Source organism: Desulfolithobacter sp., assembly GCF_054025815.1.
Genome location: NZ_JBPMMS010000020.1, coordinates 1 through 92,411, shown reverse-complemented (window position 1 = coordinate 92,411; position 92,411 = coordinate 1). Strand labels below are relative to the sequence as shown.

Here is a 92,411-nt window from a genome sequence, read left to right as displayed (position 1 = left end):
CTGGTGCCGCTCTCTGGAGCAGGCCCCCCTGTATCACGCCGGGCTCGCCTTTGAAGACGTCCGCCTGGCCTCCATGCTGGAAAAACGTCTCGGGGTTTCTTCTTCCTGATTCCGTTTTTCCGGAAATTCGTACACTGCGTATCTTGTTGATATATCGTTATATCCGTTTATCTTTTCCGTGATTTCCGTCTGATTCGTTCTCTTCCGTCTGGTTTTTCCGAAAAAATGGGAGGGGCGGTCCAGGTCAGCCGCTTTTTTCTCTCCACATCCTTCCTGGTTCTGATCTGTCCTCTTCCCATATAGATTTTTGTCCGGCTCGAGACGGATGAAACTCATGGTAAATTTTGTTTTATCAGTTGGTTGAGGGAGTAGTGGTGGGGCGTGGTTCAGGAAGAGCTTCTTTATGATTTGAATGTGGCATGCCATGTGCAAAAAGATAGAGTAACCACGTTGTCTGAAAGCTGGATTGTCTATAGTAAATTTTTAAAAAGGAGGGAAATCCTGATGAAAAAAATGTTTCTGACAAGCGCGGTGCTCGCCATCGCCGGGGTAGGTCTGGTAGCCGGGAGCGCACTGGCGACCTCCTTCAGTTCTACCGGCTATGTTGATCCCAATTATAATGATTCCTGGGATAGTGCTTATTTGACAGGAACGGCACTGTTCGAATTTTACATCGATGAAACCTGGCCAGAAGTTAACAGAGTGACAATCGAACTTGATGATGACATTTTTACAGGTATAGAGGCTTCTGATTTTACGGTATTAAATCCTGACGACTGGACAACGAGTGTCTATACAGGAACCAGTGGCAACGTATTTGAGATAAATATGGCAGGGGTTCTGGCCACCTCAGCAAACGATCCCATCCAGATAACGTTTGATTATACGCTTCTTGACGAAGACATGTATGATAGTGCGTCTGAAGGAGTGTCAGGAGGTTGGGTCTGGGATGAAGGACAGGCCTGGGGATTGGCGTACACATTAGACTATGGTGTCTATACTACTCATCATGGAGAAACTGTTTTTGCAGCCATACACAGTTCTTCAGGTTCTACTGCCCCTGTCCCCGAGCCGGCCACCATGCTGCTCTTTGGTACCGGTCTGGCCGGGTTGGCCGGAGTAGTTCGCAGGAAGCGGAAAAACAGCTGATAAATTCTGTTTGATGGCCTTCAGGCCGTCACGCTCAGAAAAACCGCCGCTGGCAGAGATGCCCGGCGGTTTTTTTATTGCCTTTTGGGCCCGGACAGAGCAATCTGCCCTGCAACTTGTGTTGAACAGTATCAGATAACCGCAGAGAGTATCCCCACAAAAGGATGCCAGGAGTGTCAGGTCCTTTTTTTCTTCGCGTCCTTCGTGAGTTATGAATTCCATGTTTCGCCTCATCTTCTCACCCCGCATGTTGGTTTCGCTGCTCATGGGGTTTTCCTGCGGGGTGCCGCTGCTGCTGACCCTGTCGGTGCTCCAGGCCTGGATGCGTGAGGAGGGGGTTGACCTGTCGGTTATCGGCCTTTTTTCCCTGGTCGGGCTGCCCTACACCCTGAAGTTTCTCTGGTCGCCGGTTCTGGACCGGTTCACCCTGCCGCTCTTTGGCCGTCGTCGGGGCTGGCTGCTGCTCTTTCAGGTTCTGCTGATGGTGGCCATTGTCGGGGTTGGGATGACCCGTCCTGCCGAGAATCCCTGGCTTGTGGCCCTGGCAGCGCTCCTGGTCACTTTTTTTTCCGCCTCCCAGGATATTGTGGTCGATGCCTTTCGCCGGGAAGACCTGGCCGATAATGAGCTGGGGCTCGGCTCTTCCCTGTACGTGAACGGCTACCGGGTCGGGATGCTGGTGGCCGGCAGCGGGGGATTGATCCTGGCCGATCATTTCTCCTTTCACCAGGTCTATCTTTTCATGGCCTTGTGCCTTCTGCCCGGGGTGCTGACCACGCTGCTCTGCCGGGAACCCGAGGTGGCCGAGGGCACGCCGACCACCTTCCGGGAAGCGGTGGTCCAGCCTTTTGTCGAGTATTTTCAGCGTGACGGGGCCCTGCTCATCCTGCTCTTCATTCTCCTCTACAAGATCGGCGACCAGATGGCCTCGACCATGACCACGCCCTTTTACCTCGATGTGGGGTTCACCAAGACCGAGATCGGCGCGGTGGCCAAGCTGTTCGGGTTCTGGGCCACCATCATCGGCGGCCTGGTTGGAGGGGTAATTCTGCTGCGGCTGGGTATTGTCCGCTCGCTGTGGATTTTCGGCATTCTCCAGGCAATCTCCACGGCCGGTTTTTCCCTCCTGGCCTTTATCGGTCCCAGCCTGGCCGGGCTGGCGGCGGTGATCGGCTTTGAAAATCTCACCGGCGGCATGGGCACGGCGGCCTATGTGGCCTACATGGCCTCGTTGACAAACAAGAAATTCACTGCCACCCAGTATGCCCTGCTGTCCTCGCTCATGGGGATCCCCCGGGTGCTGGCCTCGGCCCCCACCGGTTTCATGGCCGATGCCATGGGCTGGGGTGCATATTTTCTCTTTTGTGCTCTGGTCGCGGTGCCGGGCCTGTTGCTTCTGCGTTTTGCCCTGCCGCTCACTGCCAGGGCGCAATGAACCTTTCGTTTACGGCCTACTACTGGTATATATACTCCACTGGTGAAAAGCTGAGCAGAAACTGCTCCGCTCCGGACACTGAACTCATAACCCGTTACTCCCCATCATGCCTGTTAGAATATACAATACACTGACCCGGAAAAAAGAAGAACTCCGCCCCCTGGAAGAGGGCCATGTCAAACTCTATGTCTGCGGCATCACTTCCTATGATTACTGCCATATCGGACACGCCCGCTCGGCCCTGGTCTTCGATATGGTGGTGCGCTATCTTCGCTACCGGGGCTACCGTGTTACCTTTGTCCGCAATTTTACCGACATCGATGACAAGATCATCCATCGGGCCGCTGAGCAGGGGGTGGATTCCAGAGAATTGGCCCAGCGCTTTATCGATGAATTTTACACGGACATGGACCGGCTCGGTGTGCTCCGTCCGGATATCGAGCCGCGGGCCACCGAGCATATCCCGGAAATGATCGCGCTGATCGAGGAGCTCATCGAGCACGGCCTGGCCTATGCCTCTGGCGGTGATGTCTATTTCCGGGTCGGGCGGTTTCAGAACTATGGACAGCTCTCGGGCCGCAGCCTGGAGGATATGCAGGCCGGGGCCAGGATCGAGGTCAATGACCAGAAGGAACACCCCATGGATTTTGCCCTCTGGAAGGCAAGTAAACCCGGTGAGCCGAAATGGGCCAGTCCCTGGGGTGAGGGGCGTCCGGGCTGGCATATCGAGTGCTCGGCCATGAGCCGCAAGTACCTGGGCGAGACCTTTGATATCCACGGCGGCGGCAAAGATCTCATCTTTCCCCATCACGAGAACGAGATAGCCCAGTCCATGGGCGCCACCGGCAAGCCTTTTGCCAGGCTCTGGATGCATCATGGTTTTGTGACCATCAAGGACGAGAAGATGTCCAAGTCCCTTGGCAACTTCCTTACCATCCGCGATGTACTTGCGGCCTATGCGCCCGAGGTCCTGCGGCTCTTCATCTTTTCGACCCAGTACCGCAATCCCCTGGACTTCACCGAGGCTGCCATGCGGGATGCCGAGTCGGGCCTGGGACGGATGTACGAATGTCTGGCCCGGATAATGGCGCTACCTGATGGCAGTGCAGCGGCCCCAACTGTCACAGGCAAAAAGGACCGGCAGAAACTGATCTCCTTGCGGCAGCGGTTTGAATATGCCATGGATAATGATTTCAATACAGCCCAGGCTGTGGGACTGCTTTTTGACGCAGTAAAGACGCTCAACAAAATTACCCGCGCTCTGCCGGCCAGCCCGGCTGTGGACGATGTTGCGACCCTGCGCCAGGCAGCAGCGGATCTGCGTGAACTGGGTGGGATACTGGGGTTGCTGGGGCAGGATCCGGAGGCCTGCGTGGCGGCCAGGAAACAGGCCCTGCTGGACAGGCTGGACATCTCGGTCGAGGAGATAGAAGAACTCATTGCCCGGCGGACCGAGGCCCGTGAAAACCGTGACTGGGCCACCAGTGACGCCATCCGGGATAAATTACTCGGCTATGGTATCGAACTGCAGGACGGCCAGGATGGCACCACCTGGGATGTAACCTTATGATTTTCCGTCTTTCTCTCTTTAAACCTCGACACAGGCCCTGTGGGTGGTTAATTTTTGAATTGATTTTTGAATTGAACTCGGAGGTCCTGAAAAAGACGGGTTTACAAGGGAAAAGGGAGGTGTTGTATGACACGGATGCCTGCTGTGGCCGGTCAGTTTTATCCGGGTGATCCGGTATCGCTCGGCCAAACTCTGGGTCAGCTGATTCCACCGGTCAAGGAAAAAATCGATGCCCTGGCCGTGATTTCACCCCATGCCGGCTATGTGTACTCCGGTGGTGTGGCCGGCGCGACCTTTGCCCGGGTGAACATACCCCGGACCGCCGTCATCCTGGGCCCTAATCACCACGGCCGGGGCGAACCGCTGGCCCTCGGGGTCACGGACTGGAGCATGCCGCTGGGTCGGGTGGCCATCGAGCGTCGGCTTGCGGTTTCCATTCTCCGCCGCTCCGAGGTGATTGTCGATGATGATATCGCCCACCGTTACGAGCATTCCCTGGAAGTACAGGTTCCGTTCCTGCAGTATTTCCGGGATGATCTGAGGATCGTGCCCATCTGTGTCTCCCATGTTTCCTTCGCTGTCTGCGAGCAGGCGGCCCGAGACCTGGCCCTGGCTATCCGGGATTTCGGTCAGCCGGTCCTGCTTGTGGCCAGTACCGACATGACCCACTATGAGCCGCGGGAGAGTGCGAGCCGCAAGGACAGCACGGCCCTGGAACGGATCCTGGCCCTGGATCCCGCAGGGCTCTACGAGACCGTGCTCGCCAACCGGATCTCCATGTGCGGGGTCATTCCCACCACCATTGTCCTGCTCACCGCCATCGAACTGGGGGCAAGCCGGGCCGAGCTGGTCCGGTATACCGATTCCGGAGAGGCCAGCGGCGATACCTCCCAGGTCGTGGGCTATGCAGGGCTTGTGATCCGCTGATTTTCCCGGTAAAGGGTGGCGGACCGGTGAATTTTCCTTGACATCAGGGGCCAATAACTCTATTTTCTTGACCACCTTCCCGGTGAGCTGGGGGATGGTCTAAGGGTAAGACGGCAGACTCTGACTCTGCTTATCGGGGTTCGAATCCCTGTCCCCCAGCCATAATTTTTGCCTTTTCCCCTGTTTTTTCTTCTTTCTTCTTTCTTTTATCTTCTTTCTTTTTTCTGAATACCGCCAGGTCTGGCCAACGGCCAATATTCATCTTTTGGACGGTTTTCGATCAGGAAATAAAAAAAGGGATCCGAACATCTGTCCGGATCCCTTTTGTTTTTTATGGTGGGCGAGGCGGGATTCGAACCCGCGACCTCTGGCTTCGGAGGCCAGCACTCTATCCAGCTGAGCTACCCGCCCTTTAGGTTTGTGACCGTCTGTCGAGACGGGGCCTACCTTACTTGGTCGTCTGTTTTTTTTCAAGAGTTGTTTGTGATTCTTCCAAAGACTCCATGTATTCGTCCCATTCCACCGGCAGGGAGTTTTTTTTGCGGATATTGCACTCTTTGCAGCAGGGAACAAGGTTGTCCCTGGTGGAACGACCACCGCGGGACAGGGGGATTATATGATCCATGGTCAGGTTCCTGAACCCCACCTTGCGGCGGCAGTAATAACAGGTTCCAGAACTGGTCTTCTGCTGCCACCATCTGGTCTTGCGCAGGCTGCGTGCTTTGTTCCGCTCTGCCCGGATAACGGTCTCGTCAATGCCGTCAAGTCCATAGAAATCCATTTTTTGTCCTGTCTGTCCTGTTGAAGATTTTTCCCTGTCCCATGCGGCCTTTCGTTCTGAACAGCAGTTACAGAGCATCCGCAGCTTCTTATGGGCATAACTCACCAAGGAGAATCCTCCGGGCACCACCGACCAGGTAGAGGGAGCCACCAATACAGATCAGATCTGCCGGATCTGCCAGTTCCATGGCCAGATCCAGGCTCTCTGCAACCGAATCGGCTGCCCGTGTTTTATAGCGCAGCTCCGGGGGCAGGGCATCGAGGAGCTGGCTGGCGGTGGCCGAGCGTTCGCTTTCCGGCCGCGTGAAGATGATGTTCCGGGCCAGCGGGGCAATGACTTCCAGGGTCCGGCCAAGATCCTTGTCCGCCATGGCACCCCAGACAAGAATGAGGTCACGGTGGGTGAAATCCTCGTTCAGTGCCTGGCGCAGCGCTGCGACACCGGCCGGATTGTGGGCCCCGTCGAGAAGGAAATGGTGACCGCTCCCGTCGTCTGGGGCCGTTAAGAATATTTTGCCGTCCCGGTCGCGCCAGAATTCCTCCAGCCGTCCGGGCCAGCGGGTGGCGGCCAGACCTGCGCGGATATGTTTTTCCCGGACGTCGAATCCGTTTTTCCCAAGCAGCTGGATAGCCGCCAGGGCCATGGCCGCGTTACCGACCTGGTAGCCGCCTTTCATGGCCAGGGGCAGGTTGTCGAGCCGGTGGAGATCCAGGCCGTGGTATTGCCAACTGCGGTCCCGGCGGCTGGTCAGGACCCCCTGGAAATCACGTCCGGCCAGGTACAGGGGGGCTGACCTGGCGTTGCAGGTATCCTCCATCACCGCCAGGGGCTCCCTGTCTGCGACTCCACAGACCACTGGAATTCCCTGCTTGATGATGCCGGCCTTTTCCCGAGCCACCTGGGTCAGGGTGGTGCCCAGGTACTGTTCATGATCCATGGAGACATTGGTGATTACCGAGATCAGCGGCGTGATCACGTTGGTGGCATCGAGCCGGCCGCCCATGCCCACCTCAAGGATGGCCAGGTCCACTTTCCTCTCAGCGAACCAGCCCAGGGCCAGGGCGGTGGTAAACTCAAAATAGGTGATCTGGTTGCCGCCGAGGGCATCCCGGATCCGGGTGGCCTGGCGGGCAAATTCCTGCTCGCTTATGCACCGGTCGTCGATACGGAATCGTTCCCGTACGCAGCTTAAGTGGGGTGATGTATAGAATCCTGTCTTGTATCCGGCCCGGGTGAGGATGGCGGCCAGGGTGGCTCCCACCGAGCCCTTGCCGTTGGTGCCACCGATGTGGATGCAGGCAAGTTCCTGCTGCGGGTTGTCCAGCCGGTCCAGGAAATTGTGCATCGCTTCCAGGCCCAGCTTTATCTTGAAAAACTGCAGCTGGTCCAGGAAAGCCCAGGCGTCGTTGTAGTTCATGGCTGTTTTCTGTTTTTCTTACAGCTTGGGTTCCAGTCTGGCGTAATCAAGGTGGAGTATCTTGTCACCGTGGCGGTCAAAGGAAACCTCCACCCGCCTGGGACCGGGGATGGCTTTGATCCGGCCCTGGCCAAAGAAGGGGTGCTGGACCACCATGCCAACCTCGAATTTAACCAGGCCTCCTGCTTTCCTGTCAGCTGGCCGGGACCGGGGGATCGGGGTGTTCTCCATGGTGTGTCGCCGGGGTGATATTTCCCTGTTGTCGTAAAGTCCCGGCGCTATCTCCTGCAGAAAAGGTGACATGCCGGTCCGGGTCACTTTGCGGTCCGGGGTGACCAGTTCTCGGGGATAGGTGAGAAAGAGCTGTTTTCTGGCCCGGGTGGCGGCCACGTACAGGAGCCGCCGCTCTTCCTCCCAGGCCTCGCCCGGGACCGCGTTCTGGTGCGGGAAACGTCCCTCGGCCAGGCCTATCACGAAGACCACGTCCCATTCCAGTCCCTTGGCCGAGTGAATGGTGGAGAGGACCAGCCGGTCCTGGATCTCGCTGCCGGCCGACGACGGCCCGGTTTCGGGCGGATCCAGGGTGGTGTCATCCACAAAGGAGCGCAGATCGTCGTAGCCGTTGATCAGGACCTTGACCTGGTCGAGCTCCTTACGACGCCTGGGATAGTCATCGTAATAGATCTTTTCAAAAATCGGTTCATAATATTCCATGACCAGGTCAAACTGGCCACCCGGGGTCAGATCCGGCCGTCGCAGGTTGAGGAAAAGCTCGGTAAGCCGCTCAAATCCGGCCTGCCATCCCCGGGCCGGCCTGTACCTGGTCAGGGCCTCCATGGGGTCATCGGCCTGTTTGATGGTGGCCAGGATCTTCTGGGCTGTTTTGGGCCCAACCTTGTCCAGTTGGAGAAGTATGCGGTTCCAGGAGAGGTGATCCCACGGATTGACCAGCACCCTGAGGAAGGAGAGCGCATCCTTGATATGGGCCGATTCGGTCAGCTTGAGGCCGCCCCGTTTTTCGTATTCCACCGTGGAGGAGGTCAGCTCCATTTCCAGCTTGTAGGAGTGAAAACCGGAACGGAACAGGACCGCGATCTCGCTGATGTCGGTCCCTTCTGCGGTCAATTCCCTGATGGTCTGGACAATGAAACGGGCCTCGCTGCTTTCGTTGCGGGCCCCGAAGACCACCGGCCGGGTTCCGCCCTCCCGCGATGTGAACAGCTCCTTGGTGAATTTCTGCTGTGCCTTGTCGATGATGGCGTTGGTCAGAGAGAGGATGGGCTGGGTGGAGCGATAGTTCTCTTCCAGCTTGATGATCCGGGTCCCGGGAAACTGTTCGGGAAAGCGCATGATGTTGTAGAAATCAGCGCCGCGGAAACTGTAGATCGACTGGGCATCGTCGCCCACCACCATGACATTGTCATGCTCCGTGGCCAGCAGCCGGACGATTTCGGCCTGGATCAGGTTGGTGTCCTGGTATTCATCGACCAGGATGTGCTGAAAACGGCTGCAGATTTCATGGCGGGCCTCTTCGCACTCGGCCATCAGTCGCTGCCAGTTGATCAGCAGGTCATCATAGTCCATGAGCCCGTGATCAAGCTTGAACTGGGTGTAATGCCGGCGAATGGTGTGGATATCCTCAACAAACTCCGATAGATGGATGTGCTGTTCAAAGATCAGGTCTTCGATGGGGATGGCCTTGTTGATAGAGCCGGAGAGGATGTTCATGATCACCCGCTTGGAGGGAAACCGTTTGCCGGCTCCGGCCAGGCCCAGGGAGGATTTAAGCAGGTTGATGATCCCCTCTCCGTCGCCCCGGTCGATGATGGTGAACCCGGAACCGAACCCCAGGTGGTGACCGTACCGGCGCAGCAGCATGTTGGCGGTGGCATGGAAGGTGCCTCCGATGATTCGCTGACAGGACTGGCCGGTGAGCTGACCGGCCCGCCACATCATCTCCTCGGCTGCCCGGCGGGTAAAGGTCAGCAGGAGGATGGATTCAGGTTCCACTCCCTGCCGGATCAGGTGGGCCATGCGATAGACCAGGGTCCGGGTCTTGCCCGAGCCGGCGCCGGCAATGACCAGTACCGGCCCCCCCTCATGGGTCACGGCGGCAAACTGGGCCTCGTTGAGTACCTCCCTGCTGATGACCGATTCGGGATCGGTGGAATAGGGGGTGTTGGAATCTGAAAAGAGTTCACGCTGCATGGACCCGTTTGTACCATAGGGAGTCCCGCCCTGCAATGGTTGTTGACAGTTGCGGGGTAACAGTGTAGATTTGCTGCCAAAACAAAGCGATACTTCTTTGCGGGATATCTTTTATAAGGCGGGAGAGTTCTGATGAATACAGAGAAATTTGAGTCGATTTTTACGGCCGATACCCTGACCGGGCTTTTCGGCCCCGAGCGGACCAATGAATTTTTCGAGGCTCTGTTTGGTGATGCCGCGGAAGGGGCCTATGATATCAGGCTCAGCTTTGCGGGTTATGATCCTGAAAACAAGGTCCTTCGTTTTCACCTGGACCTGCATGAGCGCCCCGGCTGCTGTCTGGCCTGTAATCTGACCTATGGCCTGCCCGAGGTTTTTTCCCGCCACCCGATCATCAATATCAAGGGGCTCGTGGAGGAGATAGAGAAGAAACTGGCCGGAGAGGCGCGCTGCGAGAGTTGGAAACTTGGCTCTACAGTGCAGCAGAGCAAAAGCCTTCACTCCATTCCCCTGGAGATCAAGCTGCAGACCGCCTGACCTGCCATAACCGGGAAAAGTTCGCTGTTCCAGGGGCACGGAAACGGGGTGTGCCGAGGTCCGGTCCCCTGCTGCCCAGGCGCCTCAAAAGTTTTTTGTCAGGATCGTAAAGTTCTGTTCAGGCCTGGGCCACCCGGGAACGACCGGCCGCCTTGGCCTGGTAGAGCATGTCGTCGGCTTTTTCCAGCCATGTTTCGCGGTCCATGCCGGGCTCCCACGGCATGAGACCGATGCTGATTCCAAGTTTGTGGTCGCCGGCAGGGATCTGCAGTCCGGCCACCGCCCGGCACAGGCGCTGGCTCAGGTGCCGGGCCGCTTCGAGATCGGTGTCCGGAAGTACCAGGAGAAATTCGTCCCCCCCCATGCGGGCCAGCAGGTCGGTGGCCCGGATTTCCTGCTGCAGAACTGCGGCTACCTGCTGCAGTACCCGGTCCCCCATGAGATGGCCCATGGAGTCGTTGACTTCCTTGAAGTGATCCAGGTCCAGGGCCGCCAGGGTTAACGGGAAGTTGTGGCGACGGGCCCGTTCCATGATACACTCGATCTGTTCATCAAAGACCAGTCGGTTCGGAAGCCCGGTCAGGGCGTCCTTGCGAGCTTGTTCAAATATCTTTTCATAGTCCAGGGTCCGTTTCAGCGGCTCGGCCAGGATGGTCAGAGACTCGTTGATCAGCTCGATCTCTTCCGTCGCGATGCGGTTGTTTTTTCGGAGCAGGACGAGCAGGCTCTTGCAGTCCGGGGTGGAAAATCCCCAGGTGTGGGCAAAAAAGTTCTCAACCTGCAGGCAGCCCCGGGCTTCCGTGTCCCGCGAGGTCAGGAGTTGTTCGGCGATGTCGATAACCTGACGCCGGTCAGGGCCATGGCTGGAGCAGAACATGTGCATTCGCTGCCGGGTGAGGTTATGGTAGCCGATCAGCTCGTGGGGTACATACTGGGCGAGCCAGATGGAGTAGGCCTCGATCATGGAGGTCAGGTCCAGGATTCCGGCGATGTGTCCATACAGCTCGTTGACCTTGCGAAGCCTTTCCGACTGTTTGCGGTAATGGCTCAGCTCGCTGAGAAGTTCTTCCATCTCAGCCGCTCCGGTTTGATCAAGTTTGTCCATGTTGTGCTCGGGCATGGTGTGTTCCTGTTTCCGCCTTGCTGGGGTGTGTGTCAGAAAAACGTTTGTTGTGTCTTGTGTTATGCTAACACTGTGCCAGGCTTGATTGTTTTTTGTTTTGTGCTGTTGAGTCAATATGTTGGTGGTTGTTGCGTGGACGTTGGGCCAGGTTGAATAAATTTTTTTTTGGTTTCGTGTCAAAAGAATGACGATGTGTGCCCGGCCTTGGGAGCGAAGGAAACCTTAATCAATGCAGGAAAAAAAGAACCTCCCCTTGTGGAAACCAGTGCTTCGCGATAGAGAAGACAGGATGAAAGAGTGTGAAAACAGAGGGAGCAGGTGTGGGATCTGATTTTCTTTTTACCGTGGGGCCTGTGTCCAGGATCATAGTCGTTTTCTGTCTGATTCTCCTGGGTTGCAGGTTGCGGATTCCCATGGGGTGCGGGCTGGTCCTGGGCGGTTTGCTGATTGATTTCTGGGCCGGAAAAGGTGGCCGGGAGGTGACCGGTGACCTGGCCGGAGCCCTGGTCCGGCCAGAGCTCTGGTTTTTGCTCATAAACATTTCCCTGATCCTGGAATTTGGCTACCTCATGGCCTCGGAGAAAAACAGCGGGATTCTGCTGGCAACAGCTCGGAAGCTCGGTGGACGCCACGGCCGGGTACTGGGTCTGGTCCTGATCCCGGCGGTCCTGGGCCTTGTGCCCATGCCCGGGGGAGCACTTTTTTCAGCTCCGCTGGTTGGCGAGGCTGTCCGGGATCAGCGGGTGGAGCCGGCCTGGAAGGCCTCGGTCAATTACTGGTTTCGGCATGTGCTGGAGTACTGGTGGCCGCTGTATCCGGTTGTCATTATTTCTCTTTCCATTTTTACCCTGCCGGTGTGGCAGTATTTTCTCCTGATGATTCCCTTTACCCTGGTCAGCGTGGCAGCCGGCTGGTGGTTCATGCTCCGGCCAAAGATGAGACTGCTCGTTGTGGAGCCGGACGAAAAGGCGCACAATTCAGGTCGGATCGGCCTGGTCCTGCTGCCCATAATCCTGATTGTCCTGTGCACCCTCCTGCTGCCTCCCTTCGTGGAGCGGATGATCCCTGGCGGATCGGCCTCGCTGCACAAGCTCGTGGCCATGTTTCTGGGTCTGGTGGCAAGTCTGACCATGGTACGTCTGTGGTGGCACAATCCCGACGCAGGGGGGCCGGTTCTCTTTGAGCATATTTTTTCCGCCAAAACCCTGAGCGTGGTTATGACCCTCGGCGGGGTGATGATATTTGAGGCCATGCTCGAGGCCTCGGCCCTGTTACCGGCGGCCGGAAGAGAGCTTGGCGGGTCAGCCATCCCGGTCGAGGTCATCATCGGTTTTCTGCCGTTTCTGGCCGGGCTGGTCACCGGTATTGCCGTCGGCTTTGGCGGGCCGGCCTTTCCCCTGGTGGTAGGGTTGGCGGACGGTGACCCCGCGATCAGCCAGGGGGCCGCCCTGGTACTGGCCTTTGCCATGGGCTATGCCGGGATGATGCTCTCCCCGGTTCATCTCTGTTACGTGTTGACCAGACGATATTTTGTCACCGGAGTTCTGGAGACATACCGGTATCTGCTGCCCTGTATCCTGTCGGTGATACTCTGGGGAATTATTGTTCACGCTGGTATGCGGATGATGTCATGGTAGGGTCTGTGCTGGAAAGATCGTCTCTGGGGCAGATGTTCATGGTTGGTTTTGATGGCTGCCGGCTCGACGAAGACCACTCGCTGCGGGAGGTCATTGAACAGCAGCGGGTGGGCGGAGTGATTCTTTTTGACCGCAATGTGGACGGCCGGCGGCAGAATATCCGTTCTCCTGCTCAGCTCAAGGCTTTGACAGCTTCGCTTCACGATCTTGCCCCTGATTATCTGCTTGTTGCCGTGGATCAGGAGGGGGGACGGGTTTGCCGCCTGAAGGAAAAAGACGGTTTTCTGCCCTCATGCACTGCGGCCGAACTTGGCTGCCACAAGGCTGATCCCCATGGTCCGGTCCTTGCCATGGCCATGGAGTTGCGGGAGATGGGGATCAATCTTAACCTGGCCCCTGTGGTCGATCTTGATATATATCCGAAAAACCCCATTATCGGCCAACATGGCCGCAGTTTTGGCGCTGATCCGGATCTGGTGGTCGCCAGGGCCCGGGCCTTCATCCAGGCACACCATCGGGCCGGGGTGGCCTGCGCCCTCAAGCATTTTCCCGGTCACGGCAGCTCCAGGGGGGACACCCACCTGGGGTTTGTCGATGTGACCGACACCTGGCAGGAGAAGGAGCTTGATCCCTTTGCCCGCCTGATAGATCTGGGCCTGGCCGACTGTGTCATGACCGCCCACGTGGTCAACCGGCGTCTTGATCCCGACGGGTTGCCGGCCACCCTGTCAGCACCGATCCTGACCGGCCTGCTCCGGCAGCGGTTAGGTTTTGACGGGGTTGTCGTTTCCGATGATCTGCAGATGGGGGCCATCACCGGGCAGTGGAGCTATCGGGAGGCGGTGCAGCGGGCCGTGCTGGCCGGGGTGGATCTGCTCATTGTCGGCAACAATCTGATCCGGCAGTTGGACGCGGTGGCGGAGGGGGTCCTGGCGATAGAGGAACTGCTTGACCGGGGTAAACTGGACGTTGCCCGCATCAGCCGCTCTCTCGGGCGGATTGAACAGTTAAAGAAGAACATACAGGAGAGGTTTCATGGAGCCGAAACAGCAAACCCATAATCTGATTGTGGGGTATATACTCTGGGCCTTTGGCTTTCTGGGGGCCCATCGTTTTTACTTCGGCAGGCCCATTTCCGGGACTGTCTATTTTTTCACCCTGGGCCTGTTTCTCATCGGCTGGGTCGTGGATCTTTTTCTCATTCCCAAAATGGAGCGTGAGGCGGAGATCCGCTACATTCCGGGGCCGATTGATTACAACGTTGCCTGGCTGCTCCTGGTGTTCCTCGGTTTTTTCGGGATCCACCGCATGTACATGGGCAAATGGCCGACCGGTATCCTGTATCTGCTGACCGCCGGCCTCTTCGGTATCGGCTATATCTATGACATGTGGACTCTGAACGATCAGATTACCCTGATAAACGGCCGGGCAGGGGGAGGAAGTTGAGTTAGTGTCTGTCCGGAAATGAGTCAGAACTCCGGGCAGAGGTGGATCTGGTCGCCGCCAAGTTCCCTGGCCCGGTTCAGGCACAGCTCGGCAGCGCGCAGCAGGCTTGCCGGATCGGGATGCTGCTCCGGTCGGTGGGGGTCGAAGCCGGTGATACCAATGGTGACCTTGAGCCGGAAGGATGGTGCGTCTTCGGGGAGTTCGAATTCGTCGAACAGATTGCGCAACCGGTCGGCGACGATCCGGGCCCCCTGGACGGACGTTTCCGGGAGTACGATCAGGAAACAGGCCCTGTCCCGGCGGCATATCCAGTCGAGCTCCTGTCTGGTCACGTCCCGGGCCGCCTGGGCAAATCCGGTCAGTATTCTGTCCCCGGTGCGGTGACCATACTGCTCGTTGATCTGCTGGAACTGGTCGATATCGCAAAGCAATAGACCGATATGATGTCTGTACCTTCTGGCCCTGAACAGTTCGAAGGCGAGCTTTGTTTCGGCCACGGCGTGAATGTAACATCCGGTCAGAGCGTCGATACCGGTCAGTGCCCGGATTCTCTGCCGCATCTTTTGTTCCCTGGCGAGGAGCCTGGCCTGGGCCATGGCCCGTTCAATGACCAACTCCAGCATATCGGGCTGGCAGGGCAGGGGAAGCAGAGAGAAGAGGTCCCAGCGGTTGATCGCTTCCACCCCCGGGGCAAGTTCGTTTCGGGCTACCAGGACGATGAAAACTGATCGGCACAGGTTGCGGGCCTTGTGGAAAAACTCTTTTGCCCCCATGTCTGTCAGCTTCAGGTCGGCGAGGATCAGGTCGAACGGTTGCGGCAGTTCGAGAAGGGAAAGGCCATCCTTGCCGGTCCGGGCGAGGGAAACATCGCACTCCCCGAGATGAGTCTGGAGCTCTTTTTGGTGGCGGCTGACGATGAGAATGCGCGGTTTCATGGCTCTTTCCCTGGCTGGCCCAGCAATGGGCGGATTTTTTCATGCGATTTTTAACAATTGTGACAACCGATTATATTGACGCATAGTATAGCATCTGACATCACAAAAGAGTAAGCGAATCGTTCCGCGCTGGATGCAGGGGGCATTCGACCCGCTCTCGAACGCTCACCGGTTCAGGATATATAGACATTTTTCCGGTTGTCATCGCATACGGCCTGCGTTATAAGCCGGTTATGGAAAAGATACCCATGCAGAACAATTCCTGCAAACCGAAGATCGATTATCCCTGTGTCTGGCAGTATACGGTTATCGGCATGGACCGGGGAGCGGTCCGGGCCGCAGTCCTTGAGCATGTAGGCGATGTGGAGATTTCCCTGAGCGATTCCATGGTCAGCAGTGGCGGGCGCTATATCAGCATGAAGCTGGAGTTGACCGTGTACAGCGATTACCAGCGGCTGAGGCTCTACGAGGTGCTGGCCGCTCATCCTGATATCAAGGTGGTGCTGTGAGCGAGTTGAGTGAAGGTGTTCGGGAAGGGGACGGCGAGCGCATCGACAACCGGGTGATACCGGTCATGCGTGAGGCCATTGCCACAGTTCAGATGATGCTCTTTGCCGAACTCAAGGACGACGTGATGGCCCGTTATCAGGACTGGCCCGAGCAGGACCGTAAACGGCTGGTCGGGGCCATTGTCAACGATGTGTTCGGTTCCCCGGCGGTGGACGGCGAGGCCTGGGAGTTTGCCCGCCGCCACCTGCTGGTTCTGGAAGAGGAGCTGAAGTCGGTGGCGGGTCGCGTTCCCGATCTGCTCGATATCCTCACCGATGCCCTGCGGATGCAGACCATCTGCGATAACCAGGAAGGGATTCATTCCATCCCCACCTTGCTCCGGGCCCGGGAAGTGGGCATTCTCCAGCAGGAGCGTCCTCTGCCCATGCCCTCCACCTTCATGATCCATGTCCGCAACCGGGCGGTCAGGTATGGTCTGGTCGCGCCGATGCAGACTCCTGATCCATCTTCCCCTGCCGAAGATCCACCAGCGTAGCGCCCCAGGAGCCGCCATCCTCCCCGGCCAGGCGGAAGCCAGCCACCTGTTCGTGATGTTCAAGAACACTGTGGACAATGCGCCGCAGTACACCCTTGCCCTTGCCGTGGATAATCCGGACCTGGTAGATGTCCCGTCGTCGGCACTCTTCCAGGTATTCGCATACCACCTCTCTGACTTCCTCGGGACGAAAGGCGTGCAGGTCCAGGGTCCCGTCGATGACCAGGGGGACCGCGGTGGTTTCATCGTCCCGCTTCAGATCCTGTCGTCTGTCTTTGACACACTGTCTGTCTCCGACACCCTGCTCAAGAAGTTGCAGGGCGATTTTCGCCGCCCGCTCCGAGGCCCCGGGGCTGCCAAGCTTGTTCCGCACTTCGGTCAGCCCGGCAAGCATAGTCCGGCGACGGGGGGAGTCTTTTAGCAGCGGCCAGACTTCCCGGGCAATGTTTTCCGGGGTGACCTTGTCCTGGAGCAGCTCCGGGATGATCTCGCGGCCGCCGATGAGGTTGACCAGGGAAAAATGGTCCAGCCTGATAAGCAGCCGGCCCAGCTGATAGGTGCGCGGTGAAAGGCGGTAGCAGGTTACCGTTGGCACTCCGAGGATGGCCAGTTCGAGCGTTACCGTCCCCGAGGCGGCAATGGCTGCGTCACAGGCAGCCATCAGGTCATACCGGTTCTCTTTGATGATCCGGATGTCCAGCTCCCCCCGGTAACGTGCCACACCGCATTTTTCAAGCAGTTGCCTGGTGATGGTTGGGGCCTGGGGAAGGACAAAGGTGATGTTGCTGTGGTCGAGTTTTCGGGCCGCGGCGAGAAAATCCGGCAGCAATGACCGGATTTCCCTGTAGCGGCTGCCCGGCAGCAGACCGATAATCTTCCGTGATTCTTCAATGCCCTGCGTGGCCAGGAAAACGCTTCTTTCCATGGAGGGGTAAACATTGTCCACCAGGGGATGGCCGACAAAGTCCACCTCTATCCCGCGTTTGGCGTAAAATTCTTTTTCAAAGGGGAGAATGACCCCGATCCGGTCGGCAAGCCGGCCTATCTTCCGAACCCGCCCACTGCGCCAGGCCCATACCTGTGGACTGATGTAATAAAAGATGGGGATGCCGAGCTTTCTGGCTCTGGCACCAAGCATGAGGTTGAAGTCAGGGAAGTCGATCAGGATGAGAAGTGCCGGGTGCCTGGTTTCCATGGCCCGGATCAGAATGCGGCGCGCCCGCAGGATATCGCCCAGGTGGCTCATTATCTCGGTGAGCCCGACCACGGAGATCCTGGCGGCGTCGTAGAGCATTTCCACACCGGTCCGTGCCAGTGCCTCGCCACCCATGCCGCAAAAGGACAGTTCGGGCCTCTGGCTGCGCATTGCTTCGACCAGCCTGGCGCCGTGCATGTCGCCCGAGGCCTCTCCGGTCACGATCATGACCGGCCCCGAGGTGTGTGCTGACGAGCGTCCGGTCAAGGAAATCAGCTCTCCAGGCCGGAAAAATCCGCTTCATCGCCCAGTATCTCCTCGATCCGGGCACGGTTTTCATTGACCTGGGCCACCACCTGCAGGGCCACGGACAGGGCCCGCCGACCTTCCAGACCGGAGACCCGGGGGCGGGAGCGATCCCGGACATTGTGGATAAAATCCCTGAGTTCCATCTCCAGGATGTCCTGGTCCTTGAAGCCATATTTCCTGATTTCGGGCAGGGGCAGTCCGTTCCGGTCTCCCTTTTTCAGGCGGATGGCCATGACTTCCTTTTTACTGAAGTCCACCGACAGATAGGTGCCGGGCTGGAAGATGCGCATGCGGCGGATATTGTCCATGGATATGCGGCTTACCGTCACGTTGGCTGTGCAGCCGTTTTCAAAGATGAGCCGGGCATTTGCTATATCGGTGAGGGATGTGATGACCGGTGCTCCGACGGTGTGAATGGTCTTGATGGGGGCTTTGATGATGGAGAGAATGATATCGATGTCATGGATCATCAGGTCCAGGATCACATCCACGTCCGTGCCCCGGTTTTTGAAGACCGAGATACGGTGGGCCTCGATGAAAAGCGGGTTGTGCAGCAGGGGCTGCATGGCCATCACCGCAGGATTGAACCGCTCCAGGTGCCCCACCTGCAGGACCCGGTCGTTTTTTTCGGCCAGATCGATCAGCTCGTCCGCTTCCTCGATCGTGGTGGTGATCGGTTTTTCCACCAGCACGTCGAGGTTGTGCTCCAGGCATGCCATGGCCACTTTGTGGTGATGTACCGTGGGCACGACAATGGAGACCGCATCGACCTTGCCGGGCAGGTCAAGATAATCGGTGAACGCCTGGGTTCCACATTCCCTGGCCACTTTTTGGGCCTGGTCCGGATTGACGTCGACCACTCCGACAAGGTCAACATCCTCCATGGCCGCATATTTCTGGGCATGGAACCGGCCAAGATAACCGACTCCGATTACGCCAACCCTGATTTTTTCCACGCTACGTCCTCGTAATATCACAAATGTTCACGGTTACCGGTAAACCGTTGACGATTGGTCTGATTCCCGCGCACCAGCCGCGTTTGCACGTACGGCTCTTTCCCTGTTTCCACAGGATTTGCCAACTGTCAACCGCAGGGTTAAATTCCGAGATAGGCCTTTTTGACATCCTCGTTGGCCAGGAGGGCGCGGGCATCATCGTGCATTGTTATCCGTCCGGTTTCAAGCACATATCCCCGGTCCGCCACCTTCAATGCCAGATTGGCGTTCTGTTCCACCAGGAAAATGGTCGTGTTATGCTCCTTGTTGATTTTCTTGATGATATCAAAAATCTGCAGGGTAACGAGCGGGGCAAGCCCCATGGAAGGTTCATCGAGCAGCAGCAGTTGCGGTCTGGCCATCAGGGCTCGGGAAATGGCCAGCATCTGCTGCTCTCCCCCGGAAAGGTTGCCGCCAGGCTGGTTTCTCCGCTTGGCCAGGATAGGGAAGAGGGTGTAGATATACTCAAGATCTTCTTTGATCCCCTGTTTGTCCCGGCGTAGAAAGGCGCCCATGTCGAGGTTTTCCGCCACTGTCAGATCGGGAAAGATATGGCGCCCTTCCGGTACCTGGCAGATACCAAGGGCGACAATTTTGTCCGGCGGCAGGTTGTGGATGGGATTGCCGCGGAAAGTTATCTCGCCGGAGCGGGGCGGGACAATGCCGGAGATGGACATGAGGGTGGTGGACTTACCGGCCCCGTTTGCTCCGATCAGGGTGATGATCTCGCCTTCCTCCACCGACAGGCTGATGTCGTGCAGGGCCTGGATGTTACCGTAATAGGTGTTTATCTTTTTTATTTCAAGCATCGGTCACGTCCTCACCAAGATAAGCCTTGATCACGTCGGGGTTGGTCCGGATCTCTTCCGGAGTGCCCTCTGCGATTTTCTTACCGTAATCCATAACAAAGATATGGTCCGACAGGCTCATGACCAGCTTCATGTCGTGCTCGATGAGGAGGATGGAAAGGCCATCGTCACGTATCTCCGATATCAGGTCATCAAGTTCCTTGGTTTCCTGGGGATTCATTCCCGCTGCCGGTTCATCGAGCAGGAGGAGAATGGGCTCTGTGGCCAGGGCTCGGGCAATCTCCAGCCTCCGCTGGGCTCCGTAGGGCAGGTTCTTGGCAAATTCGTTGACCCACGATTCAAGGCCCATCTTTTCCAGGATGGAATAGCTCAGCTCGACGATCCGGCGCTCTTCCTCCCGGGTTCTGCGGTCGCGGAAGATGGCGCCCAGTACCTTGGCCCGGGTGCGGCAGTGGCGGGCGATCATGACATTTTCCAGCACGGTCATGTTGGGAAAGAGTCGGATGTTCTGGAAGGTTCGGGCCAGACCCTGCTGGGTTATCCTGTTTGGCTTGAGCCCGTTGAGGCGCCTGGTTTTCCGGCCGGGTGGCGTCAGGAGCAGGTCGCCGCCGGTGGGCTTGTAAATCCCGGTCAGACAGTTGAAGAAGGTGGTTTTGCCTGCGCCGTTTGGTCCGATCAGGGCCACGATCTCTCCCTCTCTGACCTGCAGGTCCAGGCTGTCCAGGGCCCGGATTCCCCCAAAGTCCATGGTCAGTCCGGTTACTTCTAGGATCGGTTGTGATGTTGTCATGGTTGGTTTGGTCGACTTGCTTGCTGTCTTTTATGGCTATCCACCCCGGTGTTTACTTGGAGCGGGGGGATCATCATGGGTTCGTGCGCCCGGCCAGGCTCTGTACCCGGGCAGGCGGAACGTTTATCTTTCTTTGTCCGCTGCTGGGCCAGGTTTACGTTCCAGGGTGTAGGTTCGGCGGATATTGGCGATGATTCCCTGGGGCCTGAAAACCATCATAATGACCAGTGTGGCACCGAAAACTAGCATCCGGTAGTCGGCAAAGGCCCGCAGATACTCAGGCAGCAGGATCAGAATCAGGGCGGCAATGATCACCCCGACAATGGAGCCCATGCCGCCAAGTACCACGATGCAGAGGATGATGGCTGATTCAAGAAAGGTGAAACTGGCTGGATTGACAAAGGTGGTCTTGGCCGCAAAGATCACCCCGACCATGCCGGCCCAGGTCGCTCCCAGGGCAAAGGCGGTCAGCTTGGTGCGGGTTTTGTCGATGCCCATGGCCTGGCAGGCTATCTCGTCTTCACGCAGGGCGAACCAGGCCCGGCCTATGCGGGAATTCTGCAGCCGGTTGACGACGAAAATGGTGAAGATAACCATGACGATCATCAGGTAGTAGAGATAGAGAATCGCCGTATCCAGACTCATTTCAAGGCCGAAAAATCCAGGACGGGGAATATTTGAGATGCCGCTTGGTCCCTGGGAGAATTCGGTCCAGTTTTCCAGGATGAGGCGGATGATCTCGCCAAAACCCAGGGTAACGATAGCCAGGTAGTCACCCCGCAAACGCAGGACAGGAAAACCAAGCAGGATGCCGAAGGTGGCTGCCAGCATCGCACCGATGGGAAGTACGGTCCAGAAACCAAGCCCAAAATGCATGTTCAGCAGAGCGTAGGAATACGCGCCGACCGCATAGAAGGCAACATAGCCGAGATCAAGAAGCCCGGCCACCCCGACTACGATGTTCAGGCCCAGGCCAAGGACCACGTACATCAGGGCGGTGATCATGATGTTGGTCTGATAGGTGGAAAAGACCAGGGGAAAGGCAAGGGCGAACAGGGCCGTGCCTGCCAGGATCGGCATGTAGATTCTGCGTTCCTGCATGAGCCGCTGGCTCCAGTCGGTCCGCTCGTCCTCGAGCCCCTGGCGAATTCGCTCCTGCCGCGCTTTTTTCCGCTGCAGATATATGCGGCTGATGAGATAGAGGGCAAAGCTGGCGATTCCCACCCAGGCAAGATTGTGCCAGCGCCAGATGATGGTTCGTTCGTAGGGGTTGATCTTGATCACCATGATGGGGAAGGTGAGAAAGATAAACCACAGAGAAACCATGAGCGCGTTTCTGAAATCTTTGACCGTAAGCATGATGTCGTTTCTGTGTAGTTTTGTTTCCTGGTTCAGACTTTTTCGATGCTGGCCTTGCCCAGCAGGCCCGAAGGGCGGAAAATAAGAATCAGGACCAGCAGGGAAAAGGCGAAGACATCTTCATAGTCACTGGAGACATATCCGGTGGCAAAAGATTCGGTCAGGCCGAGAATGAAGCTCCCGAGCACTGCTCCGGGAATGGAGCCGATGCCGCCGAGCACCGCGGCGGTAAAGGCCTTGATGCCGGCTATAAAGCCGATGAAGAAGTTGATCTGGCCAATATGGGAGGCGATCAGCATGCCGCCCACCGCGGCCAGGGCCGAGCCGATGATAAAGGTCATGGAGATGACGTGATCCACGTTGACGCCCACCAGCAGCGCCATTTTTCGGTCCTGGGCCGTGGCCCGCATGGCCTTGCCGATCCGGGTGAATTTGATGAGAAAGGTGAGCAGGATCATGATCAACGCCGTGGTCAGCAGGATCACAAGGTCGGATGAGCCGATGATGTGGGCATAACGCTCCATGAACGGAAAGTCCGGAATCAGGGCCGGGAACGGCAGGAAGTCCGGTGTCTGGGCCAGGAGCACGTAATTCTGCAGAAACATGGACATGCCGATGGCCGAGATGAGTGGCGAGAGACGGGGCGCGTTGCGCAACGGCTTGTAGGCCAGTTTCTCCACCGTGTAGCCATAGGCACTGGCCCATATGGCTGCTGCCAGCATGGTCAGGATAACGATGGCCAGCAGCGGAAACCCTAAAATAGACAGAACCGTGGAGACAATAAGGGCCGTGAAGGCGCCAATCATATAGATCTCTCCGTGGGCGAAGTTGATCAGGCCGATAATGCCATAGACCATGGTGTACCCGAGGGCAATGAGTGCGTAGATTGAACCTCGGGTCAGGCCGCCGAAAAAGAGCTCGATAAAATAATCCATTTTCTGGTTCCGGAATCTGGTTGATATGCGTCTTTGGTTGCGCAAAAAAAAATCTGGGGCAGCCAGGCTGCCCCAGATCTCTTATTCAGGCACAACAATTATTTAACGGCAACAAATTTACCATTTTCCACCTTGTAGACAACATAACCGACACCGATGGCATCGCCGTTTTCATCAAAGCGGATGGAGCCAAAAGGCGTCTCCACGTTCTCTGTGTGCAGGGCCCTGGCAATGGCGTCGGGGTCGGTCGAGCCGGCCTTTTCCAGGGCATTGGTCAGGGCAAGGGCTGCGGCTACTGCGTTGTCAAAGAAGGCGCCCGGCTCCTCGCCGTAGGCCTTGACATGTTTTTCGCGGTACTCTCTGGTGATGGGGTTGCTGGAAACATCTGCCGGTCCGGTGGCGTAAACACCTTCTGCGTATTTACCGGCAACCTTGATGAAGGTGTCATCCTTGACGCCGTCATCGGAGACAAAGATGGTTTTCATCCTTTTTTTACGCATCTGGGTGACAATTTTGGACGCCTCGGGATGGTATCCTCCAAAGATCACCACGTCAGCGCCGCTGCGCTTGACCTTCTGGACAACCGCGGAGTAATCCACGGCTCCGGGGGTGATACCCTCGAACAGAACCACTTTGGCCTTGCCTTCCTTTTCAAGGAAGTTTTTCGCGTCCTGGGCGAATCCTTTGCCATAGTCGCCTTTATCGTGGATAATGGCTATTTTCTTGGCACCAAGAACGTTGACGACAAAGTCAACCTCGGTGCGGGCCTGGGCATTGTTTGGGGCAATGGTCCGGTAGAAGTTGGGATAGTCACCACTCTGGGTCAGGGACGAGTCTGTGGCTGACGGGGACATGACGATCACGCCGGAAGCCTTGTAGATGGGCAGGGCAGCCTTGGTGGCGCCGGAACAGATATGGCCGATGACCACGTTCACACCCTTGGAAACCAGTTTGGTGGCGGTGTTGGTGGCCACTTCGGGCTTGCAGACATCATCTTCCACCAGCAGGACAACCTTGCGGCCATTGATGCCGCCCCGGTCGTTGACATCCTTGACAACCAGTTCGGCCGCCTTGACCGTCGGGAGGCCATAGGAAGCCAGGTCGCCGGAATGGGCACCGGCAACACCGATTTTGATGGGGTCGGCCGCCATGGCAGCGCTGGTCAGTCCGGCAGCCAGGACCATCGCCAAGACCAGTGTGATCAATTTGCGAGCAAGCTTCATAAGAGGTTCCTCCTTGCATCAGTAATAAAACAGGGGATCGAACAGATGGGTTGTACACATTGCATTCCTACATACCCTATTAAAAAAAATTTGCACCCAAAAATGTGCATGGTCGATGGATTCCGGGAAAACCAACCTGCGGCCGCTGACCGGCCCGGCAGGGTTCGGGTGACCGTTTTGGAAGTGTGGCTGTTATCTGGCTGAATCTTCGCTGCAGGAGGCACAGGTGGTTTTTTTGTCAATACTTTTGCCTTGGTACCGAATTCACGATGCGCTACAAAGGGGTGGTCAAATGTTTGGTAACATCGTTTGGGGGCTGCCGGAGCGTATCTCCTGTCAGCCGGGCGTTGAAGGTAATCAGGTACTGAAATGATTGGAAAGATGCGTCGTAAAAATCTCTATTTTGCTCTGGGCAGGCCGTTTTCTCCTTTGTATGCCATGCTTATGCGGACCCGGGAGACTCTGTACCGGTGGGGAGTGTTCAGGCAGGCCCGGTTGCCGGCGGTGGTGATCAGTGTCGGCAACCTGACCATGGGCGGAACCGGCAAAACCCCGGTGGTCCAGTATCTGGCCAGGCTGCTCAGGAAAGATGGGCTGCACCCGGCGGTGATCAGTCGTGGCTATGGCGGGGCGACAAAAGAACCGGTCAATATTGTTTCCGATGGCGAGCGGGTCCTGCTCGATGCCGCCTTTGTCGGTGATGAGCCGAGATTTCTGGCCGAGACCCTCGATGGGGTGCCGGTCCTGACCGGGGTGGTCCGGAAGCTGCCGGCTGCCACGGCCGTGGAAATGGGGGCTGATGTGCTGCTGCTTGATGACGGATTCCAGCACCTGGGAGTGGCCAGGGATATTGATCTGGTCCTCTTCAATGCCGATACCCTGGCTGGAAATTCACGGGTGTTTCCCGGTGGAGATCTGCGGGAGCCGGTCAAGGCCCTGTTGCGTTGTCACGCCTTTCTGCTCACCGGCGTGCACGATGAAAACCGGGAGCGGGCCGGACGCTTTGCCGATCTGTTGCGGCAGCGTTTTTCCGGGCGCCCCGTGTTTTTCAGCACCTATCTTCCCTCAGGTCTGGTCTGGCGTACTGTTGACGGAAAGCGGCATCAAGAGGGACCTGGTCGGCTTGCCGGTAGAAAATGTTTTGCTTTCTGCGGCATTGCCCGTCCCGAGAGCTTCAGGGATATGCTGCTCTCCATGGATCTTGAGCTGACCGGTTTTGTCGGGCTGCCGGATCATCACCGGTATACCGGGGCGGATGTTGACCGGCTGCGAAGAGAGGCCCGGGAAAAAGGAAGTGAACTCTTGGTGACAACGGAAAAGGACCTGGTCAAGCTGGAGGGGTTGGAGCCGGGCCTGGACCTGGCTGCGGTGCGCATGGAAACCAGGCCTGAAGAATCTTTTGATGCATTCATCTGCGAGGCAGTGGCCCGTGTCCGGGCTGGAGAGAAGGATTGAATTTGAATCCCGTTGCAGAATGGCTCGGGTGCAGACAAAAAAGACTGTGGCAAAAAGACCACATTCCCGAGGTTCAGGTTCTGGTGTGGAATTTTTGCCACAGGGGCAGGGTGGTGGTCAGTGCTTTTCTGTGTGAAAGTGTTATTATAACTAATTGTTTTCAGAAATTTTTTGTGCTGTTTGCCTGTTTTTTTGTGTTTGTGCGGTTTTTTGGGCTGTAACTTGCATGATTTACTGTGTGTTGATCAATTTAAAAAAATAAATCCTTAAAAAATACTCGTATATATGATAATGGCACCTGTTATTGAGCCGCACCAGTATACCCTGAAGAAAACAGTCAGCTGCTGCGGCGTCGGGCTGCATACCGGCAGGACTGTAAACCTGGCCATCCACCCGGCACCGGCCAATGCCGGAATCCGGTTTTTCCGCTCAGATCTCAAGGAGAAACCTGTCATACCGGCGCAGATGGACCGGGTGGTGGATACGCGTCTGGCAACCACCATCGGCAGCGGCGCCACCCGCATTTCCACCACCGAGCATCTGCTCGCGGCCCTGCGTGGATCCGGGATCGATAACGCCGATATCGAGATCGATTCCCACGAGGTACCGATCATGGACGGCAGCGCCGATCCCTTTGTCCGTCTCATCCGCCAGGGGGGGCGCCGGAAGCAGCGCGCCCTGCGCAAAGTTTTGCGTATCACAAGCCCGATTATTTACTCGGAAGGGGACAAGTCAATCCGGATCGAGCCCTATGACGGTTTCAAGATCACCGGCCGGATCTCCTTTGACGGGGAGCTCCTCGGGGAACAGAAATATACCGTCGAGGTGACCCGGGAGCGATTCACGAAAGAAATCGCCCGGGCCCGGACGTTTGGCTATGTGGAACAGGTGGAACATCTCTGGGCCAATGGCCTGGCTCTTGGCGGTACGCTGGAAAACGTCATTGCCATCCACTGGGATCGCCGGTCCATTCTCAACGAGGACGGGTTGCGCTATGATGATGAATTCGTCAGGCACAAGGTTCTTGATCTGATAGGAGATCTCGCCCTTCTCGGTACCCCGGTACTGGGGCATGTGATAGCCGATCGCTCAGGTCATGGACTGCATCTGGGCCTGATGCAGGAGATTATCGAGCGCCCCGAGTGCTGGGAATACGTCAAGTTCAGAAAAAACGGCAACACCGTTTTACGCCAGGTGGTCAAGGAGACCCGTCGGGCCGGAGACCGGATCAAACCGCTTTTCACCCCACAGCAACCTGGTTCGGCAGCTCGGCCGGTCTGTGCCGCCTGAGCCGTATACCACCCCGGTACCCACCGCTGGCCGTTTTGGTCAGCGGTTTTTTTTTGCAGAAGTTTTATCCGGCAGATGGTACCTTTTGTGGTTCTATTCGTTTGAAGCCGCGTTTCCGGGAAAAGCTACGGGGTGGCAGGGTCCGTGGGATCCGGCTGCACAGAATCCAAATACCTACTGAAAACTGAGATATGAAAACAATTGGTCTTGTTGGTGGAGGACAGATGGGTGAGGCCCTGGTCCGGGGGATGATCAAGGCAGAGCTGGTGACAGCGGAAAAGATCATGGTGGCCGAGCCGGACAGTTCCCGGCAGCAGTACCTGACCAGCCAGTATGGCATCGGGGTCACCACTGAGCCGGGCGAGCTGGCCTCTTTTGCCGAGGTGGTGGTTCTGGCGGTCAAGCCGCAGATCATGGAGCCGGTCTTGCAGCAGTATGTTGCCCACCTTGACGAGAACCACCTCATCATCTCCATTGCCGCCGGGGTAACCATCGCAGCCATGGAAAGGTTGCTCGGCGAATCGGCCCGGATCATCCGGGTGATGCCCAATACTCCGGCCCTGGTCCTGGCCGGTGCCTCTGCCCTGAGTGGAAACCGCCGGGTGAGCGAAGAGGACATGGAGACGGCCAGGTCAATTTTCTCGGCCGTGGGAATCTGTGTGGAGGTGGCGGAAAACCTGCTTGATGCGGTGACCGGACTCAGCGGCTCGGGTCCAGGTTACGTGTTTACCTTTATCGAGGCTATGGTCGACGGCGGGGTCCTGGCCGGACTGCCGCGGCCGGTGGCTGAACAGCTGGTCCTGCAGACGGTCTATGGTTCGGCCAGGCTGGCCCTGGAGACCGGCGAAGCTGCATCGGTTCTCAAGGGCCGGGTTACCTCCCCCGGTGGAACCACCATAACCGGTATTCAAGTCCTGGAGGAAGCAGGGATTCGCGGGACAGTGATGACCGCCATTGAAGCGGCCACCGAGCGGTCACGGGATCTAGGATCATGAAGGTGGACTACGTCGGCATAGTCACCAAGCGTGATGCGCCGGACGTCCACCGGGTGGGTACTGAACTGGCTGTCTGGCTGGAGCAGTGGGGGGTCAGAGCGGTTCTGGATCGGATTGATCCGGGCATGGACATGCTGGTGATCCTGGGCGGTGACGGAACGCTGCTCCATGTGGCGGCTCAGGCCTGTCATCTTGATATTCCGGTGGTGGGAATCAATCTGGGCAATCTCGGTTTTCTCACCGAGGTGGCGGCCGGGGAGATGTACCAGGCCCTGGAGACCATCCTCGCCGGTCAGGCCAGGATCGAAAAGCGGATGATGCTGCGGGCAAGTCTCTTCTCCGGCCGGAACGGACAGGAAAGCGAACCTCTTTTTGCCCTCAACGAGGTGGTCATTGTCAAGGAGTCCACCGACCGGATCATGCGGCTTTCGTCCTGGGCCGATGAAGAGTTTATCACCACTTATAAGGGCGACGGGCTGATCATCTCGACGCCCACCGGATCCACGGCCTACAACCTCTCGGCCGGCGGCCCCATCGTCCATGCCGAGCTGGGCACCATCCTGGTCACACCTCTTTGTCCCTTCATGCTGGAGAGCCGGCCGGTCCTGCTCTCACCCGATGTCCGGATCACCACCCGGCTGGCAGATCCGGAAAGTGATGTCAGGGTGATTGCCGATGGTCGGCCGGGCTGGAACATGAAGGCCGAAGACTGCCTGGTGGTCCAGGCGGCGGCCAAGCCTCTGCGTCTTATCAGCTCACCTCACAAGGGCTATTTCGCGATCCTGCGCAACAAGCTTAACTGGGGCGGTCGGGACGAGGGTTTTCCGCTGCCGGACATGGTACGGAATAAAAGGCGGGACAGCGGGGAATAACCGGTCTTGCCAGCAGGCCATTATCTTACTGCTTTTTTTTGCGCTGCAGTTTGTATTTTTTCATCTTGTACTGGAGCAGGCTTTTGGTGATGCCCAGCTTTTCAGCGGCCCGGGCCTGGACATTGCCTGCGTCCTCCAGGGCCTGGCGCACCAGTTTCTCCTCGATGCCGGAAAGGATTTCAGACAGGCTCAGGTCATCGGGGATAAACTGGTTCAGGTCGAGACCCGAACTCCACTCCGAGACGTTGGCCAGATCCGATGAGTCGGGCTGGATGTCCTCGGCCTCGATGCGGTCGTTGCTGCACAGGATGGCGGCCCGCTCGATGGTGTTTTCCAGCTCACGCACATTGCCTTCCCAGGGCAGGCTGACCAGGAGCCGCAGGGCTTCCGGGGAGATATCGAGCCGTTCCTTGCCCAGCCTCGCCGCATTTTTCTTGAGGAAATGGCTGACCAGCTCCGGAATGTCGTCCACCCGTTCGCGCAGGGGCGGCAGGTGAATATGGATCACGTTGAGCCGGTAATAGAGATCTTCTCTGAAATTGCCCTTTTCCACCTCGTCCTTCAGGTCCTTGTTGGTCGCTGCCAGGACCCGGACATCCACTTCCAGGGTGGTGCTGCCGCCCACCCGCTCGAAACATCGTTCCTGGAGGACTCGCAACAGCTTGGCCTGCAGGCTGGGGGGCATTTCGCCTATCTCGTCCAGAAACAGGGTGCCTCCGTCGGCCAGTTCAAAGCGTCCCTTGCGCATGGCTATGGCATCGGTGAAGGCCCCCTTTTCATGGCCGAACAGTTCGCTTTCAAGCAGGTTGCTGGCCAGGGCCGCGCAATTGACCGAAACAAAAGGCATGTCTTTGCGCTGGCTCAGGTTGTGGATGGCCCTGGCCACCAGTTCCTTGCCCGTACCTGACTCGCCGGTGATCAGTACCGACGAGGGAGTGGGCGCTACCTTTTCGATAAGCTGGTAGATGGCCCGCATGGAGGTGCTTTTGCCGATCATGCCGCCAAACCCTGACCTGGGGGTGACTTCGCTGCGCAGCCTTTTTATTTCCCGTACCAGGCCGTAATGTTCGATGGCTTTGTTGACTGCGGCCAGCAGCTGTTCGTTGGAAAAGGGTTTGGCCAGATAGGTAAAGGCACCCAGCCGCATTGCCTCCACGGCCTTTTCCACTTCGGCATAGGCCGTGATCAGGATCACCGGAAGGTCCTTGTTCAGTTCCTTGATTCTGACCAGAAATTCGATGCCGTCCATGCCCGGCATCTTCATGTCGGAAATGACCAGGTCCAGGTCGGTATCCCGGACAATGGGTAATCCCTCAATGCCGGAATCGGCGGTGAAAACCTCATGGCCTTCGTCCCGCAACAGTTCGGAGAGAACGATCTGGTAGTTGGGTTCGTCGTCGACAATCAAAATGGTGTGCATGGTATCTTCCGGGGTTGGATCACTGTTTGGGGTCAGGGGCTGTGGTTTTGTTCTGCTTGTTCTTTATGGAATTGTGGCGGCAAAGAGTCGCCTTTCCAGCTCTGCCAGCAGGGTGTAGGGTGGGCAAAAGCCGTTTTTGCCGGCCAGGCTGCTGCCCGGCCGGTTACCGCCATGGTAATCGCTGCCACCGGTTATCAGCAGGTCAAACCGGTGGGCCAGCCGGGTAAGTTCTTTCTGGATTTTTTTTCCATGCCCGGGATAGACCACTTCGAGTCCGTCCAGGCCGCGTTCCACCAGTTCGCGAATCAGCAGCGGTTGTATGCGTATTCGGGGATCGATCTGACCCGGGTGGGCCAGGACCGCCACGCCGCCCGCCTCGTGGATCATGGAGATGGTCTCTGCGGCCGTGTAGGCAAAACGGGCACACCAGGCAGCCCGGCCCCGGCGCAGATACTGGCTGAAGGCCTGATCCATGGTCCTGACTACTCCCTTTTTCATCAGCAGCCTTGCGATATGGGGCCGTCCGGTCTGGCCATAACAGGAGAAATGCTCCAGTTCCTGGTCTTCGATTTTCAGTCCCAGTTCCCGCAGTTTAAGGAGAATTTTCCGGTTGCGTTCGATTCGTCCCTGTTGAACCCGTAAGAGCCAGCTGTGCAGGGAATTACAGCTTGTGTCCAGGCCATATCCCAGGATGTGGAGGGAGAATCCACGGTGCTGGGCACTGATTTCGATACCGGCCATGGTTTTGACATGGTGCTTCTTCCCCGCCTCCATAAACGGTTCGATTCCGTCCACCGTGTCGTGATCGGTCAGGGCGATGCCACCGAGATTACGCTCTGCGGCCATCTGGACTAGCTCTTCGGGAGTGGCGGTGCCATCGGAGAAGATGGAGTGGGTGTGGAGGTCAATACACATGTTATCTCAAAAGGTTACGGTTGGCATCCTGTGCCCCTGGCAGCACTGCGTATCACTGCTAATCTAATCATGACGCCAGGTTAATGCAATCAACTAATGAAAAGGGCGGGGTGTGATGACAATCTGGGGAAAATGCTTATTGTGATGGTCAAAATAGGATTTGCGCTCCATAACCGAGCACTGCCTTTGCGGCTCGAAACAGTCGGGTTAACTCCGTAAACAACCGGCAGCTACCTCTCGAGCCATCGGATTTATAGAGGATTGCGACGTCATGGATTTATGACAGGAACAGGAGGTGAAATCATGCCAGACACCATAACAGTCTGCCCTGCGTGCGGGGCGAAAAACAGGATTCCGGCCGCCAAGGCCCATCTTAAACCCAAATGCGGCCGATGTGGCCAGCCGATGCCGGCTGGTACGACCGGCAGCGTGGTCGAGCTTGGCGACCATAACTTCCAGCAGGTGACCTCGGGCTCATCCCTGCCGGTCCTGGTGGATTTCTATTCTCCGACCTGCGGGCCATGCCAGATGCTTGCTCCGGTTATCGACAAGATTGCCAGGAATTACGCCGGACGGGCCATTGTCGGCAAGCTCGACGCCAGCCGACACCAGATGACCGCGTCCCGGTTCCAGATCCGCGGGGTGCCCACCCTGCTGTTCTTCAAAAACGGCCAGGTGGTGGATCAATTGGTGGGCGCCGTACCCCAGCAGGAGATCGAACAGCGGCTCAACGTTTTGCTCTGATTCCCGTGGTCCGGTTCGGAGTTTTCCGGACCGGGCTTTTTTTTTACTTCTGCCGGGTCATGGATGGGAGCAGGAGGAAAAAGTTCTTCAGTTTCACGCAATTCCTGCCGAAAGAGATAACAGTCCAGCAGTTGTCCGCTGTCTTCATGAGGTTTCAAACATCACTACAGGTCAGGGCGCCATGTCTGTTATGAGAATTTTTCCCCTTGTTGTTCTGTTGTTTCTTTTCGGCTGCAGTCATACTCCCCAGCCGGTCGGGTATCCTGCTACCGAGCAGCGTAAAATGCAGGCGGTCCATCACTGGGATGTCCTGGCGCTGGATGTGGCCAACGAGATCAACAACGAGTTAATCCGGCAGGGATACCTTGAAACGCCGGTTTATGTTCGTTCTTCCGGCATCGGCGAGGGGCAAGGTGATCTCTCCGGCACCGCACCCTTTGACGAGGCATTTCACGATCTCCTGGTAACGAGACTGGTCCAGTTCGGAGTGCCGACCCTGAACAGCCCGGGACAAAACGGCCTGGTGGTGGAATACAAGGTCCAGGTGATCAATCACCGGGACAGCGGCAATATAAGTCAGAGGGTCTGGCCCGGGATGCTGACATTGCTGGGCAGCGGTATCACTGTTCTCCGGCATGTTTCCTCCGATTATCTTACCCTGCTGGGTTCGATGTTCGCCGACGTCGCCGCTTCAACCTACGAGAATACCGGCCGGTACGAGGTGGTTGTTTCAACTTCCATTGTCAACAACAGCCGTTATCTCATGCACCGCTCCGATATCTACTACATAGATGACCCGGATTTCTGGCAGTATCGGGCTGCGCCGCCGACCACTGAAATCGAGTTGATCAGCGCAGGGATGTAAGGTATCATGCTCTCCACGATGACATGGTTACGGCGGATGAAAGAAATGGGATGGCTGCTCGCAGGAGTGGGGTTGCTGATGCTTGCCGGTGGCTGCAGCAGGTTGAACTGTACGCCATTCGAGCAGGTTTTGGGATCAGGGATTGATCTTGTCGGCCTGGGACGTGAGATCAGCGATGAACTGATATCGGAAGCCTCTCCACCTTTGCATCCACGCCAACCCATCCTGGTCACAACCATAGTAGACAACAATAATCTTGAACAGGCCTCATCCTTTGGTCGCAGTCTACAGAATCACCTGGCCTCCGGCTTTGTCCGCAAGGGGTTTACGGTCCGGGAACTCAAACTCCGCAACAACCTGCTGGTCCGTTCCGGGTCCGGGGAGTTCATGCTGTCGCGTGACCTGGAAACTCTTTCCCGTAAACAACAGGCCCAGGCTGTGGTGGTTGGAACCTACACCCTGAGCAGCCGGGTTCTGTACCTGTCGGTCCACCTTGTCAGGCCTGCCGACCGGACCATTGTTTCCACCTGGGATAAGAGGCTGTGCCTGGATGAAAACACCCTGCGGATGCTGGGATTTGAATTCCAGGACATGGACGAGATCACTCCGCCGTCCCGTTCCCTGCTGGACAGAATTCTCTATTTCTGACGAAAGTTTCGTGTCGCTTGTTAATATCGATTCTCTGCGGACTCATGTTGTGCGCCTCCTGGGCAGAATGGCTCCTCCGGGTGGCCTCGAACTGATGTCGTACAAGCGCAACCGTACCATCGCCTTGATCTGCCAGGAAAACGGCAGGGTTCTTGTCCGGGAGCGGGGCTATGTGGAGCAGGAAATGGAAGTTGATCCCGGTGATCTGCCACGGTTGCTCAAGACGCTTGTTAAACGGGAGTTTCCGCGGAGCCGCAAGGTTCGGGTCCATAAGTTTTCCGACCCCGAGGAGCTGGAACGGATCCACCAGAAGATTTGATATGCTCGTTATTCGTTGTGCTGCCTGTAAAAGAAAACTCTGGCGTTATGACAAGATCGGACCCGGAGAGGTCCTTCGCTGTCACAAGGACCGGATAAAAAAAATATTCGGGGCCCAAATCCGTGATGGCCGGGTGTACTGCAGCTGTGGTAAGGATATCGGCATCGACAAAGGCAGCTTCTACAAGATGATTGCCAAGGCCTTCACCTGCAGGGGTACCAAACGCAACAGCTGACTGTTGCCGGGTCCGGAGAATTACCATGGGTTTTTCCTTTCGGGAAAGTCTGCGCGCTGCCCTGCGCAGTGGCTTCCTCATCCTCAAGCTGATCATTCCTCTCTATGTTCTCGCCGACATTCTGCTCTATCTCGATCTTCTGCACCACATCACTTTTCTCTTTGCGCCGGTGACCTCGATCCTGCAGTTGCCGGCCGAGGCGGCCATGGCCATAGCCGGCGGTGTGTTTCTCAACCTGTATGCGGCCATTGCCTTTGCCGCTCCCCTGGGACTGAGCCCCTACCAATGGACCATTCTTGCGGTTTTTCTTGGCGTCTGTCATTCCCTGCCGGTGGAATCGGCGGTGATGAGGAAATTGGGCGTGGCTTACTGGTACTCGGTCCTGCTCCGGGTCCTCATGGCCTTTGTCAGTGTCGGGCCGGTAATGCTGATGCCGGATTCTTTTTTCGGGGATCAGGTGACCGCTGGCACTGTGACCCTGGCCCGGTACGACAGTTTCCTGCACATGCTAAAGGGGTCGCTTGCTGGATCACTTCTCCTGTCTTTTAAGATAATCGGTCTTATCACCTTGATCATCTTTGTCATGGACTGGGTGAAATCCACCCGGTTCATGCAGGAGTATGCCAGAAAGGTCAATACCTCCTTTTCCATCATCGTTGGTCAGCTGCTTGGTATTACCTATGGGGCCGGTATCCTGATCCGAGAGGTCAGCGATGGTCACCTGAGCCGGGAGAATGTTTTTTATATCGCCACTTTTTTGATGATATGCCATTCCATCATCGAGGATGCCCTCCTGTTTGTGATCTTTGGTGCCAGTTACTGGGTCATTGTCGCGGTTCGTCTGACCGCCGCTTTTCTGTTCAGTTTTGTCCTTCTGCGGCTGTTTGTCCGCCGACTGGTACCCGACCGTACAATCAGGGTAATTCCCCGCTGATTTATCAAACTGTTTATCCTCAATCCGGATTTTCCCTTTCACTGTTTTCTCTTCTGTTCAGGGCGCCACCGAAAAGCAGGAAAAAGAGCAATTGTTGTTGGAACGGCACTGCTTCTTTGTGCTATTATAAAAACCATGCTACTGAGCAGTTTTTCCGGTTCCCGTCGAACGGGACGTGATATATCCTGGTCTGCGAGCCAGGTCATTTTTTCCGCTTTTCTCGCCCTGTGTATTTTTCTTGGGGCGCAGTGCCGGGATGTGTGTGCTCACGAGGTCGGGGCAGATCATGTTCCATCGGCCCAAGCTGCCAATGGTATGGCTCCGGGTCCGGGAGATTCCAGACTGGTGTTGACCTCTGAAGAAGAAGAGTTTGTCCGGCAACATCCGGTTATTCGCATCTCAAACCAGATTTCCCGTCCACCCTACGATTTTTACGAGGATGGCGAGGCCCAGGGTTTTTCCATCGATTACCTTCGTCTGCTGGCCAAGATCATAGGAGTTCAGGTCCAGGTCATCAGTGGCGACTGGGACCGGCTGGTGGATCGCCTGCAGAAACGGGAGATCGATCTTCTCCATACCTGTCATATAACCGGTGACCTGCATCAGTTTTCCTACTTTACAACCGGTTACTACTCCATACGCTACATGATTGTCACCCAGTTCACCAACAACACCATCCGTTCCATGGATGATCTGGATGGCAAAATACTGGCCATGCCGGCCTCGCTTCCGCTGACGACCTTTATTCGTGAGAGTTATCCCGGGATACGAATACTGGAGATGCGCTCCACCGGCGAGGCCATGGAAGCTGTGGCCTTTGGCCGGGCCGATGCCCTCATCGAAGACTTTTTCACGGTGAACTATCTTTTTGAGAAACTTCTGCTCACCAACCTCAAGATCGCGGCCCGGGCCGAGATCAGTGGCTGGGAGTCCAGTGATCTCTACATTGCGGTCCGTGACGACTGGGCCCTGTTTCATTCCCTCCTGCAAAAGGCAATGGATGCCGTTCCCGACGAGACCATGCAGCAGCTCAGCCGCAAGTGGCTGTCCCGGTTCATGGGGGTTGACCACCAGGCAAGCGTCAAGTTGGCCCTGACCGACGAGGAGCTGGTTTTCCTTAAGGAACATCAGACCGTCCGGGTCCTGACAAGAAAAAATTTTCCACCCTTCAGTTTTATCAGGGGTAGTGAGGTCAGCGGCTATGTCAACGATTATCTGCGGCTCCTGGCGTCCAAGCTGGGATTGGTGCTCGACTTTGTTCTTCAGGAGGAGCCGGTGGAGTCCGAAAGGGTGTCCCCCCTGCTTTCAGAGCAGGGTATCGACATGGTCGGGCTGGTGGAACCGGTTGACGGGAACCCGCCGGAGCTGCTTCTGACGGACCGGGGCATGGTCAACGCGGTGAGCTCCCTGCTCAGCCGGGGCAGCAGGGATCGTTTTTCCGATCTGGAGAGTCTGCGGGGCAAGGTCCTGGCCGTGGTCCGGGGAACCCCTTTCGTGGCCCGTCTGCGCGAGCGTTTTTCTGATATCAACCTTCTGCTTACCGACAACACCATCATGAGTATGCAGAGCGTGCTCAGTGGGCGGGCCGATGCCGCTTTTGATAACTATGCGGTTTTCAATTACTACATGGAGGAGTATTTTTTTCAGGACCTGGTCATTACGCCGCTGGTGGGCGATCCGGTCTTTCCGGAAACTGCGCTGCGGGTCGGTATCCGGGAAGATCTTCCCTTGCTGAAGTCGATTTTCGACAAGGCCATGGCCCAGCTCTCGAGCGAGGAGATTCTCCGTCTCCAGGACCGCTGGTTCCGGGAGACCGCGGCCAGGGACGGGGAAGCCGGCAAACAGGTCAGCCTGACCACCATCGAGTCCAGCTGGCTGAAAAACAAGGGCAGTATCTCCATGTGTATCGACCCGGATCGTATGCCGCTGGAACGGATGGAAGAAGGGCATCATATCGGAATTGCTGCCGATTACGTGGAAATTTTCCAGAAGGAACTGGGTATCCCGATCCAGCTGGTCCCCACCACCAGCTGGAACCAGAGCATTGAATTTGCCCGGCAGAGGAAGTGCGACATTCTCACTCTGGCCCTGGAGACCCCCGAGCGGCGGGAATTTCTTGACTTCACCATTCCCTATCTCAACCTGCCCCTGGTCCTGGCCACCCGGACCGAGGAGCTGTTCGTGCCCGATATCACCGCCATCCATGACAGGAAGTTCGGGGTGGTCCGGGGCTATGCCTTTGGTAAATCCCTGCGCGACCGGTACCCGGAGATGCAGATTGTTGATGTGGAATCGGTGGCCGACGGCCTGGATCAGGTCCAGCAGGGGCAGCTCTACGGCTTTATCGATACCCTGCCGACCATTGGCTATGCGATCCAGAACCAGTATGTTGGTACCCTGAAGATTGCCGGCAAGTTCGATGAAACCCTGGAGCTCAAGCTCGGCGTACGAAACGACGAACCGCTCCTGCTCTCGGTCCTGAACAAGGCGATCGCCACCATTGCCCCGGAACGACAGCAGCAGATATTGAACCGCTGGATCTCTGTCAAGTATGAAAAAGGTATTGATTATACGCTGTTGTGGAAGATCCTCTCGGGGATCGGGATGGTGGGATTGTTTCTGCTCTACCGCTACTGGGCGCTTAACCAGTACAACCGTAAACTCGAGGTCCTGTCGGTAACCGACCGGCTGACCCAGGTGTACAATCGTCTCAAGCTTGACGAAATTCTCAACATGCAGCAGGCCCTGTTTACCAGAAACAGACAGGTGTTTTCGGTGATCCTGATTGATATCGATTATTTTAAAAGAGTAAACGACACCATGGGACACCTTGCCGGAGATGAGGTACTGGTTGAGTTTGCAAGGCTGATTTCTGCAACCATAAGAAAGACTGATATTCTAGGTCGCTGGGGTGGAGAAGAGTTTCTGGTCATATGTCCGGCCACCGATCTCAGTGGTGCGATGACCCTGGCCGAGGTACTGCGTCGCAGGATTAACGGGCACGACTTTCCAGGTGTTGGAACGATGACCGCCAGCATGGGAGTGGCCGAATACACAGATGAGGAACACACCTGCAGGGATCTGATCCAGCAGGTGGATCAGGCCCTCTATGCGGCCAAGGAAGGCGGGCGCAACCAGGTGCATCAGTACACCCGCAAGAGGCTTTTCCGGGTGGTGGGAGAGGAGTCATAGATTTAAAAAAACCGGGGAAAGGGATGGTGCTTTCCTTCCACCCGACGCTGCCTGCTGATCGGTTTCTCTGGGAGCGCGGCAGCCTTGGAGAGGAGGAACTCGATTATATCCGAGGATCCCGTGCGGTCCTGCTACCCCAGACCGTATCACGGGAACTCTACCATCTGGTCCGCTGCCACTGTCCGGCGGTTTTTCCCAACTATGACCTGCGGTTCCGGTGGGAGGGCAAGGTGGGGGACACCATGCTGTTCTGGAGCCTGGGCATGCCCCATCCCGAGACCCGCATCTATCCCCGGGTCGAGGCCCTGGAGCAGGATCATCCGGCCATGGACTACACCGCGACCCCGCCGGTCTATCCCTGCGTGGTCAAGGCCAGTTCCGGCGGGGAAGGAGCCCATACCTGGCTTGTCCGCAGCCGGGAGGAACTGGCTGAAGTGGTCCACCGTCTCAAGGAGCTGGAAAATGAAGGATACCACGGGTTCGTGATCCAGGAATGTGTGGGCCGGGTGGAGCGGGACCTGCGGGTGGTGGTCATCGGTGATCAGGTCCTGAGCTACTGGCGGATCAATCCGGGGTTTTACAAAAACGTGACCAGGGGAGGCGAAATCGATCCAGAAAGTGATCCGGAGCTCCAGGCCATCGGCCGGGCGCAGGTAGCCCGGTTATGCGAGCAGACCGGAATCAATCTGGCCGGTTTTGATCTTATCTTTCCCCCGGGAAGCGATCAGCCCCTTTTTCTGGAGATCAACTATACCTTTGGCCGCAAGGGACTGGACGGCAGCCGGGGCTATCAGGAACTGCTGGAGACGGCGGTGAACCGCTTCCTGGAATCTTCGGACCGGGACACCTCTGCGGCAGACTCTTTGTGAAGCGGCATAGGGGCAGATAACCGTTTCGGCAAGAGTCCTGCGTAGAGGCCGAAAGTCAGGTGAGCCGGATGCGCAGTTCGATTTCGCCCATCTCGCCGGTGGACTTCAGGGTGGAGACAAAACCGGCCACAGTGGCGGCAAGGGATTCCTGGACAAAATCCTTGAGCACCACCCGGGAGCCGTTGACCAGCAGGGTAACTTTCTCTTTGTTTTTATCCCGGTCCTGCAGAAAGCGTTTTTCAATGAACTCCGCAATCTCCAGGCTTTCGTCGAGCCGGAAAATATAATCGCCGGTCACCGGTCGGTCGGTGGCAATGGCGATCACGCCGTTGACCTGGTTGCGCAGCAGTTCGCCCTCTCCCCTGGCCACCTCGATTTTGGCCACCTGCCGCTCCTGTTTGAATCCCTCCCCGATCACCATATCCACGTCCGGAAAGAAGCGAAAGGCCAGGGTGGTCAGGTCCATTCCGGGATTTTCCGTGCGCATGACCATCTGGTCCGGAGCGATCAGGGTTATGGAATCAGCTCCGGCCTGGAGATAGGTATAGGTGTCGGTGTCCGGCTGATCAAGGACGATACCGGTTTCCTTTGTATGCTTGATCACCGCAATCCGGTATCCGCGTTCCTTGAGGTGGGTAACGACCTGGCTGGCAAGGGTTGTCTTGCCTGAGTCGTGCCAGCCGATAAAGGTAACAATGGGTGGCATATCCATTCTCCAGAGGAAAAAAGGCGGGCCCTTGAGGGTCCGCCTGGTGTTTTTGTGGAGCTGGAGGAGAATGGCCTGCAGTATCAGATTTTGTAGCGGCTGTGCAGTATCTCCACTTCCTCCCGCGGTTTGTAGCCGGTTATCATGCTGTGGATTGAGCCTTTGATGGCAAAAAGCGACATGTAGAGGTGGGTGAGAAAGAAGGCCACCAGCGCCATGCCGAGAAAGTTATGGATAATGACCATGAGCCGCAGCTGGTCCACCGGACTCTGAAAGGTGTAGAGCAGATAACCGGTGTATATCATACCACCGCTGCCCAGAGTGCACAACCAGAACCAGACCTTTTGTCCGGCATTGAACCTGCCTGCCGGTACAGGCTTTTTCTTTTTGCTCAGGTAGCCTCCGAGAATCAGGAACCAGGCCAGGTCATAGGTGCGCGGCAGCATATCGACAAACCAGATGGCAAACATGATCGGCACGTCCACTGCCAGGATGGCGGCCGAGGCGATATGGACCAGCCTGGCGGTATGGACCGGGGTGCCGCCTCCGAAAAACTTACCGAAGATAATCATCAGGCCTGTGATCACCAGCAGGGAGAAGGAGACAGCTCCAATCAGATGAATGATTCTGGAGAACAGGTTGAAGTAGTATACCTGGTCGCCATCGTGGGCAAAGATTTTGGGGCCGATGGTGATGTAGTGGAGCAGAAAAACCGTAGGCACGATGGTGATAATGAGCAGGAAGGCACGGTTAAAGAGAAAGGCCTGCAGGTTGGTGAACTGCTGACCATAGACCTGCCAGTTACCGGTAATGAGCTCGTTGAACTGATGCAGGAAGGCGGTGGATGGCGTTGAGCCGAATCCGCTCAGCAGCTGCACGCTCCCGGCATAGACAAAGCCGGATACCAGCACCAGTAAACCGGCGCCAATGGAAAGAGAATATGTTTTCATCCTCATCGGGGTATTCCAGTTGAATAAGGGTTGGCCTGAACCTCAGGTAAAAGCGGCACCGTTCTCATCGGAACGGTGCCGCCCGTATTGATGGAACGGGTTATTTTTCCTTGTACGCCTTGTCCCAGCCCCAGGCTTTAACCCCGGAGCCACGCTTGACCACCCGTTCCCGGAAGACGTCGGCTACCACATCGGCGTCACCGGCCATCAGCGCCTTGGTGGCGCACATGGCAGCGCAGAGCGGGACCTTGCCCTCGGCAATCCGGTTCTGGCCATAGAGCTTGCGCTCCTCGCGGCTGAAGGTTTCCTCAGGGCCGCCGGCGCAGAACGTGCATTTGTCCATGGCGCCCCTGGCTCCGAAGACCTGGCCACTGGGAAACTGTGGCGCTCCAAAGGGGCAGGCCATGAAACAGTAGCCACAGCCGATGCAGGTTTTTTTGTTCACCAGGACGATACCATCGTCCCGCTGGTAGATGGCATCCACCGGGCAGACGGCGATGCAGGGAGCATCGGCGCAGTGCATGCACGAGACCGAGATGGATTTTTCCCCTGGTTTGCCTTCATTGATCGAGACGACCCGGCGGCGGTTAACACCAACCGGGACATGGTTGCCTTCCTTACAGGCAATCACGCAGCCGCTACAGTCGATGCATCGTTCCACATCGCATAGAAATTTCATTCGTGCCATTTATTGATACCTCCGAAAGGGTTTATGCACGTTTGACCCGGCACAGTCCATCTTTGGTCGCCTGAATCTGGGTGATGATATCAAAGCCGTAGTTGGTGACCGTGTTGGCCGATTCACCGATGACATATGGTTCATGTCCCTTGGGATATTTATCCAGCAGGGAATCACCCATGAGCATGCCACCAAAATGGAAGGGCATAAAGATCGTGGCCTCGTCCACCCGTTCGGTAACTTTGGCCATGACTTTTACTTTGCCTCCTTCCGGCGATTCGATCCAGATCATATCGCCATTGCGGATTCCAAGATCGTTGGCGGTTTTCGGATTGATCTCCGCGTACATATCCGGGGCCAGTTCGGCCAGGTATTTGCTGCTGCGGGTTTCCGCTCCGGCTCCCATGTGTTCGACCATCCGCCCGGTGGTGAGTACCAGCGGGAAGTCCTTTGACATGCCGGGGTCCTGCTCGCTCCTGTACCTGGTGAAAACCCGGTAGTGGTCAGGCTTGTCCTCGTAGGTCGGATACCTGGGAATCAGATCCGGCCGCGGCGAGTGCAGCGGTTCACGGTGGACGGGCACCTGGTCAGGGAAGGTCCAGACCACACAGCGGGCCCGGGCATTGCCAAAGGGGGCCATGCCCCGCCTGATCGCTTCCTTGATGGTTTTCTGGGACAGGTCGGTCTTCCAGTTGGTTCCGGGAACGACATTCTTGAACTCGGGATAGCCACCCATGACCTCGCTGCCCGGATTGGCCACACCCTTGGCTGCCAACTGGTTTTCTGTCCGGCCGCTCATGGAGTAGGTATGTTCCAGGCCGAACCGGTTACGGAACGGCAGGCCACCCTTGGCAACCGGCTTGGAAATATCGTAAAGGATTGGTGTTCCGGGGTGTTCCTCGGTCCAGCAGGGCCAGGGCAGGCCATAGTATTCCCCGTCGCACGGGCCGCCGTTGGCCTGAAGGGTGTCGATGTCAAAGGTATGCCAGTTTTCGGTATGCTTCTTGATCCGCTCGGGTGTGGGACCATTGTACCCGATGGTCAGAGAGCCCCGGCCCAGTTCGCGGGTGATATCTTCGGGGACCTGCTTGATGTTTTTGTAGAACTTGTCGGCAAATCCGAGACGCTTCACCAGCTCTTCCATGATCTGGTAATCATCCTTGGAGTCGTAGATCGGATCGACAACCTTGAAACGCCACTGAAATTGACGCGAGGTCGAGGTTACCGAACCCGAGGTTTCGTATTGGCTGGAACTGGGCAAAAGATATATGTTGTCCTTGTCGCTCAACGCCGAGGCCATGGTGGGGAAGGGATCCACCACCACGATGAGATCGAGTTGGTCATAGGCCTTTTTGACCTTGTGGAACATGGAGTTGGAGCTCACGCCGCAGCCCCACTGGATGAGAGCCTTGATGGGCGTGTACTGCTCAATTTTTTCTTCCTGGATGACACCCTCGAACCAGCGCGAGAGGGTGAATCCTTTTTTGTTCATCCATTTCTTTTCCTTGAACCGGGACACGATCCAGTCATAGTCCACGTCCCAGACCCGGCACCAGTGCTTCCATGAACCGTCCTTGAGACCGTAATAAGCCGGCAGGGAATGGGAGAGGATGCACATGTCAGTGGCCCCCTGGACATTGTCGTGGCCGCGGAAGATATTGGTTCCGCCTCCGGACTTGCCCATGTTGCCGAGAACCAGCTGCAGGATGCAGAAGGTCCTGGTGATGGAGGAGCCGATATGATGCTGGGTTCCACCCATGCACCAGGTAAGGCTGGTGGGACGGTTGGTTGCCAGCAGCTTGGCGATGCGCCTGGTCTCTGAAGCGGGAATACCAGTGATTTCCTCAACGACCTCGGGCGTGTAATGGGCTGCTTCTGCGGCCATTTCCTGGAAGCCGGCGACCCGTGTCCTGATGAATTCCTTGTCGTGCCAGTTGTTTTCGATGATGGTGTTGATGAGTCCCATCATGAAGGCTGCGTCCGTACCGGGACGGATGCGGACAAAATCGGTTGCCTTGGCGGCAAGCTTGGTATAGCGCGGGTCGACGACGATCAGCGGCGCGTTGTTGACCTCCTTGGCATACAGGATGTGCTGCATGGACACCGGATGGGCCTCGGCCGCGTTGGACCCGATAAAGATCATGGATTTGGCATGCCTGATATCGTTCAGGCTGTTGGTCATTGCCCCGTAACCCCAAGTGTTGGCGACACCTGCCACCGTTGTGGAGTGTCAGATACGGGCCTGGTGGTCAATGTTGTTGGAGCCCCAGAAGGCGGCGAATTTTCTGTGCAGGTAGGCCATCTCGTTGGAGACCTTGGCCGAACCGTTGAAGTGCAGCGCGTCGGGACCATCTTTTTCCCGGATGGCGAGCAGCTTTTTGCTTATTTCGTCCATGGCCTGATCCCAGGAGATTTTCTGCCACTTGCCGCCTACTTTTTTCATCGGGCTCTTGAGCCGTTTCTCACTGGCGACCATGTCGATGGCGCCGGCACCCTTGCAGCAGTGGCCGCCAAGGGAGATGGGATGATCCTGGGCAACTTCCTGGCGGATCCAGACCCCGTTCTGGACCTCGGCGATGATACCGCAGCCAACCGAGCAGTAGGTACAGATGGTCTTGACCTTCCTGGAACCTGGATAGGCAGCTTTTTTTGTCGTGGCGGCCGTGGCTGTCGTCGTCAGTTTTGTGGTCATTGCCGCACCGGTGAGGGCCGCAGTGGCCGCCGAGAGCTTGAGAAACGAGCGGCGGGCAAGTTGAGGGTTGAGTGTGATCCGGGAAGAACTGTTCTTTGGAACCGAGGTGGAACTGGTAAAGATTTTTTTTCTGGCCATGGTACCCCTCCCTTATGACCTGAGTGTTTTGTAATAATCCTTGAACGCGGATGTTTCCCGGTACAGAACCTCGTCCTGTACCTGCCGCCTCCCGGATGTCCGGGTCGCTCGGGCCGGGCGGGAGGCTGTCACTACGCCGGCGGCCACGGCCGAGCCGGCAAGCAGTGATTTGAGAAACGATCGTCTGGAATCATCCTGTCTCTGTTGCATACTTGCTCCTCCTGTTTCAGGTTTGCACATCTGGATCCGTGACAGGGAAAAACAGTTATTCTTTTTTCCTGTCCCCTTCTCCCGGTTCACCCAGAATTCCTCTTTCGTCCATGAGTCCCTTCTCCAGGATCATGTATCCCCTGAGAAAATCCCCGCAGGCTGTATAGAACGGTGCCTTGCCGGTTGCCTGCAGTGCCCTGGTAAAACCCTGGCACAGGGGGTCGAGAAAACGGTGCAGCAGGGTGGCCTGGTACAAAGTTGTATCGCATTCTTTTTTTGTCTGCAGCTCTATCAGGGTAGCCAGGGTATCGAGCATGAGGACCAGGGAATCTTCCGGTTCCTTGATCGATTCATCCTTGACGATACCGGCGCGTTGAAGAAAATTACGGTAATCTACAAGGCTGGGGCCGAAGCTGCGCCCATCCACGTAGTAGGACATTACTGTGTTGACCTGATCTTCGCTGGTTGGGTCGATGAACAGGTGATAGTACTCTTCCTGGATTTCCTTGAGAGTCTTCTCTTCGAGCATTTTGCCAAGTCTCTGGACCGCCTGGTCAAAAACCGGATTGATCACATCGCCTGCCAGAGCCGATACGATGCCCCGCCACCGGCTCATACGTTCGGCATCCGGCTCGTTAATGAAAAATGATTTGATCAGATCCAGGAACCGCAACCGGACCCGCCCCAGTTCCCTGTCGGTTACATCTGTCATTGACTTCCCTGTTCGTAGAGTTTTATCACTCTGCAGTCTTTACAGTATTCCAGCAGGTTGTTGTCTTCCAGCAGGTCCCGGGAGCGAAGTACGGCCATGACCTTTTTAAAGCTTTTCCTGGTGCCGAAGACCTTGCCGCAAAGGCTGCAGACAAGTGGTTCAGCCCTGGTCAGTTCTTCGGACTGAAAAAAACCAGGTCTTAAGTTCAGTCCAGGTGCCCGGGAAAGGGCTTTTTCCGGACAGACCTGTACGCAACCGTTGCACTGAACACAGAGGGCTGGAAGATGATTGATGGTAAAACTGCCACTGTCAGCGCTCAGGGCCTCGATATGGCACTCACCCAGGCAGGCCAGGCAATGGGTGCACCTGTCCTGGTCGCAGACAACCCGGCCGAAGCGAGCAAAGGGGGGGACCTCGAGGGTAGCGTCCAGTCCGTGTTCCATGACCAGGAAGTGCAAAAGGCCGGTGAGCTTGTGTCGACGGTTAATGAAGCCAGGAGCCCTGTACAGGCTGCAGCGAGCCGAAGCCGGCAGCTTGAGCAGGTTCGGCAGTTCAGCGGCTGAGGTGCATTGGATTAAAACAGAACTCTCAGGCAACAGGGCGGCTACGCGGTTGGTGAGTTCGATTTGGTCCGCCAGGGGCCTGGCGGAACCTGTTTCGACCCCAAGGAGCAGGATCCGGCCGGCACCGCGGGCCATGAGATAGAGAAAATGCATGGCGCTGAGCGCCTCGACCCGCGGATATTCGAGGAAAAAAACCTTTTCCCGGCGTTGGTTTCTGTTTTGCCACCAAAAGCTGTGCAACTCCTGTTCAGTGCCCACGACGATCGTGGTACCCGGCCGCAGTTCGATGGAGCTGAAGTATTCCACGAATTCTCGGTCGGAAAACCGCCGGTATTGCAGGGAGCCGGTGGGACAGGCCGCGAGACAGTCGCCGCATTCCTCGCAGAGGAGATGGTCAACATGAACGGTGCCTTCCTGGATGGAGATTGCGTTGTGACCGCAGGCAGTCAGGCAGGCTGTGCAGCCGCCACCGGTTTTGGAGCTGTACTGGCAGATAGACCTGTCGAAGCCAACCACCTCCTCCACCTGAACGGCATAGATAGAGGCGAAGAGTTGATCCAGCTCCTCTTCGGTGAAAATGGTGTCGGTCTTTTGGGGCCGCGGGATACCGGTGTCTTCCAGGAGGAGAACCGCTGGAACCGTGAGTTCTCTCTGTTCCGCCCCATGGAGATCGATGGCCGCCTGAGGGCAGATGGTGACACATTCCCCGCAGAACGAGCAGCGATCAAGATCCAGAAAGAGACGTTCGGAAAGACAATGCTCCGGGCAGACAGGCCCGCATTCTCCGCAGTAGGTGCATTTCTGTGGATCAATCGGGTTTCTGACCCGGAAAGAGAGGTGATTTTCCCGACCGGTGCTGCGCAGCTCCAGATCGTCCACGGTGACAAAATCAGGATCACGCCCCCTGGTCAGCAGGGGTTCGATCTCCAGGACCCCGCCGTATCGATCGACAAATTCCCTCAGGCTCGAGGCCCTGGGTGCAAGAACCGCTACCCTGGGGTCCGATTCCAGGGTATAGGAGCGGAAGGATTGGCTGCTTTGGCGGGTCAGTTCGGCCCGGGCCAGAGTGGTGAGCTCGGCCTGGCTGTATTTTCCCAGGTCACCGTTGAGTTGCAGTGTCGGCGACAGGGGGTAGGGAGAATCGGGGTGGATTGCGGGAAAGCCACCAGCCAGGAGAATGTCGCGCCCTTCGTGGCCGGGACAGGTAAAGGGAGTATTGGGATATTGCGGCGCGGGCACCGAGGAAAAAACCGGATCCGCTCCCTTGCCATACTTCAGCACGTATGCTGAATACTGTTTCATAAACGGTTTATCCTCTGGAAGAGATAGGAAACAATGGAGTCTGGCCAAAAAATTCTGGCCTGCTGCCATGTTTCACGTTTTTGTGCACCCTGTTACCATCAGATATAATATTAGTTAATGGCGCAAGGAAATAAATCAGGAGGGAGCTTTTTTTACTGTAAGTTTAAAGCTGATTTAAATGTAGGGTTTTTGCTTACATGGTGGGCTCATTGGGGCTGAGCGATTCCTGCTCGGTCCACAGCACGGCACGACGAGTCAGCTCGGTGCCGTTTTTCAGGCCCAGTTTTTGCCTGATGCGGTCCCGGTAGGTACCGATGGTCTTGATACCCAGATTCATCCGCAGAGCGATCTCCCTCGTCGAAAGGCCACTGCCGATAAGGCGGAATACTTCCAGTTCACGATCGGTGAGCATGTCCATCGTGGACGTTCCTTGGCCCCGGGAACCCTGGTGCATCCTGTCCAGCAGAACAGAAACCATGCCGGGGCTGACATGGATCTGTCCTTTGCGGATATTGCGCAGGGCGCTGATAATCGATTCGGAGGCCTCCTTTTTCATGATGTAGCCGCGAGCGCCGGCCCGGAGAGCCCGCTCCGCCCAGACAGTTTCATCGTGCATGGACAGAACCAGAACCGCTATGTTCCGGCCGGAGCTGCAGATTTCCCTGACCAACTCCAGGCCGTTGTCATCGGCCAGGGTAATATCAACGATGGCCATGTCCACTTCCTGCCCGGCCAGCGCTCTGCGGGCCTCTTCCATGCCCGCCGCCAGTCCACAGACCACGAAATCCTGTTCCTGGTTGAGCAGCTCACGCATGCCCATGCGGAAGATGGGATGGTCATCGACAACGAGAACCTTTGTTTTCACTTGAACACCTTTCCCTCAAGGGTTACCATCGTGCCTCCGGTCGGACCGGGTTTGATGTCCAGACTGGCTCCGATGGCCTTTGCTCGGTACTGCATGGTATGCAGTCCCATGCCTTTTTTGCTGTCCTTTTCCATAAATCCTTCCCCGTTGTCTATGATGCGCGCCGAAAGGTAGCGGTTTTTGCGCCGGACGATGATCTCGATCTTTTCCGGGTGGCCGTGCCGGGCGGCGTTGAACATGGCCTCGCGGATGATGTAATATACATGGGAAGCCTGGTTGGTGGCAACCTCTTCCACTTGTGGATCAATGGAGAGGCTGCACCGGACCGGGAAGAGTTGTTCCAGCTCCACCACCAGTTCTTCGATGGCCGCCTTGAGACCATACTCTCTGATATGGACAGGGTAAAGCCCCCGGGAGAGGCGGCGTGTTTTTTCGATTGCTTCCCTGATCAGCTCCCGGATGGTGGCGAGTTGTTCGGCCTCGGCCGGAACCTTTTGTTCCAGCTTCTGCTGCAGGACCTTGCTCAGAAGTTCCACCCCGCTCAGGTGCGAGCCAAGGTCATCATGCAGGTCACGGCCGATCCTGCTCCGTTCCTCCTCACTGATGGCGATTACCTGTCTTTCGAGGATGGCCCGCTCCTTTTCCGAACAGATTTTCAGGACATGGAGCCACATACCCTCCAGCAGCATGGTCATCTGCCGGATGTCTGAGTTGTCGTAGTCGCGCCTGCTGTCACAGACCCCGGCGACAAGGACCACCTTGGAGTCATTGATGATCGGCACGTCCAGACGGCGACGTACCGGCCAGTTGTAGGGATAGGCCGGGAAACGGCTGGTCCGGTCTGTTGTGTTGAGAATGGATGGTTTCTTTTTCTGTACGCAGGCGCCTGTCAGACCGCCTTCTTTCACTGACCTGGGGGTGGCGTTATCGTCCGGTCCCAGGCCGAATTGTCCGATATGGATGGTAACCCGAGAGCACAGGGTCGCATGGGTCTGGGTGTTGTTGACCAGGGCGATGTAGCCGGATGCGGAGTCGGTGATCTGGACAATGCGATGGAGAACAAAATCATACTTGTCGCGGATATCATAGCCTTCCATCATCCCGAGCTGGAGCAGGGTATCGAGCCGCAGTTCGTCTCTGCGGAGGATGCGTTCCTTCAGGATTCGGTCATCCACCATGGTGTTGGCCAGCCGGGCCAGGTCTTCGAATTCGGCAAAGTCCAGATCCTGGTTTCGGATCTTGACCTGGTTGTCGGCTGCCTTGCGGAAGAAGTCGGTGAACAGGCTTATCCCGTGCTTGATTTTGCTTGAATGGTAGTAGGCCAGGCCGAGAAGAAAGAGGACTGCCACGGCAAAAAGGCCGATGAAAATAAAGACGTTCTTGAAGGAAATCGTTACATAGGTGCGCGTTTCCTCGGTAATGGCCTTTTCCATGGATGCCATGGACATGTCGGTGGCCAGGATCCAGTTCCAGTCCGGATAGACTTGGACATAACAGAGCCTCTGGCCGATTTTTCCGGGGCCTGTCTGGTTCATCTGGTAGTGAATATAATGTGTTCCATCCGGTTTCAGGGCGGCCTCCAGCATGGCCCGGCCATAGGGTGTTCCCTGGCTGCCGACCAGGTCGGTTATGGATCTGCCGATGAATTTTTTCTCCGGATGGCTGATAATGGTCCCGTCGGAGCGGAAGCAGAGGATGAACCCGTCTTTGTCAAAGCGCATGTCCTGAATTGTGGAGAGGATGTCCTCCTGAAGGAGTTGCTCCATGGCCTCGTTGGATACGGTGGCGCCGATATACCAGTCGAACGGGGCGAAATACTTGACAAAAAGAATGCCGGGAAAATTCTCGTCCATCTCATCTTTTTTCATGAACTGGTAGCGGTAGATCCCCGCGCCCTTGTCCCGGAGAATCTCGATGATTTCCGGAGGCAGCGAGCGGTCCGGCCCGTCCGGAAGCTGTCCGAGCTTTAATCCCTCAAGAAAAGGGTTGTCTGCAAAGAGGTCAATGGTGCCATCCACGAGACGTCCGGCGAAATAGGAGCCCCGGCCGTTGCTCCAGCGAATGGGCCGCAGAAGCTCGGCCACTATGGTTCGCATCTCGATAATACTCTTTTCTTCCCTGTACATACGGTAAACGTGCGAGGCGATGGTGTAGGCGGTACGGACCTTCTCCCGGAGCTCGTTTTCAACCCGTTGGTCGGCCTGGGAGCGGCGGTGCTCGATGAAACCCAGCATGTTGTCCATTTCTTCCCGGACCCGGGCCTGGTACAGTTCCTGGTAAGTGTGGCGGATATTGGCGATGCTTTCCCGGTAGGTTTGATATTCGTTGATTATCCAGAAGATGCCAATGAAAAAGGCCAGGGCGGCGATCACAAGGAGCGAGGCCCGGAAGGGGGCATAGGAGAGGGAGGGGCGCTTCCTGGATCCGGGAGGTGCTTTTTTCTTCATTGCCCGGGCCCGTCCACCAGCTTCTGAATTGCCGGATAGATGGTGGTCAGATAAATGGACTCCATGCCCTGGTGATCGGTCGGGCCAAAGTCCAGCACCACGCCACCGAGGTCGAAGAGGCCGATCTTTTCCATGGTGTCGATGAATTTTTCCCGGGTGAGTTCACCGTGTACGGCCCTGGCAATGGCGGCAAAAAGTTTGCCTGCAATGTAGCCTTCCAGCGTGATGAAGCCGATCGGGTAGTCCCGCTGGTATTTGTGCATGGCTTCATGGTACTGACGGATGAGAGGGATACGGGTGTCCCAGGGATAGGGTACGACCTGGGAAACTATCACCTGTTCTCCATGTAGTCCCAGGGCCTGTTTGAGGCTTTCGGTGCCGACAAAGGAGATGTTGGCAAATATCCGCGCGCTTTTGTTCCTGGCTTTGCTCAGCTTGATGAATTCAGCACAGGCGGCATATGTTCCCACCAGGATAACCGCCTCTGGTTCTGCCCGGTATATTTCCCGCAGCCCGCCCATAACAGCGATGGTGTTTCTCTCGTAACTGCCCCGGGACACCAGCTCCATCCCGCGGCGCCTGAGTGCCTGTTCGATACCCTTGAGTCCGTCGAAGCCATAGGAGTCGTTCTGGTAGAAGCAGGCGATTCGGCGGATATTTAACTGGTCTGTGAGGTAGGAGACCAGTTTTTCCATCTCCTGGTAGTAGCTGGCCCGGACATTGATCACGTAGCGGCGAAACGGGGTTCGCAGAAGCTCCGCACCAGTGAAGGGCGCAAAAAATGGGACCTGCTGCTGCTCGACAATGGGGATCACCGCCTTGGAAGTGGGGGTGCCCACTTCCCCGATCAAAAGAAAGACCTGGTCGTTTTCAATCAGTTCCAGGGTGTTGCGGATGGCCCGGTCCGGCTCATACCCGTCGTCGCGGCTGAGGAGGACGATACTTTGCCCCCTGATTCCACCTTGGTCGTTGATCTCGGCCAGGGAGGCCTGGATTCCGGCCCGCAGCTCCAGGCCCAGGTTCTTGGCCGGTCCACTGAGCGCACAGGACTGGCCGAGAACCAGCGGTGGAAGGGAATCGTTGGTTCGGGCCATGGCCTGGGTGGCAGGGTTTGGAAAAAGAAGAGCCGCCAGCAGCCAGACACACCAGTGGTGTACCGCTTTTACCGGGTTCCTTTTCCGGTTCATAACGGGATGCCACATGGTTTCAGGACTTTCTGCTTTGTTGTTCACTGCCAGCTGACCGGGGATGGGTAGCTGTGTTTTCCAGGATGGGATGCAAAATTTCGCATGGTACACTTGTACCAGATTTGTTTTCCTCTCACTACTCAAAATTCCAGAACAGTGAACTGATTCATGATTCTCTGGATGGGTCCTGTAAGAAGCGTAGCCTTCCGGCTTGTTATTTGGCCCGATTTGTTGTTGATTGGAGCCGGTAGCGCCGGGTCCGGGTGGGACCTGATAAGGGAGTGTGCATGAATTGTCGCCGGGAAATTCTGACCTTCAACCTGCCTGGCGGCCCGCCATCCAACCATGCGGCTTTTCTGCTTCTGGTCCTGCCCGGTATCCTGCGCGAACGAGGGCGAACCTTCCTGTCGGAGAAAGGTCTGCGTCTGTATCATAGGGGTGCCGAGGCGGCAGACATGATGAATTCATAAATTTTTTTTTTACAGGTTTGGAAGGATGGAAGATCAAATAACACTTGTGCAGACCACCACTGTCCTGACGCCGGATGGTCGGGAGGAGCGGGAAGAATGCCTGGCCATCGAGGTGCCCTATAAAGTGGCGCTTAACGATCGGGAAATCGGTGCCTCCATGGTTTTGGAGACCGGCCTGGAGGAGTTCGGAGCCGGATTTCTCTTTGGCCAGGGGTACATCACCGAGCCGGGTCAGGTGCGAGAGGTACTGGTCTGTCCCGAGGGGCGTATCTCGGTCTATGCCGATGTGGATGACGAGTCTGCACCCAGGGAGGTTATCGTCACCTCTGGTTGCGGGGGTACCGGTAAAATTTCCCGGGAAATGCTGGAAGGGGCTTTTGATCCTTTGAAAGAGTGCACCATCACCTTTGACGAGATCAGCCGGTTTATCCGCCAGGTACTCCATGCCTCGCCCCTTGGCCAGGCCACCCATTGCGTCCATGGCTGCGGTTTCTGGTCCGAGGGGCGGTTACAGGGGTTTTACGAGGATGTGGGGCGTCATAATGCGGTCGACAAGGTGATCGGTGCTATTTTGCTGGGAAAATTCAGTCCGCGGGGCGCCATTTACACCACCGGTCGGCTGACCTCGGATATGGTGCTCAAATGCGCCCGAATCGGGATTCCCATCATCATGTCACGCACGGCTCCCTCTTCCCTGGGTCTTGCCATAGCCCGCCGGGCCGGGGTGACCCTTGCCGCCTATGCCCGTCCGGAACGGGTGAATATCTTCAACGCGCCTTTCCGTATCGTTTTCGAATAAACCAGTATTCCCGGCCCACCGGGCACAACAGGGTTGTTCCCGCCAGATACACAAACCTTTCTGACTTCTGTCCTCTGACTTTCGAATAAACCAGCCTGGGAGAGGGGCCGGGGGGTGATGGCAAAACGACTGTTGGTGTTTTAAGTGATTCCTGGTTGTTTTTGGTTGAAAATGGATGGCCCAGGTTGTATGTGGAAAAATATTGTTCTTGGTTAACCTGTTTTTCCGGCAGCGGACAGAGAGGCTGTTGGCCGTATTTGAGTATAATTCGTCCACGCGTCCACATAAGGAGAGGGCATGGCACAGGAGCGTGAAAAAACTTTTCTCAGCACAAAGGAAGTGGCTGAGTTGCTTGATGTCAATGAAAAGGTTGTCTACACCCTGATTTCGGAAAAGGGATTGCCTGCCACCAAGGTGACGGGAAAGTGGCTGTTTCCGCTGCACCTTGTCACCAGGTGGGTTGATACCCATGTCCTGAACCGTCCCCTTGAACCGGCCGGGACGCTGGATGATGACCTGCTTGTCATTGCCGGGAGCAATGACCTCCTGCTGGAGCGGGTCGTTGCCCGGTTCAACGCCGTGTTTTCGGAAAATCTTGCCACGTTCGGGTCTGTCGGCAGCCTGGGGGGATTGCAGGCGCTGGATCGGAATTTATGCCGCATCGCCTGTGCCCATCTCATGCACAGTGATGAGACAGAGTACAATTTTGCCTACCTTGACCGGCAGTTGAGCGGCCCCAGGCCGGTGGTTGTCAACTTCTGTCATCGTGAGCAGGGACTCCTTGTGGCTTCAGGAAATCCAAAAAGTATCGATGGAATCCCCGCACTCTGTGACCGGAATATAGTCATGGTCAATCGCAGTCCGGCCACCGGCACCAGGCTGCTGCTTGACCATGAACTGCAAAAACATGGTGTCTCCGGCGAACAGATCCCGGGTTATGACAACGAGCTGCCGACCCACCTTGCCGTGGGGTTGGAAATACTGGCCGGACGTGCTGATGTCGGGCCGGGAATCAAGACGGTGGCGACGCTGCTTGGCCTGGATTTCGTGCCCCTTCGCCAGGAACGCTTTGACCTGCTTATTCATAAGAGCAGGTTTTTTGATAAACCGGTGCAACGGTTTCTCGGGCTTTTGCAGGATGATGCATTCAGGGAAATGGCCGCGGCCCTGGACGGCTATGATATCAGAAACAGCGGCAAGGTCGTGTATCCGGATTCTGATTGACCGCTTCTTCGGATTCTTGCGGGAAGTGTGTAGGTTAAGAATAGATGTTATTTTTCACCAAGGAGATTGAGAATGAAGTTGAAAACACTGCTTTTCCCTGTTGTTCTGGCTTTTCTGCTGCTGGCTGCCACAGTGCAGGCCGGGGAAACCCTGATGATGGCCACGACCACCAGTACCGATAATACCGGGCTGCTTGATTATCTTGCGCCGGTGTTTGAAAAGGACACGGGGATCACCCTTCGCTGGGTGGCGGTCGGTACCGGCAAGGCCCTGCAGCTTGGGCGGAACTGCGATGTGGATATTTTGTTTGTCCATGCACCGGCCGCGGAAAAAAAGTTTGTAAAAAACGGTTTTGGTACCAGCCGCCAGCAAGTAATGTATAATGATTTCGTGATAATCGGGCCTGTCGAGGATCCGGCTGGAATCAAGGGTCTGACGCCGAACGCTGCCTTGAAGAAAATAGAGAAAAAGCAGGCCCTGTTTCTGAGCCGGGGTGACAATTCAGGAACCAACAAGAAAGAACGTGCTCTCTGGAAGCAGGCCCTGGGATGGGTTCCGGAAAAGCAGCAGTGGTACCTCCAGACTGGTCAGGGAATGCTGTCCACGATCAATATGGCGGCTGAAAAGAAGGGGTACACACTGACCGACAGGGGAACCTGGATAAAATACATGGCTCAGAAGGGCGAAGCGAATCAGCTCATGATCGTGGTTGAGGGTGATTCCGGCCTGTTCAATCAGTACAGTGTGATTACGATCAACAAGGAGAAATGTCCCAAGGTACAGACTGCACTTGCAGACCGTTTCACCCGGTGGGTTACGAGCGGGAAAATACAGCAATTGATCAAGGACTTCAGGCTGTTGGGGCAACCTCTGTTTATTCCCAACGCAAAATAATGCTGCTTCCCCGGCCAGGGTGACAGCGCATGGTTTCATGAGGAAGATCCCGTTTTCCGCCCTGGCGGCAAACGGGATTTTCATGTAAACCTATTATGCTGCAAACTGCCAACCGATAACTGATAACCGTCAACTGATAACGTGACACTCTTGACAGAAGGTTTTGTTCGGGCACTCCAGCTCCTTGCATCCGGTGATCCGGGAGTGTACTCGGCCATCGGTGCCACGGTTACGGTTTCTTCCTGGTCACTGGCGGCGAGCCTGGTCATTGGCGTGCCGGCTGGTTTCATGCTGGGGTACTGTCGATTTCCGGGCAAGCGTATTGTTCGAACCATTGTGGATACTCTGCTTGCCCTGCCCACGGTGTTCATAGGCCTTGTGGTGTATACCCTGCTCTCCAGAAGCGGCCCCCTTGGGGAGCTGAACCTGCTTTTCAGTCTGAGCGGTATTGCCATTGGCCAGACCGTGCTCGGCCTTCCCATAATTATTGCCCTGACTGCTTCCCAGGTGGAAACACTGGATCAGCGGTTGTACAGTACGCTGATCGGCCTGGGAGCCCGGCCCGGTCAGGTGCTGCTGACCACCGTGCTCGAGGCCCGGTTTGGACTGCTCGCAGCAGCAGTTACAGCCTATGGCCGTATTCTGACCGAGGTCGGCATCTCCATGATGGTGGGCGGTAATATCAAGTACCATACCCGGACCATCACCACTGCCATTGCCCTGGAGACCGGCAAGGGCGAATTTATCACCGGTATTGCCCTGGGGCTGGTTCTGCTGGCCATTGCCCTGCTGGTGAACGGTTCGCTTTCGGTGTTGAAAAAACGGTGGCCTGTATGAGCGCGCTGTATTGTTTACAGAATGTTCGCCAGTCCTATGATGGCCGCACAGTCCTGGCGATTGACGATCTTGAATTACCGGAAAATGGTATTATCGGCTTTTTCGGTCCCAACGGCAGCGGCAAGTCAACCCTGTTCAGCCTGCTGTCACTTGTTTCTCGGCCATGTTCCGGAAAAATACTTTTCAGGGGGCTGGATACGGAAAGGCTGCAACCGGAGCAGCGGCGCTGCATAACTATTCTGCCCCAGGAGCCGTACCTTCTTAAACGAACAGTGTTTGACAATGTGGCGTATGGTCTGAAGATACGGGATATACGGGATGGGCTGGAAAAGAAGGTGCACGAAGCCCTTTCCTGGGTCGGTCTTCCCGCGTCATTTGCCGGTCGAAAATGGTACCAGCTTTCCGGAGGGGAGGTGCAGCGGGTGGCGCTTGCCGGCAGGTTGATCCTGCGTCCCGAAGTGCTGATTCTTGATGAGCCCACTGCCAGCGTGGATATCGGTTCTGCGCAACGGATCAGGGAGGCTGTTTTTCTGGCCAGAAAACAGTGGCAGACCACCCTGCTGATCGCCAGTCATGATCAGGGGTGGCTTGATCAGGTCAGTAATTACCGGGTCGGCCTTTTCCAGGGAAGGGTGGTCAACCACGGTGCGGTGAATTTCCTGTTCGGGCCGTGGCAGGAAAAAGGCGCGGATCAGATGGTAAAAAAATTTCCTGACGGCCAGGTACTCGTGCTTCCCGGGCCGGCGGACAAAAACAGAAATGTTTCCGTTGCCATGCTGGATCCGGCAAAGATCAGCATCTGTTGCAGCGGTATGGATTCTCCTGCCGGAACGATTCGTCTTTCCGGCATGGTCAGTACGGTGCGCCGGCAGCGGTACCGGGAGGAACTGCTCGTGGATGTGATGGTGAGCGGATTCCTTTTTCAGGTATGTCTGCCGGCCCATGATGTGAAAACGCACCAGTTATGGCCGGGCACCGCAGTCATGCTCGATTTTTCTCAGGATGGCGTCCGCTGGCTGTAGGATCTGTCTCAGGAGAGGCCGGGCATTTTTCGGAATCTTTCCAGCAGGGTAAGAGCGTCTTTTTCCGTCGGAGGATCCGGGAGCGGCTCCATCATGCCAAGGCCCTCACTTTTTTCATGCCACTCCTCCGCATCCATGGATGTGATCATGGTCGTGTTCATCATGGCATTGATGCCAAGGAGTTCCATGACCAGTTCAAGGGGGGGGTTGTTTTTGTCCCGGATTTCCTGGTCAATGATGACAAGATGCGGGGTATGCTCCCGGGCCGCGCGTAACGCGTCGTCCCCGGAATCGACCTGTTTCAGTGTTATGTCCGGGGTCGAGGCAAGGGCCGCGGTAAAGTCGCCGAGTTCTTCTTTTCGTGGTGAAACAAGTAAAAGAGTATACATACTGATTTCCTGTTGCGATTCCCGTGAATCAAGGTGATGAGGCACTGGGGGCACGGTGAGAGGAGGAATTGCGCGCCTTTTGTGCCTCGAACCTTGAATTTTTTCTGTTTCCTGTTTTTTGCTTTTTTGTATTTTCCGGGTCAGGTTTGTGCCATTTTCCGGCGCATGGCATCCCCGCATGATCCGATCAGACGGCTGGAGCCGTCCGGATCGTCAAACGTGCCGAGATTTCGCGGTTTGTTGACATGCGTTAAAAACGCCTGGCCAAGTTCTTCTATTGCTGTTTCATTATGGTTGGACATGGCAGGGGAATGTACTTGTCAATGAATAATATGCCGGAAACACATAGTGATTCATGATTGAACGGTCTGGATGTTTCCGGCGTATAGCGGATAGAAACCGGTAATTACCGTCCGCCGCCGCCACCGCAGGTGAACTCCTGGGTGAACTGCTGCAGCTGGCCGGCAATAAATGCTTCAACTGCGGCCCCGACCGTAGGAGCGTTGCCGGCATGGTAGACATCAATACCTACCTGGTTAAAACCCATGAGCGGGCGCATGCCCATGCCGCTGGCAAGCAGTATCTTGACGCCGTTGTCGGCAAGATACTGAACCGGTGCCATACAGCCCCCCTGCTGGTGCGGTACGCTGGGCAGAGTGCGAACTTCCTTTACCTGTCCGTCGGCAACCTCCACGACAGTGTACAGGTCGCAGTGGCCGAAGTGGGCGCCAAAAGCGGCTTCCAGGCCGCCTGGGTTGGTTGATGGGATGCCAATAAGCATTGTCGTGTTCTCCTTGTCTGATAGTGATGTGGGGGTTGTTTATCCGGCAAGCTCCTCTATTCTGGTCCATGCCTGCCGGATTGCTCTGCCGATTTCTGTTTCGCCAAGTTCGGTGACCGCGCGTTCCTGGACCATGGCCTCAGTGATCACCGGATCGTGCGGCAGTCTGGCCAGGATGGGATAGTTTTTCTCCCGGCAATACTGTTCTATCATGGCCGCCTCATCCGGGTTGAGGTCTGCCTTGTTGATAATGACACCTGCCCGGATGCGGAAATGATCGCAGAGCGAGGCCACGCGTTTCAGGTCGTGGCGGCCGGATGGCGTCGGTTCGGTAACAAGGACCGCAAAATTCGCTCCGGACAGGGAGCTGATGACCGGGCAGCCGATTCCCGGAGCTCCGTCGCTGAGGATAAGGTCAATATTGTTTTCCCTGGCCAGTTTTTTGGCTTTATTTTTAAGAAGAGTCACCAGGCGGCCAGAATTTTCTTCACCGGGAAAAAGCTGTGCATGCACCATGGTACCGAACCGTGTGGCAGAGACGTACCATGTGCCGCAATGTTTTTCCGGAAAGCTGATGGTCTGCTCCGGGCAGAAGGTGATACAGACCTTGCAGCCTTCGCACCGGATCGGATCGACCATAAACCTGTCGTTCTCCTGCCGGATCGCATTGTAACGACACATTTGCGCGCAGGTTCCGCACCCGGTGCATCCATCCTGCTCTATCCGTGCCTCATTACCGGCGAAAAAGGGTTCTTCGCGCTCATGGCGGGGCTGCAGAAGAAGATGCAGATCCGGAGCGTCCACGTCCAGGTCGCAGATGATTATTTTTCTGTTTCCCGACAGATGGGCGAACGCGGCGGTCAGAGAGGTCTTTCCGGTGCCGCCTTTGCCGCTGATGATCAGTATTTCACGCATGGGATACCTCCTGCTCGGAGTCACCGGCAAGGTTACGGATTTTTTCACGGAGAGAGGAGAAAACAGTGCCAAGTTCGTCCGAAACTCCGGCTATTACCCGGCCACGCGAATACGCCACGGCAATGGAGCGGTCAAAGGGAATTTCAGCCAGTATGGGAATGTTTTTTTTCTGGCAGAAATCATAGATGTCGCGGGTCCCGAGTCCGGCCCGGTTGATGACAACTCCCATGGGTTTTCCCAGTGGTGAAAATGATTCCCAGGCCAGCTTGAAATCGTGAAAGCCAAACGGTGTGGCATCGGTGACCAGCACAATGACATCGCTGTCTATGACCGAGCAGATAGCAGGGCAGCTCACCCCTGGAGGCGCATCAATGATGACATCCTGATTTGTCTCCAGCAGGGTTTGCTGCATCTGTTTTTTTACCTGCTCCATAAAGGGCGGGCTCATTGCCTCACCTATGCGCAGGGTACCCATGAGAAAATCAATTTTTCCGGCCCGGCCCTGACGGATTTCACCCAGTTCCCTTCTGCCTGCCTGCAGCGCATTCTCCCTGCATACAGCAATACAGCCACCGCAACCGTGACACATCTCCGGGTACAGGGTCAGCGTGGAAAGCATCATGGAGATGGCCTTGAACTGACACATCTCCACGCAGTCTCCGCACCCGGTACATTTTTCCGCGTTCAGTTCCGGAACTTCCATCCAGACTTTTGCCGGTGTCTCCAGTTCGGGCCGCAGAAAAAGATGCAGATTCGGCTCTTCGACATCAAGATCCACCACTTGCAGCGGAGCATCCCATACGGTGGCAAGAGAGGCGGTTACCGTAGTTTTGCCGGTGCCGCCCTTGCCGCTGGCAACAGTAATAATCATGATCTTACCCCCGCTGTAACACAGCGGTTACGTGTTTCACTCAATTGTGTGTTTCAGGTTTGTTGTTACCGGTTCGGTTTGTCTGCAAAGGGAATTTCCCCTTTTTGAAATTTCTCGATCGCCTCACGTACGGTCATGTTGTCGCAATCCTGCCCCACCTTGATGCCCGCTGTCGCAAGGGCCTGGAAGGCTTTGGGGCCGACATAGCCGCTGAGCACAACTTCTGCACCGGCTTTGGCCACGTTTTCAGCGGCCTGGATGCCGGCCCCCTGGCTCATGGTCTGGCTGGCGCCGTTGCCTATGTACCGGGTCTCCATGGTGTCCAGGTCCACAATGAGAAATCCCCCGGCGCGGCCAAATCGGGGATCGACCTGGTCGTCAAGGGTAGGGCCTTCGCTGGATACGGCTATCTTTTTCACTGTATTTTCTCCTGCGTGTACAGATATAGGTTTGTTTTTTCTGGTATCGGCCTGGATATCAGGCTCGCATTTCATCATGAAATCACCGCCCTCGATACGAATGGCCATGCCTTCGGTAATCGCCTGCGAAACAACCCGGCGGGCCTCTGCCAGGATCCGGCCAAAGGTGTGACGGGACACATTCATCTGGCGGGCAGCGGTATTGAGATCCAGTCCTTCCGTGTCGGCCAGGCGCAGGGCTTCTACCCCTTCAATGGGCAGATAAACCTCGGTCAGATCCCTGAGCGGGATACCGCGCGGTTTGAAATAACGGACCCTTGGCATCCGGGCCACCATTCGGCATTTTTTTGGGCGTGGCATGTTGGTTCCCCCTGTATTTTGCTCATGTGAGCAAAACAATATGGCGTGGGCCTGTTCCTGTCTACCGGAAAATGAACAAGGGCCGCAGGAAAAAATCCGCGGCCCCGGTGGAAGATCTGCTTACCTCTTGCCCATCATGCGGCCCCTGTTGCCACAGCCGCTGTTTCTTCCCTTTTTCCGGCCGCCTCTTCCCATGCCGCAGCCACGGTTGTTGCCCTGGCCAATGCTGTCGGCTTCAGGCATGTTGTTTCTTACGGTTCCGGCAGCGCATTGGCCGGCTCCCCTTCCAGTTCCGGGTCCCTGTCCCTGCGGACCTGTACCATTCATTCCAGGCATGATACACCTCCTGTGCTGTTGGTTGTGCCTCTGAGAGGCATGGTGGATTATCCGTGTCGTTTCTGTTTCCCGCATCTCTGCCTGCCATGGCCGCAGAACTCGTCATTTTCAGAGCCAACAAGATGATAGTTGCCTCCTTCAATGCGGATCGCCCAGCCGTTTGTCAGCGCCCTTGCCACAATGCTTCTGGCTTCGGCGAGGATTCGGCACAGCGTTGGTGTGGAGACGTCCATCATCCGTGCTGCTTCCTCGCGGCTTACCCCTTCGGCGTCAACCAGCCGCAAAGCCTCAAATCCTTCCAGTGGAAGCGTAACTCCCTTTAAACTGTGCAGGGCAACGCCCCTGGGCTTGTAGAACGTGGACACCGGCAGGCACCGGATACGGCGATGTTTTTTTGGTCGAACCATTTCTCTTCCTTGTTATGAAACATATTTCATATTCAATGATAAGTACTCCCAGTGACGGAGTCAACAGAAAAGATACATGCAAAATACGTTTTTTTGAATGAACTGAAAACGGTTGGGAGAGGGGGGAGGAGCCGGGAGGAAACAGTTTTCAATGCACAGAATTGATTGACATGGCGACGTGATTTCTGTTTTTATGTTCTACTGTCATGCAACACCGTCCCTTATCGTTAATCAGACCATTTTTTGAGCGATAATCCATGAGCGCAACCCGGCCTAAAAATTTTTTTGAACGTTTTCTCCACTCGCAGAGTGCAAGTTCTATTGTGCTCATCTTTGCGACCCTGACCGCGGTCATCTGGGCCAATTCTCCGTGGGCTGACCTCTATCAGAAGTTGAGTCATCTCGATATCGGCACCTACTTCAACGGCAAACAGTACCATCTTTCCCTGGATTACTGGGTCAAGGACGGGCTGATGGCCATCTTCTTCTTTGTTGTCGGCCTGGAGATCAAGCGGGAGGTTCTGACCGGTGAACTTTCCTGTCTGAAAAAGGCCATGCTGCCGGTGATGGCAGCCCTGGGTGGCGCCGTGATCCCGGCGCTGATCTACTTTGCCTTTAATCCCACCGGGCCGGAGGCCCGGGGCTGGGGTGTGCCCATGGCCACAGATATCGCCTTTGCCCTGGGACTGCTGGCCCTGTTTGGTAAACGGGTTCCCATTACCCTGAAGGTCTTCCTGACAGCCCTGGCCATTGTCGATGACCTGATGGCTGTCCTGGTCATTGCCCTGTTTTACACCGAACAGATCAACATTCTGCCGCTGGTCATCGCTTTTTTTCTGTTGGCCATCCTGGCTCCTATTGTCCGAAATCGGGTTCACCGACCGGTCTGCACTTTCCTGATTATCGTTGGGGTCTGGCTTTGTGTCTTTCTCTCTGGAATCCATGCCACCATTGCCGGCGTTCTGCTGGCCATGGTGGTACCGGTGAAGGCAACCATCGAGCCCAAACAGTTTTTCCAGACCCTGAAAAAGTATAATGGTCTGCTTAAAGAGAGCAAGATGACCAGGTACTCCATGGTCACGGACCGGGAACAGCGCAAGGCCATCGAGCAGATCTACCTGGCTGCCGAAAAGATGATTCCGGTGGGGGTCCGCCTGGAAGAAATGCTCCATCCCATCCAGGCCTTTCTCATCCTGCCTCTTTTTGCCCTGTTTGCCGCCGGAGTTACCGTTGATGCCGATATGCTGGCCGCCTTTCCCAGCAGCGTCAGTCTGGGCATCATGAGCGGGCTGATTCTCGGTAAGCCGATCGGCATCATGGGGTTCAGCTTCCTGGTCGTCAAGATGAATTTGAGCTCTCTTCCTTCACGGGTGACCTGGGGACAGCTCTGGGGCGTTTCACTGCTTGGCGGTATCGGGTTCACCATGTCCATTTTCATCAGTGAGCTTGCCTATTTTGATGAGGCAATGATAGCCGATGCAAAAATCGCCATTTTTCTGGCCTCGATTCTGGCCGGCATTTTTGGTTTTCTCGTCCTCAGCAGGACTTTGCCCAAAAAATGACCCGGGCAAGGCAGAAAAAGCGTCAACCGGCAAGCTCTTCCACTTTTTTCCATACCAGGCTGATCTGCTCTCTGATTCCCGAGCCTCCGAGCTCGGTGACTGCGCGTGCCCTGATTATCGTCTCGGTAATCACCGTATCATGGGGTGATTTTGCCAGAAGCGGATAGTTTTTCTCCCGGCAATACCGTTTATCACTGCAGCCTCATCATGGTTGAGATCAGCCTTGTTAATGATGACTTCGGCCCGGATTCGGAAATGATCGCAGAGAGCGGCTACCCGTTCCAGATCATGGCGGCCAGACGGAGTGGGTTCGGTGACCAGGACAGCAAAATGCGCTCCGGAAAGGGAACTGATTACAGGGCAGCCGATCCCTGGTGCACCGTCGCAGAGAAGAAGGTCGATATTGTTTTCCCGGGCCAGCCTTCTGGCCTCATTTTTCAGAAGAGCGACCAGACGGGCAGAATTTTCTTGCCCGGGGAAAAGCTGGGCATGGGCCATGGTGCCGAACCGTGTTGCAGAGACATACCATGTGTCGCAATGTTTTTCCGGAAAGTTGATGGTCTGTTCCGGGCAGAAGGTGACGCAGACCTCATCCCTCACAGCGGGTCGGGTCAACGATAAACCCATCACCTTCCTGACGGATGGCATCAAAACGGCACATCTCCTCGCAGGTGCCGCAAAGGGTGCAGCCACTCTGTTCTATCCTTGCCTCATTGCCAGCATGAAAGGGAACTTCCCGCTCATGCCCAGGCTGCAGGAGAAGGTGCAGGTCCGGAGCGTCTACATCTATGTCACAGATAATTTTATTTCCGGAAAGATGTGCAAAAGCGGCAGTTAATGAGGTCTTTCCGGTCCCGCCCTTGCCACTGATGATCAGTATTTCACGCATGGGCCTCCTCTTCCGGCAACTTGCCGGCCATGTTATGGATTTTTTCGCGCAAAGAGGAAAAAATCTTGCCAAGTTCCTTCGAAACACCGGCTATTACCTGGCCGCGGGCATATGCTTGGGCAATGGCGCGGTCAAAAGGAATCTCGGCCAGAACAGGGATATTTTTTTTCTGGCAGAAATCGTAGATGTCGCGGGTGCCCAGCCCGGCACGATTGACAACAACACCCATGGTTTTTCCTAAAGGAGAAAAGGACTCCCAGGCCAGCTTGAAATCGTGAAAGCCAAACGGCGTGGCATCCGTGACCAGCACAATCACATCGCTGTCAATGACCGAACAGATGGTAGGGCAGCTTACACCCGGAGGTGCATCAATGATGACATCTCTTTTTCTTTCTCTTACGGACGCCCGCATCTGTTTTTTAATCTGCTCCATGAAGGGCGGGCTCATTGCTTCGTTAATACGCAGGACACCCATGAGAAAATCGATTTTTTCAGCCTGTCCCCAGAGGATTTCACCAAGTTCCCTTCTTCCGGCGTGCAGTGCGTCCTGTTGGCAGAGGGCGATACAGCCGACGCAGCCGTGGCACATATCCGGGTACAGCGTCAGGGTGGATACCATGATGGATATGGCTTTAAACTGACACAGTTCCGCGCAATCTCCACATAAAGTACATTTCCTTTCATCCAGCTCTGGTACTTCCATCCAGGCCTTGATCGGTTCGTCCAGTTCAGGGCGAAGAAAAAGGTGCGGACTCTGCTCTTCGACATCAAGATCCACCGCCAGCAGAGGATCATCCCATACAGTGGCGAGAGAGGCAGCGACCGTGGTTTTTCCGGTGCCGCCCTTGCCGCTGGCAACAGTAATAAGCATAATTTTTCCCCGCTTGTCTATCAGGGTAAGTCTTTTTGTATGTGTTTCCGCAGGATAACGAAGAACCGCGTTCGCGGTTACCTGTTCGGCTTGTCGGCAATGGGGATTTGACCTTTTATGAATTTTTCGATCGCCTCGCGAACGGTCATGTTGTCGCAATCCTGTCCCACCTTGATGCCTGCCGTGGTCAGTGCCTGGAAGGCCTTGGGGCCGATATAGCCACTGAGCACAACGCCTGCCCCGGCCCGGACCACGTTTTCGGCAGCCTGAATGCCGGCACCCTGTCCCAGGGACTGGCTTGCGCCATTGTCAAGGAGGTTGGTTTCCATGGTTTCCGGATCGACAAGGAGAAATCCTCCGACTCGGCCAAATCGGGGATCAACCTGATCGTTAAGGGAAGGTCCTTCGCTGGATACGGTTATTTTTTGCATTGCTCTCTCTCCTTTCTGTGCAGGTAATGCTTTGCTCCTGCTGGAGGCTGGCCGTCTGTCTGGCATGATACTTTCAGTTTGTTCTACTACGGATTCACCTTTTACTATAAAATCACCACCTTCGATGCGAATGGCCATGCTTTCGGTAATCGCCTGTGAAACAATCCGCCGGGCCTGGGCCAGGATGCGGCCAAGGGTGTGACGGGAGACATTCATCTGGTGGGCAGCGGTGTTGAGATCCAGCCCTTCGGTGTCTACCAACCGCAGGGCCTCTGCTCCTTCCACAGAGAGATAGACTTCAATCAGCTCTCGTAAGGGGATGCCGCGCGGTTTGAAATAGCGAACCCGGGGCATGCGGGCCACCTGTCTGCATTTTTTGGGATGTGCCATTACATCTTTCTCTTGTTTTGCTCATTTGCGCAAAATGATAGGGTGTGAGAATGGTCTTGTCAGCCTGAGAAACAGAGGGACCGCAGGAAAAAGTCCTGCAGCCCCGGGGAAGGAGAGTTGCTTTGCTCTTACTGTTTGGCTTGTCAAGAATGGTTATTTATCTGTTGCTTGAGCGGTTTCTGCTTCCACAGCCACAGTTTCTTCCTCTTTTTTGTCCGCGCCCTTTCATGCCGCGGCCGCATCCGTTATCCTGGCTTCTGTCACTGGTTTCAGTCATGTTGTTTTTTCTGCTTCCGGCCGCGCACCGCCCCGTACCTCTGCCAGTCTTTGGCCCTTGTCCTTCCGGTCCTGTCCCGTTCATTCCAGGCATGATTCACCTCCTGCTTGTGTTTATGTGATACTGCTTTTATCGTCGCTTTCTTTTGCGACAGTGAAATGGTGTTTCGCAGGGTTTCTGGTGCTCCTGGTCAACTAATGTGTAATCGCCGCCTTCGATACGAAGTGCCCAGCCGTTGGCCAGTGCCCTGGCCACGATATTTCTGGCTTCCGCAAGGATTCGGCACAGGGTTGGAGAGGAGACATTCATCATCCGTGCCGCTTCTTCACGGCTCACACCCTCGGCGTCAACCAGCCGCAATGTCTCAAACCCTTCCAGCGGTAGTGTAACTCCCTTCATGTCATGCCGGGCAATCCCTCGAGGTTTGTAAAACGTCGATGTCGGCATGCGCCGGATACAGCGATTTTTTCTCGGACGAGCCATTCTGTCTCCTTTTACGAAATATATTTCATAATTAACAGTAAGTGGACGGTCGGCACAAGTCAAGAAAAAGGAACAGATTGTGTGATGTTCAAACTGGCTGAGGAAAAAAGTTGGGGGAACGGGAAAATTATTAGCAGGAAATTCCACCTGGCAGGCTATCCCTGTGTCTGGGACAGGTATCGGTTTCTCTGAAAACACCGAACATAGGTATATTTACCTATGACACTTTCGGTAGCGTTACCTATTTCTTTTCAGGAATGATTGTCATAAGATGTGCATAGGTTATGAGAAAGTTCCTTGTCAAAAGAATTTTTCAGCGTTGGAGGTAGTGTATCATGGCATTAATAAAATGGAGAAAGGCATACTCTGTCGGTATTGACAGGTTTGATCGGCAGCATGTGAAGATCGTTGAGTTGATCAATGAAATCATGCTTGTGGTGCTTCACAAAAAAAGTGAGAACCAACTTCATGATAATATCGAATCGTTGATTGAATATACCCGTTCCCATTTCGCAGAGGAAGAGAACGCCATGGAGAGCAGCGGTTATCCTCACTTAAGTGAGCATAAGCAGGAACATGCCATGTTGGTTCAGCAAGTACTCGTCTTTCATGAGAGGATAAAAAACAAAGACAATGTTGTCACCGAGTTCTACCAGTTTCTAAGGACCTGGTTACTTGATCATATTGTTACTTCCGACATGAAGTACGGAGGTTTTTTGATGTCTCGTGCAGGTCGGTCGGAGACGGTCGATCTTGACAAATCTGTCTGCCTGACCTCCGGGTCTTAGATGGATCGGCGGAATTGGACTTTGTCCTGTCATATTCTCCCGCCAGACAGAGGAACGTCTTTCTGAAAAGAGGTTTTGCATGTATGACCATGGTGGTGCTCCCTTCCATCGGTTTGGACGGAGTACAAAAACTGTTTCCAGCCGGCGGTCTGGAAACAGTCACCATCGGATTCAAGTCCGGGATGAGTTCACCTTGTCTTCTCTGGGCGGACTGGTCGGCAGGTTCAGGATGATACAGACGGGAATGAAAAGAATCGCGATGATCAGAATTCTTAGAGAAGACGAATTGAGCAGGTAAATGGATGTGGCACCGCTGCAACCAATTGCGGCCAGGGCCAGGGTCTTTGATTTTTTCGGAATGGAGCGTGAGGCCTGCCATTGACTGATCATTGGTCCGAACAGGTGGCTTGAGCACAACCAGGCATGAATACGGCTTGAAGACTTGGCAAAGCAGGCGGCCGCCAGGAGAACAAAGGGCACTGTGGGTAACAGGGGAAGTACAATCCCTAACGCCCCCAGTCCCAGTGAAACAACTCCGGTGATCAGAAACAGTGGCTTTATAATCTTTCTGTCCTCCGATCAGTTACTTCAGGCTCAGTGACAGTTGGTGTCTGTACATGACAGACACCGGTTATGTATTTTTCAAGGTAGCTTTGTTTCCGGTTTCCTTGGTCGAATATCCGCCCATGGCCTCCACGTTCTGTTTGAACCTGTTCGTTGTGATGATCTCCAGTACCCGCCGTATCATTTCCAGGTTCAGGAATTCTTCCGGGATTATCAGGTCATACCGTTCTTCGGTGACCGGGATAAAATCAAGCCCCAGGGCCCGGGCTGCCGCCAGAATGCCGAGTCCGGCATCCGCCTTGCCGGACAGCACGGCCACGGCCACGGCCATGTGGGTGTATTCCTCGGAGTCGTAGCCGCTTATCTGGTCCGGATCCAGATCCGCCTTTTCCAGTTCAAAATCGAGCAGAACCCTGGTGCCGGAGCCAGCCTGGCGGTTGATGAAGGTGATGTCTTCCCGTACCAGGTCATGTACCGACTTGATATCTTTGGGGTTACCCGGCCTGACCATGAATCCTTGCTGCCGGTGGACCAGGGTGATGAGCGCCACCTCGCGGTTTTTGAGATAGCGCTTGAGATAACTGACGTTATATTCGCCGGTTTCCGGGTCGAGCAGGTGCGATCCTGCCATGTGGGTCATATTGTCGCGGATTGCCATGATTCCGCCCAGGGAACCTACATGGGTGGATGCCAGGGAATAGGCAGGGATGGATTTTTTCAGGAAATCATGGAGCAGGTCGAGGCAGAGGTCATGGCTGCCGGTGCAGAGGATGGTTTTTTCGATCTGTTCAAGTGGCCTCAGCAGCTCAATTTTTACCCCGCTGCCCCGGGTTTCGCCTTCCGACGAGGCGGGAATACGCAACATGGCATTGGCCCGGGTCAGGGTGGTGATGGCACCGGCCCCCTTTTTGAGCGGCAGGGCCACCAGCTGTTCGCCGATCTTGCCGGCAATCATCCGTCGAAACTCCTCGATACCACCCCTGGATGGCAGGTCTCTTGCCAGCACTGCCCTGGCCGTGATCGGAGCCGGCAGGCTCAGCCCCTGCATCATGGCCAGCAGGGGCACGACAAACTGTTCAAAGGAAATAATGGCCGAGACCGGATACCCGGGATTGCCCACCACCGGCTTGCCGTCAATGACGCCCAGGATCGTGGGTTTGCCGGGCATGATGGTGACTCCGTGCACCAGCACCTCACCAAGCTCGTCGATAACCTGGACCGTATAGTCGGCGCTGCCGGCCGATGAGCCCGCATTGATGATCACCACGTCAGCGTCGGATTCCACTGCAGAGCGAAGATGGTTTTTTATATTCTCGTAATCATCGGCAATGATTTTTGTCACTGTCACTTCGCTGCCTGCCTGTCTGGCCAGCGCCGCCAGGACCGCTGAATTAGATTCAATGGTTTTCCCTGGCGGCGGGGTATCCGTACAGTTTTCGAGATCAACCAGCTCGGTGCCGGTGGGGATAATGGTGAGCCTGGGTCGTTTTCGTACCGTTACCTGTGGACAGCCCGCGGTGAGCAGGGCGGCAACGTCCGGCGGGATAATGAGGTGGTTGCTGGGAAAGAGCAGCTCAGTGGCGACAATGTCTTCACCGACCTTGCGTACGTTCTGCCAGGGATACACCGGGGCTCTGATAACTCCCTGCTTCTGGTCATCGGTGAGCAGGACATGTTCAATCATGACCACCGCGTCCTTACCCTCGGGCATGGGGTGTCCGGTATTGATGAAAACCGCCTGGCCGGACTCGATGTCCAGAGTGATCGGATTGTCGTCCGCGGCGCCAAAGGTGTCCTCGGCTTTGACGGCCAGCCCGTCCATGGCTGCGGAATGGAAGGAAGGTGAGGAGAGCCGGGCGCTTACCGCCGTTGCTGTCACCCGTCCGGCAGCCTCCCGGCTGGGTATGGTTTCCTCTCCGGTAGCATAGTCTCTGAATCGTGACCAGAAGAGACGCTGCGCCTCTTCAAGGGGCTGCATGTTGAGATATATTTTTCGTTTCATGGCGTTTTCTGTGAAAGTCGCGTCCCGCTTTCCTTGGGGCGACACTTTTCATGTTTCGTTGTGCAGGCCGTGCGATCCTGCATGGATGTTATTGTAAAAGTTCGTTTCACCGAGCGGTTCATTGGTGCAACTTATTCAAGACAGTCTCATGTGTCGTGTCAGGGAAAAAGCAGCACCCTGGCGGACGCTCCCTGATCCAGCCCTTCGCTGTCCCTGTGGATCACAAGGAGTCCATCCGCCTTTACCAGCGGGGAGAGCAGTCCGGATTTACCGTAAATCGGGGTGGCCAGGGGTGGTTTACCCGGTTCCTGCCAGCTGATTTGGACCCGGACATATTCTTCCCGGCCAATGGCAGAGGGAATCTGCTGCGTGGTTATTGCCTGGATCTGCTGCAGGCCATGGTCGGCTTCCAGGCCGGAAAAAAGGCGCAGCAGAGGGCGGACAAAGAGATGAAAGACCACTATGGCCGATGCCACATGACCGGGCAGGCCGAACAGGGCCTTGTTGCCCACCGAAGCTAAAATGGTGGGTTTGCCTGGCCGGATGGCCACTCCGTGCGCCAGCAGCTCGGAGGAGGGCAGTTCTTCCAGGACCTGCAGGGTGAAGTCGCGTCGGCCAACGGAGCTGCCGCCGGAGAGAAGCACCATGTCGGCATCTGCGATTGCTTCGCTGCACGCCGTAAACATGTCGTCAAAACAGTCTTCAACAATACCAAATTGTTCGGGGATTCCACCAGCCTCCCGGACAAGGGTGGCAAGAGTGGTGGAGTTGATGTCCCGGATCTGGCCTGGTGCGGGCTTCTGATCCGGCGGGACCAGTTCGTCTCCGGTGGAGAGAATGGCAACCTTGGGCTGGCGGTACACGAACAGGGTGGTGATGCCAAGTCCGGCCAGGACTCCAAGATCCTGGGGACGCAGTTTTCTGCCCCGCTCCAGGACAACCTGCCCTTTTTCAAAATCTTCACCTGCCCGAATCACGTTCTCGCCCGGTGCCACCGGGCGAAAAATTTCCACCGTGTCGTCATCGAGCAGGTGAGTGTATTCCACCATAACCACCCCGTCAGCTTTGGCGGGCAGGGCGCCTCCGGTCCAGATTCTGGCGGTTTGTCCAGGTTTCAGGTTTATATCCTGGCCTGAGCTGCCCATGGCGATCTCGCCAACTATCGCAAGTAGAGCCGGTTCAGATTCGCTGCAGCCGAATGTGTCCCTGGCCCGGACCGCAAAACCGTCCATGGTGGAACGGGAAAAGGGCGGGAGTTGTTCCGGGGCTGTGACATCTTCTGCCAGGATTCTGCCGTCGGCCTGGCCAAGCGGAATCCGATCGCCGTCCAGCGGCTGGAACCTGGAGAAAAGCTGGAGGAATTCCGTGGAACTGATGAGCTGGAAAAAACCTTTCATATGATAATATTTCTTAATTTTTCAGGCTGTTGATCGGGGCCGGAATTTTGCCGCCAAAACCGATAAACCGGCTTGATTTGCCACTGTTTCGCACCTCCAGGATGGCGGACTCTCCGAACAGGCCGCCAAAGGAGACAAAGTCACCTGCTTCCTTGCCCGGCACCGGGATGATCCTCACTGCTGTGGTCTTGTGGTTGATCATGCCGATTGCCATTTCGTCGGCCATGATGGCGGAAATGGTGGCCGCATCAACCGAGCCGGGTATGGCGACCATGTCCAGGCCCACAGAGCAGACCGAGGTCATGGCTTCCAGTTTCTCAAGGGGCAGGCTGCCATTTGCCACTGCCGCAGCAAGCTCGGCATCCTCACAAACCGGGATAAAGGCCCCGCTCAGGCCACCGGCGCTCTGGCTGGCAAAGGTGCCCCCTTTTTTCACCGCATCGTTGAGCATGGCAACAATAGCTGTGGAACCAGGGGCGCCGATGTCGTCCACTCCAAGAATCTTGAGGATTTCGCCCACCGAGTCGCCGATCCTTGGAGTGGGGGCCAGGGACACATCGACAATGCCGAAAGGTACGCCGAGTCGCTGGGCAACCCGGCGGCCGATCAGCTCACCGCACCTGGTGACCCGGAAAGCGGTCTGCTTTATTTCATCGGCCAGATCGTGCAGCCCCGGGCTGTCACCCTGGTCGAGACGTCGCTCCAGGGCCCGGGCAATGACGCCGGGCCCGGAGACCCCGACATTGATCACCACCTCATGCTGGCCTGTTCCGTGGATGGCCCCGGCCATGAAAGGGTTGGCCTCGGGCTGGTTGGCAAAGATGACCAGTTTGGCAGCCCCGAAGCCACCGGTGTCCGACGAACGCTCGGCCACATCTTTTATCGTGCGGCCCAGCATGGCCACAGCCTCCATGTTGATCCCATGCTTGCTCGACCCGGCATTGATCGAGGCACAGACCTTGGATGTACAGCTCAGAGCCTCGGGAATGGCAAGAATCAGCTCGCGCGCTCCTCCGCTCATGCCGTTTTCGACATTGGCCGAGAATCCTCCAAGAAAGTCAATGCCAACCTCGCTGGCCGCTCCGTCCAGTGCCTGGGCCAAGAGGACGAATTCCTCCCGGGTATAACCGGCACCAATGGAACCGATGGGGGTGACGGCAATGCGCTTGTTCACCACAGGGATTCCGTATTTACGGGCAATTTTTTCACAGGTTGATACCAGGTTGCCGGCATAGCGACAGATTTTTTCCCGGATGCGCCGGCAGGTGGTGCCGGCATCGTGGCTGCGGCAGTCATGAAGGTCAATGCCCATGGTTACGGCGCGGACATCGAGGTTTTCCTTTTGGATCATGTCCACGGTGGAGAGTATCTGGTCGGATCGAATCATTGTTTTCTATCTGTTTTAATTGAAAAACATCATGAATTCAGATGGTTGCTGGTCGGTTTTCATAGTTGGTCAGGGGTGGAAATGGCAAAAACATAAGAACATCATTCGTCGCCCGGGCTGCGGCTGAAGAATATCTTGATCTCGTTGGTGGCTTTGAAGATATCGTAATGCTGCAGCACCATGTTGAGATCGGTCTCTTGCGCAAAGTGGTCCAGTCTGCGGCGTAGCTCGTCAATAGACGCACAGCGGCTGAGATCGACAAAGAGGATCATGATATAGCGGTCCTCGGCCACGGTGGTGGAGAGGTCCAGGATGTTGATCTCGTTGTCGGCACAAAATTTCGATACCGTGGCCACAAACCCGATCCGGTCCTCGCCTTCGGCTGTGAGTACATAGCTGTTTTCAAGACTCGGAGCGGTTTCGTCAACAGGAACCGTCCTCACCTCCTGAAGCTGGACCGCCAGGCTGCCGAACTCCGGGTCGTCAAGACGACTGAGCTTGTCAAGAATGGTTGCCTCGTCGGTGTCTGCTGGAAAGGAGGCATGCAGAATCATCGTGAAGTAGCCGCGTAGTACTTGCTGGCGCATATCGGCCAGGTCACCGCCCATATAGGAGATAGCTCCGGAAACATCGGCGATGATGCCGACCCGGTCCCGGGCCATAATGGAGATAACGTATTCTTTTCGTGTCTGTTTCATGGAGAGTCTGTGTGCCGTTTTTATATGTGAGTCCGTTGACAGGCAGTGGCTGAAGACCATGGATGTTATCCGATCAGGTCAAAGCTGAGGCTGCGTAAATCCACGCTCATCCAGCTGTCTTGCAGGGGAGAGTGGTGGTCCAGGATCAGCTTGCAGGTTTCCAGGGCCTGCAGGGAGGCGATCACACCCACTGTACACGACACCACCGAGGGTGCCCTGGTTTCAGGGGTTTGCGTCGAGTACCGGTACAGATCAGCCACCATCGTTGAGCCAGGCATCTGCACCCCGATCTGTCCGTACCACCGCTCCACCGCGCCATGGACAAGGGGGATTTTTTTTACATGACAGAGAAGGGAGAGTTCTCTTCTCGCCGGGCCATTATCCAGGCAGTCCACAACCACGTCAGTTGCGGAAAAAAGCGCTTCCTCTGCCTCCTGGAAAGCGGCGACCACCGGGATAGCATCTGTGAATCCGTGCACTTCCCGGGCCCGTCTGGAGGCCACTTCGGCCTTGGGATGTCCCAGGGTATGCCTGGTTGCATAGAGCTGGCGGTTGCAGTTGGAGGGCTCGAACCGGTCCGGATCACAGAGCAGCAACCGGCCTACCCCCAGCCTGAGAAGCTCTTCGATGATCATGCTCCCAAGCCCGCCGCAGCCGATGACGGTCACCGTTGCCTTGCCGAGTTGCCGCTGTTCGCCTGGCTCCAGGGTTCCAAGATTGCGGCTGAACAGTTCAAGGGAATCGTCCGTAAGCACTGTCTTGTGCCAGTGGTTGAGGTTCATGTGGGCTCTAGCCTTACAGCCGGGCGCTTCCGGTGGTGATGGGAGCTATCTTACAGACATTATGAAGCCCTATCCAGCAATTTTATGTCCCGGAGCAAGAAAGATGGCCTGCGGGCCGGTTTACAGGCAAATCGTGTTCAACTGGCAAAGGTGCGCCTGTCCGGTGTGGTCTTTTCCGGCTGTGTCAGGTCTGGTGGATGTCTGGCGGTACAGGGATAGCTGCGGGGGGATGAAGGTCTGTGCAGAGGATGGTTGCCGCGGTTCAGCCGCCGCCTATTTTCGGAAAAATCGCGACTGTGTCGCCGTCGTTCAATACCGTATTCATGCCGGCCTGACGATTGTTGACCATAATAACGCCCACATCATCGGGATCAATGCCAAGCTGCGTGACAATCCTGCCCGGTGTGGTTCCCTCCTCATACCGGAAGGCCGCCTCCTTGAAGCGGCCTTCGCGGAAATAGGCAAACAGCTTGACCTTGATGTCCACCATGTTTAGAAGTTCCAGAACTTGGCTATTTCCTCTTCGGTAAAGTCCCAGACAACGTTATGGGGGGCAATGGGCTCTTCCATGAAAAATTCGGGCAACTGGTCGTCCTTGGATGTGAATCCGGCAGCCTGGTTGAAGGCCCGCTCGGTCTTGAGGATGGTGGCCCCGAGATTTGTGACATCGTCTCCGGTCAGGTTGATTCCGAAGCGGGCGTTGATCATGTCGATAAGGGCAGGCAGGCAGGTTTCGTCGTCCAGGGCGGCAAAGGCGATGAACAGGCACATGCCGGTGGAGTCGATGGCAGCGGTGGCAATCTGCAGATTACGAGACAGCTCGACCTGTCCCTCCCGAGAGAGCGGATCTACAGAGCCGCCCACGCCAAGGATGTTGGTGGCAATGGTGTAGCCCATGGTGTGATCAGCACCCTGGGTTGAGGTGGCGTAGGTGATGCCAATACCCTTGACCGCGCGCGGATCATAGGCCGGAATGGCCTGATTCTTGACCACGGGCACCCGAGTGACGCCAAAGGCCCGGCCCACCGAGGCAGCGCCGTTGCCGATGATCCGGCCAAGCGGGGTGCCCTTGGCGATCTCTTCTTTCAGGATTCGGCAGATACCCTCTCCGTCACCGAATTCGAGGACTCCGGCTTCCATGGCCACACCCATGGCCACCGAGGTTTCAATGGTGTCGATGCCGATATCATCCATCAGGTGGTCCGCCTCGGCGATATGGTCAAGGTTGTCCACGCAGCAGTCGGCCCCCATAGCCCAGATGGACTCGTATTCGAAACCGGAAGTCTTGTAGTTGCCGTCCTTGTCTTTGAAGATCTGAGAACACTGGATGACACAACCCTTATGGCAGTTATGCCGCGGTTTACCGTTTCGCTCGACAATCATGTCGTGCATGGTCTCGCCGGAGATCGCTTCATGGCCCTCGAACTGGCCGGAGGTAAAGTTCCGGGTGGGCAGGGCGCCGGCTTCGTTGATGATATTGACCAGGACGTTCGTGCCGTACTGGGCCAGGGCCTGGCTGATGGGGTTGTCCACCAGGGCCTTGGCAAAGGTTTTGTTGGCTTTGGCGAATTTATCCGGATCCGCCAGCTCGACCCTGGCATCGGCAGGGTCTATGGCGATGAATTTGATTCGTTTGGAGCCCATGACCGCGCCAAGTCCGCCGCGGCCGTTGGAACGCAGTTTGCCATCAGGATCCTTGATCGAGATATTGGCTGCGCAAAGACGCATTTCGCCCGCAGGCCCGATGGTGATGACGCCGTTTTTTTCTCCCAGCCGCTGGTGTATGGCATCCACCACGGCAAAGTTACCCTTGCCGATCAGCTCGCTCTCTTTGTTGATCGTGATGCCGTTTTTGGTAAAGTGCAGGCTGTACCAGGTGTCGTCGTTGGGCAAACCTTCTATGACCAGGGCCTTGCAGCCTAGTTTTGCCAGCATCTGTGCGGCCGTGCCGCCGGCATTGGCCTCCTTGATAGTCCCGGTGAGAGGGCTCTTGGCGCCAATGGAGAGTCGGCCGGAGTTGGCGGCCGGAGTGCCGGAAAGAAGTCCCGGAGCAATGACCAGTTTGTTTTTCGGTCCCAGGGGGTGGCAGGTTGGTTCAACTTCGGCCGCGACGATAGTCGAAGTAAGTCCTCTGCCGCCAAGGCCCATCCATTCCGAGGGAACGTCTTCTATGCTTGTGGTGAGGTCGGTCATGTTGACACGATAGATTTTCTCTGCCATGGTCAGTTCTCCTTGAGTGATACCTATGGTTCCCGGATCAGCTTGTGTTATGCCCTCAATACAGGGCTCTGTATTCGCTTAACAGGCCGTTGAAAAACTGCTACGCTTGATGATGCTGCGTTAAAATTCGGCTTAAAATGCTCATGTGCTCCGTGTAACTGCGCATTTTCGCCTCATTTTTCCTTGTCTCATCGTCGCTCGTTACGTTTTTCGACAGCCTGTTAATGGGTTGTGTTTTCCTGTGTTCCCAGAACCTTGGCCAGGATCATTTTTTTGCGCGCTTCATCGGGTTCCGGTTTGATCCAGCTGATAAACTGGTGGGTGACCCGCATGAAGTTGCCGTCGTCTTTTTTGCACTGGTCGCAGATGGATTCGGCCTGGTCTCGGTACATGATGATTTCGCTGGCCGGGTCTCCATCCCGGTTGACGGCCGCCATTTTGCGGCAACCGCAGTCCAGGCGGATAACCGCGACCCCGACAGCATCCGGACTGCCTTCGAGGATACCTTCCACCATGGCCTGTTCTCCCTTTTCCGGAGACCAGTTCCGGCGGCCTTTGTTTTTCTTTTTTGGTGTCATTGAACGTGAACTCACAGGAAGAGATTTATGATCTGACAATCTATTCTGGATACCAGCCCATGGTCAACATAATTTTTCCTTACCGCAGGTCTTCGGTGGGGGGGCCGGAATTTGTTTGTCATATCGAATCAACAAGTTGTTATCTGGTCACTGTATCACGATGCTCTCCATCTTTTATCTTGACAAACCCGAGCGCTGTGGATTAGAGGAAGGGCAACTTGCCTCCCGCCTTTTTATTGTGGAAGGCGGTCTGATAAAGGTTGTCAAATTACCCATTAGTTGAATTCATTGAAACGGAGGTAGAATCATGTGGGAAATCGTCGTTGATAAAGACAAGTGTGCTGGTTGTGAAGAGTGCGTAAATGCCTGTCCTGCACAGGTTTACGAGATGGTTGATGGTAAATGTGAAGCTGTCGAGCCGGATGAGTGCCTGGGTTGCGAGACCTGTGTTGAGGTATGTCCTGAAGGCGCTCTCACTGTAACTGAAGTCTGATTTCACCAGTTCATACGGTGTATCGATAAGCCCATTCCCCGACCGGGGGATGGGCTTATCTTGTTTTCAGGGATATGAGACAAAAAACGGTGAGACAGGCACGATGGAAACCGGGAGTGAATCGTTCGGTTCATCTATTTGTGGCCTCTCTGCTCTGGACATCCATCGGAATCATGCTCATCATACGGGGATGGGGCTGGATGGGATCAGGACCCGATCGCTGGCTGGTACTTCCTGCCGTTGCCCTGGGGATAGCGAAATCTTTCCTGGTTCTCGACAGGGCGATCCGGCACAGCATCGTGGCGCGGATTGTCGAGCTCCGGGATGGAACCTGCCTGGGTGCTGTCTACTGCTGGAAAACCTGGGCCCTGGCGGGACTCATGGTGGCATCAGGCATTACCATGCGGGCGTTGGTCGAGCCGGGGAAAGTCGTGGGTACGGTCTATGTGGCCATAGGTTGCGGCCTGCTCTTTTCCAGTCGCCATGGCTGGCTTGCCTGGTTCAAGTGGATTCGCCATGATTGAATCGCTCAACAGGGTGGAGATATCGCGCCCTGCTCTGCGGTCCAACATGCGGCTTCTTCGGCGGGTGGCACGAAAGGCCGGAATCATGCCCATGGTCAAGGCCGATGGTTATGGCCATGGCATGGTGGAATGCGCCAGGGTCTTCGCCGGTGCCGGAGCGGACGCCTTCGGAGTGGCCGAGGTGGTCGAGGGGGTAACCCTGCGGAAGGCGGGAATTTCCCAGCCCGTGTTTGTTTTTACCGGCATCCTGCCCGAGCTTGTTCCTCCTCTTTTTGATTTTGATCTGACCCCGGTCCTGGTGGACGATACTCTGCTGCCATCACTGTCCCGGGAGGCCCGGAGGAAGGGTCGCGGGATAAACGTTCATCTCAAGGTGGATGCCGGGATGGGCCGTCAGGGGGTTACCCTGGATCAGGCGCCCCGGGTGATTCGCCGGATCATGGACACTGCGGGTGTGCAGCTCAAAGGCATTCTGGCCCACTTTCCCCTGGCCGATGATCGTGCGTCAACCAGCACCATGGAAGTGCTGAGCGCGTTCACCGCCCTGGTGGAGTCGCTTGGCGACCAGCTTCCCGATGGACTCTGTCTGCATATTGCCAATTCGGGCGGCCTGCTGTATTTTGCCGGTACCCGTTTGGATATGGTCCGGCCGGGAATTTCCCTCTACGGATGTTATCCCGATGGGCTTACCGGTCGGGAGCTTGCGGCCGGGGAGAGACTGCAGCCGGCCATGCGGTTCGTGAGCCGGGTCATTCAGGTAAAAGATGTTCCCGCGGGAAGCGGACTTGGCTACGGTCACATATACACCACCGGCCGGAAGACCCGGGTAGCCTTGTTGCCTGTGGGCTATGAAGACGGTTACCTCCGGACTCTCACCAACCGGGCCGAGGTCCTTGTTCAAGGCCGCCGGGCTCCTGTGGTTGGTCGCATATCCATGAATCTGACCATGGTGGATGTCACTGACCTTCAGGAGGTCCGGCCGGGAGACGAAGTGGTTCTGCTTGGCCGCCAGGGGGCAGGGGAGATCAGTTGTGACGAGATCGCCGCCTGGATGGGAACCATCAATTACGAGGTGCTCTGCCTGTTTGGCAACCTGAACCGGCGGGTCTATCTGGATGACTGACTTTCAATCTAACTCGCTGATAATCTGGATATTTATTAAAAACTGATGATTAAATCACAGCTGAAGAAACTTGTTGACGATTGTTTTGACCAGGGGGTCGAAAAGGGACTCTGGACCGACGCTGCGGCGGGGAAGTATACTGTGGAGGTTCCCCGGCACGAGGGACAGGGAGATTTTTCCACCAATATGGCCCTGGTGGTAGCGGGCAAAGAAAAACGTAACCCCCGCGAAGTGGCCGGGCAGCTGGCCGACATGCTGTCCGCTCACCGGCAGATTATAGACAAGGTGGAGATCGCCGGGCCTGGTTTTGTCAACCTCTTTCTCTGTGATTCCATCTGGAGCTCGGTTCTCGCGCCTATCCATGAGCAGGGTGAGCGGTTCGGGCGCAGCAGCCAGGGTGAAGGGGCCAGGGTTCTGGTGGAGTTTGTCTCTGCCAATCCCACCGGCCCGCTCTCCATCGGTCATGGCCGTAACGGGATCCTGGGCGACACCATAGCCCGGCTCCTGGAGGCGGTGGGGTATGAGGTGAGCCGGGAATATTATTTCAACGATGCCGGCCGGCAGATGCGGGTGTTGGGCGAGTCGCTCAAGGCCCGTTACCTGGAGCTGCTTGGAGAGGAATATGAGTTTCCTGAGGACGGCTACCAGGGCGGTTACCTCTATGATATCGCCCGCTCCATCATTGAAGAACAGGGGGATGCTCTGAAGGACAGCGAGGTTGAGGTCTTCAAGGAGATAGCCCAGAAGGCCATCTTTGCCGATATCGATCAGACACTCAAGCGGATCGGTATCCGTTTTGACTCCTATTTTAACGAGCATACCCTGTATGAAAAGGGGTTGATTGACGATGTGGTGGCCCGGTTGCGGGAAAAGGGCCTGGTGTATGAAAAGGATGGAGCCGTCTGGTTCAAGACCTCTGAGTTCGGCCAGGAGCAGGACCGGGTCATCATCAAGAGTAGCGGCGAGCCCACCTACCGGCTTCCTGACATTGCCTATCACCGGGAAAAGTTCCGTCGAGGATTCGACTGGATGATCGATATCTTCGGTGCCGATCATATCGCCACAGTGCCCGATGTCCTGGCCGGAATCCGTGCGCTGGGCTATGATGATTCAAAGATTCAGGTGGTGCTGCACCAGTTCGTTACCCTGACCCGGGATGGGAAGCAGGTCAAGATGTCCACCCGCAAGGCCACTTTTGTCACTGTCGACGAACTGGTGGACGAGGTCGGGGTGGATGCTCTGCGCTTTTTCTTTCTCATGCGCAAGCCGGATTCGCAGCTGGAGTTCGACCTGGACCTCGCCACCAGGGAAAGCCAGGAAAATCCGGTTTACTATGTCCAGTATGCCCATGCAAGGCTCTGCAGTATAGAGCGCCAGGCAGCTGAGAAAGGGGTGGTCATCCCTTCGGCGGAAGAGGCGGATCTGGTCCGGCTGCAGGAGGTGGAAGAGTACAACCTGCTCAAAACCATGGCCGAGTATCCAGCGCTCGTGGCCGGGGCGGCCCGCGACCTGGCCCCCCACCGGATTATTTTCTATCTCATGGATCTGGCCGGTCAGTTTCACAGCTTCTACAACAAACACAAGGTTCTGGGCGGGGATCCCGACCTCACTGGGGCCCGACTGGCCCTTTGTGCCGGACTCAAGACCGTTATCGGTAACGGTTTGCGCCTGGTGGGTCTGAGCACCCCGGAAAAAATGTAACCGGTAACACCTCCATGGCCCGGAAGAAAACAACCCGATCCCGGAAAAAGAGCCGAACCGGAAAACGGTTCCGGTTTCAGCTCAGCCTGAGTGGTCTGCTGGGTATCGGGGTGGTCTGTTTCTGCCTCTTTCTCTGGATGTTTCTTCTGGGCATCTGGGCCGGGCAGACGATTTTGCTGCCGCCGGCAGAGAAAGAGCGGCGCAGTGCCACTGTTGAGCATAAGCCGGCCCGGGAAACACCGCTGCCCGTTATTCGACCCGAGGGAAGAAAACGAATCGTGAGCTCCGGGAAAACCGGTTGAAACCGGGTTCGGCCGGGTGGCTCTGGTATCGGGTCGCCGGGGCATGTTCCCTGTTGATGTGATGGCTTGACCGGATCGTCCGGGATGAGTACTATACAATATTTTCATGGTTACCTGCAGAGATACACGGAAGACGGGCCGAATCCGGCCCGCGCGGATGGGTGATGTACCGGAGATTCACGGTCTGCTTCGTCAGTTTGCCAGCCAGGGGCTGCTTCTTGGCCGTTCCATCAGTTCCCTTTACGACAGTCTGCGTGATTTCATAGTTTTTGAGGATGATGGCGCGATTCAGGGTGTCTGCGCCCTGCACATCTGCTGGGAGAATCTGGCGGAAATCCGTTCCCTGGCCGTTCCCGAGGATCACCAGGGACGCGGTATAGGCACCAGGCTGGTGAATTCCTGCCTGGACGAGGCCAGAAGCCTGGAGATCGGCCAGGTCTTCACCCTGACCTACCAGCCCGGTTTTTTCCGGAAACTTGATTTTACCGATATCGATAAGCGGGACCTGCCCCACAAGATCTGGAGCGATTGTCTCAACTGCCCGCAGTTTCCCGACTGTGACGAGGAAGCGCTTATCTGGACGTCACCCGATTTTTCCGCCGCCGGCACCGGGTAAACCGCCACGTTCAGACTGGGACCAGAGTTCACAAAGAGAAGAGTTACGGAGCGACTCCGTACGGAGATACAGATGATTGGAAAAGCATTAACAAAGGTTTTCGGTTCAAAAAACGATCGAGAGATCAAAAAGCTGCGTCAGGTGGTGGCCAGGATCAATGATCTGGAACCATCGGTGGAACCCCTGTCCGACGAGGAGCTGGCCGCCAAGACTGTGGAGTTCAAGGAACGGATCTCCAGGGGGGAATCCCTGGATGATCTCTTGCCCGAGGCTTTTGCCGTGGTCCGCGAGGCTGCTAAAAGGGTATTGGGCGAGCGCCATTACGATGTCCAGCTCATTGGCGGTATCGTTCTTCATCAGGGCAAGATCGCCGAGATGAAGACCGGTGAGGGCAAGACACTGACTTCCACGGCACCGGTTTATCTCAACGCCCTGACCGGCAAGGGTGTACACGTGGTGACGGTCAACGATTACCTGGCCAGCCGCGACGTGGAGTGGATGGGCCAGGTCTATCGGTTTCTTGGCCTGACCACCGGCTCCATTGTCCATGACATGGACGACGACGCCCGTCGAGACGCCTATGCGGCGGACGTGACCTACGGAACCAATAATGAGTTCGGTTTCGATTACCTGCGTGATAACATGAAGTTCGATATAAAGGACTTCTGCCAGCGCGGCTTCAATTACGCCATTGTCGACGAGGTGGACTCGATCCTCATCGACGAGGCCCGGACGCCGCTGATCATCTCCGGTCCGGCCGACATGAGCACCGACCTTTACCTCAAGGTGGATCGGATTATGCGCCATTTCAAGGAGAATGAGCATTATACCAAGGACGAGAAGGCGCGCCAGGTCATGCTCACCGATGAGGGAGTGGCCCTTGCCGAAGAACTTCTCGGGGTGGACAACCTGTATGATCCCCGTAATATCAACTTTCTCCATCATGTCAACCAGGCCCTGAAGGCGCATGTGCTCTTCCAGCGGGACGTTGACTACATCGTCAAGAACGGTCAGGTGGTCATTGTCGATGAGTTCACCGGTCGGACCATGGAGGGGCGGCGTTATTCCGACGGGCTGCACCAGGCCCTGGAGGCCAAGGAGGGTGTCAAAATCGAGCGCGAGAACCAGACCCTGGCCTCGATTACCTTTCAGAACTATTTCCGCATGTACGACAAGCTCGCCGGCATGACCGGCACCGCCGACACCGAGGCGGCCGAGTTCAAAAAGATTTACAACCTGGACGTGGTGGTCATCCCCACCCATCAGGAGATGATCCGCAGGGATTATCCCGACGTCATCTACAAGAACAAGGCGGCCAAATATCGGGCTATAGTCAGGGAGATCAAGGATCTGCACTCCAAGGGGCAGCCGGTCCTGGTGGGCACCATTTCCATCGATGTGTCGGAAAAAATCTCCAGCATGCTCAAAAAAGAGGGTATTCCCCACGAGGTTCTCAATGCCAAGCACCATGAGCGCGAGGCCGAGATCGTGGCCCAGGCCGGGCAGAAGGGCAAGGTGACCATTGCCACCAACATGGCCGGCCGGGGGACCGATATCAAGCTCGGCGAGGGAGTACGCGATCTGGGCGGTCTGCATATACTTGGAACCAGCCGCCATGAATCGCGCCGGATCGACAACCAGCTCCGTGGTCGTTCCGGCCGTCAGGGCGATCCTGGTTCATCCCGGTTTTTTCTCTCACTTGAAGACGACCTGCTGCGTATTTTCGGCTCCGGCCGCCTGAGCTCGATCATGGACAAGCTGGGTATGGAAGAGGATGAGCCCATCGAACACTCGATGATCTCCAAGGCTATAGAAAATGCCCAGCGCAAGGTGGAAGGGCATAACTTCGATATCCGGAAACACCTGCTGGAATATGACGATGTCATGAACAAGCAGCGGGAAGTCATATATCGTCAACGCCGGGAAGTGCTTGAGAGTGACAATGTCAAGCAGATCATCGACGACATGATAGCCGACCTGGTCGATGGCCTGGTACAGGAATACGCCATCGAACGGACCCCGTCCGAGGATTGGGACTGGCAGGGACTTGGCGAACGGATGGCCGAGCTTTTCAACCTGGAGCTCAATGTTCCTGAAGAGGAGCGGGAGGAGCTTGACGCCCGGCGGTTGTCCGAACTGCTCCTTGACCAGGTCAATCAGGCTTATGCCCGGCAGGAAGATCACAATGGCGAAGAGCAGATGCGCCATCTCGAGCGCATCATCCTGCTGCAGATGGTGGATACCCACTGGAAAGAGCATCTGCTCAATATGGACCATCTCAAGGAAGGTATCGGCCTGCGCGGTTATGGGCAGAAAAACCCGCTGGACGAGTACAAGAAGGAAGGATTTAATCTGTTTATGTCCATGATCCAGACGGTCAAGGAACAGACCGTCGGGACTCTGCTGCGCGTGCAGATCGTTCAGGAGGACGAGGTCGCCCGGCTGGAAGAGGAGCGGCGTCTGGAGCGTGAACGGGAGCTGGAGATGGCCCGTCGTGCCTCGGCGGCCAGCAGCGGGCAGGAGAACAAGCCGGTCCAGCGCAGGGAGCAGAAGGTGGGCCGCAATGCCCCCTGTCCGTGCGGCTCGGGAAAGAAATACAAGAAATGCTGCGGCAAGATTTCCTGATCACAACCTGGTGCAGAAAGAACTGAAACAAAATAACCGCTCCGCAAATCTCCGGAGCGGTTATTTTGTTTTTTGTGTCCTGTCTGGAGGATGAGCAGGATTACCGATTATCCAATGGTTACGCTGGAGTCTTCGTCCCGGGCATCAGGATACCATTCCAGTTCGATCTCCAGGCTCCGCTTGGTGCCTTTTCTCTTTTTGGCTTCATCCTCTACCTTGATTTCCAGGACCATGGAGCGGGGAAAGTCGAGGATGATCTCGTTACCCCCCTGGGTAAGAGTCATATGGCCCTGCTCGATCTTATCCGCCATCTGGCGCAGTATTGCGCATACTTCGGTTACACTCTTTTTCTCTTCGCTCTTGAACAGAACTTTTTCGCGTCCCATAAAGACCTCCTGTTGTTGTGTTATATGGGGCGTGGAGCATGATTGCCCATGAGTTCCTTTTATATTATGAGCTTGAAAACAGGTGGTGTCAAGGTGTTTGGGTGACGGATTTTTCTTTTTAAGCCACTGTTTTTGTTTCGATTTTTTATGACATGCTTTTAGGCGCGGTCAACGGTTTGCCGCACCTCTTCAACCCCTTAGTTTATTCGGGGCAAAAAGGTTCTTTTCCATGTGTTTGATCTCGTCGATACCGGAGATAACTATTTCCGGGTCGGTCTGCAGGAGTTCCGGGGCCAGCTTGCCCTCGTATTCCACGTTGGAAAGGATGTGTTTGATGCAGTTGAGCCGGGCCTTTTTCTTGACGTCCGAGCGGATGATGGTCCACGGGGTGAGGGTCCGGTTGGTTTCATTGAGCATCTGGAATTTTTTAACCGAGTACTTGTCCCAGTATTTCTGGGCCAGATTGTCCACCGGTGAGAGTTTATACTGTTTGAGTGGATCGGTCTTGCGGGCCTCGAACCGCCTGGCCTGCTCCTCTCTTGAAACGGAAAAATAGAACTTGAACAGTTTGATGCCGTCTTTGACCAGCATCTCCTCAAAAAGAGGGACGTCTTTCAAAAACCGCTTGTGCTGCTGGTCGGTACAGAATCCCATGACCGGCTCGACCATGGCCCGGTTGTACCAGGATCGGTCGAAGAGCACCAGCTCTCCCGCAGCGGGAAGGTGAGGAACGTAGCGCTGGAAATACCACTGGGTCTGTTCGGTGTCACTGGGTTTGGAGAGCGCTACCACCCTGGTGTTTCTGGGGTTGAGAAAGGCGGTAATTCTTTTGATTGTCCCACCCTTTCCGGCCGCGTCCCGGCCCTCGAAGATGGCCAGGATACGCATCCCTGTGGCCTTCATGTGGGTTTGAAGTTTCATCAGCTCGATTTGCAGCTGTTTGAGCTCTATTTCATACTCGAGCTGAGTCTTCTTGACCCAGACCGGATAATGGTTGGGGCTCTTTGTCCGGTCCTTGAACTTATAGGCCGTACCCTCAAGGAGCTTGAAACCGGTCAGAGAGTTTTTCTTGTTTTTTTTATGTTTTTTTTCGTTGCCGTTTTTAGCGTGAGCCATGTCTTCCTCCGTAAAGGATTCCTTCCGTGATGGCTACGAGAGGAACTTTCCGTGTTTTTTACGTTGTTTTTCCATGATTTTCAGCTCTTTGTTGCCCGGAACGATGATTTCGGGATCCGGTAGGAAATTCAGCGTCCGGCTGCGGCCGGTGTACTTGGTGGAGCTGAGGATGAGCTTCATGGTGTTGAGCCTGGCCAGGTGTTTGTCGTCGGAGCGAATAATAAACCAGGGACATTTTTTGGTATGGGTTTTTTTGAGCAGCCTGTACTTCATTTCCGTGAATTCGTCCCAGAGTTCCTGGGCCTGGAGATCCACCTCGCTTAGTTTCCACTGGCGCAGAGGATCGTTTTTGCGGCGCTCGAAACGGCGGGCCTGCTCTTCCTTTGAAACCGAGAAATAGAGCTTGAGCAGGGTGGTTTTGCCGTCGTCAATGAAGTTTTCTTCGTAGATGGTGACTTTTTTCATGAACCGCCGATACTGTTCTTTTGTACAGAATCCCATGACCGGCTCGACCATGGCCCGGTTGTACCACGAGCGGTCAAAGAGAACAATCTCTCCTGCCTGGGGGAACTGTTCGATGTAGCGCTTCATATGCAGTTGGGTGCGCTGGATGGAGTTGGGCTTTCCCAGGGCCACCACCCGGTAGTGTTTCTCGTTCATGTAGCGGGTGACCCGGCGGATGGTGCCGCCTTTGCCAGAGGCGTCTCGGCCGTCGAAGAGAATGATCATCTTTTTGCCGGTTCGTTCCAGGTGACGCTGGAGCTTGATCAGCTCGGCCTGATAGGGTTTAAGTTCCTCGGCGTTGTAATATTTTTCAAGTGCGCGTTCAAGGATCTTGTCCTTGTCTCTCTTGCGCAGGATCTTGCGTATTTTTTTCCATCTCTCGTCGGTCGATTCAACGGCGTCGAGTTTTTTGTCGATCCGTTCCAGGGCCTCTCTGATGATTTCAGACATCCGGAAGTTTTGGCTACTTTCAAAGTCTGCGGTGATCGCAGCCTGATCTTGTGCCGTTTTTTGCGGGGCTCTACGTGCCATTTTTCTTTTCCTCCCGTTGTCCTGAAGTGTGCAGGCATGCAGCTTGCAGCAGGCACGGACAGAGAATTTTTGATGTCGTTTTGACCGGACAGGCGGCCTGTACAATGCGTACCCTTCAAAATATCATATATTTCTCCCCAGGGACAGTTTTTCCTTGATGGATCGGACAGGACAGGGTTCAGGTGGAAAGAAGCTCGGTCAGCCGGTGCATTGGAGTCCGGATTTCACAGCGCACATCATGGATGTGGATGCTCTCGAAACTGAGAGAGGTGATGACAAGGAAGGCATCGCCCGGAAGCCTGTTGCCCAGGATCGTTCCGGCCGCCCGCGCGGTTTCCCGTACGGTATCTTCGGCAAATTGCGGCTGAGCATGCGATCTGTAGACGATTTCAGCTTCATCTGGTCGTTTCAGCAGGTCCTGGGTGGTGTGCAGTGCCCTGGAAAGGCAGAGAAACAGGTCATCGTAGGAGAGCGCATGGTCCCGGCTGGTAATCTGGATGGTGGTCAGGGAGCGCTGGGAATGGGTGGGAAGCAGTGACGAATCCGCGGGAAATGCAGGCAGCTCCCGGTTATAGAGCTGGGTGCAGGGGCAGGCGGTGATATGGCGCAGCGACAGGCCCATGGTCACCAGGGGCGTGCTGTCCTTTTCCAGGATGATTTCCGCAGATATCTCCGCGCTGTCCACCGACACCTTGCCGCTGATCACGGTTTTGCTGAGATGGGGAACCCTGCCCCGAAGCTGTACCCTGACCCTGGTGCCGTGCTGGCGCTCAAGAACCCGTTCAGCGAGTGCGCGTCCATATTGACTGAGATCGGAAAAATCTGTCTCGTAAAGCTCGGAGATTACCTCCTCCATGCGCGACATATGGATGCCCTTGACCTCTGGAGGAAGGTTGACCGCAACATCCGCTAAAAAGGGTATTCTGCCCTGAGGGAGTTGAACCCATACTGTTTTGTTGGTGATTCCCGCTTCGGTGACCGCAAGATCAAAGGTCGGCCGCTGTTCCGGCACGTCTGTGCAGTGTTGCAGGGCCCGTATGTGGGCGGTATCGTCAAAGCTTTTTTTCAGAGTAGGGCGTGCCTCTGCAGGCTTGTGAACCAGTCCTGGACCGTGTTCCATGTGTGGTGCTCCTTGGAGACAATATGTAAATGGGTGGTGATAAAATCTGCCAGTTCCCGATCCTCCGGGCAATGACTGGCCGCGTAAACTTGGACCTGCCGGACCAGGGCCGGGATCTCTTTCGAGCCGGTGCCATCCAGACAGCAGATGGATTTCCGATGGAGATAGCGTTCGGTGATAATCTCCCGACAGAAACCAAAGGGGAACAGGGCGGCAAGGCGGAGAAAGAAACACCAGTCCTCTCCCAGCGGTTCATTACCGAATCCACCGGCTGCCAGGTAGGCCTGCCTGGTGACAGCCACGGACGAGGGGACCAGGAAACACCAGCGGGCCAGGCGGGAAAAACACTCCCCTGAGGTGATCGACCCCTGATCCGGGATAAGAAAATCGTTCCCGCCGATCTCGTCCACGGTCAGGGTCCGACCAAAGGCTACCTGGAAGTCCTGCTCAATTTTCCGGCGCAACAGCGCGGTGTGCTCAGATTGCCAGCGATCATCGGAATCCAGAAAAAAAAAGAGATCAGACCCGGAGGCCCTGACCCCGACGTCCCTGGCCAGCCCCGCTCCGAACCCTTCGGTCCGCAGGACGATGATTGCGGGGTAACGCTTTCTGATCATGGCCCCGGTGCCATCTGTGGAACCATCATCCACCACGATGATTTCGTCCACCGGCTCTGTCTGGGACAGGACACTGTCGATGGCCCGGTTGATCATCGTTTTTCGGTTACGGGTGGGAATGACAGCCGCGGTCCGCATACAAAATATTCCTGTAATACTGCCTGGTCAGAACAAGTTGTCATTTTTCATTGTAGCAGGGGATGAGAAAAATACAACCTCGCCAATCCTCTGTGGTGCCACATCGTGTTCCTTATAACGCCTTGGATTTCCGGGTAATATGCTTGGGGCTCAAGGGATGTTCATCCCTTTATCTTTGGACTTTACAGGGAAAAATCACGGGTGGAGTTTGCAATTTTTTTGTCTCCCTGCCTATACTGGATTGAAGAACAAAGGGCCTGGAAAGGAAATACCAAACAATATTGGAGGTAGTAATGACCACAGCAAGAGTCAATCTGGCTATCTTTTTCTGGCTGCTGATGTGTGTCACGGCCTTTGCCGCCATGGATTATAATTTTGTCGAGCCCGATCAGCTCTCCGGCTGGCTGGACAGCAGAAAACCGTTGCTCCTGGTCGATATCCAGAAACCAAACGATTTCAAGAAGCATCATTTTTTCGGCGCCGTGGAGACCGGTGCCTATCCGGTGAAGACCAGTGGCGAGAGGCGCAGGCTCAAGAAGGCCGTTGATCTGTTTGAAGAAAACGGAAGTACGGTGGTCATTATCGGTCCCCGCGGCACCAGGGCGGAAAAGCGGGCCTTTGAATATCTGCGCAACCACGGCGTGCCGGCTGACAAGATTTATATCCTCAGGGGTGGGATAAAGCAATGGCCGGACAAGGAGATGCTTCTTGATACCGCCGGAGGTTGTGCCTGACGGTCCGCAACCGGTGTGTCCTGTGACCGCTTCCCTATAGCTGCTGATTTCCGGGCGGGAAGCAGAGTGCCGCTTCCCGGATACGCCCGGCCAGCGTGTGCTCCACAAAAGCGGCCGTCCGGGGAAACATCAAGTCAAGGTACTGCCCGATCTCTTTCTCTGTGGCCGTTGTTTTTGTTTGGCAGAACAGGCACTTTCTTTCTCCGCCGCCAGTGGACGGCAGGCCGTGTTCCTCCAGCAGGTGTCTGGCGATGTGCTTGTCGGAAAAGGGTTCGTAGAGCGGATAGGCTGTGGTGATACCGAATTGGCTGGAAAAATCCGCCAGTTTCTCCATGAACACCCGGGTCTGTTCCGGATAATATCCCTGCTTGGACGTGTAGCCCACAAGGATAAGGGATACATGGTTGCGGATGCAGTAAATGATCCCCTTGGCATGCATGGCCAGCTTGCAGGCCACGCAGACCAGGTTTTTCCCTCCGCAGCGCGGCATCAGGTCTTCGTAATGGTCCAGCCACAGCCCCTGGAACAAGCGGCCGCTGTCCAGCTCTATGTAGCTGGTGTCGGGTGTTGGTCTTTCTGCCGGGGTCTGGGCCTTCAGTATCTCCTCGGCTACCTGGTAGCGTTGCCTGGGGAAGCTGTGAAAGCGGCTCATGCCGTTTTTCATGTGCAGCAGGTGGATGACCTGCGGCCGGGGAATTTCCGGGTGACTTCCCTGCATGGCAAGGGCATAGAGGGCCAGGGAGTCTTTGCCTCCGGAAAAGAGAATGGCCAGGTCATGTGGTTGGTCCATGGCTGATGCACCTGTTTTTGGTTAAGATTGTTTTTTTCGGAGTATCCGGTAGCGGAGAAACAGCTCTCCTGTGGGGGCAACCCTCCACTCCTTGAGTGCAAGTTCCAGCATGGGGGATCCGAGGTGCTCGGGGCCGTCCGCCAGGCAGGGGGTGTCGACTCTGCCCGATATCTTCGGAGCCAGGGTCAGCAGCAGTTCATCGACAATGCCCGCCATGAGCGCCTCGTGGTTGAGGCGTCCTCCGCCTTCTATTAACAGTCGTTCTACGCCCCGACCGGCCAGTTCTTTCAGGATCGCCTCCAGAGGGACCATCCCCCGGGAATCCACGACCATGCCGATGATCTCTGCGGTTTCCCCACCTATGGATTTACGCAGGGCTGACACCCTTTGCCGCGGACAGAAGACCAGTGGCCGATGGGCCGGGTCGGAAAAAATTTTCCTGGTCCGGGGCAGGGATGAAGAGGATGTGACAAGGCATCGCAACCTTGAAGGGTCAAGCAGCCCGTTCGGGCCCCGCATCTCCGGGTCCGACTCCCTGAGCGAGCCGGCGCCGAGGAGGCTGGCGTCGGTTTCCGCACGCATCTGCTCGAGAAAGCTTCGGTCCTCCTGGCTGCCGAATCCGGCCGGGGCAATCCTGCCATCCAGGGTGGTGATGGAGATGATGCTGACATGCATGGGGTTCGGTTTCTCAGTTGAGTTTGCGTCCCTGGCGGTACATGATACCGTATATGGGCGGGAGCAGGTTTTCGGACAGAGCGTGCACGACCCTGTCCACGTTGTAGCGAGTTCGGAAATGACGGACCCGGACCGTGTCTTTATCCAGTTCAAGCATTGCCCATGAGGCCGCCGGATCACCGTCGAACATGCGTCCCACTGAGCCGGGATTTATGAAATGCCGGCCCAGAACTTTCTTGTGATAGGGGGTGTGCGAGTGGCCGGTGATGATGATGGAGCAGTCGGTCTTCCTTGTCAGCTCCTGAAAGCGAAGGGTCGGGGTATCGCTGAAGAGAAACTCGTCCGGGCTCGCAGGGCTGCCGTGGAAGACGCCGATCCGCCACCCCTCCATCTCCAGTATCTCCTCCTGTTTCATCCCGCTTAGATAGGCTCCGTTCTCCGGATTCAGGTGGTCAGCGGTCCAAGTGTACATGATACGTTTTTCAGCCTTGCGCGGTTTTTTGAAACTCTTTCCCTGCAGCAGACGTCGGACTTTATGGTCGGTGTTGCCGAGGATGGAGATCGCCTCGTGATCCCGCAGCCAGGCAAGGGTTTCGTTGGGAAAGGGAGCATACACAGTGGCGTCACCAGCGTGGATGACCCCGTCAAAGTGCTCTGAGGATACCCGGGCGGCCACAGCTTCAAGAGCTGGGAAGTTACCGTGAATATCCGATAGAAGGAGGAATTTCATGTTCTGTCGGCCCTTAAAAATCCAACGGACTTTTCGCCTCTTTCAGGGTAACACTTCTGACGGTGTGAGTATAAATCATGGTTGTCCGTACATCACTGTGCCCAAGCAGTTCCTGAATTGTGCGGATATCGTAGTTTGCCTGTAAAAGATGACTGGCAAAACTGTGACGAAATGTGTGCGAGGTTACCCGTTTGGGTATTCTGGCCTTTTTTACGGCCGTGCGAAGCGCCTTCTGCAAAGCCGTTGTATGGATGTGATAGCGCCTCTGTTCCCCGGTGTCAGGAATAACGGTTAATTCTCTGGCCGGGAAAAACCATTGCCAGGTCAGTTCCCTGGCAGCATTGCCATATTTCTTTTCCAGTTGTCCGGGAAGGAAGACGCCGTCATACCCGGCCCGGCAGTCGCGCTCATGCTGTTCGATTACACGGTTAAGCTGTGCTTTCAAGTCATTCACAAGTGCATCTGGAATCGGTACTGTCCGGTCTTTTTTGCCTTTACCGTCATGAACAGTAAGAATTTTCATGTCAAAGTTGAAACAGTGGACCCGAAGGGAAAGACATTCAGATATCCGCAGACCACAACCGTACATCAGACTGATAATCAGTCGGTAAGGGTGTTTCAAAAGAGAAATGATCCGGTCAATCTCTTCCCTGGAGAGGACCACGGGAATGTAGGGTTTTCTTTTGGCCCGGACAATCCCGTCCATCTTTCCGAATTCCTTGCCCAGAACATTTCGGAACAGAAATAAAAGGGCGTTGAATGCCTGGTTCTGGCTGGAGGCCGAAACCCCTTTTTCAACAGCAAGCCAGGTGAGAAACTTTTTTACATCGTCCACCGTCAACAGGCGGTAATCCTTGCTTTTGGTGAAGGACTGAAATTTGCGGGCCCATCCGGTATACGTCCTCAAGGTGGCTGGAGAGTAATGACGGATTTTTATCGAATTTTCTAATTTTTCATACAGTTCACTCCAGTCAGCTCTACCTGAATTCAATATTTGCTTACTGCTGGAAGCAGAATCAGGGATTTGAGGCTCATGAGTCTCCATGTAGCCGTTTTCTTGACAAGAAAGGTCTTTTTCCGTACTGTCAATAGATGTTTTTGTGAAGTTTTGTCCGGATAAAGAATTGCCTTGTTCCAGCATCCCGGTTTGACAAAAACCCTGGAAGTAGAGATTGACCGCATGACGTGCCTGCTTCCTGTGTTCCCCGGACTGTTTCTTTTCCTTTAACTTGTCTGTGAATGCGGCCAGACTTTCCTCTGTTCCCGGATGAAATGAATACTTGTGGCAGAAGTCGAGGTAAAACCGAAACCATTTCACATAGTAACGGTGTTTTGAGCTACTTATTTGATTCTGTCCGAGTAAAGTTGTGTATTTCCGAAGCGTGTCTGCGGGAATCTTGAGCATGGAATGGTATACAGGTTCCTGATATCCAGTTTTAAATGTATGATATGCGACCATAATGAGTCTAACTCGTTATTTTTACATTGTCAACATGATTGGGTCGGTGTAGGTTATACAGACCTACATAATTACTTGTTATATTAAGTAATTGAAATTACAGGAAAATTGGTGCAAGCAAGTTGTCTGTTCTGAAGGGGTTGAAGCGCGGAGTC

General features: G+C 55.9%; 93 protein-coding genes and 2 tRNA genes. 39 read left to right on the top strand and 56 right to left on the bottom strand.

Going from position 1 to position 92,411, the window contains the following annotated elements; genetic code table 11:
- The first annotated feature begins 381 nt into the window (after positions 1 to 381).
- The 5 genes from ACXJJY_RS05820 to ACXJJY_RS05800 all read left to right on the top strand — a co-directional run bounded on the left by ACXJJY_RS05820 (position 382) and on the right by ACXJJY_RS05800 (position 5,243).
- A complete protein-coding gene (locus ACXJJY_RS05820) occupies positions 382 to 1,149 on the top strand; it encodes a PEP-CTERM sorting domain-containing protein (protein ID WP_456385927.1) in 768 nt (255 codons plus the stop codon).
- Between the two features lie 211 nt (positions 1,150 to 1,360).
- Entirely contained in the window at positions 1,361 to 2,584 is a 1,224-nt protein-coding gene (locus tag ACXJJY_RS05815; protein ID WP_456385926.1) for an AmpG family muropeptide MFS transporter, read from the top strand.
- Positions 2,585 to 2,690: 106 nt separating this feature from the next.
- Entirely contained in the window at positions 2,691 to 4,154 is a 1,464-nt protein-coding gene (gene cysS / locus ACXJJY_RS05810; RefSeq protein ID WP_456385925.1) for a cysteine--tRNA ligase, read from the top strand.
- 126 nt (positions 4,155 to 4,280) lie between these two features.
- The gene (gene amrB, locus ACXJJY_RS05805; protein WP_456385924.1) at positions 4,281 to 5,081 is read left to right on the top strand and encodes an AmmeMemoRadiSam system protein B; all 801 of its coding nucleotides are present in this window, start codon (positions 4,281 to 4,283) and stop codon (positions 5,079 to 5,081) included.
- Between the two features lie 88 nt (positions 5,082 to 5,169).
- A tRNA-Gln gene (locus ACXJJY_RS05800) sits at positions 5,170 to 5,243 on the top strand.
- A gap of 172 nt (positions 5,244 to 5,415) precedes the next feature.
- Here the strand turns inward: ACXJJY_RS05800 and ACXJJY_RS05795 are convergent.
- The 4 genes from ACXJJY_RS05795 to ACXJJY_RS05780 all read right to left on the bottom strand — a co-directional run bounded on the left by ACXJJY_RS05795 (position 5,416) and on the right by ACXJJY_RS05780 (position 9,487).
- A tRNA-Arg gene (locus ACXJJY_RS05795) sits at positions 5,416 to 5,492 on the bottom strand.
- Between the two features lie 37 nt (positions 5,493 to 5,529).
- Positions 5,530 to 5,862 carry an HNH endonuclease gene (locus ACXJJY_RS05790; protein ID WP_456385923.1) on the bottom strand — a complete coding sequence of 111 codons (333 nt, stop codon included), beginning with the start codon at positions 5,860 to 5,862 and terminating at the stop codon, positions 5,530 to 5,532.
- 88 nt (positions 5,863 to 5,950) lie between these two features.
- The gene (locus ACXJJY_RS05785; protein WP_456385922.1) at positions 5,951 to 7,279 is read right to left on the bottom strand and encodes a bifunctional folylpolyglutamate synthase/dihydrofolate synthase; all 1,329 of its coding nucleotides are present in this window, start codon (positions 7,277 to 7,279) and stop codon (positions 5,951 to 5,953) included.
- 18 nt (positions 7,280 to 7,297) lie between these two features.
- Positions 7,298 to 9,487, bottom strand: coding sequence for an ATP-dependent helicase (locus ACXJJY_RS05780; RefSeq protein ID WP_456385921.1), 2,190 nt, complete (start codon positions 9,485 to 9,487; stop codon positions 7,298 to 7,300).
- 132 nt (positions 9,488 to 9,619) lie between these two features.
- Between ACXJJY_RS05780 and ACXJJY_RS05775 the strand changes: the two genes are divergently transcribed.
- Positions 9,620 to 10,024 carry a pancreas/duodenum homeobox protein 1 gene (locus tag ACXJJY_RS05775; RefSeq protein WP_456385920.1) on the top strand — a complete coding sequence of 135 codons (405 nt, stop codon included), beginning with the start codon at positions 9,620 to 9,622 and terminating at the stop codon, positions 10,022 to 10,024.
- 118 nt (positions 10,025 to 10,142) lie between these two features.
- Here the strand turns inward: ACXJJY_RS05775 and ACXJJY_RS05770 are convergent, their stop codons facing one another.
- A complete protein-coding gene (locus tag ACXJJY_RS05770) occupies positions 10,143 to 11,144 on the bottom strand; it encodes a GGDEF domain-containing protein (protein ID WP_456385919.1) in 1,002 nt (333 codons plus the stop codon).
- 302 nt (positions 11,145 to 11,446) lie between these two features.
- Between ACXJJY_RS05770 and ACXJJY_RS05765 the strand changes: the two genes are divergently transcribed.
- The 3 genes from ACXJJY_RS05765 to ACXJJY_RS05755 are packed head-to-tail and all read left to right on the top strand — an operon-like array spanning position 11,447 to position 14,230.
- Entirely contained in the window at positions 11,447 to 12,784 is a 1,338-nt protein-coding gene (locus tag ACXJJY_RS05765; protein WP_456385918.1) for a DUF401 family protein, read from the top strand.
- Positions 12,778 to 13,845, top strand: a complete 1,068-nt coding sequence (gene nagZ / locus ACXJJY_RS05760; RefSeq protein WP_456385917.1) for a beta-N-acetylhexosaminidase — start codon at positions 12,778 to 12,780, stop codon at positions 13,843 to 13,845. Before ACXJJY_RS05765 ends, nagZ begins: the two co-directional genes overlap by 7 nt.
- Positions 13,820 to 14,230: an NINE protein gene (locus tag ACXJJY_RS05755; protein WP_456385916.1), complete on the top strand. Its 411-nt coding sequence runs from the start codon at positions 13,820 to 13,822 to the stop codon at positions 14,228 to 14,230. Before nagZ ends, ACXJJY_RS05755 begins: the two co-directional genes overlap by 26 nt.
- Before the next feature lie 23 nt (positions 14,231 to 14,253).
- Here ACXJJY_RS05755 and ACXJJY_RS05750 read toward each other — a convergent pair whose 3' ends face one another.
- Positions 14,254 to 15,165 (bottom strand): GGDEF domain-containing protein, encoded by a 912-nt coding sequence (locus tag ACXJJY_RS05750; RefSeq protein WP_456385915.1) that lies wholly within the window; start codon positions 15,163 to 15,165, stop codon positions 14,254 to 14,256.
- 248 nt (positions 15,166 to 15,413) lie between these two features.
- Between ACXJJY_RS05750 and ACXJJY_RS05745 the strand changes: the two genes are divergently transcribed.
- Together ACXJJY_RS05745 and ACXJJY_RS05740 are read left to right on the top strand one after the other, a co-directional pair.
- Positions 15,414 to 15,674, top strand: coding sequence for an HP0495 family protein (locus tag ACXJJY_RS05745; protein ID WP_456385914.1), 261 nt, complete (start codon positions 15,414 to 15,416; stop codon positions 15,672 to 15,674).
- Positions 15,671 to 16,210, top strand: coding sequence for a hypothetical protein (locus ACXJJY_RS05740; RefSeq protein ID WP_456385913.1), 540 nt, complete (start codon positions 15,671 to 15,673; stop codon positions 16,208 to 16,210). Before ACXJJY_RS05745 ends, ACXJJY_RS05740 begins: the two co-directional genes overlap by 4 nt.
- On the opposite strand, the gene lpxB is transcribed toward ACXJJY_RS05740, so the two are convergent.
- The 7 genes from lpxB to ACXJJY_RS05705 form a co-directional block, all read right to left on the bottom strand.
- The gene (gene lpxB / locus ACXJJY_RS05735; protein WP_456385912.1) at positions 16,140 to 17,672 is read right to left on the bottom strand and encodes a lipid-A-disaccharide synthase; all 1,533 of its coding nucleotides are present in this window, start codon (positions 17,670 to 17,672) and stop codon (positions 16,140 to 16,142) included. The genes ACXJJY_RS05740 and lpxB overlap by 71 nt on opposite strands.
- 5 nt (positions 17,673 to 17,677) lie before the next feature.
- The gene (locus ACXJJY_RS05730; protein ID WP_456385911.1) at positions 17,678 to 18,670 is read right to left on the bottom strand and encodes a Gfo/Idh/MocA family oxidoreductase; all 993 of its coding nucleotides are present in this window, start codon (positions 18,668 to 18,670) and stop codon (positions 17,678 to 17,680) included.
- Between the two features lie 140 nt (positions 18,671 to 18,810).
- Positions 18,811 to 19,518 carry an ABC transporter ATP-binding protein gene (locus tag ACXJJY_RS05725; RefSeq protein WP_456385909.1) on the bottom strand — a complete coding sequence of 236 codons (708 nt, stop codon included), beginning with the start codon at positions 19,516 to 19,518 and terminating at the stop codon, positions 18,811 to 18,813.
- Positions 19,511 to 20,308 (bottom strand): ABC transporter ATP-binding protein, encoded by a 798-nt coding sequence (locus ACXJJY_RS05720; protein WP_456385907.1) that lies wholly within the window; start codon positions 20,306 to 20,308, stop codon positions 19,511 to 19,513. Before ACXJJY_RS05720 ends, ACXJJY_RS05725 begins: the two co-directional genes overlap by 8 nt.
- 123 nt (positions 20,309 to 20,431) lie before the next feature.
- The gene (locus tag ACXJJY_RS05715; protein ID WP_456385905.1) at positions 20,432 to 21,667 is read right to left on the bottom strand and encodes an ABC transporter permease subunit; all 1,236 of its coding nucleotides are present in this window, start codon (positions 21,665 to 21,667) and stop codon (positions 20,432 to 20,434) included.
- A gap of 32 nt (positions 21,668 to 21,699) precedes the next feature.
- The gene (locus tag ACXJJY_RS05710; protein WP_456385903.1) at positions 21,700 to 22,602 is read right to left on the bottom strand and encodes a branched-chain amino acid ABC transporter permease; all 903 of its coding nucleotides are present in this window, start codon (positions 22,600 to 22,602) and stop codon (positions 21,700 to 21,702) included.
- A gap of 98 nt (positions 22,603 to 22,700) precedes the next feature.
- On the bottom strand, positions 22,701 to 23,825 hold the full coding sequence (locus tag ACXJJY_RS05705) for a branched-chain amino acid ABC transporter substrate-binding protein (protein WP_456385901.1): 1,125 nt from the start codon (positions 23,823 to 23,825) through the stop codon (positions 22,701 to 22,703).
- A gap of 381 nt (positions 23,826 to 24,206) precedes the next feature.
- Between ACXJJY_RS05705 and lpxK the strand changes: the two genes are divergently transcribed.
- The 4 genes from lpxK (at position 24,207) to ACXJJY_RS05685 (ending at position 28,437) form a co-directional block, all read left to right on the top strand.
- Positions 24,207 to 25,280, top strand: a complete 1,074-nt coding sequence (lpxK, locus tag ACXJJY_RS05700; RefSeq protein ID WP_456385899.1) for a tetraacyldisaccharide 4'-kinase — start codon at positions 24,207 to 24,209, stop codon at positions 25,278 to 25,280.
- Between the two features lie 291 nt (positions 25,281 to 25,571).
- Positions 25,572 to 26,570: a UDP-3-O-acyl-N-acetylglucosamine deacetylase gene (gene lpxC, locus ACXJJY_RS05695; RefSeq protein WP_456385897.1), complete on the top strand. Its 999-nt coding sequence runs from the start codon at positions 25,572 to 25,574 to the stop codon at positions 26,568 to 26,570.
- A gap of 191 nt (positions 26,571 to 26,761) precedes the next feature.
- Positions 26,762 to 27,565, top strand: coding sequence for a pyrroline-5-carboxylate reductase (proC, locus tag ACXJJY_RS05690; protein WP_456385895.1), 804 nt, complete (start codon positions 26,762 to 26,764; stop codon positions 27,563 to 27,565).
- Complete coding sequence (locus tag ACXJJY_RS05685; RefSeq protein ID WP_456385893.1) at positions 27,562 to 28,437, top strand: NAD(+)/NADH kinase; 876 nt, start codon at positions 27,562 to 27,564, stop codon at positions 28,435 to 28,437. Before proC ends, ACXJJY_RS05685 begins: the two co-directional genes overlap by 4 nt.
- A 25-nt stretch (positions 28,438 to 28,462) precedes the next feature.
- Here the strand turns inward: ACXJJY_RS05685 and ACXJJY_RS05680 are convergent, their stop codons facing one another.
- Together ACXJJY_RS05680 and ACXJJY_RS05675 are read right to left on the bottom strand one after the other, a co-directional pair.
- Positions 28,463 to 29,857 carry a sigma-54-dependent transcriptional regulator gene (locus ACXJJY_RS05680; RefSeq protein ID WP_456385891.1) on the bottom strand — a complete coding sequence of 465 codons (1,395 nt, stop codon included), beginning with the start codon at positions 29,855 to 29,857 and terminating at the stop codon, positions 28,463 to 28,465.
- A 63-nt stretch (positions 29,858 to 29,920) separates the two neighbouring features.
- The gene (locus ACXJJY_RS05675) at positions 29,921 to 30,772 is read right to left on the bottom strand and encodes a PHP domain-containing protein (protein WP_456385889.1); all 852 of its coding nucleotides are present in this window, start codon (positions 30,770 to 30,772) and stop codon (positions 29,921 to 29,923) included.
- A 303-nt stretch (positions 30,773 to 31,075) separates the two neighbouring features.
- On the opposite strand from ACXJJY_RS05675, the gene trxA reads away from it, so the two are divergent.
- The 8 genes from trxA to ACXJJY_RS05635 all read left to right on the top strand — a co-directional run bounded on the left by trxA (position 31,076) and on the right by ACXJJY_RS05635 (position 38,578).
- Positions 31,076 to 31,516 carry a thioredoxin gene (trxA, locus tag ACXJJY_RS05670; RefSeq protein WP_456385887.1) on the top strand — a complete coding sequence of 147 codons (441 nt, stop codon included), beginning with the start codon at positions 31,076 to 31,078 and terminating at the stop codon, positions 31,514 to 31,516.
- Between the two features lie 181 nt (positions 31,517 to 31,697).
- Positions 31,698 to 32,381, top strand: a complete 684-nt coding sequence (locus ACXJJY_RS05665) for a hypothetical protein (protein ID WP_456385885.1) — start codon at positions 31,698 to 31,700, stop codon at positions 32,379 to 32,381.
- Between the two features lie 36 nt (positions 32,382 to 32,417).
- Positions 32,418 to 33,029: a FlgO family outer membrane protein gene (locus ACXJJY_RS05660; RefSeq protein ID WP_456385883.1), complete on the top strand. Its 612-nt coding sequence runs from the start codon at positions 32,418 to 32,420 to the stop codon at positions 33,027 to 33,029.
- A gap of 10 nt (positions 33,030 to 33,039) precedes the next feature.
- The gene (locus ACXJJY_RS05655; RefSeq protein ID WP_456385881.1) at positions 33,040 to 33,348 is read left to right on the top strand and encodes a hypothetical protein; all 309 of its coding nucleotides are present in this window, start codon (positions 33,040 to 33,042) and stop codon (positions 33,346 to 33,348) included.
- A gap of 1 nt (position 33,349) precedes the next feature.
- Entirely contained in the window at positions 33,350 to 33,583 is a 234-nt protein-coding gene (locus ACXJJY_RS05650) for a hypothetical protein (RefSeq protein ID WP_456385879.1), read from the top strand.
- 25 nt (positions 33,584 to 33,608) lie between these two features.
- On the top strand, positions 33,609 to 34,517 hold the full coding sequence (locus ACXJJY_RS05645) for a nucleoside recognition protein (RefSeq protein ID WP_456385877.1): 909 nt from the start codon (positions 33,609 to 33,611) through the stop codon (positions 34,515 to 34,517).
- A gap of 345 nt (positions 34,518 to 34,862) precedes the next feature.
- Positions 34,863 to 37,709, top strand: a complete 2,847-nt coding sequence (locus ACXJJY_RS05640) for a transporter substrate-binding domain-containing diguanylate cyclase (protein ID WP_456385875.1) — start codon at positions 34,863 to 34,865, stop codon at positions 37,707 to 37,709.
- Between the two features lie 23 nt (positions 37,710 to 37,732).
- Positions 37,733 to 38,578: an ATP-grasp domain-containing protein gene (locus tag ACXJJY_RS05635; RefSeq protein ID WP_456385873.1), complete on the top strand. Its 846-nt coding sequence runs from the start codon at positions 37,733 to 37,735 to the stop codon at positions 38,576 to 38,578.
- Between the two features lie 55 nt (positions 38,579 to 38,633).
- On the opposite strand, the gene mobB is transcribed toward ACXJJY_RS05635, so the two are convergent.
- The 10 genes from mobB to ACXJJY_RS05585 form a co-directional block, all read right to left on the bottom strand.
- Positions 38,634 to 39,284: a molybdopterin-guanine dinucleotide biosynthesis protein B gene (gene mobB / locus ACXJJY_RS05630; protein WP_456385871.1), complete on the bottom strand. Its 651-nt coding sequence runs from the start codon at positions 39,282 to 39,284 to the stop codon at positions 38,634 to 38,636.
- A gap of 83 nt (positions 39,285 to 39,367) precedes the next feature.
- The gene (locus tag ACXJJY_RS05625; protein WP_456385869.1) at positions 39,368 to 40,234 is read right to left on the bottom strand and encodes a formate dehydrogenase subunit gamma; all 867 of its coding nucleotides are present in this window, start codon (positions 40,232 to 40,234) and stop codon (positions 39,368 to 39,370) included.
- 100 nt (positions 40,235 to 40,334) lie between these two features.
- Entirely contained in the window at positions 40,335 to 40,922 is a 588-nt protein-coding gene (gene fdh3B, locus ACXJJY_RS05620) for a formate dehydrogenase FDH3 subunit beta (protein WP_456385867.1), read from the bottom strand.
- 22 nt (positions 40,923 to 40,944) lie between these two features.
- Entirely contained in the window at positions 40,945 to 43,743 is a 2,799-nt protein-coding gene (locus tag ACXJJY_RS05615) for a formate dehydrogenase subunit alpha (RefSeq protein WP_456385865.1), read from the bottom strand.
- A gap of 12 nt (positions 43,744 to 43,755) precedes the next feature.
- Entirely contained in the window at positions 43,756 to 43,953 is a 198-nt protein-coding gene (locus ACXJJY_RS05610) for a hypothetical protein (RefSeq protein WP_456385863.1), read from the bottom strand.
- 55 nt (positions 43,954 to 44,008) lie between these two features.
- Positions 44,009 to 44,665: a TorD/DmsD family molecular chaperone gene (locus ACXJJY_RS05605; RefSeq protein ID WP_456385861.1), complete on the bottom strand. Its 657-nt coding sequence runs from the start codon at positions 44,663 to 44,665 to the stop codon at positions 44,009 to 44,011.
- Positions 44,662 to 46,530 (bottom strand): 4Fe-4S dicluster domain-containing protein, encoded by a 1,869-nt coding sequence (locus tag ACXJJY_RS05600; RefSeq protein ID WP_456385859.1) that lies wholly within the window; start codon positions 46,528 to 46,530, stop codon positions 44,662 to 44,664. Before ACXJJY_RS05600 ends, ACXJJY_RS05605 begins: the two co-directional genes overlap by 4 nt.
- 193 nt (positions 46,531 to 46,723) lie before the next feature.
- Positions 46,724 to 47,395, bottom strand: coding sequence for a response regulator (locus tag ACXJJY_RS05595; protein ID WP_456385857.1), 672 nt, complete (start codon positions 47,393 to 47,395; stop codon positions 46,724 to 46,726).
- Complete coding sequence (locus tag ACXJJY_RS05590) at positions 47,392 to 49,842, bottom strand: cache domain-containing protein (protein ID WP_456385855.1); 2,451 nt, start codon at positions 49,840 to 49,842, stop codon at positions 47,392 to 47,394. Before ACXJJY_RS05590 ends, ACXJJY_RS05595 begins: the two co-directional genes overlap by 4 nt.
- Positions 49,839 to 51,044, bottom strand: a complete 1,206-nt coding sequence (locus ACXJJY_RS05585; RefSeq protein WP_456385853.1) for an ABC transporter substrate-binding protein — start codon at positions 51,042 to 51,044, stop codon at positions 49,839 to 49,841. The genes ACXJJY_RS05590 and ACXJJY_RS05585 overlap by 4 nt, the downstream gene beginning before the upstream one ends.
- 272 nt (positions 51,045 to 51,316) lie before the next feature.
- Here ACXJJY_RS05585 and ACXJJY_RS05580 point away from each other — a divergent pair, with 272 nt between their 5' ends.
- The 6 genes from ACXJJY_RS05580 to ACXJJY_RS05555 all read left to right on the top strand — a co-directional run bounded on the left by ACXJJY_RS05580 (position 51,317) and on the right by ACXJJY_RS05555 (position 56,275).
- A complete protein-coding gene (locus ACXJJY_RS05580; RefSeq protein WP_456385851.1) occupies positions 51,317 to 51,499 on the top strand; it encodes a hypothetical protein in 183 nt (60 codons plus the stop codon).
- Between the two features lie 25 nt (positions 51,500 to 51,524).
- Positions 51,525 to 52,298 (top strand): formate dehydrogenase accessory sulfurtransferase FdhD, encoded by a 774-nt coding sequence (gene fdhD, locus ACXJJY_RS05575; RefSeq protein ID WP_456385849.1) that lies wholly within the window; start codon positions 51,525 to 51,527, stop codon positions 52,296 to 52,298.
- 297 nt (positions 52,299 to 52,595) lie between these two features.
- Positions 52,596 to 53,522, top strand: a complete 927-nt coding sequence (locus ACXJJY_RS05570; RefSeq protein WP_456385847.1) for a substrate-binding domain-containing protein — start codon at positions 52,596 to 52,598, stop codon at positions 53,520 to 53,522.
- Between the two features lie 72 nt (positions 53,523 to 53,594).
- Positions 53,595 to 54,416 carry an ABC transporter substrate-binding protein gene (locus ACXJJY_RS05565; protein ID WP_456385845.1) on the top strand — a complete coding sequence of 274 codons (822 nt, stop codon included), beginning with the start codon at positions 53,595 to 53,597 and terminating at the stop codon, positions 54,414 to 54,416.
- A gap of 141 nt (positions 54,417 to 54,557) precedes the next feature.
- Entirely contained in the window at positions 54,558 to 55,253 is a 696-nt protein-coding gene (locus ACXJJY_RS05560; RefSeq protein ID WP_456385843.1) for an ABC transporter permease, read from the top strand.
- Complete coding sequence (locus ACXJJY_RS05555) at positions 55,250 to 56,275, top strand: energy-coupling factor ABC transporter ATP-binding protein (RefSeq protein WP_456385841.1); 1,026 nt, start codon at positions 55,250 to 55,252, stop codon at positions 56,273 to 56,275. Before ACXJJY_RS05560 ends, ACXJJY_RS05555 begins: the two co-directional genes overlap by 4 nt.
- Positions 56,276 to 56,283: 8 nt before the next feature.
- On the opposite strand, the gene ACXJJY_RS05550 is transcribed toward ACXJJY_RS05555, so the two are convergent.
- The 7 genes from ACXJJY_RS05550 to ACXJJY_RS05520 all read right to left on the bottom strand — a co-directional run bounded on the left by ACXJJY_RS05550 (position 56,284) and on the right by ACXJJY_RS05520 (position 60,753).
- Entirely contained in the window at positions 56,284 to 56,664 is a 381-nt protein-coding gene (locus ACXJJY_RS05550; RefSeq protein WP_456385839.1) for a response regulator, read from the bottom strand.
- A 406-nt stretch (positions 56,665 to 57,070) separates the two neighbouring features.
- Positions 57,071 to 57,445, bottom strand: a complete 375-nt coding sequence (locus tag ACXJJY_RS05545) for a NifB/NifX family molybdenum-iron cluster-binding protein (protein WP_456385837.1) — start codon at positions 57,443 to 57,445, stop codon at positions 57,071 to 57,073.
- A gap of 39 nt (positions 57,446 to 57,484) precedes the next feature.
- Positions 57,485 to 58,360, bottom strand: a complete 876-nt coding sequence (locus ACXJJY_RS05540; protein WP_456385835.1) for an ATP-binding protein — start codon at positions 58,358 to 58,360, stop codon at positions 57,485 to 57,487.
- Positions 58,353 to 59,231: a nucleotide-binding protein gene (locus ACXJJY_RS05535; RefSeq protein ID WP_456385833.1), complete on the bottom strand. Its 879-nt coding sequence runs from the start codon at positions 59,229 to 59,231 to the stop codon at positions 58,353 to 58,355. Before ACXJJY_RS05535 ends, ACXJJY_RS05540 begins: the two co-directional genes overlap by 8 nt.
- A 65-nt stretch (positions 59,232 to 59,296) precedes the next feature.
- Complete coding sequence (locus ACXJJY_RS05530; protein WP_456385831.1) at positions 59,297 to 60,010, bottom strand: NifB/NifX family molybdenum-iron cluster-binding protein; 714 nt, start codon at positions 60,008 to 60,010, stop codon at positions 59,297 to 59,299.
- A gap of 120 nt (positions 60,011 to 60,130) precedes the next feature.
- A complete protein-coding gene (locus tag ACXJJY_RS05525; RefSeq protein ID WP_456385930.1) occupies positions 60,131 to 60,337 on the bottom strand; it encodes a DUF5320 domain-containing protein in 207 nt (68 codons plus the stop codon).
- A gap of 56 nt (positions 60,338 to 60,393) precedes the next feature.
- On the bottom strand, positions 60,394 to 60,753 hold the full coding sequence (locus tag ACXJJY_RS05520; RefSeq protein WP_456385829.1) for a DUF134 domain-containing protein: 360 nt from the start codon (positions 60,751 to 60,753) through the stop codon (positions 60,394 to 60,396).
- A 257-nt stretch (positions 60,754 to 61,010) separates the two neighbouring features.
- Between ACXJJY_RS05520 and nhaA the strand changes: the two genes are divergently transcribed.
- Entirely contained in the window at positions 61,011 to 62,315 is a 1,305-nt protein-coding gene (gene nhaA / locus ACXJJY_RS05515) for a Na+/H+ antiporter NhaA (RefSeq protein ID WP_456385827.1), read from the top strand.
- Positions 62,316 to 62,444: 129 nt separating this feature from the next.
- Here the strand turns inward: nhaA and ACXJJY_RS05510 are convergent, their stop codons facing one another.
- The 6 genes from ACXJJY_RS05510 to ACXJJY_RS05485 form a co-directional block, all read right to left on the bottom strand.
- Positions 62,445 to 62,942, bottom strand: a complete 498-nt coding sequence (locus tag ACXJJY_RS05510) for a P-loop NTPase family protein (RefSeq protein WP_456385825.1) — start codon at positions 62,940 to 62,942, stop codon at positions 62,445 to 62,447.
- Positions 62,905 to 63,204 (bottom strand): 4Fe-4S binding protein, encoded by a 300-nt coding sequence (locus ACXJJY_RS05505; protein WP_456385823.1) that lies wholly within the window; start codon positions 63,202 to 63,204, stop codon positions 62,905 to 62,907. The genes ACXJJY_RS05510 and ACXJJY_RS05505 overlap by 38 nt, the downstream gene beginning before the upstream one ends.
- On the bottom strand, positions 63,197 to 64,075 hold the full coding sequence (locus ACXJJY_RS05500) for a nucleotide-binding protein (protein ID WP_456385821.1): 879 nt from the start codon (positions 64,073 to 64,075) through the stop codon (positions 63,197 to 63,199). Before ACXJJY_RS05500 ends, ACXJJY_RS05505 begins: the two co-directional genes overlap by 8 nt.
- Before the next feature lie 77 nt (positions 64,076 to 64,152).
- Complete coding sequence (locus ACXJJY_RS05495; protein ID WP_456385819.1) at positions 64,153 to 64,896, bottom strand: DUF134 domain-containing protein; 744 nt, start codon at positions 64,894 to 64,896, stop codon at positions 64,153 to 64,155.
- Positions 64,897 to 65,053: 157 nt separating this feature from the next.
- On the bottom strand, positions 65,054 to 65,257 hold the full coding sequence (locus ACXJJY_RS05490) for a DUF5320 domain-containing protein (protein ID WP_456385929.1): 204 nt from the start codon (positions 65,255 to 65,257) through the stop codon (positions 65,054 to 65,056).
- Between the two features lie 45 nt (positions 65,258 to 65,302).
- Positions 65,303 to 65,656 (bottom strand): DUF134 domain-containing protein, encoded by a 354-nt coding sequence (locus ACXJJY_RS05485; RefSeq protein WP_456385817.1) that lies wholly within the window; start codon positions 65,654 to 65,656, stop codon positions 65,303 to 65,305.
- A 335-nt stretch (positions 65,657 to 65,991) separates the two neighbouring features.
- On the opposite strand from ACXJJY_RS05485, the gene ACXJJY_RS05480 reads away from it, so the two are divergent.
- Entirely contained in the window at positions 65,992 to 66,444 is a 453-nt protein-coding gene (locus tag ACXJJY_RS05480) for a bacteriohemerythrin (protein ID WP_456385815.1), read from the top strand.
- Between the two features lie 171 nt (positions 66,445 to 66,615).
- On the opposite strand, the gene ACXJJY_RS05475 is transcribed toward ACXJJY_RS05480, so the two are convergent.
- The 9 genes from ACXJJY_RS05475 to ACXJJY_RS05435 form a co-directional block, all read right to left on the bottom strand.
- Entirely contained in the window at positions 66,616 to 66,987 is a 372-nt protein-coding gene (locus tag ACXJJY_RS05475) for a YbaN family protein (RefSeq protein ID WP_456385928.1), read from the bottom strand.
- An 88-nt stretch (positions 66,988 to 67,075) separates the two neighbouring features.
- Positions 67,076 to 69,010, bottom strand: coding sequence for a molybdopterin biosynthesis protein (locus tag ACXJJY_RS05470; protein ID WP_456385813.1), 1,935 nt, complete (start codon positions 69,008 to 69,010; stop codon positions 67,076 to 67,078).
- 158 nt (positions 69,011 to 69,168) lie between these two features.
- Complete coding sequence (locus tag ACXJJY_RS05465) at positions 69,169 to 70,407, bottom strand: molybdopterin molybdotransferase MoeA (protein WP_456385811.1); 1,239 nt, start codon at positions 70,405 to 70,407, stop codon at positions 69,169 to 69,171.
- A 13-nt stretch (positions 70,408 to 70,420) separates the two neighbouring features.
- Complete coding sequence (locus ACXJJY_RS05460; RefSeq protein ID WP_456385809.1) at positions 70,421 to 71,794, bottom strand: PFL family protein; 1,374 nt, start codon at positions 71,792 to 71,794, stop codon at positions 70,421 to 70,423.
- 101 nt (positions 71,795 to 71,895) lie between these two features.
- A complete protein-coding gene (locus ACXJJY_RS05455) occupies positions 71,896 to 72,492 on the bottom strand; it encodes a glycine cleavage system transcriptional repressor (protein ID WP_456385807.1) in 597 nt (198 codons plus the stop codon).
- 65 nt (positions 72,493 to 72,557) lie between these two features.
- Positions 72,558 to 73,274 carry a HesA/MoeB/ThiF family protein gene (locus tag ACXJJY_RS05450; RefSeq protein ID WP_456385805.1) on the bottom strand — a complete coding sequence of 239 codons (717 nt, stop codon included), beginning with the start codon at positions 73,272 to 73,274 and terminating at the stop codon, positions 72,558 to 72,560.
- Between the two features lie 262 nt (positions 73,275 to 73,536).
- Entirely contained in the window at positions 73,537 to 73,764 is a 228-nt protein-coding gene (locus ACXJJY_RS05445; protein ID WP_456385803.1) for a MoaD/ThiS family protein, read from the bottom strand.
- A gap of 2 nt (positions 73,765 to 73,766) precedes the next feature.
- On the bottom strand, positions 73,767 to 75,494 hold the full coding sequence (locus ACXJJY_RS05440; protein WP_456385801.1) for an aldehyde ferredoxin oxidoreductase family protein: 1,728 nt from the start codon (positions 75,492 to 75,494) through the stop codon (positions 73,767 to 73,769).
- A 221-nt stretch (positions 75,495 to 75,715) separates the two neighbouring features.
- The gene (locus tag ACXJJY_RS05435) at positions 75,716 to 76,072 is read right to left on the bottom strand and encodes a hypothetical protein (RefSeq protein ID WP_456385799.1); all 357 of its coding nucleotides are present in this window, start codon (positions 76,070 to 76,072) and stop codon (positions 75,716 to 75,718) included.
- 307 nt (positions 76,073 to 76,379) lie between these two features.
- Between ACXJJY_RS05435 and ACXJJY_RS05430 the strand changes: the two genes are divergently transcribed.
- The 7 genes from ACXJJY_RS05430 to secA all read left to right on the top strand — a co-directional run bounded on the left by ACXJJY_RS05430 (position 76,380) and on the right by secA (position 83,456).
- Positions 76,380 to 76,565: an ATP-binding protein gene (locus tag ACXJJY_RS05430; protein WP_456385797.1), complete on the top strand. Its 186-nt coding sequence runs from the start codon at positions 76,380 to 76,382 to the stop codon at positions 76,563 to 76,565.
- Positions 76,566 to 76,681: 116 nt separating this feature from the next.
- On the top strand, positions 76,682 to 77,089 hold the full coding sequence (locus tag ACXJJY_RS05425; RefSeq protein ID WP_456385795.1) for a hypothetical protein: 408 nt from the start codon (positions 76,682 to 76,684) through the stop codon (positions 77,087 to 77,089).
- Positions 77,082 to 78,212, top strand: a complete 1,131-nt coding sequence (gene alr / locus ACXJJY_RS05420; protein WP_456385793.1) for an alanine racemase — start codon at positions 77,082 to 77,084, stop codon at positions 78,210 to 78,212. Before ACXJJY_RS05425 ends, alr begins: the two co-directional genes overlap by 8 nt.
- A 45-nt stretch (positions 78,213 to 78,257) precedes the next feature.
- Complete coding sequence (argS, locus tag ACXJJY_RS05415) at positions 78,258 to 79,913, top strand: arginine--tRNA ligase (RefSeq protein ID WP_456385791.1); 1,656 nt, start codon at positions 78,258 to 78,260, stop codon at positions 79,911 to 79,913.
- Between the two features lie 14 nt (positions 79,914 to 79,927).
- Positions 79,928 to 80,215, top strand: a complete 288-nt coding sequence (locus tag ACXJJY_RS05410) for a hypothetical protein (RefSeq protein WP_456385789.1) — start codon at positions 79,928 to 79,930, stop codon at positions 80,213 to 80,215.
- Between the two features lie 106 nt (positions 80,216 to 80,321).
- Positions 80,322 to 80,831: an N-acetyltransferase gene (locus tag ACXJJY_RS05405; protein WP_456385787.1), complete on the top strand. Its 510-nt coding sequence runs from the start codon at positions 80,322 to 80,324 to the stop codon at positions 80,829 to 80,831.
- A 72-nt stretch (positions 80,832 to 80,903) separates the two neighbouring features.
- A complete protein-coding gene (gene secA / locus ACXJJY_RS05400; protein WP_456385785.1) occupies positions 80,904 to 83,456 on the top strand; it encodes a preprotein translocase subunit SecA in 2,553 nt (850 codons plus the stop codon).
- 107 nt (positions 83,457 to 83,563) lie between these two features.
- Here secA and ACXJJY_RS05395 read toward each other — a convergent pair whose 3' ends face one another.
- From ACXJJY_RS05395 to ACXJJY_RS05375, 5 genes are all read right to left on the bottom strand, one after another.
- Complete coding sequence (locus tag ACXJJY_RS05395; RefSeq protein ID WP_456385783.1) at positions 83,564 to 83,842, bottom strand: amphi-Trp domain-containing protein; 279 nt, start codon at positions 83,840 to 83,842, stop codon at positions 83,564 to 83,566.
- Positions 83,843 to 84,031: 189 nt separating this feature from the next.
- Positions 84,032 to 84,958, bottom strand: a complete 927-nt coding sequence (ppk2, locus tag ACXJJY_RS05390; protein ID WP_456385781.1) for a polyphosphate kinase 2 — start codon at positions 84,956 to 84,958, stop codon at positions 84,032 to 84,034.
- Positions 84,959 to 84,991: 33 nt separating this feature from the next.
- Complete coding sequence (ppk2, locus tag ACXJJY_RS05385) at positions 84,992 to 85,993, bottom strand: polyphosphate kinase 2 (RefSeq protein WP_456385779.1); 1,002 nt, start codon at positions 85,991 to 85,993, stop codon at positions 84,992 to 84,994.
- A 178-nt stretch (positions 85,994 to 86,171) separates the two neighbouring features.
- Positions 86,172 to 87,113, bottom strand: coding sequence for a GTP cyclohydrolase, FolE2/MptA family (locus ACXJJY_RS05380; protein ID WP_456385777.1), 942 nt, complete (start codon positions 87,111 to 87,113; stop codon positions 86,172 to 86,174).
- Positions 87,059 to 87,868, bottom strand: coding sequence for a glycosyltransferase family 2 protein (locus tag ACXJJY_RS05375; RefSeq protein WP_456385775.1), 810 nt, complete (start codon positions 87,866 to 87,868; stop codon positions 87,059 to 87,061). The genes ACXJJY_RS05380 and ACXJJY_RS05375 overlap by 55 nt, the downstream gene beginning before the upstream one ends.
- A gap of 293 nt (positions 87,869 to 88,161) precedes the next feature.
- Between ACXJJY_RS05375 and ACXJJY_RS05370 the strand changes: the two genes are divergently transcribed.
- Positions 88,162 to 88,602 carry a rhodanese-like domain-containing protein gene (locus tag ACXJJY_RS05370; RefSeq protein ID WP_456385773.1) on the top strand — a complete coding sequence of 147 codons (441 nt, stop codon included), beginning with the start codon at positions 88,162 to 88,164 and terminating at the stop codon, positions 88,600 to 88,602.
- Between the two features lie 34 nt (positions 88,603 to 88,636).
- Here the strand turns inward: ACXJJY_RS05370 and ACXJJY_RS05365 are convergent, their stop codons facing one another.
- The 4 genes from ACXJJY_RS05365 to ACXJJY_RS05350 are packed head-to-tail and all read right to left on the bottom strand — an operon-like array spanning position 88,637 to position 91,788.
- On the bottom strand, positions 88,637 to 89,392 hold the full coding sequence (locus tag ACXJJY_RS05365) for a hypothetical protein (protein ID WP_456385771.1): 756 nt from the start codon (positions 89,390 to 89,392) through the stop codon (positions 88,637 to 88,639).
- A 21-nt stretch (positions 89,393 to 89,413) separates the two neighbouring features.
- A complete protein-coding gene (locus ACXJJY_RS05360) occupies positions 89,414 to 90,067 on the bottom strand; it encodes a RibD family protein (RefSeq protein WP_456385769.1) in 654 nt (217 codons plus the stop codon).
- Between the two features lie 13 nt (positions 90,068 to 90,080).
- Positions 90,081 to 90,797 (bottom strand): metallophosphoesterase family protein, encoded by a 717-nt coding sequence (locus ACXJJY_RS05355; RefSeq protein WP_456385767.1) that lies wholly within the window; start codon positions 90,795 to 90,797, stop codon positions 90,081 to 90,083.
- Positions 90,798 to 90,810: 13 nt separating this feature from the next.
- Entirely contained in the window at positions 90,811 to 91,788 is a 978-nt protein-coding gene (locus tag ACXJJY_RS05350) for an integron integrase (protein WP_456385765.1), read from the bottom strand.
- Positions 91,789 to 92,411 lie beyond the last annotated feature (623 nt).

Coding starts and splice junctions, on each gene's coding strand:
- ACXJJY_RS05815 (WP_456385926.1), top strand. CDS start 1,361: ATGAATTCCATGTTTCGCCTCATCTTCTCACCCCGCATGTTGGTTTCG.
- cysS (WP_456385925.1), top strand. CDS start 2,691: ATGCCTGTTAGAATATACAATACACTGACCCGGAAAAAAGAAGAACTC.
- amrB (WP_456385924.1), top strand. CDS start 4,281: ATGACACGGATGCCTGCTGTGGCCGGTCAGTTTTATCCGGGTGATCCG.
- ACXJJY_RS05790 (WP_456385923.1), bottom strand. CDS start 5,862: ATGGATTTCTATGGACTTGACGGCATTGACGAGACCGTTATCCGGGCA.
- ACXJJY_RS05785 (WP_456385922.1), bottom strand. CDS start 7,279: ATGAACTACAACGACGCCTGGGCTTTCCTGGACCAGCTGCAGTTTTTC.
- ACXJJY_RS05780 (WP_456385921.1), bottom strand. CDS start 9,487: ATGCAGCGTGAACTCTTTTCAGATTCCAACACCCCCTATTCCACCGAT.
- ACXJJY_RS05775 (WP_456385920.1), top strand. CDS start 9,620: ATGAATACAGAGAAATTTGAGTCGATTTTTACGGCCGATACCCTGACC.
- ACXJJY_RS05770 (WP_456385919.1), bottom strand. CDS start 11,144: ATGCCCGAGCACAACATGGACAAACTTGATCAAACCGGAGCGGCTGAG.
- nagZ (WP_456385917.1), top strand. CDS start 12,778: ATGGTAGGGTCTGTGCTGGAAAGATCGTCTCTGGGGCAGATGTTCATG.
- ACXJJY_RS05755 (WP_456385916.1), top strand. CDS start 13,820: ATGGAGCCGAAACAGCAAACCCATAATCTGATTGTGGGGTATATACTC.
- ACXJJY_RS05750 (WP_456385915.1), bottom strand. CDS start 15,165: ATGAAACCGCGCATTCTCATCGTCAGCCGCCACCAAAAAGAGCTCCAG.
- ACXJJY_RS05745 (WP_456385914.1), top strand. CDS start 15,414: ATGCAGAACAATTCCTGCAAACCGAAGATCGATTATCCCTGTGTCTGG.
- ACXJJY_RS05725 (WP_456385909.1), bottom strand. CDS start 19,518: ATGCTTGAAATAAAAAAGATAAACACCTATTACGGTAACATCCAGGCC.
- ACXJJY_RS05720 (WP_456385907.1), bottom strand. CDS start 20,308: ATGACAACATCACAACCGATCCTAGAAGTAACCGGACTGACCATGGAC.
- ACXJJY_RS05715 (WP_456385905.1), bottom strand. CDS start 21,667: ATGCTTACGGTCAAAGATTTCAGAAACGCGCTCATGGTTTCTCTGTGG.
- ACXJJY_RS05710 (WP_456385903.1), bottom strand. CDS start 22,602: ATGGATTATTTTATCGAGCTCTTTTTCGGCGGCCTGACCCGAGGTTCA.
- ACXJJY_RS05705 (WP_456385901.1), bottom strand. CDS start 23,825: ATGAAGCTTGCTCGCAAATTGATCACACTGGTCTTGGCGATGGTCCTG.
- lpxK (WP_456385899.1), top strand. CDS start 24,207: ATGCGTCGTAAAAATCTCTATTTTGCTCTGGGCAGGCCGTTTTCTCCT.
- lpxC (WP_456385897.1), top strand. CDS start 25,572: ATGGCACCTGTTATTGAGCCGCACCAGTATACCCTGAAGAAAACAGTC.
- proC (WP_456385895.1), top strand. CDS start 26,762: ATGAAAACAATTGGTCTTGTTGGTGGAGGACAGATGGGTGAGGCCCTG.
- ACXJJY_RS05685 (WP_456385893.1), top strand. CDS start 27,562: ATGAAGGTGGACTACGTCGGCATAGTCACCAAGCGTGATGCGCCGGAC.
- ACXJJY_RS05680 (WP_456385891.1), bottom strand. CDS start 29,857: ATGCACACCATTTTGATTGTCGACGACGAACCCAACTACCAGATCGTT.
- ACXJJY_RS05675 (WP_456385889.1), bottom strand. CDS start 30,772: ATGTGTATTGACCTCCACACCCACTCCATCTTCTCCGATGGCACCGCC.
- trxA (WP_456385887.1), top strand. CDS start 31,076: ATGCCAGACACCATAACAGTCTGCCCTGCGTGCGGGGCGAAAAACAGG.
- ACXJJY_RS05665 (WP_456385885.1), top strand. CDS start 31,698: ATGTCTGTTATGAGAATTTTTCCCCTTGTTGTTCTGTTGTTTCTTTTC.
- ACXJJY_RS05660 (WP_456385883.1), top strand. CDS start 32,418: ATGAAAGAAATGGGATGGCTGCTCGCAGGAGTGGGGTTGCTGATGCTT.
- ACXJJY_RS05650 (WP_456385879.1), top strand. CDS start 33,350: ATGCTCGTTATTCGTTGTGCTGCCTGTAAAAGAAAACTCTGGCGTTAT.
- ACXJJY_RS05645 (WP_456385877.1), top strand. CDS start 33,609: ATGGGTTTTTCCTTTCGGGAAAGTCTGCGCGCTGCCCTGCGCAGTGGC.
- ACXJJY_RS05635 (WP_456385873.1), top strand. CDS start 37,733: ATGGTGCTTTCCTTCCACCCGACGCTGCCTGCTGATCGGTTTCTCTGG.
- mobB (WP_456385871.1), bottom strand. CDS start 39,284: ATGCCACCCATTGTTACCTTTATCGGCTGGCACGACTCAGGCAAGACA.
- ACXJJY_RS05625 (WP_456385869.1), bottom strand. CDS start 40,234: ATGAAAACATATTCTCTTTCCATTGGCGCCGGTTTACTGGTGCTGGTA.
- fdh3B (WP_456385867.1), bottom strand. CDS start 40,922: ATGGCACGAATGAAATTTCTATGCGATGTGGAACGATGCATCGACTGT.
- ACXJJY_RS05610 (WP_456385863.1), bottom strand. CDS start 43,953: ATGCAACAGAGACAGGATGATTCCAGACGATCGTTTCTCAAATCACTG.
- ACXJJY_RS05605 (WP_456385861.1), bottom strand. CDS start 44,665: ATGACAGATGTAACCGACAGGGAACTGGGGCGGGTCCGGTTGCGGTTC.
- ACXJJY_RS05600 (WP_456385859.1), bottom strand. CDS start 46,530: ATGAAACAGTATTCAGCATACGTGCTGAAGTATGGCAAGGGAGCGGAT.
- ACXJJY_RS05590 (WP_456385855.1), bottom strand. CDS start 49,842: ATGAAGAAAAAAGCACCTCCCGGATCCAGGAAGCGCCCCTCCCTCTCC.
- ACXJJY_RS05585 (WP_456385853.1), bottom strand. CDS start 51,044: ATGTGGCATCCCGTTATGAACCGGAAAAGGAACCCGGTAAAAGCGGTA.
- ACXJJY_RS05580 (WP_456385851.1), top strand. CDS start 51,317: ATGAATTGTCGCCGGGAAATTCTGACCTTCAACCTGCCTGGCGGCCCG.
- fdhD (WP_456385849.1), top strand. CDS start 51,525: ATGGAAGATCAAATAACACTTGTGCAGACCACCACTGTCCTGACGCCG.
- ACXJJY_RS05570 (WP_456385847.1), top strand. CDS start 52,596: ATGGCACAGGAGCGTGAAAAAACTTTTCTCAGCACAAAGGAAGTGGCT.
- ACXJJY_RS05565 (WP_456385845.1), top strand. CDS start 53,595: ATGAAGTTGAAAACACTGCTTTTCCCTGTTGTTCTGGCTTTTCTGCTG.
- ACXJJY_RS05555 (WP_456385841.1), top strand. CDS start 55,250: ATGAGCGCGCTGTATTGTTTACAGAATGTTCGCCAGTCCTATGATGGC.
- ACXJJY_RS05550 (WP_456385839.1), bottom strand. CDS start 56,664: ATGTATACTCTTTTACTTGTTTCACCACGAAAAGAAGAACTCGGCGAC.
- ACXJJY_RS05545 (WP_456385837.1), bottom strand. CDS start 57,445: ATGCTTATTGGCATCCCATCAACCAACCCAGGCGGCCTGGAAGCCGCT.
- ACXJJY_RS05540 (WP_456385835.1), bottom strand. CDS start 58,360: ATGCGTGAAATACTGATCATCAGCGGCAAAGGCGGCACCGGAAAGACC.
- ACXJJY_RS05535 (WP_456385833.1), bottom strand. CDS start 59,231: ATGATTATTACTGTTGCCAGCGGCAAGGGCGGCACCGGCAAAACTACG.
- ACXJJY_RS05530 (WP_456385831.1), bottom strand. CDS start 60,010: ATGCCACGCCCAAAAAAATGCCGAATGGTGGCCCGGATGCCAAGGGTC.
- ACXJJY_RS05525 (WP_456385930.1), bottom strand. CDS start 60,337: ATGAATGGTACAGGTCCGCAGGGACAGGGACCCGGAACTGGAAGGGGA.
- ACXJJY_RS05520 (WP_456385829.1), bottom strand. CDS start 60,753: ATGGTTCGACCAAAAAAACATCGCCGTATCCGGTGCCTGCCGGTGTCC.
- nhaA (WP_456385827.1), top strand. CDS start 61,011: ATGAGCGCAACCCGGCCTAAAAATTTTTTTGAACGTTTTCTCCACTCG.
- ACXJJY_RS05510 (WP_456385825.1), bottom strand. CDS start 62,942: ATGGGTTTATCGTTGACCCGACCCGCTGTGAGGGATGAGGTCTGCGTC.
- ACXJJY_RS05505 (WP_456385823.1), bottom strand. CDS start 63,204: ATGCGTGAAATACTGATCATCAGTGGCAAGGGCGGGACCGGAAAGACC.
- ACXJJY_RS05500 (WP_456385821.1), bottom strand. CDS start 64,075: ATGCTTATTACTGTTGCCAGCGGCAAGGGCGGCACCGGAAAAACCACG.
- ACXJJY_RS05495 (WP_456385819.1), bottom strand. CDS start 64,896: ATGGCACATCCCAAAAAATGCAGACAGGTGGCCCGCATGCCCCGGGTT.
- ACXJJY_RS05490 (WP_456385929.1), bottom strand. CDS start 65,257: ATGAACGGGACAGGACCGGAAGGACAAGGGCCAAAGACTGGCAGAGGT.
- ACXJJY_RS05485 (WP_456385817.1), bottom strand. CDS start 65,656: ATGGCTCGTCCGAGAAAAAATCGCTGTATCCGGCGCATGCCGACATCG.
- ACXJJY_RS05480 (WP_456385815.1), top strand. CDS start 65,992: ATGGCATTAATAAAATGGAGAAAGGCATACTCTGTCGGTATTGACAGG.
- ACXJJY_RS05470 (WP_456385813.1), bottom strand. CDS start 69,010: ATGAAACGAAAAATATATCTCAACATGCAGCCCCTTGAAGAGGCGCAG.
- ACXJJY_RS05465 (WP_456385811.1), bottom strand. CDS start 70,407: ATGAAAGGTTTTTTCCAGCTCATCAGTTCCACGGAATTCCTCCAGCTT.
- ACXJJY_RS05460 (WP_456385809.1), bottom strand. CDS start 71,794: ATGATTCGATCCGACCAGATACTCTCCACCGTGGACATGATCCAAAAG.
- ACXJJY_RS05455 (WP_456385807.1), bottom strand. CDS start 72,492: ATGAAACAGACACGAAAAGAATACGTTATCTCCATTATGGCCCGGGAC.
- ACXJJY_RS05450 (WP_456385805.1), bottom strand. CDS start 73,274: ATGAACCTCAACCACTGGCACAAGACAGTGCTTACGGACGATTCCCTT.
- ACXJJY_RS05445 (WP_456385803.1), bottom strand. CDS start 73,764: ATGGTGGACATCAAGGTCAAGCTGTTTGCCTATTTCCGCGAAGGCCGC.
- ACXJJY_RS05440 (WP_456385801.1), bottom strand. CDS start 75,494: ATGGCAGAGAAAATCTATCGTGTCAACATGACCGACCTCACCACAAGC.
- ACXJJY_RS05435 (WP_456385799.1), bottom strand. CDS start 76,072: ATGACACCAAAAAAGAAAAACAAAGGCCGCCGGAACTGGTCTCCGGAA.
- ACXJJY_RS05430 (WP_456385797.1), top strand. CDS start 76,380: ATGTGGGAAATCGTCGTTGATAAAGACAAGTGTGCTGGTTGTGAAGAG.
- alr (WP_456385793.1), top strand. CDS start 77,082: ATGATTGAATCGCTCAACAGGGTGGAGATATCGCGCCCTGCTCTGCGG.
- argS (WP_456385791.1), top strand. CDS start 78,258: ATGATTAAATCACAGCTGAAGAAACTTGTTGACGATTGTTTTGACCAG.
- ACXJJY_RS05410 (WP_456385789.1), top strand. CDS start 79,928: ATGGCCCGGAAGAAAACAACCCGATCCCGGAAAAAGAGCCGAACCGGA.
- ACXJJY_RS05405 (WP_456385787.1), top strand. CDS start 80,322: ATGGTTACCTGCAGAGATACACGGAAGACGGGCCGAATCCGGCCCGCG.
- secA (WP_456385785.1), top strand. CDS start 80,904: ATGATTGGAAAAGCATTAACAAAGGTTTTCGGTTCAAAAAACGATCGA.
- ACXJJY_RS05395 (WP_456385783.1), bottom strand. CDS start 83,842: ATGGGACGCGAAAAAGTTCTGTTCAAGAGCGAAGAGAAAAAGAGTGTA.
- ppk2 (WP_456385781.1), bottom strand. CDS start 84,958: ATGGCTCACGCTAAAAACGGCAACGAAAAAAAACATAAAAAAAACAAG.
- ppk2 (WP_456385779.1), bottom strand. CDS start 85,993: ATGGCACGTAGAGCCCCGCAAAAAACGGCACAAGATCAGGCTGCGATC.
- ACXJJY_RS05380 (WP_456385777.1), bottom strand. CDS start 87,113: ATGGAACACGGTCCAGGACTGGTTCACAAGCCTGCAGAGGCACGCCCT.
- ACXJJY_RS05375 (WP_456385775.1), bottom strand. CDS start 87,868: ATGCGGACCGCGGCTGTCATTCCCACCCGTAACCGAAAAACGATGATC.
- ACXJJY_RS05370 (WP_456385773.1), top strand. CDS start 88,162: ATGACCACAGCAAGAGTCAATCTGGCTATCTTTTTCTGGCTGCTGATG.
- ACXJJY_RS05365 (WP_456385771.1), bottom strand. CDS start 89,392: ATGGACCAACCACATGACCTGGCCATTCTCTTTTCCGGAGGCAAAGAC.
- ACXJJY_RS05360 (WP_456385769.1), bottom strand. CDS start 90,067: ATGCATGTCAGCATCATCTCCATCACCACCCTGGATGGCAGGATTGCC.
- ACXJJY_RS05355 (WP_456385767.1), bottom strand. CDS start 90,797: ATGAAATTCCTCCTTCTATCGGATATTCACGGTAACTTCCCAGCTCTT.